The following is an 82,701-nucleotide window of genomic DNA, read 5'->3' on the forward strand; positions in this document are numbered from 1 at the left end:
GGCAGAGCCGTTGGAGATTACCGCCACAAGATTGGCGCGCGCCGTGTAGTCGGCGGCGGTCGCCGGATCGTCTCTTATCGCGAGGCAGGGGGCGGCGACGCCCGGCGAATAGGCCAGCGCCAGGTCGCGCTGGTTTCCCAGCGGCTTCGTCGCCTGGATCTCCAATTTGCCGGGAGTCGGGTGTTTGTGGAAATAAAGTGCGGCGTCTTCAAGGTCCGAACGGGCCATATCGTTGTTATCGCTATTCATTTTTCGTGCCGCCATTTTCGCCCGGGCCGTTTCTATCCCCGCCGAGGCGGAAAAGTTCAATGAAATCAGAATGCGCTGACATAAAGCCCGCCGTCGACCGGAATGTTCTGTCCGGTCAGGTAGCCGGCATGGACGGAGCACAGAAACGCGCAGATCTGGCCGAATTCCTCCGGCGTTCCCAAACGCTTGGCTGGAATGCTGGCCGAGGCTTTGGCCTTACGGGCGGCGGCCGCCGCCGGCTCCTCCGGTGTGCCGATTTCGTGCGCAGGACGCAATCTGTCCGTGTCAAGTTTGCCAGGCAACATGTTGTTTATCGTGACGTTTTTGTCCGCCACCGTTCGCGCCACGCCGGCCAGGAACGAGGTCAGGCCGGCCCGCGCGCCCGACGAAAGGTCAAGCCCGGGGATCGGCACATAGACCGACAGCGAGGTGATATTCACGATGCGGCCGAAGCCGCGCGCGGCCATACCGTCGAGCACTGCCTGGATAAGTTCGATCGGCGCGATCATGTTGTTGGTCACGCCCTTGACGATCGCCTCGCGGTCGAGTTCGCGAAAATCGCGGAAGGGCGGGCCGCCATTGTTGTTGACCAGTATGTCCGGCTCCGGGCAGGTGGCGAGCAGAGCCTTCTGGATCGCAGGATCGGCAACATCGCCAACGATTTCAGTAACTTGCACGCCGAAACGCTCGCGAATCTCCGTGGCCGTTTTCGCCAAAGTCGCGGCATCGCGGCCGTTAACCACGAGATCGCAGCCCGCTTCGGCCAGCGCCATGGCGCAACCCTTGCCGAGGCCGCGGCTCGATGCGCAGACGATGGCCTTTTTTCCTCGAATGCCGAGATCCATAGACGATTCCTTCGTTGGGCTGTTTGGCGGCCAACCTATCGCGTGGGCCGGGCCGATCGCAACCGTCATACGCCTGTTGCATGAATCGCGGCATAGGCGGGCCGAGATAAACGGTCAGAATCCGATGTCCGGCGAAAAACCCCGCAGCTTCCGCACGCTTTTCATTTCCGACGTCCATCTCGGTTCGAAAGCGGCCAAGGCCGAGTTCCTAATAGACTTTCTCCGCTGGCACGAAGCCGAGACCATCTATCTGGTCGGCGATATCGTCGACGGCTGGCGGCTCCGGCGCTCCTGGCACTGGCCGCAACTCCACAATGACGTCGTCCAGAAGCTGCTGCGCCAGGCGCGCAAGGGTGTGCAGATCACTTATATCGCCGGAAATCACGACGAATTCCTGCGCATGTTCCAGGGCGTGCATTTCGGCGGCATCGTCGTTGCCGACCGCGCCATCCACGAAAGCGCCGACGGCAAGCGGTACCTCATCATCCATGGCGACCAGTTCGACACTGTGGTGCACAATGTGCGCTGGCTCGCCTATCTCGGCGACAAGGCCTATGACGCCGCGATCATGGTCAACCGGGTCGTCGCCCGCTTCAGGCGGCTGTTCGGCATGCCTTACTGGTCGTTCTCGTCCTGGGCCAAGGTCAAGGTCAAGAAGGCGGTCAATTTCATCGGCGCGTTCCAGGAGGTGCTGACCGAGGAGGCGCGCCGCTCGGAGGTCGATGGCGTCATCTGCGGCCACATCCACCACGCGGTCATCGAACAGTTTGATGACATCCGATATATCAACACTGGCGACTGGGTGGAAAGCTGCACGGCGGTTGTCGAGCATTTCGACGGCAGGATGGAAATCCTGCACTGGCCGCAGATGCGCGCCGCGGTCCGCGCCGGCGATGCGGGTTTCGTGCCGGTCGTCATCGACAGCGAGACCGTCAAGGCAGCCTGATCCGCCATCGACGGGTTCAATTGATTGGTCCAGGCGGTTCTCCGGCATGGATGGCCATGCTAAGGCGCGCATGATGCGGCGGGGCCCCTTCGTCTAAGTCGCGCCCGCCGGACTTTCCCGCTTATGTCTCTTCCGCCGCTTTCCCCCGAGCAACAGATCAAGCCGCGCCGCTTCGAACTGCGCATCAGCCTGATCTTCGCAGCGCTGTTCATTCCGCTCGGCGTGCATCTGCCGTATTTCCCGCTCTGGCTTGAAGCAAAAGGGTTCGACGCCGCACAGATCGCCATCATCCTGTCGGCGCCGATGTTCTCGCGCGTCGTCACCACGCCCTTCATCACGGCATTGGCGGACGAGGCCAAGGATCGCGCCAACGTTCTGATCGCGCTGGCCGCGGCCGCGCTCGTACTTTCGGCCGGCTATTTCCTCGAGCCGACCTATGTCGTCGTGCTCGGCGTGTCGCTGGCGCTGACCGTGGTGTGGACGCCGCATTCACCGCTTGCCGATTCGCTGGCGCTCTCCGGGGTCCGGCGCTTCCGCTCCAACTATGCCAATATGCGCATCTGGGGATCAGTTGCCTTTCTCTGCGCCAATCTCGGCGGCGGTGTCGTTCTGGCAATGACCAGCGCCGACGCTGTTCCGGCGATGATCTCGATCGGCCTTTGCGGGACACTGCTGGCGGCGCTCTTTGCGCCTCGGCTGGGCCGGCCGCGGCGCGCCTCGCCATTGTCGGCGGCCGACCTGCAGGATTCGGCGCCCAAGCTGCTCAACCGCTATTTCCTGCTGTTCGTGGCTGGAGCCGGCGTCATCAACGCCAGCCACGGCTTTCTCTTCACCTTCGTGTCGATCTACTGGAAGTCGAGCGGCCTTGGCGACACCCTCATCGGGTTGCTGTGGGCCTGGGCGGTGGTCGCCGAGGTCTGCATGTTCCTGGTCTTCACCCGCGTTTTCGGAAAGGTTTCCGCTCCGGCGCTGCTCGTCGCGGCGGGCCTTGCCGCGACCGTTCGCTGGCTTCTCTATCCGCTGATCTGGCCGCTCGGCCTCGGCGTCGCCGGTTTTTTCGCGATCCAGACGCTGCATGCGGTTTCCACCGGGCTCATCCTGCTCGGCGTCCAGAAGCTGATCGCCGAAACGGTCGCGGAGGAACGCACGGGCGCCGCGCAAGGCATCGCCTTCTTCGCCAACGGCTTTTCCATGGCCGCGGCCACCTTGCTGTCGGGGCCGCTCTATGCCGCCTTCGGTGTCGGCGGCTTCTTCGTCATGGCCGTCTTCGCGGTTGCGGGAATCGGGCTGATTGCGCTTGCGGCTCACTCAGCCCCAGAGCGCCGGCTCGGGCGGTGAAACGATCGAGCCTTGATAGACCAGCCCCGGCGAGCGGTCGCGTGCCAGAAGCAGCGGCCCGTCGAGATCAACGAAATCCGCGTCCTGCGCCAGAAGCACGGCCGGCGCCATGGCCAGCGACGTACCGACCATGCAGCCGACCATGATGGACAGGCCGAGTTCGCGGGCCTTGTTGCGCAGCAGGATGGCGGCGGTCAGGCCGCCCGCCTTGTCGAGCTTGATATTCACCGCATCATAGAGGCCCCTCAGCTTTTCGAGATCGGCGGCCTCGTGGACGCTCTCGTCCGCGCAGATCGGCACAGCATGGTCGATACGGCGCAGGATCTCGTCCTGGCCGGCGGGCAGCGGCTGCTCGATCAGCGCGATGCCAAGCTCGGCGGCAGCGGCTAGATTCGCCTCGATATTGTCGTCGGTCCAGCCTTCATTAGCGTCGAGGATGATCTTGCTGTTGGGGGCGGCGGCCACCACGGCGCGGATGCGCTCTATGTCGTTCTCGCCGCCGATCTTCACCTTGAGCAGCGGCCGCGCCGCATTGGCCGCAGCCTGCGCGGCCATGGCCTCCGGCGTGCCGAGCGACAGCGTATATGCAGTAGTGATCGCGCGCGGCGCGGCGCAGACGCCGGTATGTGCAGGCTTGCCCGACATCTTCGCTTCGAGATCCCACAACGCGCAATCGAGTGCGTTGCGAGCGGCGCCAGCCGGCATCGCCCGGAGCAATCCGCCGCGGTCCATCCTGTTGGCGAGATCGCCGCGGACGACCTCGATAGCCGCGATCACGCTCTCCATGGTCTCGCCGTACCGACGGTAGGGCACGCATTCGCCGCGCCCCGAAAAATGGCCCTCGCTGATCATGCAGCAGATTACTTCCGCCTCCGTCTTCGATCCGCGCGAGATGGTAAACGTGCCGGCGATCGGGAAACGCTGCGACTCGACTAAAAGGTCACGCTGCATATATTTCTGCTCCGGTTTCGGGGCTAAGTATCTGACGCGAAATGACAGAACCCGCTCGTCGGGCTAATACAGGGCGCATGTTGACCAACGCCACCAGGGAATCAAGCGGCGCGCCAGCCGACAATTCCCGTCCCCGCATCGCGGAGACGGAGCAAGACGGTGTGCTCCACTACGCGCTGTCTGGCGCATGGACGACCCGCACCGTGGCCCTCGTCGACGCGGAAATGCGCAAGATCGAGCGGAAAACGCGAGGCCGCGCCATGGTTCTCGACCTCTCCAAGGTCGAGAAGCTGGATACCGCCGGTGCGTGGCTGATCGATCGGCTGATGACCTCGCTCGCCCAAAACGGCGTCGAGACCAGCATTCGCGGCCAGAGCGAGGCCGGTTCCGTGCTGCTCGATGCGGTGAGCGACGCTTCGCACAGGGAGCACGACGTAACACAGCCCAAACCGCCGAACATCATCATTCGCCTGCTGGAACTGCTCGGCCGCGCCGTCTATGCCGGCCGCGACGATTTTCTGGCGTCGATGGGTATTCTCGGCGCCACCATTCGCGGCGGGCAGATGAAGCTCGGGCGCGGACACAGCATCAATCCCGCAGCCATTTTCAATCAGATCGACCGGATGGGCGTCGGGGCCATTCCGGTTGTGGTGCTGATGTCGGCTATCGTCGGCGCGATCGTCGCGCAGCAGGGCGCGCTGCAATTGCGCTATTTCGGCGCGGACATCTTCGTCGTCGACCTAGTCGGTATCCTGGTGCTGCGTGAACTCGGCGTGCTGATGACCGCGATCATGATCGCCGGCCGCTCCGGCAGCGCCATCACTGCCGAGATCGGCTCGATGAAGATGCGCGAGGAAGTCGATGCGCTGACGGTCATCGGCCTCAACCCTGTCGGCGTCCTGGTGTTTCCGCGCCTTGTTGCGTTGGTGATAGCTTTGCCCTGCCTTACGGTCGCAGCCAATTTCGCGGCGTTGGGCGGCGCTATCCTGGTTTCCTGGTTCTATTCCGATATTGCGCCGGCCGCCTTCATCGACCGCCTGCGCAGCGCCATCGATGTCAGCACCATCGCCGTCGGACTGATAAAGGCGCCGTTCATGGCAATGGTCATTGGCGTCCTGGCTGCCGTCGAGGGCCTGCAGGTCGGCGGCAGCGCGGAGTCGCTCGGCCGGCACGTCACCGCTTCGGTGGTCAAGTCGATCTTCGTTGTCGTCATTCTGGACGGCATGTTCGCCATATTCTTCGCTGCGATCGATTTTTAGGGTGGCCATGAGCGACCAGGCCGAACTTGCCGCTGAACCGAACGCCCGCGCCGCCGGCGAGAGCGAAATCGTGCTCTCGGTGCGCGACATAACCGTAGGATTCGACGACAAGATCGTTCTCGACAAACTCTCGCTCGACATCAGGCGCGGCGAAATACTTGGGTTCGTCGGAGCCTCGGGTTCGGGTAAGTCGGTGCTGCTGCGGGCCATTCTTGGCCTCACCAGGAAGCGCTCGGGCACGATCCGTCTGTTCGGCGTCAATGTGGACAAGGCGAGCGAATCCGAACGCATGAGGCTCGACATGCGGCTCGGGGTCCTGTTCCAGCATGGCGCGCTGTTTTCAGCGCTCACCGTGCAGGAGAACGTGCAGGTTCCGATGCGGGAATATCTCGACCTGCCCAAGAAGCTGATGGACGAATTGGCTCTCCTCAAGATCGAGCTTGTCGGCCTGCCGCGCGACGCGGCCATCAAATTCCCGTCGGAGCTTTCGGGCGGCATGATCAAGCGCGCCGCGCTGGCGCGGGCGCTGGCGCTTGATCCCGACATCGTTTTCCTCGACGAACCGACCTCCGGCCTCGATCCGATCGGCGCCGCCGAGTTCGACGAACTGGTCGCAAAGCTGCGCGACACGATGGGGCTGACCGTCTACATGGTCACCCACGATCTCGACAGCCTGTTCTCGGTGTGCGACCGCGTCGCGGTTCTGGGCAACAAGAAGGTGCTGGTCCAGGGGACCATTGAAGATATGCTGGCCAGCGAAGAACCGTGGGTGAAATCCTACTTTCGCGGCAAGCGGGCGCGGCAACTCGATCTTGCCGCCAGGGAATAGAAATCAGAACCGCCGATGGAAACCAAAGCAAATTACGTCATTGTCGGAATTTTCACGCTCGCGGCCATCGTGGCGGCGTTCGCCTTCGTCTATTGGACCGCGGCGATCGGCGACCGGGGTGAAACGGCCGAGCTGCGTGTGCGCATTCCGGGCTCTGCGTCCGGACTGGGCAGCGGCAGCGCCGTGCTGTTCAACGGCGTCAAGGTGGGCGATGTCCGGCGTGTCTACATCGACGTGCTCAATCCCAGCGTCGCTATCGCCGACACCGAGATCGACCGGCTGACGCCGATCACCAGATCGACCCGGGCCGTTATCGGCATTGCCGGCCTGACCGGGCAGGCCAATATCGAGATGAGGGGCGCCGATCTGCAGGAACCGAACCTGCTCGACGAGGCGGAGGCGAACGGCACGGTGGCGGAGATCACGGCCGACCCGTCCGCGGTCACCAACCTTCTCCAGACCGCCCAGGACATTTTCAAGCGCGCCGACACCGTGCTCTCCGAACTCGAAGGCTTTGCCCAAGATGTCCGGGGGCCGTTGACGAAGACGGTCGAGAACACTCGCACATTCTCGGACGCGCTGGCGCGTAATGCCGACGGCGTCGACAAGTTCCTGGAAAGCGTCTCCAAGCTTTCCGAGGAGCTGGCGGGCGTCTCCGGCAAGCTCGACGGCACGCTGCGGGCTGCCGAGGATCTCCTGAATTCCGTGGACCGGCAAAAGGTCACCCAGATCGTCGCCAATGTCGAAACCTTCACCAAGAATCTGAGCGAAACCAGCACGCAGTTCGACGCCGTCGTGAAGCGGGTGGACAAGGCGGTCGGCACGATCGACCAATTCGCCGAGCGAGGCAGCGATGCGTTGGCCAAGGCCGACGGCATCCTCGAAGCGGTCGACCCGGCGAAGGTCCGCACCTCTCTGTCCAACATCGAGGTCGCGAGCCGCGACGCCAGGACGGCTGCCGCCGACGTCGCCAAGGTCACCGACAAATTCGGCAGGCGGGCCGACGACATCGACCGGATGATCAGCGACGCCAGGCAACTGACCGGACGTCTGAACGATGCTTCGGTGCGGGTCGACGGCATTCTGGTGAAGGTCGACAAGCTTCTTGGTTCGGGCGAGGCGGAGGGCCTGATGGTCGATGCGAGCGAGACGCTGAAGGCGTTCCGCCAGGTCGCCGAAACGCTGAATTCCAGGCTGGGCACGATCACCGACGGGCTTGCTCGTTTCTCCGGCCAGGGCCTGCGCGACGTCGAGGCGCTGGTGCAGGACGGCCGCCGTTCGATCACCAGGATCGAGCAGGCGATCACCGATCTCGAACGCAATCCGCAGCGTATCATCACGGGCGGCGAGGGGACTGTGCGCCAGTATGACGGAAGGGCGCGGCGTTGACTTCGCAGACGGCGCGCAGCAAGAAAGAATCGGTTATCCGGGGGTTGCGACAGATTTAAGCTTGGCCCCGAAAAGTTGCAGACTTTTCGGGGGTGGTTAAACAGTGTGACGGGCAGGGTAGAGGGTGAAGCCAAATCAGTTTATTGCCGGGGTGGCGGCGGCTTTCCTGCTGTCGGGCTGCGCGCTCTTGCCGGGGGGCGCGCCGCCCTCCCTCGACACATTCGAACTGTCGGCGCCGCAATTGCAGTCGAAGGCCAGGCGCAGCCGCATCCAGATTCTCGTGGCCGAACCCTCCGCCCTGAAGGCGCTTGACGGCCAGAATATCGTCATCAAGCCGTCTCCCGCCACCATCCAGTTCCTCAGGGGCGCGCAATGGGCCGACCGCCTGCCGCGCATCGTGCAGGCGCGGCTCGCCGAGACCTTCCAGCGTTCTGGCGGCTTTGGCGGCGTCGGCAAGCCGGGCGAGGGGCTAGCAATCGACTATCAGATTCTTGCCGAGATCCGCGCCTTCGACGTGCGCGTCGACGGCGGTGGCCGCGCCAATGTCGAGATCTTCGTGAAATTGCTGAACGACCGCAACGGCACGGTTCGCGCCTCCCGCAGTTTCGTGGCGAACGCCCCGGTTTCGGGCAGCGGCAACGAGGCCTATGTCGCCGCGCTCGACCAGGCCTTCGGCTCGGTGGCGGCCGAAATCCTGGAATGGGCCGATACGCAAATCTGACCGGGTGGTTGGGTAATCCAAACGAAAAAGGGCGGGAATTTCCCGCCCTTTTTGTTTCTGCTTAAGCGAGCCGCTACCGCAGCCGGCCGCCGGCATGGGCAAGCATGGTGTAGACCTTGCCGGTATCCGAGGTAAGGTAGGTCTGCGCGATGACATTGTCGCGGTCGTTGCGCGAGACGTCTTTCAGGAGCTTCTCGAAATCGTCGCAATAGCGGTCGACCGCTGCGCGGAATTCACTCTCCGTCTGGTATTTGCGGCGGATCTCGTCAAAGGTCTGCTGGCCTTTCAGCGTGTAGAGGCGGCGCGTGAACACGTCGCGTTCGCCGCGCCGGTAACGGTCCCACAACTCGATCGACGCCTCGTGGTCGATCGCACGCGCGATGTCTACCGACAGCGAGTTCAGCGATTCCACGACATGGGCGGGCGAACGCGGATTGGTGGCGCCGCGCGGGGCGGTCTCTACCACGGCCGTCTGCGCGTCCTCACGCGAGGCTCCGCTGAGCAGGTCGCGCACCCAGCCGCCGGGCTGCGTCGCACGGCCGTTTTCGCGCGGCCTCTGCACGTCCGCCGGGCGCTCCGGCGCCTGTGCCGGGGCGGCGCGACGCGGTGGTTCGGGGGCACGCGGCGCAGGTGCCTGCGGCGCGGGCCGTTGCGCCGGGCGGGGTTCTGAAACGTCGACCGTGCGGCCGGATTTCGCAACGATATCCGAAAGTTCCTTCAGCGCGTTGATCTGTTCCGTCACGGCGCGGCGGATGGCCGTCGTCGACTGCTTGGCTTCTTCGGGCATGTCGAGTACGCCGCGCTTCAGCTCTGCGCGGGTGGACTCCAGGTCCTGCCTGATCGAGCCGGCGGTGCGCCGCATGTCCTCGGTCGCTTCGGCGAAGCGCTTCGTGGCCGATTCCACCACTTCAGAGATGGCAGAGCGGATCTTGTCGGTCGAGGCGAGGGTGCGGTCCTCGGCCTTTTCCAGCGCCTTGCCGACCAAATCCTCGAAGGACTGCATGATGCGCTCCAGGTCTTCCGACTTCTTGACCAGGCCGACGGCCAGATCTTCGAGCGAGGACTGCCTCTCCAGCGTATGCTCGAGATTGCTCTGAGCCGAGCTCAACAGCTCCGACGCGCCGGACAGAAGACGGCTGTGCTCGTCGAACTTGGTGGCGATGGAGGCAACTTCCTTCAGCGTGTTGGAAGACAGCTCGGTGAGGCGCGACGTGTTGGAATCGACCAGCCTTGCGGAGCTTGCAAAGGTCATCGCGGCCTTTTCCGTGGTCGCTGCGAAGCTCTGCGTGCTGCCGGTCAGGCGTTCGTCGACAGCCGACAGGTTGCCTGCCGCCGCGTCGATCAGCGCGCCGAGCTGTGCACTCGAATCGGTGAGCTTTCCGATCAGGCTGTTCACACCTTCGGCAAGCGTCGAGCGTGCGCCCTCGACCGCCGACAGCGTTTCTGCGGTGCGGCTGGCGAGCGCATTGACCAACGACGCGTTCTCGGCGCGCAGGCGTTCGGCAGCCTGCTCCGTCGCCTGCTCGAGGCTTTTCTGCAGCTCGCCGCCGCCTTCCGCCAGGCGCTCGGCGAGCGGCCGGCCGGCTTCGTCGAGAATGCGGGTGATCTCGGCCGACCGCTCCGCCAGCATCGAGTTCAGCTCGCGCGTGTTGGCGCCGATGGTGCGAGCCGCCTCGTTCGTGCTCTGGCCGATATGCTGGCCGACGGCGGTGAACGTTTCGGCGATCACATTGGCGCGCGACACGAGCTGCGTTTCCGCCTGGCTGATCTGCTCGCTGAGCTTCTGGCCCATGGCCTCGGCGCTGTAGGCGAGGCGGTTTTCGACATCGGCGATATGCGTGCCGACCTTTGCGGCAGCCGCTTCGGCGCTGGACGAAAGCCTGATCTCGGCATCCGCCACATGCTGGCCGACGCGTGCTGCGGCTGCCTCCGCGCCCTGCGCTAGCTTCTCGTCGGCGCCGGCGAGCGCTTCCTCGATGGCGCGGGCACGGGCGTCCAGCTCCTTCGAGGTCTGCAGCGCGCGCGCAATGACGCGCTGTTCTGTGTTGGCGAACGCGTCGGCGATGCCGGCGGCATGCTGGCCGATGGTGGCCGAGCTGTCGCTGATCCGGGCGGCAAGCTGCTGGTCGGCGTCGGTGAAGACGCGGCCGATCTCGATGGCCCTGCCGGCAAGCGTGTCGGCGGTTTCTCCGACACGGGCGATAAGACGCTGGTCGGCATCCTCGAATGTGCGGACGATCTCGATCGCACGCGACCCGATGGCTTCGGAGCCTTCGGAGATACGCGCGGCGAGCTTCTGGTCGGCTTGATCGAACACACCCCCGAGTTCAGCCGCGCGGGAACCGAGCGCTTCCGCCCCCTCGGCAATCCGGGCGGCAAGCTTCTCGTCGACCGACTGGAATATGCTGCCGAGTTCGGTTGCGCGAGCAGCAAGCGCTTCGGCGGATTCGCCGATGCGCGCCCCGAGCCGCTGGTCTGCGTCGTCGAAGTTGCGCAGAATGTCTCCGGCGCGGGCGGCAAGCGTAGATGCCGTTTCCACTGCGCGTGCCACCAGCCGCTGATCCGCCTGTTCGAACGTCCGGGCAATGTCCTCGGCGCGGGCGGACAGGCTCTCGGCCGTCTCGCCGGTGCGGGCGGTGAGGCGCCGGTCGGCTTCCTCGAACACCTGGCTGATGTCGTTGGCGCGTGCCAGAAGTGCCGCGGAAGTCTGCTCGGCGCGTTCGGCGATTTGCCGGTCGGCGTCCGTGAAGGCCTTGCCGGCCTCTTCGTGCAGCGCCGCAGTGACTTCGAGAACCTTTTCCCGCAGCGCGCCAGCGACGACGACGGCGCTCTTTTCGAGAACCAGGCGCACATTGTCGACGCCATTCGAAAGCGCACGCTCCATTGTGCCGGTACGTTCCTCGATGATGCCGGTCTGGCGCTGGAACGCTTCCTCGATCTTCTCGATGTCGGCTGCGAGCGCGTCGGAGATGACGTTGCTCTTGCCGGCGATGGTTTCGATATGGCCCGAAATGGCCTGATCGATCTCCTGCCGTGCAGAGGTGAGCCTTTCAAGATCCTCTTCAAGCGCACGCGCCAGGGCGTCGCGGCCTTCGGCCAGCTTGCCGACATGCGCCGCCACGACCTCGTCGATGCCGGCGCGGCTCTGCGCGACCTTTTGCAGGTCGGCTTCGAGCGCCCGCGACAGGATGTTGCGGCCTTCGGCGAGCTTTTCCACCTGTCCGGCGACCAGCCCGTCGATGCCGGCGCGGCTTTCGGCCAGCTTGTTCAGGTCGGCTTGGAGCGCACGCCGCAGGATGTCGCGGCCCTCGGCGAGCTTCTCCACCTGCCCGGCGACTAGCCCGTCTATGCCGGCGCGGCTCTCGGCCAGCTTGTTCAGATCATCCTCCAGGCGGCGCGAAAGCATCTCGCGGCCCTCGACGAACCTCTGGGCATGGCCGGCCAGCAATTCGTCGATGCTGGAGAGATCCTCCTCGAGCGCCCGCTTGAGCGTTTCGCGGCCCTGCGCGAGCTTGTCCGCCTGGCCGGCAACAAGTCCGTCGATGCTTGCGAAGTCGTCTTCGAGCGCCCGCGACAGCACGCTGCGATCCTGCGCGATCTTCTCCATCTGCGCCTTGACCAGGCCGTCGATGCTGGCGAGGTCGGCTTCGAGCGCCTGTGAAAGAATATTGCGCCCCTCGGCCAGCTTGCCGATGTGGCCGGCGACGATCTCGTCGATGCCTGCACGGGTCTCGGCGACCTTCTGCAAGTCCGCTTCCAGTGCTTGCGTCAGCAGGTTGCGGCCTTCCGTGATCTTCTCGACCTGGCCGGCGACCATGCCCTCGACCCTTGCAATGTCGTCTTCGAGTGCCTGCGAAAGGATTTGCCTGCCTTCGGCTATCCTTTCGACCTGGCTGGCGACGAGGCCGTCGATGTTGGACCGGACTTCCGAAAGCCTGCTGAGATCGGCTTCGAGCGCGCGGCGCAGGATATCGCGCCCCTCGGCGAGCTTTTCGACCTGGCCGGCGACCAGTCCGTCGATGCCAGAGCGGCTTTCCTGCAGCTTGCTGAGATCGGATTCCAGTGCGCGCGACAGGATGCTGCGGCCTTCGACCAGCTTGCCGATATGGCTGGTGACCATTTCGTCAATGCCGGCGCGGGTTTGCGCCAGTTTCTGCGAATCTTCCGTGAGCGCGCGGGCGAGGCTATTGCGGCCTTCCGCCAGCCTTTCCAGTTGGCTTCCGAGTTCGGCGTCGATCGTGGCGCGCTGTTCGTTGATCTTGCGCAGATCCTCCTCCAGCGCCCGCGAGATCATCTCACGGCCTTCGGCAAGCTTGTGCACCTGCGCGCCTACAGCCTGGTCGATGTCGGCGCGGCTCTCGACGAATTTCGCCAGATCGGCATGGATCGCGTCCGCCATGCGGTCGCGGCTCTCGGCGAGCCGGCGTGAATTCTCCTCGACGGCCTGTTCGATGCCGGCACGGGCTTCGCCCAGCCGCTCGATGTCGGCGTCGAAGGCGCGAGATACTACGTTGCCCGCCTGTTCCAGCCGTCCTGCGAAATCACTGGCGCGCGCTTCGAGCATGGAGGAGGTCGAGGTGACGATGTTGGTCATCTCGGCGCCGATCCGCTCGCGGCCCTGTTCGATCAGTTCGGAAAGCGTCTGCTTGCCGTCGCTGAAAGTGGTGGCGATGTCGCGGGCCCGCTCGACCAGCGTGTCGTTTATCTGGCGGGCGCGGGCCTCGAGCGCCGCGTTGAGCTTCTGCGTGCCGAGGTCGAGCGCTTCGGCCCGTGTGTTGAACTCGCTGATCAGTCCCTGGCCGCGTTCGGCAAGGGTGCGCTCGATTCCCTGCAGGCTGGCCTCAAGGTCGGCATTCAGGGATTTCGCCGCCCCGCCGAGCAGCGAGACCATTCCGGAAGTGCGCTCGTCCAGGAGATCACTCAGCGAGCGCGTCACATCGTCGGAAGTCTGCGTCAGCTTGGCGATGCGCGTGTCGAGCAGGCTGGCGAAAGCCTCGCCCGATGTCGAGATGCGATCGCTGATCGTATGCAGGCGGCTGTCTAGCGAATCGAAGATCGACATGCCGCTCTCATTGATGCGGTCGATCAGCGTGTCGCCGGAATTGGCGATCGTCATCGTCAGTTGCGTCGAAGCGCCGAGAATGCTGTCGCGTATGGAATCGCTCGCCGAGCCGAGCTGGTCCTTCAGCGTCTCATGCGCACCGGCGATCGAGGCGCGGACCCGCTCCGCATGGGTAACGACGGCTTCGCGCTCGCTGCCAAGCCCGTCGACGAGCGAGCGGATCCGAGCTTCGTTCTCCGTATAGGAGCGTTCGATCTGGTTGACTTCGGTGTGGACAAGCGTCTCCAGCTCGACGGCGCGCGCAAGCGTGCGCTCGATGCCTTCGCCCATCGCCGCGACTTCGCGGCGGACGGCCTGTCCGACCGTCATGACGCGGTCTTGCGCCATGTTCTCGGGTTCAGCCAGGCGGAAGGCGACTTCGGTCATGGATTGCGCGGCCAGCCGCATGTCCTGGGCGCGCCGGATCATCACCGCGAAACCCCAGAACAGGATGACGGGAACGATCGTGGCGACAGCCAGCAGGACGGCGTTCGGCGTCGCGACGAGCTGCTCGACCGAACGGATATCCAGAAGGTTCGGCGTCAACATACGCCCAAACAGCACGCCGCCGGCAATCCACAGCAACGACAGGACCGCCACCACCCAATAGATGGCGTTGGACGAACGGCGGTTCATCCCTTGCAGGAGGCTGCGGTAGTCCTTCTGGCGGTCGTCATTGGCAGGCGCAAAACCGTTCGGCTGGTCGTTGGCTGGACGAAACCAGGTCGAAGCGGGGACATCTTCATTTGCCGGCGCTGGAGCCGATGTCGATGCTGCGCTTGCCGGCGCTGGAGTCGATGTTGACGGCGCGCTGCTGGCTGCTGCCTGGGTGTTGCTTTCGGCGCGGCCTTCGCGCGCAAGCTCGTCGGCTGCCTGCGAAATCTGCGCTTCCAGATCCTCCATCGAGGCCGCGATATCGAGATCGTCGGCCCCCGCGCTCAAGTCGAAATCGAGCGCCTCCTCGAGTTCCCTGGCGACGTCGCTGTCAAAGTTCTTGGTTGTGGTAGGTTTTTTCGCCATGCCGCCATTACCCTGTACTAATGTCGCGGAAACGCCGGATTCCCGGCTCTTTTTTGCCCGCAAGCGAGGCTTATTATGGATATCCCGTACCGTACTGGCACAGTCCGGTAAAGGAAACTTGAATCGGCCCCGATGCGTAAAAGTTTAAACATAGGGTTAACGAAGCCACGATTCTGGCGGCTTTGCGGCGGAATTGCGGGCTTCCCACATTAACGCGTTATCCACAATGATCGGAATAGGCTGAGCCGGTCAGATCCGACGCGCGAACATGAATTTCAGGAATCCAGAAATGGCACTGCCCGATGCCGACGCCATGGCATTTTCGATGCCCGGCGGCGAAAGCTGCGGCCAGGCGCGGTCGCGCCCGGTCGATCTGGTTCACCTTGCCCGGCAGACGATGGGCGACCGGGCGCTGGAGCAGCAGGTGCTGGCCCTGTTCGTCCAGCAGGCGACGCTGGTCCGCGACCAGATCGTCGCCGCCAGTACTGGCGAGCGGCTTCGTCTCGCCCATGGCCTTATCGGCTCGGCGCGCGGGGTCGGTGCGTTTGCCATCGCCGATTGCGCCGTCGAGATCGAGCGCAACCCGGATGACCGGCAGGTGCTCAAACGCTTGGCTCGCCTGATCGACGAGATGCGCGATTTCATCGCCGCCATCGGCCGCTAACTCCGCATAACCCAAGGCTGGACAAGGACTGCGCCACGGCGTGGGGCGTTTGCGCCGCAGTTGACTTGGCCGGTGGAGTGATTATCTCGGCTGATGATACCTCCCAGGACCCGTGATGACCAAGCTTTCCTTCGTCGCCTTTGACGGCACCCGTTTCGATGTCGATGCCGAAAACGGCTCCACCGTCATGGAAAACGCGATCCGCAACGCGGTTCCCGGCATTGAGGCCGAATGCGGCGGCGCCTGCGCCTGCGCGACGTGCCACGTCTATGTCGACGAGGAATGGACCGGAGTGGTCGGCGAACCGGAGGCCATGGAAGAAGACATGCTCGATTTCGCCTACGAGGTTCAGCCCAATTCGCGGCTTTCCTGCCAGATCAAGGTGCGCGACGAACTGGACGGACTTGTGGTTCGCGTTCCGGAGCGGCAAGGCTAGGCGGCCGGCGTCGCCCGGCGGATCGAAATCGCATTCATCGAGGGCAGGCGCATGACCACCACGATCCAGACCGACGTGCTGATCATCGGGGCAGGGCCGATCGGGCTGTTTGCCGTGTTCGAGCTCGGCCTCTTCGACATGAAATGCCATCTGGTCGATATTCTCGACCGCCCCGGCGGGCAATGCGCCGAACTCTATCCCGAAAAGCCGATCTACGACATTCCGGCTTTGCCCTTCGTTACGGCGCAGGGTCTGGTCGACCGGCTGATGGAGCAGATCGCGCCCTTCAAGCCGACTTTCAGCTTCAATCGCATGGTTTCCAGCCTGGAGAAGCTGGAGGACGGCGGCTTTCGCGCCACTACCGATGAGAACGAGGTGATCGAAGCCAAGGTTGTGGTGATCGCCGCCGGCGGCGGCTCGTTCCAGCCCAAGCGTCCCCCCATTCCGGGCATCGAGGCTTTTGAGGGCACGAGCGTCTTTTATTCAGTGCGGCGCATGGAAGAGTTTCGCGGCCACGACCTTGTCATCGTCGGCGGCGGCGACTCCGCGCTCGACTGGACCCTCAACCTGCAGCCGGTAGCAAAGAGCGTGACGCTGGTTCACCGCCGGCCGGAATTCCGCGCCGCGCCTGACAGCGTCAACAAGATGTACGCCCTGCAGGAGATGAAGCAGCTTGAGTTTCAGGTCGGTCAAGTCACCGGCCTGACCGGCTCGGACGGCCAGCTTACGTCGGCAACCGTCAAGGGTCCGGATGGCGACGTGGAGGTTGCCTGCACGCGCATGCTGCCGTTCTTCGGCCTGACCATGAAGCTCGGCCCGATCGCCGACTGGGGCCTCAATCTCCACGAGAACCTGATCCCTGTCGACACCGAGAAATTCGAGACCTCGGCGCCGGGGATCTTCGCCATCGGCGACATCAACTGGTACCCGGGAAAGCTGAAGCTCATCCTGTCCGGCTTCCACGAGGCGGCGCTGATGGCGCAGGCCGCCAAGCGCATCGTCAGTCCCGGCGAACGCATCGTGTTCCAGTACACGACGTCATCGACCAGCTTGCAGAAGAAGCTCGGCGTGATCTGAAGGCAGGGCTCGCTGAAGGGCTAACCGGGCAGGCGGCCGTCCCCGATCCGTTCGAGGCGGTATCTCAACAGCCTGAGGATGCGGCTCTCGAAGTTCATGCCTTCGACGCGGTCGAACTCGACCTGCGCCCTGTCGTGCTTCTCCAGCAATTTCGTCGTTATCGCCTTGGCTTTCGCCGCCAAGACCTGGCAATTCTTCTCTCGGTAAAGGCCTTTCAGCGCCTCTTCCATCTCGCGGGCATGGTTCTTGGCGATGATGACATGGCTTTCTTCGTGCCGCTTGATGTCCGACGAAAGCGTGTCCCAGATCAGCCGCACATCCTGCTCGGCCTTTTTGCTGCGCCGCCATCTGGGCAGGATCATCCTGGCTTTGACCGTCACGTTCGCCTTTATGATCTGGCAGGAGCCGTTCTTGTCTTCGGCATAGCCGAGGCGCGTCGTGAACTCCATCCGGGTGGCGCCGGGATGGCGTTTGCCGGAATTCTTCAGCTGCGGCCCGCGCTTCAACAATTGCGATTCGATCTCGTCGAGCGTGCTGCCGCCGATCGAGAAATAGCTGTAGCTCTTGGACAGGCTGGCGCCTTGCGCCGGGGGCATGGCGCAAAGAAGGAGCGACAGGATGAGAAGCGATTTCTTGTTCATGTTGCCTCACGCCACACCTTGCTTTACGGGCGTGCTCTGCGCAACGGAAAATCGACGGCCCGCAATTGGCCGTCGGCCGTTGCGGCGCATTATATCGAGGTGATGATTGTCCGGCCACAATAGAGAGCGCGTCTATCTCAGCCTGGGCGGAAACCTCGGCGATCCGGCCCGGTCCATGGGCGCGGCGCTGCGGATCCTCGACGCCGACCCGCTGACCGAGATCGTTGCGGTGTCGTCGCTCTACCGCACGCCGCCTTGGGGCAAGACCGACCAGCCCGATTTCCTCAACGCCGCCGCCGAGATCGAAACGGGCCTGGCGCCGCGTGAGCTTCTGGACCTGTGTCTCGAGGCCGAGCGCAAGTTGAAGCGCGTGCGCCAGGAGCGCTGGGGGCCGCGCTTGGTCGATATCGACATTCTGGTATTCGGCGACCGGCGCATCCATGAAGCGGGGCTCGACATACCCCATCCGCGGATGCTCCAACGCGCCTTCGTGCTCGTGCCGCTGGCCGAGATCGCCCCCGATTACACGGTCGGCGGGGTCAGCCTGGCCGAGCACCTCGGCAATATCGATCGCGCCGGCATCGAAAAGCTGCCTTCCGGCGGCGATTGGTGGAAGACCTAACCGGCAAACCCGCCGCCATCGAGAAATGCCTGCTCCTCGGGCGTGGTTTGCCGTCCCAGCATCGGGTTTCGATGCGGAAAGCGGCCGAAACGCTCAATGATCGCGTGGTGATCCAGCGCATATTTCAGATACTCCGCGGCGCGTGCCTTGGTTATCTCGACGGAGAATTCCTGGTCTTCGATGTGTTCCGAGTGTTCGAACGGCAAATAAAAGAAGACCCGCATCTCCTCATCGAATTTCATGTCGAACCCCGCATCGATGGCCTTTTTCGCGAAGTAGCGGGCCAGCGGATCGGTGGCATACATATGCCCCGTGCCGCGGAAACAGTTGCGTGGCAACTGGTCGAGCAGAATCATCAGCGCAAGCGCGCCTTCGGCACTGTCGGCCCAGTGGTCGCATTGGCGGCGCGCTGCGGCCATGTGCCGGTCCAGGAAGCGGCCGCGGAACTCCGCGTCGAACGCCTCGTCCTTGAAGAACCAGCGGTCAGGGCCCGCATCGCGCCAAAACGCTACGATCTCGGCCGGGCCGGCTTCACTGTCCTTCATGGGTCACCTCATTCCGCCGTCGCCGGTTTGCCAAGCACGATCGCGGCCTCTTCGTTGAGCGCCTGGCCCGGCCGCTTGGGCTGCGTCAGCGGCGTCGGTACCGGCATGTTGCCTTTCATCAGGCCGCGGCCCGCCTTGATGCCGCCGGCAACCTGCAATTCCAGCCGCTCGGCGTCGCGGCGGCGCACATCCGCTATCACCTCGGCCGCCTCTTCCTCCTCCGCGCCGAGGTGCCGGAGCGTGCTTTCGCCGAACAAGAGCGCCGATTCGAAGGTCTCGCGCATCTGGTAATCGACGCCGGCGCTGATCAGCGCGATGGCATTGCCCCGGTCATAGGCACGCGCCAGCACCGGCACCAGGGGAAACTCCGCCTTCATCTGTTCGGCGATCCTGACAGCAACCTCGGCCTTGTCGACACAGATCAGCACCGCGCGGGCCCGGCCGGCCCCGGCCGCGCGCAAGATGTCGAGCCTGGTGCCGTCGCCATAATAGACCTTGAAGCCGAAATCGGCGGCGGCCTGGATCATCTCCACGTCATTGTCGATGATCGACACGTCGATGCCGCGCAAAAGCAGCGGCTGACTGGCGATCTGGCCGAACCGGCCGAACCCGATGACCAGCACGCTCCCCGTCAGCCCGTCGGCGATGTCGACGCCTTCCAGCGTCTGCTCGTCCGCCGGCGTGATCCGGCGCAGCACGACGATGGCCAGCGGCGTCAGCACCATCGAGATGATGATGATGGCGGTCAGCATGGCATTGGCTTCGCCGTCGATGATGCCGACCGCCAGCGCCGACGAGTAGAGCACGAAGGCGAATTCGCCGCCCTGCGCCATCACCACCGCGCGTTCGAGCGCTTCGCGATGGCTCGAATTCAGAAACCGCGCCACGAGGTAGATGCCGAGCCCCTTCATGACCATGTAGGCCACGACATAGACGGCGACCGTCTGCCAGTTGGCCCAGACTACCGTCAAATCGAGCGACATGCCGACCGCAAGAAAGAACAGCCCCAAAAGGACGCCGCGAAACGGCTCGATATCGGCCTCGAGCTGATGGCGGAAGGTCGACTCCGAAAGCAGCACGCCGGCGAGGAAAGCGCCCATCGCCATCGACAGGCCGCCGAGTTCCATGGCCAGCGCCGAACCGAGCACGACGAGCAGGGCCGCTGCGGTCATGACCTCGCGGGCGCGCGATTCGGCCAGTATGCGAAACAGCGGGTTGAGCAAATAGCGCCCCGCCAGCACCAGTCCGGCGATCGACGCCAGCCCGATGCCGACGTCGATCAGGCGCTCGGCCCAGCTCATATCGGCCCCGCCGGGCGCCAGGAATGCCACCAGCGCCAGCAGCGGAACAATGGCGAGATCCTCGAGCAACAGGATCGAGATCATGCGCTGGCCTTTGGGCGTGGCGATATCGCCGCGCTCTTCCAGCAACTGCATGACGATCGCAGTCGATGTCAGCACGAAGCCCGCGGCCGCGACGAAGGAAACCGCGACGGGAAAGCCGGTGGCCAGCCCGATGCATGTCAACAGCAGCGCGCAAACGCCCACCTGGAGCATGCCGAGCCCGAAAATCTCGCGGCGCATGCCCCAAAGCCGTGAAGGTTCCATTTCGAGGCCGATGATGAAGAGGAACATCACCACGCCCAGTTCCGCGACGTGCAATATTGCTTCGGGATCGGAGAAAAGGCCGAGCCCGAACGGCCCGATGACCAGCCCGGCCGCCAGGTAGCCGAGGATCGAGCCCAGTCCAAGACGCTTAAAGATCGGGACTGCGACGACGCCCGCCGCAAGCAATGCCACAACGTGGACGAGATCGCTGCCTGCCGCCTCTGCCGCCATGCCTGGTTCCTTGTCGAATGCCCGGTTCCATTCGCCTTTATCGCAGGCGAGCGGGAATGTCTTCGACAGGATATGGATTCGGGATTGGACGTGACAGCGTTAAATGCGCTTGCGCGACCCGCCCGCAGGTTCCGCAAGTTTTCGGCAATTGCCGCCGGCGCTTTGAGACCAGCCTATTCGGCGGCGATGGAGCCCACCGCGGTCGCGTCGACGCGCTTCAAGCTCATGCCTATCACCGGCACCAGTTCCTTTTCGACGCGGACCGAGACGGTGACGTTCATGGTGTTGTTGTTGGAAACGCGGGCCTGCATCACGCCCTTGAGCTGATTGCGGTTGATAGCGAGCACGACCTTGCCGCCGTCGACGACATTGCCCGAAACGATGTCGAGACCCTTGCCCTCAGCGCCGTCCAGGAAGGTGCCTTTGTAGCCCTTCGCGCCGCCCTTATGTTCGATGGTGGCGGACATCTTCTGGGTGAAGACGCCGACCCTGCACGAGCCATCGAGCGTCATGCCGAGTTTCGTGGCGGGCGTGGAGCCATTGAAGGTGCAGTTGAATTTGGTGCCCTTGTATTTGCCGGCGACGATTTCACCGGGTCCGCTCCAGTCGCCTTCGACACTTTGAAAGAATTTGCGGTCGCGCTCTGCTCCTTGGGCGGAGCCTGCGAGGCCGGCTGTCACGGCGGAGGCGGCAATAACGGGCAGGATGGCGGACAGGATTACGCGTTTCATCAAGGGACACCCTGCGACAGGAACTGGAAAATCGGTGGCTCCGAACATGAACAAGATTGGTTAATGCTTCGTCACTTGGCCTGCTTTCCGCCCCGGCATTTCTTCACCGCGTCAGCTCTCCGGCGGCGGAGTGCCTGCCTGCTTTTTGGACGCGAATGAGGTCAATGCCGAGAGGAAATCGCCGATGCCGGGCCGCTTCACGGCAGTGAAGGGCAGGGGCCTCGCGGCCCCCATGGCCGCGATGCCGATGCGGGCCGTCATCATGCCGTTGACCACGCCTTCGCCAAGCTTTGCCGAAAGGCGGGCGGCCAGCCCCTGGCCGACGATCTGGTGAACGAAATCGTCGCCGGCGGCTATCGCCCCGGTTACCGCCAGATGCGCAAGCACGCTGCGCGCCAGCCGGAAGAAACCGAGCGTTCCCGGCCTGCCGCCGTAAAGCTCGGACAGCCGCCGGATCAGCCTGCCGGATTCGAACACGACATAGGCGATGTCGACCAGCGCGCGCGGGCTGACCGCGGTGACCAGCGAGACACGCTTGGCCGCGTCGAGGATCATGATCTTCGCACGCGCATCGAGCGGAGCCAGTATTTCCGTTTCGGCGAGGCGCACCAGATTCGCGCCATCGATGATCTCGCCGCGCAATTCGGCAAGCGCCCTGCGTCCGGCCGCCGTGTCGGGCTTGGCGGCGACCAGCGCCGACAGATCGTCGACCACCGCGCGGGCAGCCTTGGCATCGTCCCGTACAATCGCATCCAGCGCTCGAGCACGCAGCTTCTCCACCGACGCGAGCCGCGACAGGGCCAGCATTTCGCGGATCAGGATGATCAGCAGCGCGACTGCCGCGATCACCGCCATGCCGGCCGCCAGCCAGCCCAGCCATTCGGCGCGCTGGAAAAGCTCGCGTATGAGCTGATCCGTCCACAGGCCGACGGCGAGCGAGACCAGTATGCCAAAGGCCCCCAGGAAGATCGCAGCCAGCCGGGAACGCCGTTTCGGCGGAGAGGCGGGCGGCGGCACGCTTTCGGCGATATCCGGCTCGGCAAAGACGTCGATTTCGGCCGGCGTGACGATGGCCGTTTCCGGCCTGATCGCGCGCGGCTTGCGCGGTGCGTCCGTAGCCGGCCGCTCATCTCTGGTGGCAGGCTCCGGTTCGATGCGGAACGCAGCCGGTTTGCGGGGCGGCGTCATGCCAGATGATCTCCAATCAGGAACTGCAGCGCGCGGTCCAGCCTTATATGAGGCAGCGACAGGGTCACGCCCTCGGCCGTTCTTTCGAGTTTTGGCGGACGGAAGCGCACGATGCGTAACGCCTCTTCCTGCGTTTTTCCGTCGCTCTGTTCAAAAACCATGTCAACTTTTGCCGGCAAGTCGCCGGGAAAGATGGCGGTTTCGGTTTCGCCGTCAAATGTCTCGTCGCCGATCCGCTCGCCCTTGAGCGGCGTTCCGATGATCACAGGCAGCGTATCGCGTCCGTGCTTGACGCTGCCCTCGCAGGTGGCGCGGATGGCCGCCATGGCCAGCACATCGACCGTCGCGCCCGAAAAATTCGCGCGCTTCACGGCCCGGTCCGCGAGCCGCCGGACGATGGCCTGCAATCGGTCGTGGCTCTCGTGATGCAGATGGTCGGCCTTGGTCGCCGCCACCAGGATGCGGTCGATGCGCCGCGAGAACCAGTCGGTCAAGAAACTGCCGCGTCCCGGCCGGAAGCAGGCCAGGATCTCGGTCAGCGCGCGTTCCAGATCGGCCATCGCACCCGGTCCGGCATTCAGCGCCTGCATGGCGTCGATCAGCACGATCTGCCGGTCGAGCCGCGCTATGTGCTCGCGAAAGAACGGTTTGACGACATAGGTCTTGTAGGCCTCGTAGCGGCGCTCCATCATCGCGTGCAGCGAACCGCTCCGAGCGCGCTTGTCGCCAAGACCGGGGAGGGGTGCGAAGGTCAGCGCCGGCGAGCCGTCGAGATCGCCCGGCATCAGGAAGCGTCCCGGCGGCAGGGTCGACAGCGCCCTTTCGTCGAGCTTGCAGGTCCTGAGATAGGCGGTAAAGCTCTCGGCAAGGCCGCGCGCCAGCATCTCGTCGGCATCGGCCCCGGGATCGACGGTCGCCGACAGTCTGCGCCAGGCGTCGGAAAGCTCGGCGCGCACCGGCAACTCAGTCAGTTCAAACGCCTCACGCGAAAACTCGGCATAGCTCTTTCCCAGCAGCGGCAGATCGAGCAGCCATTCGCCGGGATAATCGACAATGTCGACCGACAGCCGGCCGCGCGAGAACATCCGGCCCCAGCCGGACGCCGATTCGTATTCGATCGTCAGCCGCAGTTCGGAGATGGCGCGCGTCGATTCCGGCCAGCCCCGCGCCTTCACCAGCGCATCTATATGATCCTCGTACTGGAAGCGTGGCACCGCGTCGTCTGGCTGCTCCTCAAGGAAGGCGCGGGCGATGCGGCCGGATTTCTGCGCCTCGAACAGCGGAAGCCGGCCGCCATGGACGAGATTGTGGACGAAGGCCGAGATGAACACCGTCTTGCCGGCGCGGGAAAGCCCAGTCACACCGACCCGGAGCGACGGTGCGAAAAGCCCGCTTGCCCGCCCTGAAAGCGTATCGAGCGCAATCCGCGCCTCGTCGGTGAAACTGGTCAGAGACGCCAAGCGAATTCCCCGGACTGCCGATCACCGCCATATAGGCCACGGGGCTGGCTTTTGAAATGGCGCGCGCGCTAGTTCAAAGGTCGGCGGGCGTCAGAAAATTTTCCAGATAGCCGCGGCCGGGCGCGGCGTCGGCGAGGCTGCCCTCGAAGCGGATGACCGCCACGCCCGATGTCGGAAAGCCGGAATTCAGCGTCGCACGCGCGTTGTCGTCACCGCTGCCGGAGACGGCCATGGCCAGATCCTCCATCATCGGATTGTGACCAATGACCAGCAACGAACCCGCTGCGCCATGGCCCTGAATGATCGAAAGGTAACCGGTGGCATCCTCGGAATAGAGCGCGTCCGAGAACAGGACACGGCCGGTGTCGGCGTTGCCGGCTATCCCCTCCAGCGTCTCGCGGGCCCGCGTGGCGTTAGAGCACAGGGTAAGATCGGGAACGTAGCCGCGGGCGCGCATGGCGACGCCCATGGCCTCCGCATCGGCAATGCCGGATGCGTCGAGCGGCCGGTCGAAATCGCGCATTCCGGGCGCGGCCCAGCCTGCCTTGGCATGTCTCAGGAGAAAAAGCCTGCTGGCCAAGACGCCTCCATTTTTTGCCGCAATTGGCCGCGGATCGGCGAATGCCATGCCGGTTTAGCGGCGCCCGCCCTTTCGCGCAACACGCCGGACGGCCATGCCGGCCGCGGTATGGAAGGGCGCGAAGCCGGACTTTAACTGCCACTAACAATTGCGTGACCTTCTTTACGAATGATCTTGTGCGGTTTCGGGTCGGCGAATATATAGGCCCGAAAAAAGGGGTACTGGGATGAGTCGAATGAACGCTCTCGCTGATGCCGATTACGTTCCCTCCGAAGACGAGCCGTTCATGAACGAACGGCAGAAATCCTATTTTCGCGCCAAGCTCGTCACCTGGAAGAACGATATTTTGCGCGAAGCGCGCGAAACGCTGGAAATCCTGCAGCAGGAAAACGCCAATCATCCGGACCTCGCCGACCGCGCCTCATCCGAGACAGACCGCGCCATCGAACTGCGCGCCCGCGACCGCCAGCGCAAGCTGATCGCCAAGATCGATTCGGCGCTGCAGCGGATCGACGAGGGAACCTACGGCTTTTGCGAGGAAACCGGCGAGCCGATCGCGCTCAAGCGGCTCGACGCCCGTCCGATCGCCACGCTCTCCATCGAGGCTCAGGAGCGCCACGAGCGGCGCGAAAAAGTCTATCGCGACGATTGAACGAGCGAATTAGCGAATAGTGAGTAGCGAATAGGGAAGTTCGCTTGCGATGGCCGGTTCTCCGGCCATTTTCATTTCCCTCTTCGCTACCTCTTGTGGCTCGAAAGCTCGCCCAGGAGCTTGGTCATCTCGTCGTCCAGCGATGGAACCGGCGGCCTTGCGGAGTTCGGGGCTGGCTTTTCGTCGAGCGAGACTTCGAGTTCCTTGAGAAGCGCGTCGTCCAGATCCTCTTGTTCCCTCACGGGCTTGAAGGACGATGGCTGCTGCGGTCGCGGAGCCGGCGTATAGCGATGCTCCTGCGGCAAGGGCGCGGCGGTTGCTGCCGGCGGCATTTTCGGCGGCTCCGGTTTTGAAACGGGCTGCGGCGTCGCCGCGGGTTCGGCTACACTCCGGCCGATCGGCTGCGCTGCGGGCCGTTCCGGCGCCCGTGGCGGGGGCGGGGTAATGGGCCGGGCGGGCGGCTGCTCGACAGGGCGCGGCCTCGGTAATTGCTGCGGCTGCGCGACCGCTTCCCGGCTGCTGTCGCCGGTCAGGGCAGGGCGGCGCTGCTGGGTAAGCCTGATGTCGCGCTCAACCACCACATCGGTCGGGCCGCCGATCAGGAGCAGGTGCTCGATGTCGTCGCGGCGCACCAGCACCAGCCGCCTGTGGCTGTCCACCGCGGTTGCATCCATCACCGCCAGGCGGGTCTTGCGGTTGCGGCCGCCGGCGACAAAGGTGCCGAAGGTGAGGCTGCGGACGAGCTTGATGATGACCAGCACGATGAGCAGGAGGAGGAGCGCCGCAAATGTCCAGAGGATCGCCTGGGTGTATCCGGGGCCTGCCAGCCCGTCCAACCATTGCTGCATCGTTTTCCCCGTGTCGTTCTACCGCCGCCCGAGCGACACTAGACCGTTGCAGCCGCCGTCTGCAAGGTTCGTTTCACGGTTCGTGACGCGCTGAAATACGCTATCTCGCTCAAGGCCAGGCAAGGCCGGTTTTTCCCGGCGCATTTTCAGGCTAGAGCTATGCGCGTCGGGGAGAATGTGATTCAAGCGGTCTGCGCGTTGCGCAGAGTAGCAGAGCAAGATTGCAGCGTCCTTTGCGCGTCCAAGACGCGCGGTGCTGCAGTACCGGGGAAACAGGCAGGGGGCCTATGGCCAAGGACACACGCGGCGATTTTTATCCGGTGCCTATCGTCGATCAGAACACGCGCCCCGGCGCGATAGCGCGGCTCATCATCTTCATTATCGTCCTGACGGGCGCTGCGATCGTTTTCGGCCTTTTCCGCGAAAGTCTCGGCGATCCGTTCCTGCTCGGCATGCTCGGCGTGCTCGCGATGATCGGCGTCGGCTATCTCTTCGCCACCGCGATCGGCTTCATCCAGATCGCGCCGCGCTCGACCACCGACGAGCTGTCCAAGGCCTTCGTCGATTCGATGTCGCAGGGCCTGCTGGTCACAGACACCAAGGGCAGGGTCATCTATGCCAACCGCGCCTATGCCGACATGACCGGGGCCACCGCCGCGGCCGATCTGAAGACGGTCGAGAGCCTGCTTTCGGATGTCCAGGAGGCTTCGCCGACGATCTACCGGCTGGCGTCCGGCCTGCGCGACGGCCAGGCCGGCGATGGCGAGTTCCGTCTCCCCCAGGCCATCCGGCCGGGTTCGGAGCCCGGCGCGCGCTGGTACAGGGCGCGGGCGCGCACCTTCAAGGTTCCCGGCCAGCGCCTGCCGCTGTTTGCCTGGCAACTCGCCGATATTTCGAAGGAGCGCGCCGAGCAGGAGCGGTTCTTCCTCGACCTGCAGCAGGCGATCGACCATCTCGACCATGCGCCCGCCGGTTTCTTCTCGGCCGACCAGGACGGCCGCGTCACCTACATCAACGCCACGCTGGCGGAGTGGCTGGGCATCGACCTCGCCAGCTTCACGCCTGGCGCGACAACTCTGCAGGAAATCGTCGCCGGCGACGGCATGGCGCTCATCCGCTCGGTCAAGGCCGATCCCGGCACGACCCGCAACGCCGTCATCGATCTCGATCTTGCGACCGCCGCCGGCGAAGTCCTGCCGGTGCGCTTCATGCACCGCGTTTCGGCGAGCCGCGAGGGACTGAACGGGCCGACTCGCACGATCGTGCTCAACCGCACCCAGGGCGAGGATTCTTCCGCCGATCTCAGGGCTTCGGAGGTTCGGTTCACGCGCTTCTTCAACTCCACGCCGATGGCGATAGCCGGCGTTGATTCGTCCGGCCGCATCGTGCGCACCAATGCGCCGTTCCTGTCGCTCTTCTCCAGCGTCGTCGACCGTGATGCGGTCGACCGCCGCGTGCGCCTCGACACGGTTATCCACGAGCGCGACCGCGCCGGCATTGCCGCGGCCCTCGAAAAGGCCCGGCAGCGCCAGGCCGATATCGCGCCGATCGACACCTTGCTGCCCAACAATGAGGAGCGTCATATCCGCTTTTACGTCAATGCGGTGGCCGACGGCACAGGCGGCGAGGGCGCCGAGGAGGCCGCGATCGTCTATGCGGTCGAGACCACCGAGCAGAAGGCCATGGAAGGCCAGATGGCCCAGAGCCAGAAGATGCAGGCGGTCGGTCAGCTCGCCGGCGGCATCGCTCACGATTTCAACAATGTGCTCACTGCCATCATCATGGCGTCGGATCTGCTTCTGACCAATCACCGGCCGTCGGACCCGTCCTTCCCCGACATCATGAACATCAAGCAGAACGCCAACCGCGCCGCCTCGCTGGTCAGGCAGCTTCTGGCGTTCTCGCGCAAGCAGACGCTGCGGCCGGAAGTCCTCAACCTCACGGACGTGCTCGCCGATCTCCGGATGCTTCTGGCGCGGCTTGTCGGCAACACCGTCAAGCTCAAGGTCGACCACGGCCGCGATCTCTGGCCGGTCAAGGTCGATATCGGCCAGTTCGAGCAGGTTGTGGTCAATCTCGCCGTCAATGCGCGCGACGCCATGCCGGACGGCGGCGAATTGACGGTGCGGACCATGAACGTCGCCGCAGCCGAGTGCCGGAAATTCGGCTACCGCGAGCTCACTGCGGCCGACTACATTCTGGTCGAGGTCGAGGATACTGGCAGCGGCATCGCGCCTGACGTGCTCAAGAAGATTTTCGAGCCGTTCTTCACCACCAAGGAAGTGGGCAAGGGCACCGGCCTCGGGCTTTCCATGGTCTACGGCATTATCAAGCAGACCGGCGGCTTCATCTTCTGCGATTCGGAAGTCGGCAAGGGCTCGGTGTTCCGCATCTTCCTGCCGCGCCATGTGCCGGGCGCCAAACCGGCCGTCGAGGACGAAGCCAAACCCACGGTCGAGGGCGACGCGAAAGCCGCCGAAGTCGCTGTCGCCGCAACCCGGCTTTCGGATGCCGCGCGCGACCTGTCGGGTTCGGCCACCGTGCTTCTGGTCGAGGACGAGGATGCGGTGCGCATGGGCGGCATGCGGGCGCTCACCTCCCGCGGCTACACCGTCCACGAGGCGTCGTCCGGCGTCGAGGCGCTGGAGGTCTATCATTCGCTCGGCGGACAGGTCGACATCGTCGTGTCAGACGTGGTGATGCCGGAAATGGATGGGCCGACGCTGCTGGGCGAACTGCGCAAGATCCGGCCCGACATAAAGTTCATCTTCGTTTCCGGCTATGCGGAGGACGCATTCGCGAAAAACCTGCCGGCCGACGCCAAGTTCGGCTTCCTGCCGAAACCCTTCTCGCTGAAGCAGTTGGCGACGGTGGTTAAGGAAGTGCTTGAGAGCTGAAGGGGCGGAAGGCGGCACGCTGCTGATCCTCCCCCGTTTACGGGGGAGGGGGACCGCCGAAGGCGGTGGAGGGGGCGAGCCTCGCGCCGGTCGCATGTCCATGTGGATAGAATCCGCCTCCATTTCGGCTCGTTCGCAAAAAGAACTGTTGCGGATCAATGGCATAACAGCCGGCGAGAAGAATCTTCGCACCGGATTTGTTCACACATCCCGCCCGTCGAGCATAATCGCCTCACCGTTCTGGCGGGACCTGGTGCGCACCGGGCATCAGGCAGAACGGCGGTGACCTCCCGGCGTGGGCTCGGTATCCACGTCTCCGAGGGCGTCCGACGGGCCGGCGTTCCCGCGGCAGGCGCAAATGCCTGGACGGCGGGTTTGCGGAGTATCCGTGCGTGCGACCATGAAACGTCCGTGTGCAATCCGCGGGGCAGCATGGAGACGGCGTGTGATCGGCCGACGGGGCGACAGACACCGGACGGGCGGGCATGGGAGTGCCTGTTCTTTATACGAATTCGTGCGGCGCTTTCCTGCCCGCCCATCTTCCCGACTACTCAATAGCCAGACGCGAAAGCGGGCGTGGCAAAGGAGAGGCGCGTGCTGGGGACAAACCCAGCGCAGACGTCCATGGACATCCAAGCACCGCGGCCCCATCTTGGACGGCAACGGAGCACTAGCGGATCGGGTCATGCTGAGAGTCCAGAAATTCAAGATCGACGAAATCTATGTGCCGACTGCGCGACGAAAGACGCTTCACCCGGAGACGGTCCGACTTCTGGCCGAGGATATTCTGGAGAACGGCCAGAAGACGCCGATCCAGGTGCGCTTCGACGGCAAACGCCACATTCTGGTCGAGGGACTGCACCGGCTCGAAGCGAGCAAATGGCTTGGCGAAACCTTGATCGACGGCTACCTGGTCCAGGCCAAGCGGCACTAGAGCGCCGCCTCCCGGTTGCACACATTGCCCGTATTGCGTGCTATCCTGCCTCGGCCTAGAGTGAGTCGGGTTCCTGGGCGTAAATCACAGCTTCTGCGGAGTTATTTCAGTCGGCATGGCAAGGCCGGCGCAAGCAACGACAATCATCTTGTGGGCGAGTTTGTTCGTTGAGTTTGACATTCGGGCGAGGGGAAACCGATGTTGCATGCCATTGACGACTGTGCCAAGCGGCGGCTGACCGAGCGCGTCGATATTCTGACCGCGATCAACATACTGAAATCGCGCGGCTATGACGAAGAGCAGCTCGTGTCGGAGATCACAAAGATTTTCTACGTAGATCTCGATGAATACAACGAGATCATACGCCATTCCTAAGCAGTCCGGGCGAACGCCGCGCCCGAACGGTCAATATTATCCGCGACCCGCCCCTATGGCGGGCCGTATGCTGGCAACGTCCCCTGTCGGCGCTAGCCGATGATCAGGTCGCGCAGCCTTGCGAATATCCCGGTCCGCGGGTTTATGGCGGCCCGGACGTGCCTGGCGGCGGTCGCCGAGGTGACGGTTTCCCCGAAATGGCAATAGCAGACGATTCCGTGCAACTGCCAATCCGACAGTTCGAAGAACCGTTTGGCTTCGCCATAGCTGTCGTCCTCCAAGCCTTCGGCGCGAAGGACTGGATCGTCGAACGCCACCGACAACGGCGAGCCGGAACCGCGCATCGTCGCGCGGGCCCCGCCGGCTTGGTATTCCGTGCCGTGGAGTGTCGCGAGCCGCCGCTCGGGCCTCTGTTCGAGAAGTCCCGCCCAGCGTTCGAGACGCTCCCTCCGCGTCATCATGGGGCGAGCGAGGTCCGGGTGGACCTCGGCGACGGCTTTGAGGTGTTCTAAAGTCTGGTGCTGCATGACGGGCTCCTTGTCCAGGTGCGGCCCCCTCCTGCGCCAAACCGCAGCTTGACTCCACTCCGGCTTCAAGTCCAGTCACGATCTACGAATTTGTAAAGCTTCACCGAATCGTGGCGAGGACACGCCCTCAAAGCGGAATGTTGTCGTGCTTCTTCCAAGGATTGCCGAGATCCTTATTGCGAAGCATGCGCAGCGCCCGCGCCACGCGGCGGCGGGTCGAATGCGGCATGATCACCTCGTCGACATAGCCGCGTTCGGCCGCAACGAAGGGCGAAAGGAAGCGGTCCTCATAGGCTTTCGTGTGGGCGGCGATCTTCTCCGGATCGGCGATATCCTTGCGGTAAATGATCTCGACCGCCCCCTTGGCGCCCATCACCGCGATCTGTGCCGTCGGCCAGGCATAATTCATGTCGCCGCGCAGATGTTTCGAGGCCATGACGTCATAGGCGCCGCCATAGGCCTTGCGCGTGATCACCGTGATTTTCGGAACCGTCGCCTCGGCATAGGCAAACAGCAGCTTTGCGCCGTGCTTGATCAGCCCGCCATACTCCTGCGCGGTGCCGGGCAGGAAGCCGGGCACGTCGACGAAGGTGACGATCGGGATGTTGAAGCAGTCGCAGAAGCGCACGAAGCGCGCTGCCTTGCGGCTTGCGTCCGAGTCGAGCACGCCGGCCAGCACCATCGGCTGGTTGGCGACGAAGCCCACCGTGCGGCCTTCGACGCGGCCGAAGCCGGTGACGATGTTTTTTGCAAAACTCGGCTGGATCTCGAAGAAATCGCCTTCGTCCGCGGTCTTCAGGATCAGTTCCTTGATGTCGTAAGGCTTGTTGGCGTTGTCGGGGATCAGCCGGTCCAGCGACAGGTCGTGGTCGGTCACAGACTGGTGGCACTCGATCTCGGGAAGCTCTGCAGTGTTGGAGGCCGGCAGGAAATCGATCAGCCGGCGCATCTGCAAAAGCGTCTCGACATCATTGTCGTAGGCGCCGTCGGCGATGGAGGATTTTGTGGTGTGGATCGACGCGCCGCCCAGGCTCTCGGCGGTCACCGTCTCGTTTGTCACCGTCTTCACCACATCCGGCCCGGTGACGAACATATAGGAGGTGTCGCGCACCATGAAGATGAAGTCGGTCATGGCCGGCGAATAGACGTCGCCGCCTGCGCAGGGGCCCATAATCACCGAGATCTGCGGGATGACGCCGGAAGCGAGAACATTGCGCTGGAAGATCTCGGCATAGCCGCCGAGCGCGGCAACACCTTCCTGGATGCGCGCGCCGCCGGCGTCGTAGAGCCCGATGATCGGCGCGCGATTACGCAGCGCCATATCCTGGACCTTCATGACCTTCTCGGCATGGGCTTCCGAGAGCGAGCCGCCAAAGACGGTGAAATCCTTGGCGAACAGGAAGACCGGCCGGCCGTTGACCGTGCCCCAGCCGGTGACCACGCCGTCACCGGCGATCTTCTGCCGCTCCATTCCGAAATCGGTCGAGCGGTGCTCGACGAACATGTCGAACTCCTCGAACGAGCCTTCGTCCAAAAATATGTCGATGCGCTCGCGCGCCGTCAGCTTGCCGCGTTTGTGCTGGGCGTCGATGCGCGACTGACCGCCGCCGGCCCGAGCGATCTCGCGCCGGCGTTCGAGTTCCACCAGTACGTCTTTCATGGAAGATCCCCCTCGGCAGGTACTTTGCCAAGGGTGTTACCACGCCGGAGAAGGAGTGCAAATCAGGCCGGAACCAGGGCGAACGCCCCTACCAGGTTCCCGTATTGCTCATCGAAGCCCATGGCTCGGCCTTTTCCAGCGCGGGGCCTTTTTGCAGGAGCTCGATGGAAACGCCGTCGGGCGATTTGATGAAGGCCATGTTGCCGTCGCGCGGCGGGCGGTTGATCGTCACGCCCATATCCATCAGGCGCTGGCACGTCTCGTAGATATTGTCGACCTCGTAGGCGAGATGGCCGAAATTGCGCCCGCCCTTGTACTCCTCGGGATCCCAATTGTAGGTCAGTTCGATCAGCGGCGCCTTTACCGTGATGCCGGCCTGCTTGTCATCGGGCGCGGCCAGGAAGATCAGCGTGAAGCGGCCTTCCTTGTTTTCGTGGCGGCGCACTTCGACCAGGCCGAGCTTGTTGCAGTAGAAGTCGAGCGACGCGTCGATATCGGTGACGCGGACCATCGTGTGGAGATAGCGCATGTGTTTGCTCCGGCTGCAGCCTTGATTTGCGCCGAAACATAGGGCGGCGCACCGGGACGCGGCAACCCGGAAATGACCCGCTGCAACCAGACAATGAGCGGCGGGCGCCATTCTCCGGGTGAAACAGGTGAAAAAAGGCACGTCAGGTCTTGCGCAGCCCGGAAGACGCAGTGCTATTCTCGGTAGCAAGAATCAGTGGCTGCGTTTCTGGAAAGGGTGCGTTCGGATGGGGGACAGGGCCTCTTTCATGGGGCGAGACTTGGAAGCGGATGACGCCTTGGACCGTGACGAGGGCGGCGACGCGGCTGGTCTGGTCGAGATTTCAGGGGCGATCAAGTGGTTTGACGTAGCCAAGGGCTACGGCTTCATCCTGCCCGACGACGGCGTTTCCGGCGACGTTCTCCTTCACGTGACCTGCCTGCGACGCGACGGCTTCCACACCGCGCTTGAAGGGGCGCGCGTGGTCTGTCTCGTCAAGCGCGGCGAGCGCGGCATGCAGGCTTTCCGCGTCATCTCCATGGACAGTTCGACCGCCGTGCATCCCGCCGAGCAGGAGCAGCGCACCCATGTGGCCGTGACCGCCGAGAGCGGGCTGGAGCGGGCGCTGGTCAAATGGTTCAACCGCACCAAGGGCTTCGGCTTCCTCACGCGCGGCGAGGGCACCGAAGACATCTTCGTCCACATGGAAACGCTGCGCCGCTACGGCCTGACGGAACTCCGTCCGGGGCAGGTGGTGCTCGTTCGCTTCGGACGCGGCGAAAAGGGCCTTATGGCTGCCGAAATTCACCCCGATATCGGGACCTTGCCGGTCTCGCATTGAGACCGGACAGGATTTTTTCGATGGCGCCTTCCCGCATTGCGGCATGGATGGGCGGTTTTGCCGCCGCGCTTGTCATTTGCCTTTCGCTGCAGCCGCCCACCGCCGCGCAAGGGCAGGCGATGGAGTTGCCGGTTCACCCGGAACCGCTGATCGCCGAGACCGACGAAGGCGAGCGCTCCTTCAACATCGAGATCGCGGACGATCCGGGCGAACGCTCGCGCGGCCTTATGTTCCGGCAGGAAATGGATAATGACCATGGCATGCTGTTCGTGTTCGAAGAGAGCCAGCCGGTCGGCTTCTGGATGAAGAACACGCCTCTGCCGCTCGATCTGGTGTTTATCGGGCAGGATGGCAAAGTGCGTGCGATCGAGAAGGGCGAACCGTTTTCGGAAGCTCCAATCGCGCCGGGCGAGCCGGTCCAGTTCGTGCTCGAGCTCAATGCCGGAACGGTAGCCGAGGCGGGCATCGAGAATGGCGACTTGATCCGCCATCCTGCTATCAGCCAGGCCGCCGGCGCCAACTGACCAATGGTCTCAATTCTGAAAGGGATCGCGGGCGCAATGCAGTCCTTCTCTCATGACAGTTTCGACCTTGCCTTCATCGACAGATCGCCCGAACATGGCGGCGGCGATCCCGTTTTGCTGATCCACGGCTTTGCCTCCAGCGCGCAGGTGAACTGGATCTCGCCGGGCTGGATGAAGACGCTGGGCGACGCGGGGTATCGTGCGATCGCGTTCGACAACCGCGGCCACGGCGCTTCGTCGAAGAGCTACGAACCCGCCGATTATACGCCGCAGAAGATGGCCGGCGACGCGGCGGCGCTGCTTGGCCACCTCGGCATTTCCCGCGCCCATGTGATGGGCTATTCGATGGGCGCGCGCATTGCCGCTTTCCTGGCGCTCGCCGAACCCGCGATGGTGGCGACATTGGTGTTCGGCGGATTGGGAATAGGCATGGTGGAAGGCGTGGGCGATTGGGATCCGATCGCCGACGCGCTCCTGGCGCCCGATCCATCAAAAATCGAGAACCCGCGCGGGCAGACTTTCCGCGCCTTCGCCGATCAGACCAGGAGCGACCGGCGCGCGCTCGCCGCCTGCATTTCGACGTCGCGAACCCTGCTTTCCGAGGAAGAGGTCAGCCGTATCGCCGTTCCGACCCTGATCGCGGTGGGAACCACCGACGACATAGGCGGCTCCGCCTCGGAGCTCGCCGGGCTGATGCCGAACGCCCAGAGTTTCGACATAGAAGGCCGCGACCATATGCTTTCGGTCGGCGACCGCACTTTCAAGAAACGGGTGCTGGAGTTCCTCGCAGCCAACCCGCTTTAGCGAGGGAGAGGATGTCTCCCCATGGGTGCGCCGGTCGGATACGTCCGGCCGGCGCACGGGGTTTGAAGCCTCAGTAAGAGCCCATTCCAATCGAAACGGAATGGGCTCTTACTGTTTGTTTAGCCGCATGATCTTGTCCGAAAAGTCTGCAACTTTTGCTGACGCTGACCTTCGGTTCGGGACCATGCGCTAGGCTTCGAGGTCGCGGTTCCGGTCCTGCCAGATTTCCAGAAGCGCAAGCACTGCCACGGCCGCGCCGAGCGCGATGTGCCAGTTGCGCAATGTTCCGGCATAATCCAGCACGAACGGCGACGACATCATCCAGACACCGCCAAGCAGCAGCAGGAATTCTTCCCACCGCCGCAGGAATATCTGTTCCAGACCGCCCAGGATCACGATAGCGGCGCCTACGATTGCCGTGACCGCGACCATGGTGGTGTTGCCGGTCGTTTCGCCGAACATCGGCGACACGAGGATCGCGGCGCCGAGGATCATCGTGGCGATGTCCTCCCAGCGCCGATGCTCGATCAGCCCCCAGCCTGTTCTGTTGAGTGTTGCCATGACGATACTCCTCTCAGGCTACTTTGAGCGTAGCTCAAACGCCCGTGAGGACTTTGGCGTCGTTTGTCGAACTCCTCGGCCGGGCGTCCGCACGGTCATTATCGCAAAAAACATCAACGAGATCAACGATATCTCCGGCAGCCTGGCAAGCCGGGCCCTGATGGACGCTGCTGCCGGCAGCCTGCCGATCAAGGGATCGTTTTCCACGATCGCTTGATTCCGGCTGAACCAAAACCATTTGAACAAGCACTAAGGAAAATTGAGTTCATTCCTGTCAGGCTCTGGAGTATATGTCCGCCTGACGTGAACGAGACGACCGGCAACGGAGACCGTCGATGACGACCAACAATGCAGCGCGCCCCAGCTTAAAGCCGGTCGATCCGATCTGGAGTTCCGTTCGTGACGAAGCCGCCGAGGCGATATCTCGCGATCCGCTGCTGTCGGCGTTCCTCTATGCGACGATCCTCAACCAGGAGAGCCTCGAGGACGCCGTCATCCATCGCTTGGCTGAGCGCCTCGACCACAGGGATGTCGGCGCCGATCTGATCCGGCAGACCTTCAAGACCATGGTGCGTGAGAACCCCGATTGGTCGACCACCGTCCGCGTCGACATTCAGGCCTATTACGACCGCGATCCCGCTTGCGACCGGTTCTTCATGCCGGTGCTTCATTTCAAGGGTTTCCACGCGATCCAGACGCACCGCCTGGCGCATTGGCTCTGGAACCAGGGGCGCAAGGATTTCGCGCTCTACCTGCAAAGCCGTTCCTCTTCGGTTTTCCAGACCGACATCCACCCCGCCTCGAAGATGGGAATGGGTGTCTTCATCGACCATGCGACGGGGCTGGTGGTCGGCGAAACGGCGGTTATCGAGGACGACGTCTCGATCCTTCACGGCGTCACGCTCGGCGGCACCGGCAAGGCCGGCGGCGATCGTCATCCGAAGATCCGTTATGGCGTGCTGATCGGCGCCGGCGCCAAGATCCTCGGCAATATCGAGGTCGGCCACTGCTCCAAGATCGCGGCGGGTTCGGTCGTGCTGGCGCCAGTTCCGCACAACAAGACGGTCGCGGGCGTGCCGGCCCGTGTCGTCGGCGAGACCGGCTGCGATCAACCCTCCCGCCAGATGGATCAGTTCCTGCCGTCGCAGGCCACGGACAGCACCGTCAGCTTCGACATCTAATCCTTTTGCAACTGAGGCGCCCGCGGTCGCAGAAAATGCGAGCGCCTCAGTGATGTGTCAGCTTTTTTTGGCAAGCATTGCGTTCATCGGCTCCCAGTACATTTTGGGCCAGCCGCTATCCAGCATCTCGTGTGCGTCATCGGGATAGCCGGTCTGGTCGAAAACCAGCTTTGTCGAATTGCCGTTGCCTGAAAGCTCGAATCTGACGATCGAGTAGACGCCTTCCGGCCAGCGGTATGATCGCCATGCCTGGATGACCCTTTTGCCCGGTACGAGTTCGACATTTCGGGCGCGGATATCGCCGCCGAACAGCGAGACCTCACCGCCTTCTTCCGCCGAGATCGTCGCTGCGCGTCCGCCAGTCATGGTGGTGAATTTCTCCGAATCTGTGAGCACGGCGTAAACCGATGCCGGCGACGCCTTGATGTCGACTTCCTGATGAATGGCCAAATCGTCCTCCCTGGTTGACTGCCTCTGTTCGCACCGATATTTAACATATATGTTGAATATCGACAATGGCCAACAAGGGTTCCGGCCGGAAAGCGAGCGAGATGACCGCGACAACAGCGGATACATTGGATGACCGCCTCGATCTGGTGTTTCAGGCCTTGGCCAACCGGACACGGCGCGCGTTGTTGCAGCGGCTTTCGCGAGGGGCTGCCCGCGTCACGGATCTGGCGTCGCCTTTCGATATGTCGCTCGCAGCAGTGTCGCGGCATATTTCCGTCCTCGAACAGGCCGGCCTGATCGAGCGCTCGATCAATGGCAGGGTGCATTCCTGCGCGCTCGATGCTTCGCCGATGGCTAGCGCCGAGGAATGGCTGAGCGCCTACAATGAGTTCTGGAACGATCGGCTGGATCGGCTTGCCGAATTCGTCGAAGAATAGCCGAAACGGGGAGGGCATCGCTTGACTTCGGAAATTCTGTCGATCCGCCGCATCATCAAGGCTTCGCCCGAAAAGGTGTTCGCGGCCTGGACGACGCCCGCCCTACTGGTGCGATGGTGGGGGCCGAAAAGCGTCGTCTGTCCCGAAGCGGAGGTGGATCTCAGGGTCGGCGGCGCCTACCGCATCGCCAACCGCCATCCCGACGGCGCGATCACCTGGATATCGGGTGTGTTCGAGCATGTGCTGCCGCCGAGGGAACTCGTCTACTCCTGGAACATTGGCATGCCGGGCGCTGACGGCTCGAGGGTCCGTGTGCAGTTCCTCGATCATCTTCAAGGCACGGAAGTCGTTCTCGAACACGAGCGCCTGCAGCAGTCGGTGCGGAACATGCATCTCGATGGCTGGAACGGCTGCCTGGACGGATTGCAGGAGTTTTTCGAAAACTGATGCCGCCACGGAGATTGCCTGAGCCGTAGCTGGACTCACGCGCATTCAGCGCTAATTGCAATAGCGAAGCGGGCTATGTTCGGCGCTCGCCTTTACATCGCCCTCCCTGACGTGCCAGAAGCGCGTTCCAAAATCGAACGCACCCGCCACCGGGAGAACAGCCTTGAAGCCGGATGAAATCAGAAAACTCGACGCCTTCTTCAAACGGACATTCCAGAATCCGCAGATGCAGGTGAAGGCGCGCCCGCGCAAGGAAGACTCGGCCGAAGTCTATGTCGGCGAGGAGTTTCTCGGCATCGTCTTCAAGGACGAGGAAGACGGCGACTACAATTTCTCGATGGCGATTCTCGACATCGATCTGGCCTGAGTTCCGGGCCGCTTAGCGCCCGGTTTTCAGTATGCGGGACGTCTCGGCCAGCACAGCGGCGTCTAGCGCCCGCCAGTCGGCCAGCAGTTCCTTCGGAAAGCGGTAGGACAGGCTGAGATTTTCGCCGACCTGGACATCGCGCTCGCATGGCGCGAGCGATTCTTCCGCACTTGGTCCGCTGAGGCAGCGGGCAACGAACGGGTGATCGCCCGGACGCTCGGCAACCGCCAGCACTTCGTTCAGATAGCCGGATTTTTCGGTGAAGCCGTAGAGCACGACGCCGCCGGGGCCGGGGGTGCCTGGCTTCGCGATCAGTGAACTGTATATCGGTGCGAAGCGGCCGCTCATGTCGCGCGACATCATGCGTTCCTCGAACGACAGGAAGATGATGCGCCTCGATCCGCCGGCATGGTTGAAGTCGTCGCGCGCGACGGTGCTGTAACCGCTCATCTCGGGCCAGCGCAGATAGAGGTCGAGCCGCGAGGCGATGCCGTCGCGCCGCGACCGTTCGAAGCGGATGGCGTTCGCCGGAACGGCGATGACATCATTGCCGATGACGATCTCGTGCAGCGTCTTGTCGTCGGTGTGGCCGGCCATTGCGATGGAGCGGCCGAACCATTTGCCGCCTGCGCTGATTGCGGCCGATAGCGCGGCGAGCAGCGCAAAGGCGCAAAACACCTTGAACATCAGAGACGAATCGACCGTCCTGATCTCGGGTCCATCGGCAGCTACAGGCTGGTTCATCAAGAGTGTTCCGCAGGTTCCATGCAGTCCAGACCATGCGGCTTTCATGGTAAACGGCGGGTAAAGACAGGCTCGCTGCCTTGCGCCAGGCATGGTGCTCCATCTAGATTCGACAACAACGCTAGGGAGAGACTATGCCGCTTTACGCAATCGACGGAACCGCCCCGCAATTCGAGGATGAGAGCAGCAACTGGATCGCGCCGGACGCGACTTTGATCGGAAATGTCCAGCTAGGCCGCGATGTCGGCGTCTGGTTCGGGGCGGTGATCCGCGGCGACAATGAAGCGATTGTCATCGGCGCCCGGTCGAATGTGCAGGAGCACGTAGTCATGCATACCGATCCGGGTTTTCCGCTGACGGTGGGCGAGGGCTGCACAATCGGCCATGGCGCCATCCTGCATGGCTGCACCATTGGCGACAACAGCCTGGTGGGCATGGGCGCAATCGTGCTGAACGGAGCGCGCATCGGCAAGAACTGCCTGGTCGGCGCCGGAGCGCTGGTGACCGAGGGCAAGGAATTCCCGGACAATTCGCTGATCGTAGGCTCGCCGGCCACGGCGGTCAGGATGCTCGACCAGGATGCAGCCGGACGGCTGCGCGCTTCGGCCGAGCACTATGTCGGCAATGGCCGGCGCTTCAAGGCAGGCCTTTCAAAACTCTGAAACAGAAAAAAGGTGGAGCCGGCCCGGGGACTGGGCCGGCTCCTAAACCCGGTCGTGGGGACGGGGAGGTGGGGACTCGACCGGGTTTTCGGTGACCTTGCCTTAGCGCACGCTGGCGACCGCGTCGGCGCGGCCGTCATTGATCTGGACCCAGACGCCGGAGTTCCGCTCCGACTGGCGCTTCAGGAAGGTATATTCGGTATCGGACCAGGCGAGCACGCGCGGCTCGAGATTGTCGAGCACGAACTCGCCGCGGCTGGTGCGCATTGTGAGCACGGCATGGCCGGCGCCGCTCGGCTGGCGCACGACGGTCAGGAGAAGATCGCCGGCGGGCACGCCGAGCGCCATCAGTTGACGCCGCTTTTCGAGCGCATAGTCCTCGCAGTCGCCGATGCCGTCGGGATAGGACCAGACTTCTTCGCGGCCCCACATCTCCATGTCGGTGCGCGGCGTGACTATCGTATTGACGGCATTGTTGATCTCGACCATCGCCGCCCAAAGGGTGCGGGTGAGTTCGACAGGTGTTCCGCCCGACGATTTCAACCGGCATTCATCCGGCTGGCGCTGGCAGAATTCGTAGTGGCCGACCGGCTGCGTGGTGCGGCCGCCCGTCGGCATGAAAGGCTGCGCAGCACTGGCTGCGCCAACCATGGCGGCAAGCCCTGCAATCACCGCCAACAGCAACGATGTCCCCGTCGTTCTTGTCATTGTGGTATGTCCCCGTTTGAAGAGACAATGCCATAGGACGATTTATTTGACGCAAAAGCGCGAAGTAGATGTTGAGTAAAAACCAGATCGAATTAATAGCACAAAGTAATAAAATTAAACTCGAACAATAACAAAATTCGATTCAAATTTGAATGAAAGCTGGCGCATCTCAGCCGGGGTTCGAACTCGATTCAATGAAGTGCACTGCTCTCGCGGCGGGATATTGGCCCCTGACGAGGCCCGATTGGGACCACGCTTGACTAACTCATATCTCAATGGCTATACGTCAATCATAGCCAGCGGGTTATATATAAAGATGCCGAACGCTCACGATGTGCTCTTCAGAACGCTCGCCGATCCGACCCGGCGGGCGATCTTCGAGCGATTGTGCCGTGAGGGCGAGCAGACGGTCGGGGCGCTGACGGCTCAGGCCGGGGTCTCGCAACCGGCCGTCTCAAAGCATCTTGGAGTCCTGAAGCAGGCCGGACTGGTACGCGACCGCCACGAAGGCCGCCAGACGCACTACAGCGCCCAGCTCGGCGCGCTTGCCCCGCTGATCGACTGGACAAGCCAGATGGCCGGATTCTGGGAGAGCCGGTTCGACGATCTCGAAGACCTGCTCAAAAGGATGGACCAATGAACCAAACGTCGAGCGAAACGCGCTCCGTCGTCATCGAACGGAAGATACCTCATCCGCCGGAAAAGATCTGGCGCGCGCTCACGCAACCGCACCTGATCGAGGAGTGGCTTATGAAGAACGATTTCAGGCCAGCCGTGGGCCATCGCTTCAATCTTCGCGGAGACTGGGGCGGCGTGCTGGACTGCGAGGTACTCGCCGTCGAGCCGTACAGAACGCTGTCCTACACTTGGAATTTTGCGCACGACGATGCGGCCTACAACCTGAAGAGTGTGGTGATCTTTACGCTCACCCCAACGAGCACGGGGACTCACCTGCGCATGGAGCAGTCGGGCTTCCGGCCGGATCAGAAGCAGGCCTACGGGGGCGCAAAAGCGGGTTGGCAGCAGTTCTTTGCGAAACTGGAAGAGGTCTTGGCGCGGACAGACTAAAGTCTGCGGCACAATTCAAGGCTAGACGCGCTGCAGAGCGGCATACTGCGACGTTACAACGGAGGCTACAAATGAAGATCAAGTTGACCAGTGTGTATGTGGACGATCAGGACAAGGCTTTGCACTTCTACACCGACGTGCTGGGCTTCACCAAGAAGGCCGATTTCAGCAATGGGCCGTATCGCTGGCTGACCGTGGCCTCGCCCGACGACCCGGACGGAACCGAGCTGCAGCTGGCGCTCAACGACAACCCGGCGGCCAAGGCCTACCAGCAAGCCATGTTCCAGCAGGGGCAGCCCGCGATCATGGTCCATAGCGAGGATGTCGAGGCCGAATACGAGCGCATCAAGTCGCGCGGCGCCGAGTTCGCCATGCCGCCGACCGAGGTCATGCCCGGTGTGACCATCGCCCAGCTGAACGACATCTGCGGCAACCTGGTCCAGATCAACACGATTGCGCGCCGGTAAGCGCGTCTACGAAGGAGATATCGATGAACTGGAACGTATGGATTCGACAGATTCACCGGTGGACGTCGATCGTCTTTACAGTGGCCGTCGTCGCCAATTTCGTCGCCATGGGATTGGGCGAGCCTCCGGCCTGGATAGTCTACTCGCCGCTGCCGCCGCTCTTCCTGCAGTTGTTCACCGGACTGTACATGTTCGTGCTGCCCTATGCCGCGAAGTGGCGCGGCGGGCGACGTGCAGTCGCACAGGGTGAGTACGATGGCTGGCAAGAGGTCCGGGGCGCCGACAAAGGTGACGAAGAAAGCCGCCGCCAGGCCGGCCTCTGCAAAGCCGGTCCTCCTCTCAGGCGGCAACCCGCAGATTCCGAAGGGTTACGGCGACGCCCCCGTGCAGGCCTACATCGCGGCCATGCCGGGCTGGAAAAGCGACGTCGGGCGCCGCCTCGACGCGATTATCGAGCGTACCGTGCCCGGCGTGCGCAAGGCGGTCAAATGGAACTCGCCCTTCTACGGCGTCGAGGACGGCGTCTGGTTCCTGTCGTTCCACGTCTTCGCCCGCTACGTCAAAGTGACTTTCTTCCGCGGCACGTCGCTCAATCCTGTCCCGCCCGGCAAGTCCAAGCACCCGGAAGTGCGCTACCTCGACATTTATGAGGACCAGCTTGACGAAACCCAGTTCGCCGATTGGGTGAAGCAAGCCGCCGCGTTGCCCGGCGAGCGGCTGTGAGATGTATCTCGAAATTACCCAAGGCGTCATAAGCGTGATCGCAAACTTCAGCGCTCTTTGGCCATCCGATCGGCGTAGCGCTGCAGGTAGAGCGGCCAGCCCTGATCGGCGGCCACGCCGTCGCGGACGCTTTGCCAGCCCTCGCCATGGCGATCGAGATTGCGGTGCTCGATCTCGACCCGCGTGCGTTGCGGGGTTTCGGCGATGAAGCGTACTTCCCACTCGCTCGTTTTCTGCGGGTCGTCCTCGATCTGCCATCGCGGGCTGATGTCCCAGCTCAGCAGCACCCGGCTGGGCGGCTCGTAGGCCAGCACCCGCGCCCAGCGGCATACGCTCCCGTCAACCCCGCGGTCGTAGAGAAAACCGCCGACCTTCGGCTCGAATACGGTCTCGGCGATCTCGACCTTGAGCAAATTGTGCTCGGACGGCTTGAAGCTGCCGAAGTCCTCGGTGAAGACCTTGAATGCGCGCGAGATCGGCGCTTCGACGACGATCGACGTACGCACGGACGTATCTGCTGCTTGGATGCTCATCGGATCTCCTTTCGTCGGTTGCTCGACGACCGTCTTGTAGGCCGCGAGCGTCTTGGTCCAGAAACGGTCGAGTTCAGCCCGAAGCGCTGCCAGCCCGTCGGGGTCGACCTGATATATGCGCTGCTTGCCGGCTCGTTTGTCGACGACGAGGCCGGCGTCCTTCAGCACCTTCAGATGCTGGGAGACCGCCGGCCGGCTGACGGGCAGGTCACTGGCCAGCTCGCCGACCGCGCTGGGCTGCTCGATCACCCGCTCGAAGATCGCCCGCCGGGTCGGATCGGCCAGTGCCGCCCAGCCATTCGTTGAGTAAGTCGTCATCATTAACGCGTAAGTATATCCTTACGCGTACTTGAAGTCAACCCGGTCCATTCGGCTGCTGAACCGGTCGCCGTCGTTACCCAAGGGCGTCTGCAAGCACCTGGTTCAAGCGGGCGAACGCGGCCGACTCGTCCGGCGCATGGGCCGGATTGATCTCCGTGATGGTCAAGCAGCGCCATTGGGGCAGGGCGGTCAACTGCTTCAGGGCGAAGGCGGCTTGCTCCAGTTTGAGACCGTCGCAGCGGCGCACATTCTCGGCGATCGGAAAATCGATGAAAGAAAGTACGTCGACGTCGAAGTGAATGAGCACACAGTCAAAGCGCGCCGCCCACTCGGCCGCACGCGCTGCTGCAGCCTCGATGTCGCTCAAGGCTTCCTCACGCGATATGACCTCGATCGCGTGATCCCTGATAGCGGCGGCTTCCGGCGGAGTGATATTCTCGACGGCGAAATAGAGGAGCTGCCGAGGCGCAAGCATTGGACGGGTCGGGCCGAGCCCGGCGAGCGAAGGCTCGCATCCGGGAAGGTCGAGCAGATGAGCAACGCCAGTCCAGTCCAGCGCGCCGTCGCTCGTGTCAGGCGTGTTGAGATCGGCGTCGAGGTCCATGTAGACGAGCCCGATCCGTGCGCCGGCCGCATTCGCTCCGGCGACCGTTCCCAACTCCACGGTGCAATCGCCGCCAAGGACAAGCACGTCTTCCTCCGCTGAGATCGCCGTCGCCACGTGGCTTGCGACCAGGTCGCAGGCGTGGCGCACGGCCTCCAGATTCATGGCCTGCAGCCGCGAAATATCCGGTCGCCATCGGAAGGATGCAACATCGCCATGATCCCTGACGGTTCTGCCTCGGCTCGCCAGCGCCTCTGCAAGCCCATCTCGCCGAAAGGCAGCGGGAGCTTGTTCCTGCCCCGGCGAATAGGCGCCGGCGCTTGTGGCGGCGCCGATGATGTTCAACAAACGCTTCGTCAACCCGATGCTTCTAGCTCGTACGATCTCAGTTGCAAAACTGTCGAGAGGGAGAAGGGTTTCTCAGCGGCATAGAGAATTTGCGGCCCGGGAGCGGTGCGAGGTTCGAGTGCAATCAGGCGCGATTTACGGGAGCGCCAAGAGCGGACGTTGCCTGGCGCAACAGAAAGAGTCGATAATAGCGCGAAGATCGAGGATCAAACTGTGCCCGAACCGTACGATATAGTCGACCCAAGGCCCGTCGCAGCCTTGGCCAAATACACCTACTTCCTCCCGACACCGGCGCGCCTTGATGCCATCGGCAAGGGTGATCTTGTGAAAGTCACCATTCGCGCAGTTCCTCCGAGCGCCAAGTGGGATGCCGAAAGAATGTGGATTAAGGTTTCGTCGGCGGGGCTGGACTGGCTGGAGGGGACACTTGAATCGCAGCCGGACGACATGCCCGGGCTGACTCGACGTGCGATTATCCGCGCGCCTCGAACGCACGTCATCGACGTCGCCTTTGAAAACTCAGACAAAGAAGCGACCATTCCTTTGGAGCAAAAACGAGAGTTCTGGGAACGGTGCTGGGTTGATCAAGCGGTTCTCGATGGCGACTTGCCCGTTCAATATATCTATCGAGAAGAGCCCAACTCCATGCAGGAGCGTGACCAATTCCCAGACAGTGGGTGGCGCGTACGGGGAGATATGCGCGGCGTCACGGAGGAGGAAAAGCTAGCAGAGCGCAAGATCGCGTATGTCGCCCTAGGAGCGGTGCTCAACAAAGATGATTCCTGGGTGCATCTCGTCGATGAGCCAATTGGCGTGGCATACGAGAAAAACTTCGAGGAAGGCGTGTTCGTGCGACAACCCGACTTACCAGGCGATCGGCCTGGTTCGGTGTAGATATTTCACTAGGTCGAAGATTGATCAATTGGAGTGGACGCGATGGTCTCAACAACCAAGCCCATGAAGAAGACCGCCTCAAACGAAGCGAACGGAGTAGCCTCCCCCTCCCATCTAATAGACGCGCGAATCAAGGAGCTAGGCGATTGGCGGGGGGAGACGCTCGCTCGGGTCCGAACTCTCATCAGAGAGGCCGATCCCGAAGTGGTCGAGGAGGTGAAATGGAGAAAGCCGTCGAACATGTTGGGGGTTCCGGTGTGGGAGCACGACGGCATCATCTGCACCGGCGAGACGTACAAGGATAAGGTGAAGTTGACCTTCGCCAAGGGAGCCTCGCTGGAGGACCCCAAAAACCTCTTCAACTCCAGCCTCGAAGGCGCTACCCGCCGCGCCATCGATATCCATGAGGGCGACAAGATCGATGAAGAGGCGTTGAAGGCGCTCATTCGCGCAGCCGTGGCGCTGAACACGTCCCAAAAGAGACCAAAGAGCGCTTGAGGATCATTCACACCCGGCCAGGGCTGGTTCCTGGCGGTCGTCTCCTTCAAAGCCCACCTCAAGTGGGGTCTCTTCGAGGGCGCGCCTCACTCACGCCCGTTCTCCAGGCTCCCTTGCGACCAAACCCCAGCGCGTCCTCGACGTGACGGGATGCGGCCCGGACTGTGAAAAGCCGGCCAACAGGCCGGCCTTCAACTCAACAAATTGCGTACCTGGTTCAACCGCCGCGCGGCGCATTGAATTCGGAGTCGAGCGTCTCGGGCCTTTGGATGACGGCGAATTCGATCGCGATGCCATCTTCGAAGTGTCGCACGACCTGTCCGCGCATCGTGCCGAGAATGACCTGAATGCCAAGCGCCGGCTTCACCTCGATTTCGATTGCGGCGCCGGAAAGCGACAGGTCGATGATCCGGCACGGATATTGGCGGCCGTCCGTCAGATGCAATGAGCTGAGCGGATTGCGCGGCGCCACGCGCTCGTGGCGGCGGTCCTCGGGCAGGTCAAGCTCGTGCTTGTTGGCGAGCCAGGTCAGCTGCGCTGCAAGCTTGTCCTTCTTGCGGTCGGACGCGATCACCGTCATGGCGAAGCCGTCCTGCAGCGTGCGCGTCAGCACGCCTTCGACGCGGCCGATATGGTCGATATAGGCGATGATCTTCTCGCCGGGCCTGCCTGCACGTTCGCAGCGAAGCGAAACATTACCGGGCGACATGTCCAGAACCTGGCACGGGTGCTCGGTGCGGTCCTCGAGCATGTAACGGCCATAGATTTTGACGCGGACGCGCTGAAAATTGCGCCTCTCCGCCCTGGATGGCGGGTAGTCGATGGCCGCTAACCTCATCACTGCCTCAATCCCGCTCGAATTCTCATTCGCGCTTATTCAGGAAATATGGCCTTAAAATACAACAAAATAGGTTAATAACGGGTAAGCTGGACCCATACTGGAGGTAGAAATCCCGCTATTCGTTGCGTCCGCCGGGGAGCACCAGGAGGTGCCGGATACGCCGCGCCGAACCGAGCGAGGGTTCCGAGCCGGACAGGGCGCCGTAGCTCGGCTCGAGCGATGGTACGGTGACCGCCGGCCGGTTCTTGAGATACATCGGTTCGAGGTCGGGGTCGACCACCCGCACCGATTCGAGCACGGCGTCGACGACGGGATCCGCGCCCAGCCAGAACGGCCTGCCGGCCGCCGAGATGACGCCAAGCGAGCGTGGGCTTTCTACGCCGCCGTCGAGCGGCAGAAGCAGCAGCTCGAATGAAGTCGAGCGCCCGTTGCGGCTGTGCCCTTCAAAGGCCATCACGACGACGGATTTGGACTGGAACACGCCGTGGGCCAGCTTTGCGATGAGCCGCTGGTCCGAAGCGCGCCACAGCGAAGGAAACGAAAAACCTTTCAGCTCGCGGCCATAGACGGCGCACAAACGGGTGCCGGCGAGCCGGAAGACGGCTTCGCCGCGCGTATCCTTTTCCAGAATGAAGGTGTCGGCCAGCAGCGACTTGATGTCGGCCGGTTCGATCTCGGTCCGCTTCGGCGCCGGGCGTCCGTTGCGCAATCGGTTCCAATATTGGAACAGGTTGATCGATCCGTTCTGTTTCATGCTTCTCCGCTCCGCGCGATCTGCTGTCCGGTGTCCCATCGGCGAACAGAAGGGCGTTGTTCGATGGCCTACATGCGGGGTGGAGCAGGTTGCGTGCCAGCACGGTTATCGGTTGTTAACCGGTCGGGGCCGTTAAGGTTAACCAATGGTTTAGATTGCCGGTCCGGGCGGGCTGTGGCACGCTGAAATCACTCCAGAAGCGGTCGCTTCACAGTGATCGGCAGCACTTTCGGTCAAAAGCATTGGGGAGAGCAGGGGGCTCGACCAGCCGTCCAGGGGCAACCCTGGGCGGCTTTTCTTTTGTGATTCGGCCTGCTCTGTCCTAAGTGAGCGTTTCAGATCCCCCGGAAACGCAGCATGAGCCAATCGCCGCCCGAGCCTAGCGAAGACGAAGAGGATGGCGCCCCGAAGCGCCGGGAACCGGCGTTCAATCTCCCCGGCATAGTGCTTGCGGCTATTGCGATCTGCGCCATCGTCCATCTGGTGCGGATATACGCGCTGGACTTCGAGCAGGATCTGGTGCTGTTGGTACGGACAGCCTTCATCCCGATCCGCTACTCGGGCCAGTTCGACATCGACATCTATGCGTTCTCCAGCCCCTTCACCTATGCCTTCCTGCACGGAAACTTCGCGCACCTCGCCATCAACATGATCTGGCTCGCGGCATTCGGTTCGCCGCTGGCAAACCGGCTCGGCGCGGCCCGTTTCGCTGCGTTCTGGGCCGTCACCGGGCTGGCGGCGGTTGGGCTGCACTATATGCTTCATCCGCTCGATCAATCGCCGCTTGTGGGAGCGTCCGGCGCCATATCGGGCATGATGGGGGCCGCAGCACGGTTCGGCTTCCGCATAGACCGCGCGGCGGGAAAGGCGGCCTTTGCCGGCGAACTGCTGCCCATATCGCTCGTGCTGCGGATGCGCGGTGTGCTGACATTCCTTGTCATCTGGATGGCAATCAATCTGGTCACCGGCCTTGTCGGCTTCGCGCCGGGCGTCGAGGACCGCATCGCATGGGAAGCGCATGTCGGCGGCTTCCTGGTGGGTTTCTTCGGCGTCCGCCTGTTCGACCGCCAACCGCCGCGTAACCCGTAACGCCCAGTCCGCAACGCTTCGTACTTGAAATGGAAAGGGCACAGGGGCACGATGCACGGGCGGAGCGAAGGCACTGCGACACAGCGCCCATGCGCCGCCAACGCCAAGGAGGACGCGCCGTGACAGTGAAGGCTATTCTCGAACAGAAAGGCCACGATGTATTCACGTTTGGCCCCAACGAGAAACTGGCGGAAGCCATCCGAATTCTCGCCGAACACCGGATTGGCGCGCTGGTGGTCACCAATGGCGACGGCAAGATCGTCGGCATTCTCTCCGAACGCGACATCGTGCGCTGCATCGCCAAGGACGGCGCCGCCGCGCTCGACCATGCGGTCCGCATGGTGATGACGCCGAAGGTCAAGATCTGCAACGAGCATCATACGGTCAACGAGGTCATGGAGATCATGACCAAGGGACGCTTCCGCCATCTGCCGGTCGAGAAGGACGGCAAGCTGAACGGCATCGTTTCCATCGGCGACGTGGTCAAGCGCCGGATCGAGGATGTGGAACGCGAGGCGGCGGAGATACGTGCCTATATCGCCACCGCCTGAGGTGTGTTGAGAGTCAGGTGATGCCGACCTGCAAATGGTGGTTTTTTGCTCTTCCGGTACTCACGGACCCGAATGTCCGCTCCGTTCCGGTTCTCGAAACCCACCATTTTGGACGCTGCGCGCCCATCTTCGATTCCGGCTCGGCCTGACCTGACTCTCAAACACACCTTGGCCAGACGCCGCCGACCCATTTGCCGGGCCGGCGGCGTCCTTCCGATCACTTGTTGTCGAGTTCGGAGCGGACGAGCTGCAGGCCGCGCCGCGTGATGCGGTACGGTCCGCCCTCGGAAGAGGCGATTGCCTTCTTCCGTTTCAGCTTCCTGAACAGGTCGAGATCGAATCCGGGATATTGCCAGCCGTCGCGGGTCAGGCACTGGATCGCCTCTATGCGTTTTCTGTCGTCCTTTTCGATTTCGATGCGTCCGCCCTGCGCAAGCAGGTGAAGAATGCGCTGTTCGCTGCGCGATATGTCCATGATGTGGAAGTCCGGAAAACCTGGCCGATAGGCCAACACAAAAAGCCGCAGCCGCATGAGCGGCACGGCGGTTTCGGTTTTCACGCCCTGGCTTCTAGAAGCTCAGGGCTTCAACGGGACTGAGCGAAGGTAGACATCCACACTCCATCGGGATGTTCCGCATATAACGAGCGGCTTTTGAAAGCGCCAGTCCATTCCCCCAACGCTTGCCTCTCCCCGCCATTTGCACTAGCGAATGCCGACGCTGAATATACATCCTGTAGATATTCCCGACCCTACCGACGCAGGCCTTCATGACCATCATCGACACGCGCACTCCCGACCCGAAACGCTTCATTTCCGGCGCTACCGGCGATTGGGAGATCATCATCGGCCTGGAAGTGCACGCGCAGGTGACGTCGCAGGCCAAGCTGTTTTCCGGCGCATCGACTGCGTTCGGGGCGGCCCCCAACGCCAATGTCAGCCTGGTCGATGCGGCGATGCCCGGCATGCTGCCGGTCATCAACGAGGAGTGCGTGAAGCAGGCGATCCGCACCGGGCTCGGGCTGAAGGCGCAGATCAACCACCGCTCGGTCTTCGACCGGAAGAACTATTTTTACCCCGACCTGCCGCAGGGCTACCAGATCTCGCAGTACAAGCAGCCAATCGTCGGCGAGGGCATCATGACGGTTTCCGTCGGCCCTGATCGCGAGGGCAATTTCGAAGATATCGAGGTCGGAATCGAGCGGCTGCATCTCGAGCAGGATGCCGGCAAGTCGATGCACGACCAGCATCCGACCATGTCCTATGTCGATCTCAACCGCTCAGGCGTCGCGCTGATGGAGATCGTGTCGAAGCCGGACATGCGCTCCGCCGACGAGGCCAGGGCGTACCTCACCAAGTTGCGCATGATCGTGCGCTATCTCGGCACCTGCGACGGCAATATGGACGAGGGCTCGATGCGCGCCGACGTCAACGTCTCGGTGCGCCGTCCGGGCGGTGCATTCGGCACGCGCTGCGAGATCAAGAACGTCAATTCCATCCGCTTCGTCGGCCAGGCGATCGAATCCGAAGCGCGCCGCCAGATCGCTATCCTCGAAGACGGCGGCGAGATTATCCAGGAGACGCGGCTGTTCGATCCGGGCAAAGGCGAGACGCGTTCCATGCGCTCGAAGGAAGAGGCGCACGACTATCGCTATTTCCCAGACCCGGATCTTCTGCCGCTCGAATTCGACCAGGCCTATATCGATGCACTGGCCGCGGAACTGCCGGAACTACCGGATGACAAGCGGGCGCGGCTGGTGTCCAGTCTCGGCCTCTCGGTCTATGACGCCTCCATTCTGATTTCCGAGAAGGCCATAGCCGACTATTTCGAGAAGGTGGCGGCCGGACGCGACGGCAAACTCGCCGCCAACTGGGTCATCAACGATCTTCTCGGTCAGTTGAACAAGGCCGGCAAAGGCATTGAAGATGCGCCGGTTTCTCCCGATCAGCTGGGAGCCGTCATCGACCTGATCAAGGAAGGCACGATTTCGGGAAAGATCGCCAAGGATCTGTTCGAGATCGTCTGGAACGAGGGCGGCGACCCGCGCGAACTGGTCGAAAGCCGCGGCATGAAGCAGGTGACCGACACCGGCGCGATCGAAAAGGCGGTGGACGAGGTGATCGCCGCGAACCCGGACAAGGCCGAACAGGCACGAGCCAAGCCGAGCATGGCCGGCTGGTTTGTCGGCCAGGTTATGAAGGCGACGGGCGGCAAGGCCAATCCGCAGGCGGTGAACGGCCTGGTCAAAGCCAAGCTCGGGATCGAGGAATAGGAATGTTCGTGCGCACCGCCAGCGAGCGCGATCTCGCCGCGGTGCGGGCGCTTCTGGTCGAGACCTGGCACGCCACCTACGACGCGATCTATGGCGTCAAGCGGGTGACGGAAATCACCGACGACTGGCATTCGATAGCCTCGCTGAAGGCGCGAATGGGGCGGCCCAATTCGGAATTTCTGGTCGCGGACGACGGCAAGACGATCGGCGGCATGGCCTATGCGGCTGCCACGACAGATCCCAAGCTGGTGATGCTGCACCAGCTTTACGTGCGTCCGTCTTTTCAGGGGACGGGCATCGGAAAGATGCTCCTGGATGAGATCGAGGACAGTTTTCCTGATGCGCGCATGCTCCGTCTTGAAGTGGAGGCAGAGAACGCTTCTGCGCTGGCGTTTTACCGCGCCAACGGTTTCGTCCAGGCAGGCGAGACCGCCAATTGCGGCGGCCCGCAATCCGGCATACCGGCCATGGTTCTGGAAAAGGCGCTCGATTGATCGCTTCGGGACCTGGTGCGACGGCGGAACACTTGCCATCATCGCCGCCGAAAGCCATAAGCGGGCGTGCACGAAGCGCGGCGACAGGGTAGTTCGATGAAGAAATTCCTCCTGCAGTTTTTCACTTGGTGGAACGGCCAGACCCTGGGAACGCGTTTCCACACATGGCGGCATGGCGCCGAGGTCGGCCGCGACGAATTCGGCAACATCTACTATGAAGGCGGCACCGATTCGGAAGGCCGCACGCGTCGCTGGGTCATCTACGCCGATCAGGCCGAAGCATCCATGATCCCGCCCGGCTGGCATGGCTGGATTCACCACCGGGTCGACGTTGCGCCGTCGCAGGAGAATTACGCCGCCCGCGAATGGCAGAAGCCGCATCTGCCCAACCTGACCGGCAGCGCCGCCGCTTATCGGCCGAAGGGTTCACTTTTGTCCGGCGGCCACCGCCCGCAAGTTACCGGCGACTACGACGCCTGGACGCCCGGCGGTTGAGGCCGGACCGAGCGGTGGTGTTTTCTCGCCACAATTGGCGGCTACTCGCTTGGTCGTCACGGGCCTCGGCGCGCGACAGAATCACGGCCGCAAATTCCGGTACTTCCGAATGACCAAATCCAGCCTGATCCCGCTTGCAAAACGCGCCGCATACGCACTTGCCGCGTCTGCGGTAATGGCTATTGCCTGGCTTTCGCCGGCGGCAGCCGAGCGCATCAACAATCCTGTCGCCGAGTTCACCGGCGTCGACAAGATCACCGGCCGTATCATCACGTTCGACGTCTATATCGACGAGACCGTTCAGTTCGGGGCGCTGCAGGTGACGCCGCGCGTTTGCTATTCGCGGCCCGACACGGAAGAGCCCAAGACCGATTCGTTCGTCGAGGTCGACGAGATTACGCTGGACCGCAAGATCAGGCGGATATTCACCGGCTGGATGTTCGCGGAGAGCCCCGGCCTGAACGCGGTCGAGCACGCCGTCTATGACGTCTGGCTGAAGGCCTGCAAGCAAAAGTCGGACGTGCCTGCGCCTGAAGCGGCCAAGACGAATTAGGCCCCGCGCAAGCCCGGGATTCACCAGAGGCAGCCGTTTTCCGAGTGTCCCGTCAGGGATAAAACACCGCTTCGCCCTCCAGCGCTTCCTCCAGCATTCTCTCGTATTTGCCGCGCGGCACGTCGATCGCCCCGAAGCGTTTCAAATGCTCCGTCGTGAACTGCGTGTCGAGGAGCACAAAGCCGCGCTCGCGCAGGCGCTCGACCAGCCGCACGAGGCAAGCCTTGGAGGCGTCGGCTTCCCTGGAGAACATGCTTTCGCCGAAGAAGACGCGGCCGAGCGTCACTCCGTAGAGCCCGCCCACAAGCTCCCGGTCATGCCACGCCTCGACCGAATGGCAGTGGCCTCGCTCGAACAGTCCGATATAGGCTTCACGGATCGGCTGGTTGATCCAGGTCGACTTGCGCTCTTCCCGGGCTTCGGCGCAGGCGTCGATCACGCCGGCGAAGGCGCAGTCGAAGCGGATCTCGAAACGACCCCTGCGCATCGTTTTGCGCAGGCTCCGAGGAATGTGGAACGTGTCCAGCGGAATGATGCCGCGCGTTTCGGGCCTGACCCAGAAGACTTCCGGGTCGCTCGCGCTCTCGGCCATCGGAAACACGCCCGACGCATAGGCTTTCAGGAGCAGGTCGGTCGGGATGCGGTAGCCGGGCGCGTATGGTCGGGTCATCGACCGCGATTATACCGTCTCCGCCAGGTGTTTTTCCAGCCAGTGGATGTCGTAGTCGCCATTGGCGATGTCGGCATTGCCGACGAGATCGCGGAACAGCGGCAGCGTGGTCTTGATGCCGTCCACGACGAATTCGTCCAGGGCGCGACGCAGCCGCATCATGCATTCCACCCGGTTGCGGCCATGCACGATCAGCTTGCCGATCAGGCTGTCGTAATAGGGCGGAATTCGGTAGCCGGAATAGACGCCCGAATCGACGCGGATGCCGAGGCCGCCCGGCGTATGGAAATGCGTGATCGTGCCCGGCGACGGGGTGAATGTGCGCGGATCCTCGGCATTGATGCGGCACTCGATGGCATGGCCCAGGAAACGCACTTCGTCCTGGCGCACCGATAGCCCGCCGCCCGACGCGACCCGGATTTGCTCGTGCACCAGATCGATGCCGGTGATCGCCTCCGTCACCGGATGCTCGACCTGCAGTCTGGTGTTCATCTCGATGAAGTAGAACTCGCCGTCCTCATAGAGGAATTCGATCGTGCCGGCGCCCGAATAGCCGAGATCGGCGATTGCCCTGGCGCAGGTCTCGCCGATCCGGGTGCGCTGCTCCTCGTTGAGGGCTGGCGAATTCGCTTCTTCCCAGACCTTCTGGTGGCGGCGCTGCAGCGAACAATCGCGCTCGCCGAGGTGGATGCCCTTGCCTGCGCCGTCGCCGAAAACCTGAATCTCGATGTGGCGCGGTTTTTCGAGAAACTTCTCGATATAGACCTCGCTGTTGCCGAAGGCAGCGCCGGCCTCGCTGCTGGCCGTCTGCAGCGCCCGGATCAGATCTTGTTCGGTGCGCGCGACCTTCATGCCGCGGCCGCCGCCGCCGGCCGAAGCCTTGATGATCACGGGATAGCCGATTTCGGCGGCGATGCGTTTGGCCTCGCCTTCATCGGACACCGCGCCCTCGGAGCCGGGGACGACCGGAATGCCGAGGCGCTTGGCGGTGCGCTTGGCTTCGATCTTGTCGCCCATGACGCGGATATGGTCGCCCGACGGGCCGATAAAGGTGATGTTGTGGGCGGCCAGTATGTCGGCGAACTTGGCGTTTTCGGACAGGAAGCCGTAGCCCGGATGCACCGCATCCGCGCCGGTGATCTCGCAGGCGGCGACGATCTGATGGATGTTGAGATAGCTGTCGCGCGAGGGCGGCGGGCCGATGCAGACGCTTTCGTCGGCCAGGCGAACATGCATGGCGTCGGCATCGGCGGTCGAGTGGACGACGACCGTCTTGATGCCGAGTTCCTTCGCCGCGCGCAGGACCCGAAGGGCGATCTCACCGCGATTGGCGATCAGGATTTTCTGGAACATGAGGTGCGGCTTCCCGGGGCTACTCGATGACTACGAGCGGCATGCCGAATTCCACCGGCTGGCCGTCTTCGATAAGGATCGCGGTCACCGTTCCCGAACGCGGCGAGGGAATCTGGTTCATCGTCTTCATCGCCTCGATGATCAGCAGCGTCTGGCCCTCCTTGACTTGCTGTCCCACATCGATGAACGGCTTTGCATCGGGCGAGGGGGCCAGATAGGCGGTGCCAACCATCGGCGAGGGCACTGCGTTCTTCGACAGGTCGGCGACAGGGGCCGGGGCCTGCACGGGCGCCGATGGCGCGGGGGCCGGCGCGTGATGAAGGACCGGCGCGGGCGCATGGACGCTGTGAACGGCCTGCGCATGGCGCGACACGCGCACCTTCAGATCGTCCAGCTCGACCTCGATCTCGGTGAGATTCGTGTCGTTCAGGATACCGGCGAGATCGCGGATCAGCTGCTGGTCAACACCGGTCTTCTTTGTCGACATGTCGGAACCTTTTCCTGTTCTGTCTGTCACAGCCGCGCCGCCAGCGCCTGAAGTGCCAGAGTATAGCCTAGCGGACCGAAGCCGCAGATCATGCCGGTCGAGACGGGCGCAATCATCGATGTGTGCCGAAACGCCTCGCGGGCATGAATGTTCGAAAGATGCACTTCCGCGACCGGCAAAGGCGAAACCGAGCGGATCGCGTCATGTATGGCGATGGAGGTGTGGGTATAGGCGCCTGCATTGATGACGATGCCGGCCGCCTTCTCGCCTGCCTCCTGGATCCAGTCGACCAGATCGCCTTCATGGTTTGACTGGCGAAAAACGATCTCCAGCCCCAATGCCGCGCCGGCCTTCCTGCAATCCTCCTCGATGCCGGCCAGCGTCGTTCCGCCATATATGCCGGGTTCCCGCTTGCCGAGCGCGTTGAGGTTGGGACCGTTCAGGATGAAAATCGTTTTCAATATATGCACCTTTCGCCGCACCAGAAGGCATCTGGCGCGCCGGGACTTCTATAATGGGCATAGAGCGCCGCGAAAAGAGCGCAAGCAGCTTCTTTCTCTGTCCACAGCGGCGGGCGTCGAAACCGCCCGATTAGCAGGTAGCGGCCTCGATGCAGGTCTTGGCGGCCGCGATCTTCTCGGTCAGGACATCCTTGCCGAGCGCGCCGAACACGACCTCGTTGCCAACGACATAGGACGGCGTTCCGGTGATCGCAAGGCGATTGGCGAGTTCATAGGTTTGGGAGAACGCCTTGGTGATCTCGGGGTTCTTCATCTCCTCACGCAGCCTGGCCTCATCGACGCCGAGCGACAATGCAATCTTGATCGCGCTGTCTTCGCTGGCGCGGCCGGCTCCGCCGAGCAGCGCATTGTGGAACTCGCCGTATTTTTCAGGCGCCAGCGCGCGGAACGCCATCGAGACGACATGGGCCTTCTGAGAGTCCGGGCCGAGGATGGGGAATTCCTTGAGCACGAAGCGCAGTTCCGGATCCGCCGCGGTCAGCGCCAGCATGTCTTCCTGAGCGCGTTTGCAGTAGGCGCAATTGTAATCGTAGAACTCGACGATCGTGACCTTGCCGTTCGGATTGCCGACGACGCCGTCATAGGCGGAGTTGAAGATCTCGGCCTTGGCTTCCTTGATCACCTGCAGGTGGGCGACGCGCTGCTCTTCCTGCTGCTTGGTTTCGAGCGCCTGCTGCACCTCGATCATCAATTCGGGGTTCGACAGGAGGTATTCGCGCACGATCGTCTCGACCTGCTTCCGGTCGAGTTGCGTCTCGGCCGCGGCGACCGTCACCACCTGCGGTGCATCTTCAGCCTTGGCGATTTGCGGCTTGCCGGCAACGAAGCCCGCCGCCAGCAACCCGAAAGCCACGGCGACGCCGGCTGTTCCCAACAAAAGTGCCTTGTTCATGTTCGTTTCCTCTGGAGTTTCCGTTCAGTCGTCCGACCGGCGCTGAAAGTTCATTTCTTTTTGCTCGGCATCTTGTAGTTAATAATGTCCTGGGCGCGAACCCAACCTGGCGCGCCGCGCTTGAATCTCTGCTGGGCGCGGGCCGCGAAGATTTTCGCATCCTTGTATGCGCCGCGATAGAAATGCCCTTCGGCGGTCGCAAGTTCCGCTTCCGGAATCTCGCCGAGCTGACCATAGGCCTGCGCGAGGTAGCGATAGCCAGAACTGTTCTCGCGGTCCCGCTGAAGTCCCTTCTTGATCTCGGCGACCGCCTTCTTCAGCGAAGCCGGATCGCCGACCGCGATCAGCGCCTGGCCAAGCGAAATCGGCAGGATGCCGGATTTGACGGGGTCCAGCCGCACCGCGGTGGTGTATGCGCCGACCGCGTCCGCCGGACGGTTGGCCTTCATCAGTATGTCGCCGCGCAATTCGTGGAAATACGGGTTATTGGGCTGCGCCTTGATCAGCGCGTCTGCCTTGCCGAGCGCCGATCGCGGATTGCCGTACATGTAGGTGGCCATCGCATCGCCATACTGCGCCGGCAGGCCCTGCGGGTTCTTGCGGAACAGCCGCGCCGCCGCCGACTGACCCTGCGTGTAGACGGCGATCTTAGCGCGCATCATGTCGTGGCGCTGCTGCAGCGTCGACGAATCCGCGCGGTCGTAATTGGGGCTGTTCTTCGCCAGTTGCTCGAGATTGGCGATGCGCTCGCGCGGCATAGGATGGCTGACCTGATAGGGATCGACGCGCGACCCGGAAAGCGCCAGCGCATTCTGGAAGCGCTGGAAGGTCTTCAGCATGCCCTTGGCCGACTGTCCCGTCGCCTCGAGATAGGTGATCGCCGAGCGGTCGGCCGTGGTTTCCTCCGAGCGCTGGTAGCCAAGCAGCCCGCGCCGCGCCATCTCGCCGCCGCCAACTGCGAGGCCGCCGCCGGCCCGGGCGAGTTCACCGGAGTTCGCGGCCGCGCCGGCAACCACCGCGCCGATGCCGAGCAGTCCGGCCACGACCGCCATGGTCTGGGCGCGAGCCAGTTGTTCGCGCAGGCGCTCCTGGTGGCCGCCGGCTATGTGGCCGGCCTCGTGCGCTATGACCCCGATGATCTCATTGGGGGTCTCCGATTGCAGCAGCGCGCCGGTATTGATGAACATGCGCCGCCCGGCCACGAAGGCGTTGAAACGGGTGTCGTTGATCAGGATGATGTCGATGCCGGATTTGGAAAGGCCGGAGACCTTGAGGATCGGCCGCGCATAGTCGCGGACCAGCGCTTCGATTTCGGCATCGCGCACGACCGGCAGATTGGCCTGGGCCGAGGCGCTGCCTGAGGCTGTCACGCTCACGGCGAGAGCAAGCGACACCGCTGTCAGCGCTCGCGTCGTTTTGGCCAGTTTTGCAAAGATCGGAAATCGTGCGTGCATAGCGGGAACCACTGGTAAACGAGCCATGGTGGGATGAAAAGTCGAAGCGCCGCATTTCATGAACTTGTGATCCCCACATCAATCGGGCATTTGTGCGGCGCGTTGCCTGGGGCGCATATGAAGGAATAGTGCGGAACATGGCGGTTTCACTCTCCCGGCGCGGCGATGTCGAGCCCTTCCACGCGATGGACGTGCTCGCCGAAGCCAATCGGCTGAAGGCGCTCGGCAAGCCGGTGATCTCAATGGCGGTCGGGCAGCCGTCGGACCCGGCGCCGACGCTGGTCCGCGAGGCCGCGGCAAGCGCGCTGGTCGACGGCCGCATCGGCTACACAGACGCGCTGGGCACGGCCGAATTGCGCAGCGCCATAGCATCCCACTATCAGGAACATTACGGGCTTGAAGTGCCGGCGGCGCGGATTGCCGTGACCACCGGATCCTCGGCAGCATTCAATCTGGCGTTTCTGGCGATGTTCGACACCGGCGACCGCGTCGCCATCGCCGCGCCCGGCTATCCGGCCTACCGCAACATCATGAAAGCGCTCGGCCTCGATGTCGTCGAGATCGAACTCGAAGGCGCTGCCTATCTCCACGCCGAGCACCTTCGGGCGGCGCATGCCGAAAAGCCGCTCAAAGGGGCACTTTTCGCCAGCCCGGCCAATCCGACGGGAGCCGTGATTCCGGCGGACGACCTCGAAGTGCTCGTCCGGACGGCCGAGGAACTTGGAATCGCATTGATTTCCGATGAGATTTACCACCGGCTGGCCTATTCGGCGCCCGATACCACGGCGCTCGCCTTCAGCGGCGACGTGACCGTCATCAACTCATTCTCGAAATACTATTGCATGACCGGCTGGCGGATCGGCTGGATGGTTCTGCCGGAAAAGCTCGTCCGCCCGGTCGAACGCATCCAGCAGAGCCTCTACATCTCCGCGCCCGAACTGTCGCAGATTGCCGCGGCGCAGGCGTTCCGGGCAACCGACGAGCTGGAGGCGGTCAAGGCGCGCTATGCCTGGAACCGCGATCTCTTGATGCAAAGGCTCCCGGAACTCGGCTTTGCTCTGGCAGCGCCGATGGACGGGGCATTCTATGCCTATTGCGACGTTTCCCGGCTGACCAATGACAGCATGGAATTTGCCCGCGCGATGCTGGCGGAGGCGCATGTCGCGGCAACGCCGGGCCATGATTTCGATCCGCTCGCCGGCCAGCGCTTCATGCGCTTCTCCTATGCCGGAAGCCATGACGATATGACCGAAGCGCTGGATCGCATCGGCCGATGGCTCGCATGACGGAAGCGCCAATGCCTGAAATCGAAGCCGTGCTCCCGGATATCGCTGCCGAGATGGCCGCTCGCGCCGATCGCGGTGACGTCGCAACCTACATTCCGCAACTCGGCAAGGTTGATCCACGAAAATTCGGCCTGACTGTCGCCATGGTGGACGGACGCGTGTTTTACGCAGGCGATGCCGACGAAGCGTTTTCGATCCAAAGCATATCCAAGGTGTTCACGCTGACCTTGGCGCTCGGCAAAGTCGGCGATGCGCTGTGGCGAAGGGTAGGGCGCGAGCCTTCGGGAAATCCGTTCAATTCGATCGTCCAGCTTGAGCAAGAGCACGGTATACCGCGCAATCCGTTCATCAATCCTGGCGCGATCGTCGTTTCGGACGTGCTGCTGGCGGGGCATCAGCCGCGTGAGGCGATTGGCGAAATCCTGCGCTTCGTGCAGTTCCTGGCCGACGATGAAACGGTGTTCATCGACCGTGAGGTCGCTGCGTCAGAGCGGGCGACCGGCCACCGCAACTTCGCGCTCGCCAATTACATGCGTTCCTTCGGCAATCTTGACCATGCAGCCGAACTCGCGCTCGGCGTCTATTTCCACCACTGCGCCATCGCCATGACGTGCCGCCAACTGGCGTTGGCCGGCCGGTTTCTGGCCTGCGATGGCCACAATCCGGCGACCGGTCATTCGGTTGTCTCAGCCGAGCGGGCGAGGCGCATCAACGCGCTGATGCTGACTTGCGGCCATTATGACGGATCAGGCGACTTCGCATTCAGGGTCGGCATTCCGGGCAAGAGCGGCGTCGGCGGCGGCATCCTCGGCGTCGTTCCGGGCGTTGCGTCGATGGCAGTCTGGTCGCCCGGCCTCAACGCCGCCGGAAATTCCAGGCTTGGATCGATCGCGCTGGAAAAGCTCGCCAAGGCGATGAACTGGTCGATCTTTTCGCCTTGAGCCACCAGCGCGCCAAAGAAAAGGCCCGCATCGCCGTCCGCGGTGCAGGCCCCTTTAGTTATTCAGCATAAATGCTTATCAGAAAAAGCTTTTTCGCTGCCACCATCCAGCCTTTTTCGGCTTTTCGTCGGCGGATTCGATCTCTTCCTCGCCAGTCGACGACACGAGCTTGACGACTGGCGCGACCGGCTTTTCATCTGCCGTATCGGACGTTTCTGCCGGATCGGCGGCCGCTTCGACCGGTTCAGCGGCCTTGCGCCGCGGGGCGCGCGGCTTCTTCGGCTTTTCTTCGGCCGGCACGGCAACCGCTTCCGGCTCGGCTATCGCCGGTTCCGCGGAAACAGTTGCTTCCGCAGCCTCTTCAGCCTTCACCTTTTTCGGCCTTGCGGCGCGTCGAGGCTTCTTGGGCTGTTCGTCTACAGCGGCGACCTCCTCGGTCGGTGTCGCAACGACGGCAGCGTCTTCCGTCACCTGCTCCGACAAAGCCTCGACGGCTGCGGGCTCCGCCGCAAACGTCTCGTCCTGCTGCTCCGCTCCGTCCTCGTCGCGCCGGTTGCGCTTGCCACCGCGCTTGCCGCGGCGGCGCTTCTTGCGGTCGACATCCTCGCCGCCTTCCCCGGCAGCCTCGGCTGCTACGGGTTCAGCCGTCTCAGCGGCCTCGGCGCGATCTTCGTCGCTAGCGGCCACAACATCCTGCGTCGCCGCGCCTTCTACATGCGTGACATCGCGGTCGCGATCCTTGCCGCCGCGCCGTCTGCGGCGCTTGCGGCGCTTGCGGTCGCGTTGCTCGCCGGTTTCGGCTCTCTGGATCGGCTGTGCGGGCCGTTCTTCGGCCGCGGTCTCGACGACTTCTTCCTCTTCCTCGACGATTTCGTCCTCCGGCTCGTCATAGACAGGAGCGGGCAGGGGCGCGAGACCGCCAACAGGCTTCTCGGCGACTGCGCCACGGAAGATCGCGTAATGCTGCGCGCCGACCGTGTCGTCCATCTCGATCGTGATCGTCAGGCCGAAGCGCGCCTCAAGTTCGGCAAGGGTGCTGCGCTTGTGGTTGAGCACGTAGAGCGCGGTCGAGGTCGGGGTGCGCACCGTAATGTGGTTGCGCGAATCCTTGATCAGGAATTCCTGCGATGGCCCGGACCACCAGCAGCGCCACGGACGATTCCGAACGCACATGCCCGGTTCCGCCGCAATGCGGGCAGGGCTTCATCGTCGATTCGAGCACGCTGGCGCGGATGCGCTGGCGCGACATCTCCATCAGGCCGAAATGCGAGATGCGGCCGACCTGGATGCGCGCGCGATCGTTCTTGAGGCAATCCTTCAGGCGCTTCTCGACCGCACGGTTGTTGCGGTTCTCCTCCATGTCGATGAAGTCGATGACGATCAGGCCCGCGAGATCGCGCAGCCGAAGCTGCCGGGCGACTTCCTCGGCCGCTTCGAGATTGGTGTGGAGCGCGGTTTCCTCGATCGAATGCTCCTTGGTTGAGCGCCCGGAGTTCACGTCGATCGCAACCAGCGCCTCGGTCTGGTTGATGATGATGTAGCCGCCTGACTTCAGCGTCACCTGCGGCTGAAGCATCCGGTCGAGTTGCGCCTCGATGCCGTTGCGCACGAAGATCGGCGTCGTGTCGCGATAGGGCTGCACCACCTTTGCATGGCTCGGCATCAGCATGCGCATGAAGTCCTTGGCTTCACGGTAGCCGTCTTCGCCCGAGACCAGAACCTCGTCGATATCCTTGTTGTAGAGATCGCGCACCGAACGCTTGATCAGGCTGCCTTCCTCATAGACGAGGGCGGGCGCGGTCGACTGGAGCGTCAGCGTCCTGACCGTTTCCCAGAGCCGCATCAGATATTCGTAGTCGCGCTTGATCTCTGCCTTGGTGCGGCTTTCGCCGGCGGTGCGCAGGATGACGCCCATGCCCTGCGGCACTTCGAGATCCTGCACCACTTCCTTCAGGCGCTTGCGGTCCTGGGCATTGGTGATCTTGCGCGAAATGCCGCCGCCGCGAGCGGTGTTCGGCATCAGCACCGAATAACGTCCGGCGAGCGACAGATACGTGGTCAGGGCCGCGCCCTTGTTGCCGCGCTCTTCCTTGACCACCTGCACCAGCAGGATCTGCCGGCGCTTGATGACTTCCTGGATCTTGTAGTGGCGGCGCACCGGCTTGCGGCGGTTGCGGACCTCCTCGAGCGCGTCTTCGGCGCCGACCGATTCGATCTCATGCTCGTCGCCATTGGATCCGGGCACTTCTTCGAGCACGCCGCCGCGATCGTTTTCCGTCAGGCTCGACTTGGAAATTTCCTCGGAAACGACGTGGGCGTCCGCCGTGGCGGCCATCGCAATGTTGGTTGCGTCGTCCAGAGCGGCATCCGGCGAAATTTCTGCGGCTTCGGCATCGGCTGCGCTGCCGTCATCTCCGGCGACCGGCTCGGCCAGGCCGGCATCGTCGTCTGCGGCAAGCCTCTCATCGGTCTCGTCGTCGCCCGCGGCTTCGCCGTCTTCGCCGCTCTCAGCGGCGGATCGCACTTCGCCGCTGCGGTCGCGGTTCTTGCCGCCGCGCCTGCGGCGACGTCCGCGATTACGGTCGTGGCGGTCTTCGCCTTCGCCGTCCTCGTCGTTCTCCTCCTCGGCCGCCTCGGCTTCCGCGCGAAGCAGCGCCTGACGGTCCGCAACCGGGATCTGGTAGTAGTCGGGGTGAATTTCACTGAAGGCGAGGAAACCGTGCCGGTTTCCGCCATATTCGACAAAGGCTGCCTGAAGGGAGGGTTCTACCCGCGTGACGCGGGCGAGATAGATGTTTCCTTTGAGCTGCTTCTTATCCTGGGATTCAAAATCGAATTCTTCGATACGGTTACCGTGAACAACGACGACCCGTGTTTCCTCCGGGTGGGAGGCGTCTATTAGCATCTTGTTGGGCATTATTTCTTTTCCCGCCGGATGCAGCCAGCGAGCCCGGAAGCGGCGAAATGCGCCTCTCCGACCCCGTCAATCGCTGCATTCCGGACATATTAGCGTCCGCGGGCCGCTGCCTGGACGCCATGGCGGTGCCGCCCGCTGCCGAACCGGCGCGGTAACCTGCGGACCTTTCCATGATTGCGCCTGAAGCCATCGCGTAACCTTGCGGAACCATTTGAACCAAAGCCCGGAAAAACCGGACCAGCTGTTTGCTCGTACAGAGCCGGCGCGGAGTTGTCGTTCCGGCCGTTTTCCTCGACGTCGGGGTTCACGTTGCCGCAAACACCGCGACGAAATCCGTCGCGATCACCTTCGGCCTTATCGCAGGATGCGATTGAAGCCGTATTCGTCGCCTTGGCTAGTTGTGGAAAGCGGAGGCGACGGGCCTCGGGGCATTGCAGTGATCCAATGTCGCTTTTATGATTTGGCGGCGCTTATAGCAACCCCGTTTTCGGACGCCGGCAAAAGCCATGCCGCTGCGGAAACGCCGGACAAAAAGGCTTGGTTAACCTTATCTGGATACCAATCGTTAAGCGATATCGAGCCTAACCGACGCGCGGCCGGGAGGCGGTCGCTGAACCGGCGGCAAATCGGGAGCAGGGTGGCTGGAATGCATTTTGAAAGCATGAGGACGAGGCAGGCTACCCGCAATCTGCCGTTGCGTGGCGCTGCCCGTAGCTTGATGCTCGCCTTGTTCTTGGCTTTGCAGGCCGCGTTATCCTTCGCCGAAGCCGCGCCGCTGGAAGCACGTGATTTCAAGATGGCCGGCGATGCAACGCGCATGCGTGTGGTCCTGAATTTCGACGGCGAACCCAACCCCCAATGGCTTCTGTTGCGCGCGCCGCATCGTCTCGTCCTGGATCTCCCGGAGACGAAATTCCTTTTACATCCCGATGAGTTGAAGGCGGCCGGTTTGGTCAAGGATGTGCGCTACGGGCACCTGCAAGAGGGCAAATCGCGGCTGATTCTAACATCGAAGGGACCATTCACCGTCGAGAGGCTTGACGTCCTGAAGAACGAAGACGGGCCAGGATATCGGCTGGTGGTGGATCTTATCGCCGCGTCTGACAGGCAATTCGAGGAGGCGCTCGCGGTGCAGTCGCAGACCACCGGCGCAACAGTCGCCACCCCGAAGAGCGATCGCCTGGGCAAGGCTCCCGCCGCCGCCGATGCGGCGCGGCCCTTTACTATTGTCATCGATCCCGGACATGGCGGCATCGACGGCGGAGCCAAGGGCAGCAGCGGGACGGAGGAGAAGACGATCACGCTGGCCTTTGCGCTGGAACTGAAGGCGAAGCTCGCCTCCACCGGCAAATACGACGTGCACATGACCCGGCAGAAAGACGAGTTCCTGCGCCTCGACGATCGGGTGCGAATCGCACGCCAGCACGAAGCGGATCTGTTCATATCCATTCATGCCGATACGATCCGCCTGAAGGGCATTCGCGGCGCGACCGTCTACACCGTTTCAGATAAGGCATCCGATGAGGAGGCCGAGGCGCTGGCGATACGCGAAAACCTGTCGGATCAACTCGCCGGAATGGAGATCGAGGGCGAGAAACAGGAGGTCGCCGATATTCTGGTCGATCTGATCCGCCGCGAGACGCACAGTTTCTCGATCCGGTTCGCCCGTTCGCTGATCGGCGAGTTGTCGAACAGCGTCGGACTGATCAACAATCCTCATCGCTTCGCCGGCTTCAAGGTGCTCAAGGCGCCGGACGTGCCTTCTGTCCTGGTCGAGCTTGGCTATATGTCGAATCCCAAGGACGAGGCGCAATTGCGCGACCCCGACTGGCGTGGCAAGGCTGCGACGAGCATCTCCAACGCCATCGCAGCTTTTGCCGCGGCACGATCGGTAGGCGGGTGATGTCCGGGCTTTCCGTGACAACCTGTTGCGCCGGGCGTTGCGTCGACGCCACACCACGTAGTTTAATCGCGAAGATTTTCACCACCCTCGTCATGTTGCCGCATTTTATCCACATCGGCGCGACAAGGCTGAACGCTATCGGATCGGGCATGGTTCCGCGACTTGCGGTTGTCTCTGTTTTTGCGGAGGGAAATCCCGATCTCGGACTGGAGCGGGCATGATTCGGCTTATAGGTTACTTCTTCGGCATCGGCACGATGCTGGCGCTTCTGGTGGCGGGCGGCATTGCCGTCTATGTCGGCAATCTGACCAAGGGGTTGCCGGATTACGAGGTGCTCGCCAGCTACGAGCCGCCGGTGACGACGCGGGTCCACGCGTCAGACGGCGCGCTGATGGGTGAGTTCGCGCGCGAGCGCCGCCTTTATCTGCCGATCCAGGCCGTGCCCGACCGCGTCAAGGCTGCTTTCCTTTCAGCGGAAGACAAGAATTTCTACTCGCATCCGGGCGTCGATTTTGAGGGCATCATCCGTGCCGCCGTTGTCTATTTGAGAGGCGGGCCTATGACGGGCGGCTCGACGATCACGCAGCAGGTTGCAAAAAACTTTCTCCTGACCAATGAGCGGTCGCTGGAGCGCAAGGTCAAGGAGGCGGTCCTGTCCTTCCGCATAGAGCAGGCCTATTCCAAGGACCGGATTCTCGAGCTCTATCTCAACGAGATTTTCTTCGGCCTGGGCTCGTACGGCATTGCCGGGGCGGCACTCACCTATTTCGACAAGTCGGTAAGCGAATTGACGGTCGCGGAAGCCGCCTATATGGCGGCGCTACCCAAGGGGCCGTCGAACTACCATCCGTTCAAATATACCGACCGCGCGACCGAACGCCGTAACTGGGTGATCGACCAGATGGTCGCCAACGGCTATGTCTCACGCGAGGAAGGCGACAAGTCCAAGGCCGAACCGCTCGGCGTTACGCCCCGCCGCGGCGGAACCTACCTCTTCGCCGGCGAGTATTTCACGGAGGAAGTGCGCCGCGAAATCATCGCCCGCTATGGCGAGGACGCGCTTTACGAGGGCGGATTGTCGGTCCGCACCACGCTCGACCCGAAGATGCAGCTTGTCGCGCGCAAGGCCATGCAGAATGGCCTGTTGAAATACGACATGCTGCGCGGCTATCGCGGCCCGGTCACGACGATCGACATTTCCGGCGACTGGGCCGTGCCGCTCGGCGAGGTCAAGAACCTCGACGACGTGCCGGAATGGCGGCTGGCGGTGGTGCTCGAAAGCTCCGATGCCGGCCTGACAGTCGGCCTTCAGCCCAAGCGCAAGGCATCCGGAGCGCTCGATGATAAGCGCGAGCAGGCGACGGTCGCCAAGGAAGACATGAGCTTCGCCATGCGCCATGTCGTCGACGGCAAGCGCGTCAAGGCGGATTCACCGGCCGACGTGCTGAAACCTGGAGACGTGGTCTTCGTCGAAAAGAAGGAAGGCGAGGACGGCTATATGCTGCGCCAGCCGCCGGAAGTATCGGGGGGCATGGTGGCGATGGATCCCCATACCGGCCGCGTGCTCGCCATGGTCGGCGGCTTCTCCTATTCGCAGTCCGAGTTCAACCGCGCAACGCAGGCGATGCGCCAGCCGGGCTCTTCGTTCAAGCCGTTCGTCTATGCCGCCGCGCTCGACAATGGCTATACGCCGGCGTCGGTCATCATGGATGGGCCGATCACCATCAGAATCGGAAACGAGGTCTGGTCGCCGAAGAATTATGACAGCAAGGCGGCCGGTCCGTCGACGTTGCGCGCTGGCATCGAGCGTTCGCGAAACCTCATGACGGTGCGGCTCGCCAATGACATGGGCATGAAGCTGGTGGCCGAATACGCCGAGCGCTTCGGCGTCTACGACAAGATGCCGCCTCACATCGCCATGTCCCTCGGCTCGGGCGAAACCACCGTCATGCGCATGGTCTCCGCCTATTCGGTGATGGCCAATGGCGGCCGGCAGATCAAGCCGTCGCTGATCGATAGGATCCAGGACCGCTACGGCAAGACCGTGTTCAAGCATGACGAGCGCGGCTGCGAAAGCTGCGTGGCGGAGGAGTGGGCCGAGCAGGCTGAGCCGGAACTGATCGACAATGCCGAGCAGGTGCTCGATCCGATGACCGCCTACCAGATCACCTCGATGATGGAGGGCGTCGTCACCCGTGGCACCGCCGTTACGGTATCGGAGCTCGGCCGTCCGATCGCCGGCAAGACCGGCACGACCAATGACGAGAAGGATACCTGGTTCATGGGCTACACGCCCAATCTGGTGGTCGGCCTCTATATGGGATTCGATCAGCCGAAAACCTTGGGCAAAGGCTCGACCGGCGGCGGTCTTGCGGCGCCGATCTTCAAGGAATTCATGGCCGAAGTGCTCAAAGGCGTTCCGCCGACTGAATTCCAGGTGCCCGAGGGCATGAAGCTCATCGCCATCAACCGCAAGACCGGCATGCAGGCCGGCGAGGGCGAGCCCGGAACGATCATGGAAGCCTTCAAGCCCGGCACCGGCCCCGCCGACAGCTATTGGGTCATCGGCATGGGTGAGGACGGCGGCTCGATCACTGGCGAAGCGCTATCGCCGCAGGCCAGCAAGGCCATCCAGACGGGCGGCGGCGGCCTTTACTGATCTCCAACCCGCATCGAATAAATGGGCCGGCCCGCGCCGGCCCATTTTGCTTTACAGCCCGCGGACGCCTCCCTATGTTCCGCGCCAACCCGAACCGGCATCACAATATCAGGACAAATACCTGCCATGCGCGCTGAAACGGAAAAGCTCGTCGACGAAATCAAGCAGGCCATAAGCCTGCTGAGGAGGCATCTTTGACTGGGACGAGGCCCTGAAACGTCTCGAATATCTCAATATGCGCGCGGAGGATTCGAGCCTCTGGAACGACCCGCAGGAAGCGCAGAAATTGATGCGCGAACGCCAGAACCTTGATGACGGTATCACTTCCGTCAAAAGGCTGTCGCAGGCGCTTGCCGACAATGTCGACCTCATTGAAATGGGCGAGGAGGAGGGCGACGCCGACATCATCGCCGAGGCGGAAACCGCCATCCGTTCGCTTTCCGGGGAGATCAAGGCCCGCCAGATCGAGACCCTGCTTTCGGGCGAAGCCGACGCCAACGACACCTATCTCGAAGTTCACGCCGGCGCCGGCGGCACGGAAAGCCAGGACTGGGCGTCGATGCTGCTGCGCATGTACACGCGCTGGGCCGAACGGCGGCGGTTCAAGGTCGAGGTGCTGGAAGTCCACGACGGCGAAGAGGCAGGCATCAAGTCCGCCACTGTGATGATCAAGGGCCACAATGCCTATGGCTGGCTGAAGACCGAGTCCGGCGTCCACCGGCTGGTGCGTATCTCGCCCTATGACTCGAACGCCCGCCGCCACACGTCGTTCGCCAGCGTCTGGGTCTATCCGGTCATCGACGATTCCATCGACATCGACGTCAGCGAATCCGATGTGCGCATCGACACCTACCGCGCGTCGGGCTCGGGTGGCCAGCACGTCAACACCACCGACTCGGCCGTGCGCATCACGCATCTCGCGACCGGAATCGCGGTCGCCTGCCAGGCCGAGCGCTCGCAGCACAAGAACAAGGCGAAGGCCTGGGAGATGCTGCGCTCAAGGCTATATGAGGAAGAGCTCAAGAAGCGCGAGGCCGCCGCAAGCGCGACCGAGGCGGCCAAGACCGATATCGGCTGGGGCCACCAGATCCGCTCCTATGTGTTGCAGCCCTACCAACTGGTGAAGGATCTGCGCACCGGAGTGGAAAGCACCAGCCCTTCCGATGTGCTTGACGGCGACCTCGACGATTTCATGGAAGCGTCGCTGTCGCATCGCATCGAAGGTTCGGCCGGGCAGCCCGTCGCCGACATAGATTGACCCTTCCGCCACGCGGCGGAGGAGAAGCATCGACGAATTTCAGCCGCGGACGCACCTGGCTCAAGCCTCCTCCAAGGGGCGGGAGCGGGGTCGCTCAGTCTTGACCGGGATTGTCGGATAAGAACATGCCGCCGCCGCTCGGGGTCCAGGGAACCGGAAGTGGGCAATCACGTTAAGATGCTGGTAACCACATGGGCGCAAGCTCAGGTGACCACTTAGGTGCAGCTTCTGGGAGGAGGCAACTGTGGAAAACAACCATGTTTTGCTCGATACTCCCCTCCTTGCCCGCCGGTCTGGCCGGTGCGGCCGCATCTCTCATCCTGTCCTTGTCAGTTCCCGCATTCGCCCATGACGCGATACCGACCGCCGCGCAACCGAACGGCTGGAAATATCCATTCTCCTGCTGTTCGGGTTACGATTGCCGCGAAGTGCCCGGCAAGGCGATCAGCGAGCGCCCGGAAGGCTATGTCATAGAAGGCACGGGCGAAGTCGTCGCATATTCCGATGCGCGCCTGAAAAATTCGCCGGACGGCCAGTTCCACTGGTGTTCGGTGGCCGGCGCCAGCGACGGCAGGACCATCTGCCTGTTCGTTCCGCCGCGTTCGTACTGAGCACGTCGCCATCCTGGACCGACGCCGTCAGGATGGACCGGTGATGGTCGGCTGGGTTATCCCAAGGCGTGAACCTCGCGCATCATCGGAAAGACGTGGCTTGGCGATTATCGGAAGCTGCCACTGCGCAGTCGAAGTGGTGGTGATCGACGGCAAGAACCTCTGGGGACAACCTGTCCGCCTTGGCGGCCGGAATCGCGGGCGAGCATTGACCGCTTTTCGCCGCAATTCATGTTACAAGCAAATCCGAAGGGCGGCGCGACTCGCGAGCCTGCGGGGACAATTCAGGAGAGGGATCACCGAATGAGCAGAAAATGGATTGCCGCGCTGGCCGCGACGGCGTTTTTGGGCGCGTGCACGACGGACCCGTATACCGGCGAGCAGAAGGTTTCCAACACGGCGGGCGGCGCGGCACTCGGCGCCGGCCTTGGCGCGCTGGCCGGCATGGCGGTGGGCGGCAGCTCCAACGCGCAGCGCAACGCGGTGCTGATCGGGGCGGGCGTCGGCGCGCTGGCCGGCGGCGCGATCGGCGCGACCATGGACCGCAATGAGGCCGAACTCAGGGCGCAGCTCCAAGGCACTGGCGTCAGCGTCACACGCGCCGGCGACCAGATCATCCTCAATATGCCGTCCGACATTACCTTCGGCGTCGACCAGGATTCGATCAAGCCGGGATTCTATCAGACCCTGAACTCGGTCGCCCTGGTGCTCAACAGATACCAGCAGACGATCGTCGATGTGTTCGGCCACACCGATTCGACCGGCAGCGCCGAGCACAATCTCGACCTGTCGCAGCGCCGGGCTTTGTCGGTTGCCAATTATCTGAGCGCTCAGGGCGTCGATTCGCGGCGCTTCGCGGTCACCGGCTTCGGCAAGACGAGGCCGATCGCCTCGAACGCCACGGCCGAGGGACGGGCCCAGAACCGCCGCGTGGAAATCCAGCTTTCGCCGCTGACCTGATTTCAGGTGCGGCCAAAGCGCCGAAACAGAAAAGGCCCGCATCACTGCGGGCCTTTTTCATTTTTGCGAAAGCGGTGAGTATCAGACCTTGCCGGCGACCCGCATGAAGGCCGGCATATCGTCGCCAAACCCGACCGTTCCGTCATTGTCTTCCTGGCGCTGGCGGGCATTCCGATCGTCCCGGCGCGGGCGTTCCTGGCGGTCGCCGCGCGGCTGATCGGCGCGTTCCGGCCGGGCCTTGCGCTCGGCATTCTCCGCCTTGATTGCGTCCCTGCGGGCGGGCCGTTCGTCATTGTCGGCGATCACCGGCTCGGAACGGAGTTCCGGCTGATGCTGCGCTTTTTCCTCGGCGGGCTTGGGTTCCGCGGAGCGCGGGCGGCGTTCGCCGCGCGGCTTGCGCTCGCCGTCGTCCTTGCGGCCGCTGCGGCGGGGCGCGCCGGCTCCGCGCCCGCGGCGCGGCGCCTCGTCCTCGGACTCGGATGCAACGACCGTCGAAAGATCGCCGTCGTGCCACTCGATCTTAAGCCCGGTCAACCTCTCGATGGCGTCGACATACTTCGTATCGGACTTCGTGACGATGGTGAAAGCCTTGCCCAGCCGTCCGGCGCGGCCGGTGCGGCCGATGCGGTGGACATAATCCTCGGCGTGGATCGGCACATCGTAATTGAAAACGTGGCTGACCTCGGGAATGTCGAGCCCGCGCGCCGCGACATCCGAGGCGACGAGCAGCTTCAGCTTGCCGTCGCGGAAATTGGACAGCATCTGCATGCGCGCGCGCTGGTCCATGTCGCCATGCAGCGCGCCGGCGTCGAAATCGTACTTGACCAGCGAGCGGAACAGTTCGGCGACTTCGACCTTGCGGTTGCAGAAAATGATCGCGTTCTTCAGCCCGTCGGCTTCGGCATTGATGAGGTTGCGCAGCGTTTCGCGCTTGTCCCACGGCTTTGGTCCGGACTTGACCAGCCGCTGGGTGATGTTGGTGCCGGTCGAGGCAGCCTTGGAAACTTCCACGCGCACCGGCGCGTGCAGGAATTTCTCGGTCAGCTTGGTGATTTCCGGCGGCATCGTCGCCGAGAAGAACAGCGTCTGGCGCGTGAACGGGATCATCTCGCAGATGCGCTCGATGTCGGGGATGAAGCCCATGTCGAGCATGCGGTCGGCCTCGTCAATGACGAGGATTTCCACGCCGTTCAGCAGCAGCTTGCCGCGCTCGCGATGATCGAGCAGGCGGCCCGGGGTCGCGATGAGCACGTCCGCGCCGCGCTCCAGCTTCTTTTCCTGCTCGTCGAAAGACACGCCGCCGATGAGGAGCGCGATGTTGAGCTTGTGGTTCTTGCCGTAGCGGGTGAAGTTTTCCTCGACCTGCGCGGCGAGTTCGCGCGTCGGCTCCAGGATCAGGGTGCGCGGCATGCGGGCGCGGGCGCGGCCCTTTTCGAGCCGCGTCAGCATCGGCAGCACGAAGGAGGCGGTCTTGCCGGTGCCGGTCTGGGCGATGCCGAGCACATCCTTGCCCTGCAAGGCGTGCGGAATCGCGCCGAGCTGGATAGGGGTCGGCACGGTGTAGCCCGCGTCGGTGACTGCGGAAAGGACTTTCGGCGACAGGCCGAGGTCCGCGAAGGTCAACGCTTCTTGAGCGATCTGGTTGTCTGAGGACAAGTTTCTTGGCTGCTTTGGCTGGTTAGGGGCGCGGCGGGATTGTCCGCGGCAGACGGAGGCCGACTGCGATATTGCATCGCGATATGCCTAAGTCCACGATTTGTCAACCGAACTCGGCTTTGCTGGAGCATTGGCCGTGTTCCTATGCTTAATCGCCCACGTTTTCATCTCTTCGACCGCTTAATGCGACATGGATGGCAAGGTTCCGCAACGTCACCCGTTTTCTTCCGCCTTCCGGCATTCAGGAGATCTGCCGCTCAGTAGCGGAATTGCTCCGTCAGGATGCGCTCGTTCCAGGAGTGGCCGGCGTCGAAGAGCAACGTAGCGGTTGCATCCCGCGATTCCCGCACGGTGACGGTGACCACCGACTTCACCTCGGTGTGGTCAGCAACCGCATTCACCGGACGCTTGCCGTGCTCCAGCAAGTCGAAACGAACGACGGAGTTCTTCGACACCAGCGCACCACGCCAGCGGCGGGGCCGGAACGGGCTGACCGGGGTGAGGGCGAGCAGGGGCGCGTCCAGCGGCAGGATCGGGCCGTGGGCGGAGAGGTTGTAGGCGGTCGAGCCCGCTGGCGTCGCCACCATCACGCCATCGCAGACCAGTTCCTCGAGCCGGATGTTGCCGTCGATGGTGATGCGGACCTTGGCGGCCTGGTAGGACTGGCGAAACAGCGACACCTCGTTGATGGCGAGAGCGTGCGCGGTCGAGCCGTCGGCGCCGATCGTGTCCATCTCCAGTGGCCGGATTGTCTCGGCTGCCGCAGCGGCGATGCGCTCGGGCAGTTCGTCCTCATGATATTCGTTCATCAGGAAGCCGATGGTGCCACGGTTCATGCCGTAGACCTGCTTGCCGGTGCTCATCGTCTCGCGCAGCGTCTGAAGCAGAAAACCGTCACCGCCGAGCGCCACGATCACGTCGGCCTGGTCGACCGGAGTGTGCCCGTAGCGTGCGGATAGGCGCGCGGCAGCCTGCTCGGCGTCGGCCGCGTCCGACGAGGTGAAAGCAAATGTCTTCCTGGCCTTGTTCATCGATCCGGCCTTTTGCCCTCGCCACGCCGCAAGCGGGGTAGCATGCGGCCCGCCATCTGCAAAGGGAGCCCCTTCTTCGAAGTGGCATTCGCGGTTAACATCCGGGAAGTTGCTTCCAGAGGAGATCCCGCGCATGAGGATAGACGGTTCATGTCATTGCGGTCACGTGCGTTACGAGGCGACCGTCGACCCACAAAAGGTCACCATCTGCCATTGCACCGATTGCCAGGTGCTCACCGGCACAGCGTTTCGCGTCACCGTTCCCGTGCCCGAAAGCCAGTTCAGGCTGACGGCCGCGGAGCCGAAAAACTACATAAAGACGGCCGAAAGCGGCGCAAAGCGCGCGCAGGCATTCTGCCCCGAATGCGGCTCGCCGATCTACGCGACGTCGGTAGGCGAAGGGCCGAAGGTTTATGGCGTGCGCGTCGGTACGGCGAGGCAACGCGACCAGCTCGTGCCGACGCGCCAGGTCTGGCACAGATCGGCGCTGCACTGGCTGCCTGACCTGAACGAGATCGAGGCTATCGAGAAAGGCTGACGGGCGGGCAGAGTGCTGGTGCCCCCGGACGGGATCGAACCGCCGACCTTCGGTTTACAAAACCGCTGCTCTACCAGCTGAGCTACAAGGGCGCGGGGCTCCGGTTATCATATCTGCTGCGCCAGTAAAGACCAAAGTCGCGACTGGAATCGGGCGCAGGCTGCGCTCGGCCGTTGAAAGCGGCGTGCCCGACTACAAATCCGCCCGATATCCACCATATCAAATGCGAGTGAACACGGTTCCGTGGAGCCAGCCAATGCTGAAATTGGTCGTCATCGCCCTGTTCGTGGTCGTGATCTGGGTTCTGCTTCTGAAGCTTTTCAACAGCAAGCGCCCTGTGGACTGGAACGGCATCGCCTTCGCGATCGGCTTCATCGCGCTCGCCTTTTACCTGCGCCACTTGACCGGCATGGGGTAAGCCGAAAGGCGGCGCCAGCCGCCCTTCTCGGCGTTGTGTTACACAGGGGGTGAATCCTTCAGCGCGAAGCCGCCGATCATGCCGGTGATTTCGGCCGCCGCATCGCGCACCAGCGGACCGACCGCGGCAAGGCGCTCCGCCGTGATACGCACCGTCGGTCCCGATACCGACACGCCCCCGATCGGTTCGCCGAACTCGTTGAAGATCGCGGCGGCAACGCATCGCATGCCGGGGTGCCGCTCCTCGTCGTCGACCGACCAGCCGCGCTCCCTGATTTCGGCAAGATCGCACGCCAGCGCCGCCGGACTGGACAGAGTCTTTTGGGTAAAACTTTCGAGGCCGGTCTTTCGAATGATCGCAGCGACCCGGTCCTGTGGCAGATGCGCCAGGACCGCCTTGCCTATGCCCGAGGCGTGGAATGAACTGCGCGTGCCCGGCCGGAAGAAGGCGCGGATCGCCTGATGCGTCTCGACCTGGCTAACGAAGACCACGCAATCATCCTCCGCCACGCCGAGATTGGCGGTTTCCCCGGTCTTTTCCATCAGATCCTGCATGACCACCCGCGCACGGTCGACGAGCTTGCGGCGGCGCAGGAAGGCCGCGCCCATGCGGTAGGTCTCGACCCCGATCGACCAGAGCTGGTCGGTGCGATCGAACTCGACCATGCCGTGCGCCTCCAGCGTGGTCAGCATGCGATAGGCTGTCGAGGCGGCGAGGCCGGATCTGGCCGCGATCTCGCTCAGCGAAAGGCCGCTGCCTTCGGCGACGATGGCCAATATGCGCAATGCGCGGTCGAGCGACTGGACCGGGCCGGCGTCCGGAGAGGGGCTGAAGGCGCGCGGGCGGCCGCGCTGGCGTTTTTCGATAGCGTCCATGGACGAAGCATAAAAAAATATTTCACGATTTGGAACAGGGTAAATACTGAAAAACCAAAAGCGGTTAAGAATCAGCAGCAAAGTGCATTTTCCTAAAAATGAAAAAATATTCTGAAAAAATTGAATATCAGGCCCGTTGCGGGCATTCTGGGCGGGATCGGATTTCAGGTGAGGAGCCACGAAATGGCCAGGATGCGCGCAGTCGATGCGGCGGTTCTCGTTCTCGAAAAGGAAGGAATTTCCTGCGCGTTCGGCGTGCCGGGCGCGGCGATCAACCCATTCTATTCGGCGCTGAAGGCGCGCGGCACGGTCCGCCATATTCTGGCGCGCCATGTCGAGGGCGCTTCGCACATGGCCGAGGGCTACACCCGCGCCAAGGCCGGCAATATCGGCCTATGCATCGGCACTTCCGGCCCGGCCGGCACCGACATGATCACCGGCCTTTATTCGGCCGCCGCCGATTCTATCCCGATCCTGTGCATTACCGGCCAGGCGCCGCGCGCCCGGCTCAACAAAGAGGATTTCCAGGCCGTCGACATCGCCGCTATTGCAGCGCCCGTTTCAAAATGGGCGGTGACCGTGATGGAGCCCTATCTGGTGCCAATGGCGCTGCAGAAGGCGTTTTTCCTCATGCGCTCCGGGCGGCCTGGGCCGGTGCTGATCGACCTGCCAGCCGACGTCCAGCTTGCCGAGATTGAGTTCGACATCGACGCATACGAGCCGCTGGCCGTCCACAAGCCTGCAATGTCGCGGCCGCAGGTGGAAAAGACGCTCGCCATGCTGAATGCGGCGGAGAAGCCGCTGATCGTCGCCGGCGGCGGCGTCATCAACGCCGAAGCGTCCGATCTGCTGATCGAGTTCGCCGAAATCACCGGCGTTCCGGTCATTCCGACTTTGATGGGGTGGGGCGCGATTCCCGACGACCATCGGCTGATGGCCGGCATGTGCGGATTGCAGACATCGCACCGCTACGGCAATGCCACCATGCTTGCCTCCGACTTCGTGCTGGGGATCGGCAATCGCTGGGCCAACCGCCACACCGGCTCGGTCGAGACCTACACTGCCGGCCGCAAATTCGTGCATATCGACATCGAGCCGACGCAGATCGGCCGCGTTTTCGCGCCGGATCTCGGCGTCGTCTCGGATGCCGGGGCAGCGTTGAAAATGCTGCTCGACGTCGCGACCGAGTGGAAAACCGCGGGGAAACTGCGCGACTGGAGCGGCTGGGCCAGGGAGTGCCAGCAGCGCAAGAAAACCATGAATCGCAAGACGCATTTCGACCAGACCCCAATGAAGCCGCAGCGCGTCTATGAGGAAATGAACAAGGCCTTCGGGCGCGACACCTGCTACGTCACCACGATCGGCCTTAGCCAGATCGCCGGGGCGCAGTTCCTGCATGTGTTCAAGCCGCGCAACTGGATCAATTGCGGCCAGGCCGGCCCCCTTGGCTGGACCTTGCCGGCGGCACTCGGCGTCCGCGCCGCCGATCCAAATCGCACGATCGTCGCGCTGTCGGGCGACTATGATTTCCAGTTCATGATCGAGGAACTGGCCGTCGGCGCGCAGCACAGGCTGCCTTACATCCATGTCGTCGTGAACAACGCCTATCTCGGCCTGATCCGGCAGGCGCAGCGCGGCTTTTCGATGGATTTCGAGGTCAGCCTGGCCTTCGAGAACATCAACCGGGCAGCCGATCCGGAAGCCGGCTACGGCGTCGACCATGTCGCCGTCGCGGAAGCCATGGGCTGCAAGGCCATCCGTGTGAAGAAGCCGGAAGATTGCGCGGCGGCTTTCGCCGAGGCCGAAAGGCTGATGAAGGAGCATCAGGTTCCGGTGGTGGTCGAGTTCATTCTCGAACGCATCACCAACATTTCCATGGGCACGGAAATCGACAATATCGTTGAATTCGAAGAGCTTGCCGAGCGCAATGAAGACGCGCCGACAGCCATCGCGCTGCTCGATTGAGTTTCAAGGGAAGAAAAATGCCGAGATTTTCCGCCAACCTCTCAATGCTCTTTGGCGAGCATGATTTTCTCGACCGTTTCGACGCCGCCGCACGCGCGGGATTCAAGGGCGTCGAATATGTCGGACCATACGATCACGAGCCGGAGGTCGTTGCCGCGCGGCTGGCGAAGAACGGACTGGCGCAGGTGCTGTTCAACCTGCCGCCCGGAGACTGGGGGAAGGGGGAGCGCGGCATCGCCGTGCTGCCCGACCGCATCGACGAGTTCCGCAGGGGCGTGGACACGGCGATCACCTACGCCAAGGCGCTCGGTTGCGGGCAGGTCAATTGCCTAGCCGGCATCGCGCCGGAAGGCGTAGGACGCGACGCGCTGGAAAGCACCTTCGTTGAAAACCTGAAATTTGCAGCGGAAAGGCTTGAAAAAACTGGAATAAAGCTGCTGATTGAGCCGATCAATACGCGCGACATTCCGGGCTATTTCCTCAACAATTCGAGCCAGGCGCTGGCAATCATGGACCGTGTCGGCTCAGGGAATATCTTCCTGCAGTATGATATCTACCACATGCAAATCATGGAGGGGGATCTCGCCAGCACCATCGAGGCAAATCTCGGCCGCATCGCGCATATCCAGCTTGCGGACAATCCCGGCCGTCACGAGCCGGGGACGGGCGAGATCAATTTTCCTTTCCTCTACCAACACCTTGATCGGATTGGTTATTCGGGCTGGGTGGGCGCGGAATACAAGCCCAGGGTTGGCACGGTCGAAGGGCTGGAATGGTTCCGGGAGTTCACCGGCAAGGGAAGTGCGGCGGCCTAGGGTCGCCAGTGCCGAATTGCGGGAAAATATGGAAAAACCCATGGAAATCATAGGCTTCATCGGTCTCGGCATTATGGGTGCGCCGATGGCGGGGCATCTGCTCGACGCCGGCTATGAGGTGATTGCAAGCGATCATCGCCGAAAACCGCCGGCGGACCTCCTCGCAAAGGGGCTGAAGACCGCTTCCGGCCACGATGCGGTCGCACAAGCCGCTGATATCATTATCACAATGGTCCCCGACACGCCGCAGGTCGCCGAGGTGCTGTTCGGCGAGAAGGGGGTCGCGGAGGGGCTGTCGCCGGGCAAGATGGTCATCGACATGAGCTCGATATCGCCGATCGAGACGAAAGAATTCGCAAGCAAAATCAATGCGCTAGGCTGCGACTACCTCGACGCGCCGGTGTCGGGCGGGGAAGTGGGCGCCAAGGCCGCATCGCTGACCATCATGGTCGGCGGCGAGGAGCATGCGTTCGAGCGGGCGCGGCAAGTCTTTGAAAAGATGGGAAAAAACATCACGCTGGTCGGGCCGAACGGGGTCGGACAGACGACCAAGGTCGCCAACCAGATCGTGGTGGCGCTGACCATCGAGGCGGTGGCCGAAGCCCTTGTTTTTGCTTCGAAAGCAGGCGCCGATCCGGCAAAAGTGAGGCAGGCGCTGATGGGCGGCCTGGCCGCTTCGCGCATCCTCGAAGTGCATGGCGAGCGGATGATCAAGCGCACCTTCGCGCCCGGCTTCCGCATAGAGCTGCACCAGAAGGATCTGAACCTGGCGCTGGAAGGCGCGAAAACACTAGGTGTAGCGCTGCCGAACACATCGACCACCCAGCAGTTGTTCAACTCCTGCGCGGCGAATGGCGGCGCCAAGGAGGATCATTCGGCGCTGGTGCGTGCCCTGGAGCGCCTCGCGGGACATGACGTTGGTGGATAAAATTCGACGGACGAGGGAAGGCGACACGCAAATAACACATCGAATATAACCACTTGGCGGAATCGTGGGGCCTGCCAGGCGCGGTTTTTGTTCACAAAGCCTGTAGCCCCTTCGACCCGAGGCAAATTGGTGTGAAAACCGGCGCGTCGAATGCCATTTTCGCGCCGAACTTCGTCGGGTCCGCTTTGCCCGCGCCCTGCGCCCTTCCTGCGAGATTTTAGCGCCCTACGTCTGCCTTGAACGGATAGCCATTTTCAGGCACATGGTGGGCCGATGACCAACGCCCATTCACCCCGGCCGATCGACCACTTGGTCCTGCCTGCTGCGAGCCTCGATGTCGCACGATCGCGGCTCGGCGCGCTCGGCTTCACCGTCGCTCCAACCGGCGTGCATCCCTTCGGCACCGAAAACGCTTGCGTCTATTTCGCCGACGGCACGTTTCTCGAACCGCTGGCGGTCGGCGATGCGGCGCTCGCCGACGCGGCCGTGTCGGCCGGCAACGTCTTCATCGCACGCGACCGCCTGTTCCGGCTCAGTCATGGCGACGAGGGATTTTCAGCATTGGTGTTCGGCACGGCCGATGCCGCATCCGATCACGCGGATTTTCGCGCGCGCGGCGTCTCGGCAGGCGACATGCTGTCCTTTTCGCGCGATTTCGTCGGCCCCGACGGCAAGAGCGACACCGCCTCCTTCAGGCTGGCCTTCGCCACGGCCGGCCATACCGGCGATGCATTCTTCTTCACCTGCGAGCGCATCAACGTGCCGGAAGTCGATCGCTCAGCACTCCAGGCGCACGCGAACAGTGCGACGCGGCTGGTTGCGGTCACCGCGACGGGAAGCAGGCCCGGCGAATGGCTTGAACTCATCGCGCCGGTAGCCGGCGTCGAAGCCAGCGTCGCGGAGAATAGCATCCGTGCCGCCAATGCGACCGTCGAAGTGCTCGATGGTTCGGTCTTCGCCGACCGTTTCGACCTGGCAGCGCCAGATGGCCCGTTCCGCCTCGCGGCCGTCACTTTCGGCGTCAAAAACCTGGCCGCCGCCGAGGCAATGCTGCGGGAAGCCGCTATCCTTCATCACCGTATCGGCGACCTCCTGGTCGTCCCGCCGGCGCCGGGGCAGGGCGCCGCTTTCGCTTTCGAGGAAAACTCATGAACGTACCGAATTGGACAGTTAAGGCCGGCAATGCGGTTTTCGCCAACGACAAGCCGCTGACGCTGATCGCCGGCCCCTGCCAGTTCGAATCGCGCGGCCATGCCTTCGACATGGCCGGCGCGCTGAAGGAGATGGCGGCAAGGCTGGGCATCGGCCTCGTCTACAAGACCAGCTACGACAAGGCCAACCGCACCTCGCTCTCTGCCACGCGCGGCGCGGGGCTGGAGGCGGCGCTGCCGGTCTTCGACGATCTGCGCAAGGAATTCTCGCTGCCAGTGCTGACCGACGTGCATTCGGAAGAGCAGTGCCGCATCGTCGCGCCCCATGTCGACATCTTGCAGATCCCGGCCTTTCTCTCGCGCCAGACCGACCTTCTGGTCGCGGCCGCCCAAACCGGCAAGGTGATCAATGTGAAGAAGGGCCAGTTCCTGGCGCCCTGGGACATGAAGAACGTCGTGGGCAAGATCACCGGGTCCGGCAATCCCAACGTGCTGGTCACCGAGCGCGGCGCCTCCTTCGGCTACAACACGCTGGTTTCCGACATGCGGGCCTTGCCGATCATGGCGGATATCGGTGCGCCGGTGATCTTCGACGCCACCCATTCGGTGCAGCAGCCGGGCGGGCAGGGCGGCTCGTCGGGTGGAGAGCGGCGCTTCGTCGAAACGCTGGCGCGCGCGGCAGTCGCCGTCGGCGTCGCCGGCGTGTTCATCGAGACGCACCAGGATCCGGACAATTCGACCTCGTCCGACGGTCCCAATATGGTGCCGCTCAAGGATCTGCCGGCGCTTGTGGAACGCCTGATGGCTTTCGACAGGATCGCCAAGGCCTGAGAGTCTGTTTGGAAACTCTACCCTGGCGGTCATCTGCCGGCGTTTTCTGCGCTTCCGGTGCTCTCGGGCCCGAATGTCCGTTGCGCTCCGGTTCTCGAAAAACACCGTCATATGACTCACCATAGCGAGTTTCAAAACGGACTCTGAGACATCCCTGCGGAACCTCGCAAAGCGCTCTCCGTTGTCTGCTCATCAACTCGGCAACACGAGGAGCACGAAGATGACGACCCCCAGCGGCCACACCGACGCCATTGCGGCGTCGCGCGTCATCGGCACGGCGGTCTACAACACGGCCGGCGAAAATATCGGAACCATCGAGGATGTGATGCTCGACAAGAAGTCGAACGCCATCATGTTCGCCGTCATAGGGTTCGGCGGATTTCTCGGCATCGGCGAAAAATACCATGCAATTCCGTGGTCGGCCCTCGACTACGAGGAAAGCCGCGGCGGTTATGTCGTGCCCTTCACCAGGGAACAGCTCGAAGCCGCGCCGTCCTATTCCATCGATGAACTCAGAGGCAGCGACGGCAAGGCCGCACGCGATACGTCCTTCGATTACTACAAGATCGATCCCTACTGGTATTGATTCTGACGCTAGGCGCCTCGCGAGGGATGATAGGGTTCGACCCTTCTGCGGCGTTCCTGCAGAACAGTCCTATGGCAAGTGATGGCCCCAACCAGACGGCAGCTGCCACCGACCCCCCTCAGGAAAGGACCTTGCCGAGGAATCCAAGCATCTCGTTGTTGAATTCCTCTGGCCTTTGCAGCGGCGCAAAGTGGCTAACGCCTGGCAGGATGATCAAATCCGCTGTCGGAATACTCCGCGCCAAATAGTCGGCGTGGTCGCGCTTGATGAACTCGTCCCGCTCGCTTTGCACGATAGCAACGGGCAGATGGATACGAGCCAAATCGCCTGCTGAATAATTGGGCTCGGTTTCCATCATATGGCCGACGGCTTTAACAAATGCGTCGAATTGGTCCGGCGTGGCCGACAACGCGGCGTAATCCTTGGTATGGCGGCTGAAACATCGGTCGAGAACTGGGCTTGGCTCGATTTCCTTCGTGCCACTGGGGTCCATGTTGCAGCCGAAGAAGAACACTCATGCAACGCGATTCGGGGCTTGCATGGCGAGGATCAAGGCGATGCACGCCCCATCGCTCCAACCTACGATGGCCGCCTTCTCCAAGCGCAAGGCATCCATCACAGCCAGGACATCGGAGGCCATCAACTCATATTTGAAAGGCTGCGGATCGCGCGTGCTGCGGCCGTGCCCGCGACTATCGATGAGCACAGCGCGATAGCCTGAACTGACCAGCGCCGGGACCTGAAAGCCCCAGTTGCCGCTATGGCCGAGGCCACCATGCAACAGGATCACTGGATGGCCAGACCCGTAGGTGGCGTACCAGATACGAGCACCGTCATGTTCCACATAGCCTTCATCGCTGGCGGTCGGCAGGGGCAAGGCGCCATTTTCCTCGAAATTTCTTAGGTCGTCGTCGTAAAATTTCATGCCTTGCTC

General features: G+C 63.0%; 81 protein-coding genes, 1 tRNA gene and 5 pseudogenes. 51 read left to right on the top strand and 36 right to left on the bottom strand.

All coding sequences use genetic code 11. The annotated features are described in order from the left end of the window. Window positions 1-249: pseudogene (locus G6N73_RS15695) on the bottom strand (NADP-dependent malic enzyme); the annotation flags it as partial. 65 nt (window positions 250-314) lie between these two features. Beyond that, window positions 315-1,094 (bottom strand): SDR family oxidoreductase, encoded by a 780-nt coding sequence (locus G6N73_RS15700; protein WP_165029158.1) that lies wholly within the window; start codon window positions 1,092-1,094, stop codon window positions 315-317. A 124-nt stretch (window positions 1,095-1,218) separates the two neighbouring features. On the opposite strand from G6N73_RS15700, the gene G6N73_RS15705 reads away from it, so the two are divergent. Further along, entirely contained in the window at window positions 1,219-2,040 is an 822-nt protein-coding gene (locus G6N73_RS15705) for a UDP-2,3-diacylglucosamine diphosphatase (protein WP_165029160.1), read from the top strand. Window positions 2,041-2,163: 123 nt separating this feature from the next. Continuing rightward, window positions 2,164-3,378 carry an MFS transporter gene (locus tag G6N73_RS15710; protein ID WP_165029162.1) on the top strand — a complete coding sequence of 405 codons (1,215 nt, stop codon included), beginning with the start codon at window positions 2,164-2,166 and terminating at the stop codon, window positions 3,376-3,378. Here the strand turns inward: G6N73_RS15710 and dgcA are convergent. Then, the gene (dgcA, locus tag G6N73_RS15715; protein ID WP_165029164.1) at window positions 3,349-4,329 is read right to left on the bottom strand and encodes an N-acetyl-D-Glu racemase DgcA; all 981 of its coding nucleotides are present in this window, start codon (window positions 4,327-4,329) and stop codon (window positions 3,349-3,351) included. The genes G6N73_RS15710 and dgcA overlap by 30 nt on opposite strands. A gap of 77 nt (window positions 4,330-4,406) precedes the next feature. Between dgcA and G6N73_RS15720 the strand changes: the two genes are divergently transcribed. From G6N73_RS15720 to G6N73_RS15735, 4 genes are all read left to right on the top strand, one after another. Further along, window positions 4,407-5,588, top strand: a complete 1,182-nt coding sequence (locus G6N73_RS15720) for an ABC transporter permease (protein ID WP_165029166.1) — start codon at window positions 4,407-4,409, stop codon at window positions 5,586-5,588. A gap of 7 nt (window positions 5,589-5,595) precedes the next feature. Then, window positions 5,596-6,417: an ABC transporter ATP-binding protein gene (locus G6N73_RS15725; RefSeq protein ID WP_165029168.1), complete on the top strand. Its 822-nt coding sequence runs from the start codon at window positions 5,596-5,598 to the stop codon at window positions 6,415-6,417. Window positions 6,418-6,432: 15 nt separating this feature from the next. Beyond that, window positions 6,433-7,806, top strand: coding sequence for an MlaD family protein (locus G6N73_RS15730; protein WP_165029170.1), 1,374 nt, complete (start codon window positions 6,433-6,435; stop codon window positions 7,804-7,806). Between the two features lie 124 nt (window positions 7,807-7,930). Next, on the top strand, window positions 7,931-8,527 hold the full coding sequence (locus G6N73_RS15735) for an ABC-type transport auxiliary lipoprotein family protein (protein WP_165029172.1): 597 nt from the start codon (window positions 7,931-7,933) through the stop codon (window positions 8,525-8,527). 73 nt (window positions 8,528-8,600) lie between these two features. Here G6N73_RS15735 and G6N73_RS15740 read toward each other — a convergent pair whose 3' ends face one another. Then, entirely contained in the window at window positions 8,601-14,648 is a 6,048-nt protein-coding gene (locus G6N73_RS15740; RefSeq protein ID WP_165029174.1) for an apolipoprotein A-IV repeat region-like domain-containing protein, read from the bottom strand. 289 nt (window positions 14,649-14,937) lie between these two features. On the opposite strand from G6N73_RS15740, the gene G6N73_RS15745 reads away from it, so the two are divergent. From G6N73_RS15745 to G6N73_RS15755, 3 genes are all read left to right on the top strand, one after another. After that, on the top strand, window positions 14,938-15,312 hold the full coding sequence (locus G6N73_RS15745; protein WP_165029175.1) for an Hpt domain-containing protein: 375 nt from the start codon (window positions 14,938-14,940) through the stop codon (window positions 15,310-15,312). A 115-nt stretch (window positions 15,313-15,427) separates the two neighbouring features. Continuing rightward, complete coding sequence (locus G6N73_RS15750) at window positions 15,428-15,748, top strand: 2Fe-2S iron-sulfur cluster-binding protein (RefSeq protein ID WP_008838000.1); 321 nt, start codon at window positions 15,428-15,430, stop codon at window positions 15,746-15,748. A 51-nt stretch (window positions 15,749-15,799) separates the two neighbouring features. Beyond that, window positions 15,800-16,825 carry an NAD(P)/FAD-dependent oxidoreductase gene (locus G6N73_RS15755; RefSeq protein WP_165029177.1) on the top strand — a complete coding sequence of 342 codons (1,026 nt, stop codon included), beginning with the start codon at window positions 15,800-15,802 and terminating at the stop codon, window positions 16,823-16,825. A 20-nt stretch (window positions 16,826-16,845) separates the two neighbouring features. Here G6N73_RS15755 and G6N73_RS15760 read toward each other — a convergent pair whose 3' ends face one another. Continuing rightward, the gene (locus tag G6N73_RS15760; RefSeq protein ID WP_165029179.1) at window positions 16,846-17,466 is read right to left on the bottom strand and encodes a DUF922 domain-containing Zn-dependent protease; all 621 of its coding nucleotides are present in this window, start codon (window positions 17,464-17,466) and stop codon (window positions 16,846-16,848) included. A 106-nt stretch (window positions 17,467-17,572) separates the two neighbouring features. Here G6N73_RS15760 and folK point away from each other — a divergent pair, with 106 nt between their 5' ends. Beyond that, the gene (folK, locus tag G6N73_RS15765; protein WP_165029181.1) at window positions 17,573-18,088 is read left to right on the top strand and encodes a 2-amino-4-hydroxy-6-hydroxymethyldihydropteridine diphosphokinase; all 516 of its coding nucleotides are present in this window, start codon (window positions 17,573-17,575) and stop codon (window positions 18,086-18,088) included. Here the strand turns inward: folK and G6N73_RS15770 are convergent. From G6N73_RS15770 to G6N73_RS15795, 6 genes are all read right to left on the bottom strand, one after another. Continuing rightward, window positions 18,085-18,633 (bottom strand): DUF924 family protein, encoded by a 549-nt coding sequence (locus tag G6N73_RS15770; protein ID WP_165029183.1) that lies wholly within the window; start codon window positions 18,631-18,633, stop codon window positions 18,085-18,087. The genes folK and G6N73_RS15770 overlap by 4 nt on opposite strands. An 8-nt stretch (window positions 18,634-18,641) precedes the next feature. Beyond that, entirely contained in the window at window positions 18,642-20,471 is a 1,830-nt protein-coding gene (locus tag G6N73_RS15775) for a monovalent cation:proton antiporter-2 (CPA2) family protein (protein WP_165029185.1), read from the bottom strand. Window positions 20,472-20,644: 173 nt separating this feature from the next. Next, complete coding sequence (locus G6N73_RS15780; RefSeq protein WP_165029187.1) at window positions 20,645-21,202, bottom strand: hypothetical protein; 558 nt, start codon at window positions 21,200-21,202, stop codon at window positions 20,645-20,647. Between the two features lie 111 nt (window positions 21,203-21,313). Then, a complete protein-coding gene (locus G6N73_RS15785; protein ID WP_165029189.1) occupies window positions 21,314-22,390 on the bottom strand; it encodes a YcjF family protein in 1,077 nt (358 codons plus the stop codon). Next, window positions 22,387-23,850, bottom strand: a complete 1,464-nt coding sequence (locus tag G6N73_RS15790) for a YcjX family GTP-binding protein (RefSeq protein ID WP_165029191.1) — start codon at window positions 23,848-23,850, stop codon at window positions 22,387-22,389. The genes G6N73_RS15785 and G6N73_RS15790 overlap by 4 nt, the downstream gene beginning before the upstream one ends. Before the next feature lie 73 nt (window positions 23,851-23,923). Continuing rightward, complete coding sequence (locus tag G6N73_RS15795) at window positions 23,924-24,478, bottom strand: SixA phosphatase family protein (protein ID WP_165029193.1); 555 nt, start codon at window positions 24,476-24,478, stop codon at window positions 23,924-23,926. Window positions 24,479-24,665: 187 nt separating this feature from the next. Here G6N73_RS15795 and dksA point away from each other — a divergent pair, with 187 nt between their 5' ends. Then, entirely contained in the window at window positions 24,666-25,082 is a 417-nt protein-coding gene (gene dksA / locus G6N73_RS15800; protein ID WP_008838010.1) for an RNA polymerase-binding protein DksA, read from the top strand. An 86-nt stretch (window positions 25,083-25,168) separates the two neighbouring features. Here the strand turns inward: dksA and G6N73_RS15805 are convergent, their stop codons facing one another. Then, window positions 25,169-25,930, bottom strand: coding sequence for a flagellar biosynthetic protein FliO (locus G6N73_RS15805; RefSeq protein WP_165029195.1), 762 nt, complete (start codon window positions 25,928-25,930; stop codon window positions 25,169-25,171). A 287-nt stretch (window positions 25,931-26,217) separates the two neighbouring features. Here G6N73_RS15805 and cckA point away from each other — a divergent pair, with 287 nt between their 5' ends. The 3 genes from cckA (at window position 26,218) to G6N73_RS15820 (ending at window position 30,136) form a co-directional block, all read left to right on the top strand. Continuing rightward, window positions 26,218-28,827, top strand: a complete 2,610-nt coding sequence (cckA, locus tag G6N73_RS15810; protein ID WP_165029197.1) for a cell cycle histidine kinase CckA — start codon at window positions 26,218-26,220, stop codon at window positions 28,825-28,827. 685 nt (window positions 28,828-29,512) lie between these two features. Beyond that, complete coding sequence (locus tag G6N73_RS15815; protein ID WP_165029199.1) at window positions 29,513-29,761, top strand: ParB N-terminal domain-containing protein; 249 nt, start codon at window positions 29,513-29,515, stop codon at window positions 29,759-29,761. 198 nt (window positions 29,762-29,959) lie between these two features. Further along, window positions 29,960-30,136, top strand: a complete 177-nt coding sequence (locus tag G6N73_RS15820; RefSeq protein WP_008838014.1) for a hypothetical protein — start codon at window positions 29,960-29,962, stop codon at window positions 30,134-30,136. Between the two features lie 92 nt (window positions 30,137-30,228). On the opposite strand, the gene G6N73_RS15825 is transcribed toward G6N73_RS15820, so the two are convergent. The 3 genes from G6N73_RS15825 to G6N73_RS15835 form a co-directional block, all read right to left on the bottom strand. Continuing rightward, on the bottom strand, window positions 30,229-30,663 hold the full coding sequence (locus tag G6N73_RS15825) for a hypothetical protein (protein ID WP_165029201.1): 435 nt from the start codon (window positions 30,661-30,663) through the stop codon (window positions 30,229-30,231). A gap of 127 nt (window positions 30,664-30,790) precedes the next feature. Beyond that, the gene (locus G6N73_RS15830) at window positions 30,791-32,323 is read right to left on the bottom strand and encodes an acyl-CoA carboxylase subunit beta (protein WP_165029202.1); all 1,533 of its coding nucleotides are present in this window, start codon (window positions 32,321-32,323) and stop codon (window positions 30,791-30,793) included. 88 nt (window positions 32,324-32,411) lie between these two features. Further along, on the bottom strand, window positions 32,412-32,852 hold the full coding sequence (locus G6N73_RS15835) for a VOC family protein (protein ID WP_165029204.1): 441 nt from the start codon (window positions 32,850-32,852) through the stop codon (window positions 32,412-32,414). Window positions 32,853-33,099: 247 nt separating this feature from the next. On the opposite strand from G6N73_RS15835, the gene G6N73_RS15840 reads away from it, so the two are divergent. Genes G6N73_RS15840 through G6N73_RS15850 form a run of 3 tightly spaced genes read left to right on the top strand, consistent with a single transcriptional unit; the run spans window position 33,100 to window position 35,000 of the window. Beyond that, a complete protein-coding gene (locus tag G6N73_RS15840) occupies window positions 33,100-33,672 on the top strand; it encodes a cold-shock protein (RefSeq protein ID WP_343044634.1) in 573 nt (190 codons plus the stop codon). Between the two features lie 20 nt (window positions 33,673-33,692). Then, window positions 33,693-34,196: a DUF192 domain-containing protein gene (locus G6N73_RS15845; protein ID WP_165029208.1), complete on the top strand. Its 504-nt coding sequence runs from the start codon at window positions 33,693-33,695 to the stop codon at window positions 34,194-34,196. A 36-nt stretch (window positions 34,197-34,232) separates the two neighbouring features. Further along, window positions 34,233-35,000: an alpha/beta fold hydrolase gene (locus G6N73_RS15850; RefSeq protein WP_165029210.1), complete on the top strand. Its 768-nt coding sequence runs from the start codon at window positions 34,233-34,235 to the stop codon at window positions 34,998-35,000. A 189-nt stretch (window positions 35,001-35,189) separates the two neighbouring features. On the opposite strand, the gene G6N73_RS15855 is transcribed toward G6N73_RS15850, so the two are convergent. Next, window positions 35,190-35,561: an SPW repeat domain-containing protein gene (locus G6N73_RS15855; protein ID WP_165029212.1), complete on the bottom strand. Its 372-nt coding sequence runs from the start codon at window positions 35,559-35,561 to the stop codon at window positions 35,190-35,192. On the opposite strand from G6N73_RS15855, the gene G6N73_RS15860 reads away from it, so the two are divergent. Both G6N73_RS15860 and cysE read left to right on the top strand, forming a co-directional pair. After that, the gene (locus G6N73_RS15860; RefSeq protein WP_165029222.1) at window positions 35,560-35,778 is read left to right on the top strand and encodes a hypothetical protein; all 219 of its coding nucleotides are present in this window, start codon (window positions 35,560-35,562) and stop codon (window positions 35,776-35,778) included. The genes G6N73_RS15855 and G6N73_RS15860 overlap by 2 nt on opposite strands. 118 nt (window positions 35,779-35,896) lie before the next feature. Next, the gene (gene cysE, locus G6N73_RS15865) at window positions 35,897-36,742 is read left to right on the top strand and encodes a serine O-acetyltransferase (protein ID WP_165029224.1); all 846 of its coding nucleotides are present in this window, start codon (window positions 35,897-35,899) and stop codon (window positions 36,740-36,742) included. 57 nt (window positions 36,743-36,799) lie between these two features. Here cysE and G6N73_RS15870 read toward each other — a convergent pair whose 3' ends face one another. Then, window positions 36,800-37,192 (bottom strand): SRPBCC domain-containing protein, encoded by a 393-nt coding sequence (locus tag G6N73_RS15870; protein WP_206078886.1) that lies wholly within the window; start codon window positions 37,190-37,192, stop codon window positions 36,800-36,802. A 101-nt stretch (window positions 37,193-37,293) separates the two neighbouring features. On the opposite strand from G6N73_RS15870, the gene G6N73_RS15875 reads away from it, so the two are divergent. From G6N73_RS15875 to G6N73_RS15885, 3 genes are all read left to right on the top strand, one after another. Continuing rightward, window positions 37,294-37,629, top strand: a complete 336-nt coding sequence (locus G6N73_RS15875) for an ArsR/SmtB family transcription factor (RefSeq protein WP_165029228.1) — start codon at window positions 37,294-37,296, stop codon at window positions 37,627-37,629. Window positions 37,630-37,650: 21 nt separating this feature from the next. Continuing rightward, a complete protein-coding gene (locus tag G6N73_RS15880) occupies window positions 37,651-38,076 on the top strand; it encodes an SRPBCC family protein (protein ID WP_165029230.1) in 426 nt (141 codons plus the stop codon). Between the two features lie 163 nt (window positions 38,077-38,239). After that, window positions 38,240-38,443: a DUF3126 family protein gene (locus G6N73_RS15885; RefSeq protein WP_008838023.1), complete on the top strand. Its 204-nt coding sequence runs from the start codon at window positions 38,240-38,242 to the stop codon at window positions 38,441-38,443. Between the two features lie 12 nt (window positions 38,444-38,455). Here the strand turns inward: G6N73_RS15885 and G6N73_RS15890 are convergent, their stop codons facing one another. Further along, window positions 38,456-39,187, bottom strand: a complete 732-nt coding sequence (locus tag G6N73_RS15890; RefSeq protein ID WP_165029232.1) for a hypothetical protein — start codon at window positions 39,185-39,187, stop codon at window positions 38,456-38,458. Window positions 39,188-39,321: 134 nt separating this feature from the next. On the opposite strand from G6N73_RS15890, the gene G6N73_RS15895 reads away from it, so the two are divergent. After that, window positions 39,322-39,849, top strand: coding sequence for a gamma carbonic anhydrase family protein (locus tag G6N73_RS15895; protein WP_165029234.1), 528 nt, complete (start codon window positions 39,322-39,324; stop codon window positions 39,847-39,849). Window positions 39,850-39,951: 102 nt separating this feature from the next. On the opposite strand, the gene G6N73_RS15900 is transcribed toward G6N73_RS15895, so the two are convergent. Beyond that, window positions 39,952-40,557, bottom strand: coding sequence for a transglutaminase-like cysteine peptidase (locus G6N73_RS15900; protein WP_165029236.1), 606 nt, complete (start codon window positions 40,555-40,557; stop codon window positions 39,952-39,954). Between the two features lie 316 nt (window positions 40,558-40,873). On the opposite strand from G6N73_RS15900, the gene G6N73_RS15905 reads away from it, so the two are divergent. The 5 genes and pseudogenes from G6N73_RS15905 to G6N73_RS15925 all read left to right on the top strand — a co-directional run bounded on the left by G6N73_RS15905 (window position 40,874) and on the right by G6N73_RS15925 (window position 42,815). Beyond that, a complete protein-coding gene (locus G6N73_RS15905) occupies window positions 40,874-41,197 on the top strand; it encodes an ArsR/SmtB family transcription factor (RefSeq protein WP_165029238.1) in 324 nt (107 codons plus the stop codon). Next, window positions 41,194-41,625, top strand: a complete 432-nt coding sequence (locus G6N73_RS15910; RefSeq protein WP_165029240.1) for an SRPBCC family protein — start codon at window positions 41,194-41,196, stop codon at window positions 41,623-41,625. The genes G6N73_RS15905 and G6N73_RS15910 overlap by 4 nt, the downstream gene beginning before the upstream one ends. A gap of 71 nt (window positions 41,626-41,696) precedes the next feature. After that, window positions 41,697-42,092, top strand: coding sequence for a VOC family protein (locus tag G6N73_RS15915; protein ID WP_165029242.1), 396 nt, complete (start codon window positions 41,697-41,699; stop codon window positions 42,090-42,092). Window positions 42,093-42,115: 23 nt separating this feature from the next. After that, window positions 42,116-42,328 (top strand): annotated as a pseudogene (locus tag G6N73_RS36890) (hypothetical protein); the annotation flags it as partial. Between the two features lie 19 nt (window positions 42,329-42,347). After that, window positions 42,348-42,815, top strand: coding sequence for a DUF1801 domain-containing protein (locus G6N73_RS15925; RefSeq protein WP_165029244.1), 468 nt, complete (start codon window positions 42,348-42,350; stop codon window positions 42,813-42,815). Between the two features lie 554 nt (window positions 42,816-43,369). On the opposite strand, the pseudogene G6N73_RS36335 reads toward G6N73_RS15925, so the two are convergent. Together G6N73_RS36335 and G6N73_RS15935 are read right to left on the bottom strand one after the other, a co-directional pair. Further along, a pseudogene (locus G6N73_RS36335) lies at window positions 43,370-43,666 on the bottom strand (ArsR/SmtB family transcription factor); the annotation flags it as partial. Window positions 43,667-43,742: 76 nt separating this feature from the next. Beyond that, window positions 43,743-44,618 (bottom strand): arginase family protein, encoded by an 876-nt coding sequence (locus tag G6N73_RS15935; RefSeq protein WP_165029248.1) that lies wholly within the window; start codon window positions 44,616-44,618, stop codon window positions 43,743-43,745. A gap of 261 nt (window positions 44,619-44,879) precedes the next feature. On the opposite strand from G6N73_RS15935, the gene G6N73_RS15940 reads away from it, so the two are divergent. Together G6N73_RS15940 and G6N73_RS15945 are read left to right on the top strand one after the other, a co-directional pair. Further along, window positions 44,880-45,515 (top strand): immunity protein Imm33 domain-containing protein, encoded by a 636-nt coding sequence (locus G6N73_RS15940; protein ID WP_165029250.1) that lies wholly within the window; start codon window positions 44,880-44,882, stop codon window positions 45,513-45,515. 42 nt (window positions 45,516-45,557) lie between these two features. Continuing rightward, a complete protein-coding gene (locus G6N73_RS15945; protein ID WP_165029252.1) occupies window positions 45,558-46,013 on the top strand; it encodes a DUF1801 domain-containing protein in 456 nt (151 codons plus the stop codon). Window positions 46,014-46,230: 217 nt separating this feature from the next. On the opposite strand, the gene G6N73_RS15950 is transcribed toward G6N73_RS15945, so the two are convergent. Next, complete coding sequence (locus G6N73_RS15950) at window positions 46,231-46,851, bottom strand: PilZ domain-containing protein (RefSeq protein WP_165029254.1); 621 nt, start codon at window positions 46,849-46,851, stop codon at window positions 46,231-46,233. Between the two features lie 118 nt (window positions 46,852-46,969). Further along, window positions 46,970-47,608: a PAS domain-containing protein gene (locus tag G6N73_RS15955; RefSeq protein ID WP_165029256.1), complete on the bottom strand. Its 639-nt coding sequence runs from the start codon at window positions 47,606-47,608 to the stop codon at window positions 46,970-46,972. A gap of 357 nt (window positions 47,609-47,965) precedes the next feature. Between G6N73_RS15955 and G6N73_RS15960 the strand changes: the two genes are divergently transcribed. Both G6N73_RS15960 and G6N73_RS15965 read left to right on the top strand, forming a co-directional pair. Beyond that, window positions 47,966-48,697, top strand: coding sequence for a rhomboid family intramembrane serine protease (locus G6N73_RS15960; RefSeq protein WP_165029258.1), 732 nt, complete (start codon window positions 47,966-47,968; stop codon window positions 48,695-48,697). A gap of 119 nt (window positions 48,698-48,816) precedes the next feature. Then, on the top strand, window positions 48,817-49,248 hold the full coding sequence (locus tag G6N73_RS15965) for a CBS domain-containing protein (RefSeq protein WP_165029260.1): 432 nt from the start codon (window positions 48,817-48,819) through the stop codon (window positions 49,246-49,248). Between the two features lie 217 nt (window positions 49,249-49,465). On the opposite strand, the gene G6N73_RS15970 is transcribed toward G6N73_RS15965, so the two are convergent. After that, window positions 49,466-49,723 carry a YjhX family toxin gene (locus tag G6N73_RS15970; RefSeq protein WP_165029316.1) on the bottom strand — a complete coding sequence of 86 codons (258 nt, stop codon included), beginning with the start codon at window positions 49,721-49,723 and terminating at the stop codon, window positions 49,466-49,468. Window positions 49,724-50,016: 293 nt separating this feature from the next. Between G6N73_RS15970 and gatB the strand changes: the two genes are divergently transcribed. From gatB to G6N73_RS15990, 4 genes are all read left to right on the top strand, one after another. Continuing rightward, on the top strand, window positions 50,017-51,519 hold the full coding sequence (gene gatB, locus G6N73_RS15975; protein WP_165029262.1) for an Asp-tRNA(Asn)/Glu-tRNA(Gln) amidotransferase subunit GatB: 1,503 nt from the start codon (window positions 50,017-50,019) through the stop codon (window positions 51,517-51,519). A 2-nt stretch (window positions 51,520-51,521) separates the two neighbouring features. Continuing rightward, window positions 51,522-52,013 carry a GNAT family N-acetyltransferase gene (locus G6N73_RS15980; protein ID WP_165029264.1) on the top strand — a complete coding sequence of 164 codons (492 nt, stop codon included), beginning with the start codon at window positions 51,522-51,524 and terminating at the stop codon, window positions 52,011-52,013. A gap of 96 nt (window positions 52,014-52,109) precedes the next feature. Further along, on the top strand, window positions 52,110-52,508 hold the full coding sequence (locus tag G6N73_RS15985; protein WP_165029266.1) for an NADH:ubiquinone oxidoreductase subunit NDUFA12: 399 nt from the start codon (window positions 52,110-52,112) through the stop codon (window positions 52,506-52,508). Between the two features lie 109 nt (window positions 52,509-52,617). Continuing rightward, entirely contained in the window at window positions 52,618-53,061 is a 444-nt protein-coding gene (locus tag G6N73_RS15990; protein WP_246252097.1) for a DUF2155 domain-containing protein, read from the top strand. Window positions 53,062-53,113: 52 nt separating this feature from the next. On the opposite strand, the gene aat is transcribed toward G6N73_RS15990, so the two are convergent. The 6 genes from aat to G6N73_RS16020 form a co-directional block, all read right to left on the bottom strand. Beyond that, window positions 53,114-53,731, bottom strand: a complete 618-nt coding sequence (gene aat, locus G6N73_RS15995; RefSeq protein WP_165029270.1) for a leucyl/phenylalanyl-tRNA--protein transferase — start codon at window positions 53,729-53,731, stop codon at window positions 53,114-53,116. A 9-nt stretch (window positions 53,732-53,740) separates the two neighbouring features. Beyond that, entirely contained in the window at window positions 53,741-55,084 is a 1,344-nt protein-coding gene (gene accC / locus G6N73_RS16000; RefSeq protein ID WP_165029273.1) for an acetyl-CoA carboxylase biotin carboxylase subunit, read from the bottom strand. Between the two features lie 19 nt (window positions 55,085-55,103). Continuing rightward, window positions 55,104-55,571 (bottom strand): acetyl-CoA carboxylase biotin carboxyl carrier protein, encoded by a 468-nt coding sequence (accB, locus tag G6N73_RS16005; protein WP_165029275.1) that lies wholly within the window; start codon window positions 55,569-55,571, stop codon window positions 55,104-55,106. A 26-nt stretch (window positions 55,572-55,597) separates the two neighbouring features. After that, complete coding sequence (gene aroQ / locus G6N73_RS16010) at window positions 55,598-56,032, bottom strand: type II 3-dehydroquinate dehydratase (RefSeq protein ID WP_008838042.1); 435 nt, start codon at window positions 56,030-56,032, stop codon at window positions 55,598-55,600. Between the two features lie 130 nt (window positions 56,033-56,162). After that, window positions 56,163-56,984 carry a DsbA family protein gene (locus tag G6N73_RS16015; RefSeq protein WP_165029277.1) on the bottom strand — a complete coding sequence of 274 codons (822 nt, stop codon included), beginning with the start codon at window positions 56,982-56,984 and terminating at the stop codon, window positions 56,163-56,165. Between the two features lie 50 nt (window positions 56,985-57,034). Then, the gene (locus tag G6N73_RS16020) at window positions 57,035-58,438 is read right to left on the bottom strand and encodes a M48 family metalloprotease (RefSeq protein WP_165029279.1); all 1,404 of its coding nucleotides are present in this window, start codon (window positions 58,436-58,438) and stop codon (window positions 57,035-57,037) included. A gap of 137 nt (window positions 58,439-58,575) precedes the next feature. On the opposite strand from G6N73_RS16020, the gene G6N73_RS16025 reads away from it, so the two are divergent. Then, window positions 58,576-59,724: a pyridoxal phosphate-dependent aminotransferase gene (locus G6N73_RS16025; RefSeq protein ID WP_165029281.1), complete on the top strand. Its 1,149-nt coding sequence runs from the start codon at window positions 58,576-58,578 to the stop codon at window positions 59,722-59,724. 11 nt (window positions 59,725-59,735) lie between these two features. Then, the gene (locus tag G6N73_RS16030; protein WP_165029283.1) at window positions 59,736-60,665 is read left to right on the top strand and encodes a glutaminase; all 930 of its coding nucleotides are present in this window, start codon (window positions 59,736-59,738) and stop codon (window positions 60,663-60,665) included. 78 nt (window positions 60,666-60,743) lie between these two features. Here G6N73_RS16030 and G6N73_RS16035 read toward each other — a convergent pair. Next, a pseudogene (locus G6N73_RS16035) lies at window positions 60,744-63,582 on the bottom strand (Rne/Rng family ribonuclease). A 646-nt stretch (window positions 63,583-64,228) separates the two neighbouring features. Here G6N73_RS16035 and G6N73_RS16040 point away from each other — a divergent pair. From G6N73_RS16040 to G6N73_RS16060, 5 genes are all read left to right on the top strand, one after another. Continuing rightward, a complete protein-coding gene (locus G6N73_RS16040) occupies window positions 64,229-65,485 on the top strand; it encodes an N-acetylmuramoyl-L-alanine amidase (RefSeq protein WP_206078890.1) in 1,257 nt (418 codons plus the stop codon). Window positions 65,486-65,702: 217 nt separating this feature from the next. Then, complete coding sequence (locus G6N73_RS16045) at window positions 65,703-68,144, top strand: penicillin-binding protein 1A (protein WP_165029285.1); 2,442 nt, start codon at window positions 65,703-65,705, stop codon at window positions 68,142-68,144. A 126-nt stretch (window positions 68,145-68,270) separates the two neighbouring features. Continuing rightward, window positions 68,271-69,402 (top strand): peptide chain release factor 2 gene (gene prfB, locus G6N73_RS16050; RefSeq protein ID WP_165029287.1). Its coding sequence is split into 2 segments (ribosomal slippage): window positions 68,271-68,336 and window positions 68,338-69,402, totalling 1,131 coding nucleotides; the frame shifts between segments, so codons are not numbered across the junction. 257 nt (window positions 69,403-69,659) lie between these two features. Continuing rightward, window positions 69,660-70,013 carry a hypothetical protein gene (locus G6N73_RS16055; protein ID WP_165029289.1) on the top strand — a complete coding sequence of 118 codons (354 nt, stop codon included), beginning with the start codon at window positions 69,660-69,662 and terminating at the stop codon, window positions 70,011-70,013. Between the two features lie 303 nt (window positions 70,014-70,316). Further along, on the top strand, window positions 70,317-70,973 hold the full coding sequence (locus G6N73_RS16060; protein ID WP_165029291.1) for a YiaD family glycine zipper/OmpA-like lipoprotein: 657 nt from the start codon (window positions 70,317-70,319) through the stop codon (window positions 70,971-70,973). 81 nt (window positions 70,974-71,054) lie between these two features. On the opposite strand, the gene G6N73_RS16065 is transcribed toward G6N73_RS16060, so the two are convergent. Both G6N73_RS16065 and G6N73_RS16070 read right to left on the bottom strand, forming a co-directional pair. Then, on the bottom strand, window positions 71,055-72,629 hold the full coding sequence (locus G6N73_RS16065) for a DEAD/DEAH box helicase (protein ID WP_165029293.1): 1,575 nt from the start codon (window positions 72,627-72,629) through the stop codon (window positions 71,055-71,057). 257 nt (window positions 72,630-72,886) lie between these two features. Beyond that, window positions 72,887-73,660, bottom strand: a complete 774-nt coding sequence (locus G6N73_RS16070; protein ID WP_165029295.1) for an NAD kinase — start codon at window positions 73,658-73,660, stop codon at window positions 72,887-72,889. A gap of 133 nt (window positions 73,661-73,793) precedes the next feature. Between G6N73_RS16070 and G6N73_RS16075 the strand changes: the two genes are divergently transcribed. Next, entirely contained in the window at window positions 73,794-74,198 is a 405-nt protein-coding gene (locus tag G6N73_RS16075; protein ID WP_165029297.1) for a GFA family protein, read from the top strand. A 16-nt stretch (window positions 74,199-74,214) separates the two neighbouring features. On the opposite strand, the gene G6N73_RS16080 is transcribed toward G6N73_RS16075, so the two are convergent. Then, window positions 74,215-74,290, bottom strand: a tRNA-Thr gene (locus tag G6N73_RS16080). A gap of 164 nt (window positions 74,291-74,454) precedes the next feature. Between G6N73_RS16080 and G6N73_RS16085 the strand changes: the two genes are divergently transcribed. After that, window positions 74,455-74,616, top strand: coding sequence for a hypothetical protein (locus tag G6N73_RS16085; protein WP_165029299.1), 162 nt, complete (start codon window positions 74,455-74,457; stop codon window positions 74,614-74,616). 38 nt (window positions 74,617-74,654) lie between these two features. Here the strand turns inward: G6N73_RS16085 and bhcR are convergent, their stop codons facing one another. Further along, window positions 74,655-75,491 (bottom strand): HTH-type transcriptional regulator BhcR, encoded by an 837-nt coding sequence (bhcR, locus tag G6N73_RS16090; protein ID WP_165029302.1) that lies wholly within the window; start codon window positions 75,489-75,491, stop codon window positions 74,655-74,657. Window positions 75,492-75,674: 183 nt separating this feature from the next. On the opposite strand from bhcR, the gene gcl reads away from it, so the two are divergent. The 6 genes from gcl to G6N73_RS16120 all read left to right on the top strand — a co-directional run bounded on the left by gcl (window position 75,675) and on the right by G6N73_RS16120 (window position 81,767). Continuing rightward, window positions 75,675-77,456, top strand: a complete 1,782-nt coding sequence (gene gcl, locus G6N73_RS16095) for a glyoxylate carboligase (protein WP_165029304.1) — start codon at window positions 75,675-75,677, stop codon at window positions 77,454-77,456. Window positions 77,457-77,473: 17 nt separating this feature from the next. Next, window positions 77,474-78,271 carry a hydroxypyruvate isomerase gene (gene otnI, locus G6N73_RS16100; protein WP_165029306.1) on the top strand — a complete coding sequence of 266 codons (798 nt, stop codon included), beginning with the start codon at window positions 77,474-77,476 and terminating at the stop codon, window positions 78,269-78,271. A gap of 40 nt (window positions 78,272-78,311) precedes the next feature. Next, window positions 78,312-79,199 carry a 2-hydroxy-3-oxopropionate reductase gene (locus tag G6N73_RS16105; protein WP_165029308.1) on the top strand — a complete coding sequence of 296 codons (888 nt, stop codon included), beginning with the start codon at window positions 78,312-78,314 and terminating at the stop codon, window positions 79,197-79,199. Between the two features lie 273 nt (window positions 79,200-79,472). After that, on the top strand, window positions 79,473-80,351 hold the full coding sequence (locus G6N73_RS16110; protein WP_165029310.1) for a VOC family protein: 879 nt from the start codon (window positions 79,473-79,475) through the stop codon (window positions 80,349-80,351). Then, entirely contained in the window at window positions 80,348-81,181 is an 834-nt protein-coding gene (gene kdsA, locus G6N73_RS16115) for a 3-deoxy-8-phosphooctulonate synthase (protein WP_165029312.1), read from the top strand. The genes G6N73_RS16110 and kdsA overlap by 4 nt, the downstream gene beginning before the upstream one ends. Window positions 81,182-81,401: 220 nt before the next feature. Further along, window positions 81,402-81,767 (top strand): PRC-barrel domain-containing protein, encoded by a 366-nt coding sequence (locus tag G6N73_RS16120; protein ID WP_165029314.1) that lies wholly within the window; start codon window positions 81,402-81,404, stop codon window positions 81,765-81,767. Between the two features lie 118 nt (window positions 81,768-81,885). Here the strand turns inward: G6N73_RS16120 and G6N73_RS16125 are convergent. Continuing rightward, a pseudogene (locus G6N73_RS16125) lies at window positions 81,886-82,692 on the bottom strand (alpha/beta fold hydrolase). Between the last annotated feature and the right edge of the window lie 9 nt (window positions 82,693-82,701).

This window comes from Allomesorhizobium camelthorni, from assembly GCF_011045125.1.
Taxonomy (GTDB): Bacteria; Pseudomonadota; Alphaproteobacteria; order Rhizobiales; family Rhizobiaceae; genus Allomesorhizobium; species Allomesorhizobium camelthorni.

Bases quoted from the DNA above. Each gene is read 5' to 3' on its own strand.
- G6N73_RS15700 (WP_165029158.1), bottom strand. From the start codon at position 1,094: ATGGATCTCGGCATTCGAGGAAAAAAGGCCATCGTCTGCGCATCGAGC.
- G6N73_RS15705 (WP_165029160.1), top strand. From the start codon at position 1,219: ATGTCCGGCGAAAAACCCCGCAGCTTCCGCACGCTTTTCATTTCCGAC.
- G6N73_RS15710 (WP_165029162.1), top strand. From the start codon at position 2,164: ATGTCTCTTCCGCCGCTTTCCCCCGAGCAACAGATCAAGCCGCGCCGC.
- dgcA (WP_165029164.1), bottom strand. From the start codon at position 4,329: ATGCAGCGTGACCTTTTAGTCGAGTCGCAGCGTTTCCCGATCGCCGGC.
- G6N73_RS15720 (WP_165029166.1), top strand. From the start codon at position 4,407: ATGTTGACCAACGCCACCAGGGAATCAAGCGGCGCGCCAGCCGACAAT.
- G6N73_RS15725 (WP_165029168.1), top strand. From the start codon at position 5,596: ATGAGCGACCAGGCCGAACTTGCCGCTGAACCGAACGCCCGCGCCGCC.
- G6N73_RS15730 (WP_165029170.1), top strand. From the start codon at position 6,433: ATGGAAACCAAAGCAAATTACGTCATTGTCGGAATTTTCACGCTCGCG.
- G6N73_RS15740 (WP_165029174.1), bottom strand. From the start codon at position 14,648: ATGGCGAAAAAACCTACCACAACCAAGAACTTTGACAGCGACGTCGCC.
- G6N73_RS15745 (WP_165029175.1), top strand. From the start codon at position 14,938: ATGGCACTGCCCGATGCCGACGCCATGGCATTTTCGATGCCCGGCGGC.
- G6N73_RS15750 (WP_008838000.1), top strand. From the start codon at position 15,428: ATGACCAAGCTTTCCTTCGTCGCCTTTGACGGCACCCGTTTCGATGTC.
- G6N73_RS15755 (WP_165029177.1), top strand. From the start codon at position 15,800: ATGACCACCACGATCCAGACCGACGTGCTGATCATCGGGGCAGGGCCG.
- G6N73_RS15760 (WP_165029179.1), bottom strand. From the start codon at position 17,466: ATGAACAAGAAATCGCTTCTCATCCTGTCGCTCCTTCTTTGCGCCATG.
- G6N73_RS15770 (WP_165029183.1), bottom strand. From the start codon at position 18,633: ATGAAGGACAGTGAAGCCGGCCCGGCCGAGATCGTAGCGTTTTGGCGC.
- G6N73_RS15775 (WP_165029185.1), bottom strand. From the start codon at position 20,471: ATGGCGGCAGAGGCGGCAGGCAGCGATCTCGTCCACGTTGTGGCATTG.
- G6N73_RS15780 (WP_165029187.1), bottom strand. From the start codon at position 21,202: ATGAAACGCGTAATCCTGTCCGCCATCCTGCCCGTTATTGCCGCCTCC.
- G6N73_RS15785 (WP_165029189.1), bottom strand. From the start codon at position 22,390: ATGACGCCGCCCCGCAAACCGGCTGCGTTCCGCATCGAACCGGAGCCT.
- G6N73_RS15795 (WP_165029193.1), bottom strand. From the start codon at position 24,478: ATGGCATTCGCCGATCCGCGGCCAATTGCGGCAAAAAATGGAGGCGTC.
- dksA (WP_008838010.1), top strand. From the start codon at position 24,666: ATGAACGCTCTCGCTGATGCCGATTACGTTCCCTCCGAAGACGAGCCG.
- G6N73_RS15805 (WP_165029195.1), bottom strand. From the start codon at position 25,930: ATGCAGCAATGGTTGGACGGGCTGGCAGGCCCCGGATACACCCAGGCG.
- cckA (WP_165029197.1), top strand. From the start codon at position 26,218: ATGGCCAAGGACACACGCGGCGATTTTTATCCGGTGCCTATCGTCGAT.
- G6N73_RS15815 (WP_165029199.1), top strand. From the start codon at position 29,513: ATGCTGAGAGTCCAGAAATTCAAGATCGACGAAATCTATGTGCCGACT.
- G6N73_RS15820 (WP_008838014.1), top strand. From the start codon at position 29,960: ATGTTGCATGCCATTGACGACTGTGCCAAGCGGCGGCTGACCGAGCGC.
- G6N73_RS15825 (WP_165029201.1), bottom strand. From the start codon at position 30,663: ATGCAGCACCAGACTTTAGAACACCTCAAAGCCGTCGCCGAGGTCCAC.
- G6N73_RS15830 (WP_165029202.1), bottom strand. From the start codon at position 32,323: ATGAAAGACGTACTGGTGGAACTCGAACGCCGGCGCGAGATCGCTCGG.
- G6N73_RS15835 (WP_165029204.1), bottom strand. From the start codon at position 32,852: ATGCGCTATCTCCACACGATGGTCCGCGTCACCGATATCGACGCGTCG.
- G6N73_RS15840 (WP_343044634.1), top strand. From the start codon at position 33,100: ATGGGGCGAGACTTGGAAGCGGATGACGCCTTGGACCGTGACGAGGGC.
- G6N73_RS15845 (WP_165029208.1), top strand. From the start codon at position 33,693: ATGGCGCCTTCCCGCATTGCGGCATGGATGGGCGGTTTTGCCGCCGCG.
- G6N73_RS15850 (WP_165029210.1), top strand. From the start codon at position 34,233: ATGCAGTCCTTCTCTCATGACAGTTTCGACCTTGCCTTCATCGACAGA.
- G6N73_RS15860 (WP_165029222.1), top strand. From the start codon at position 35,560: ATGACGATACTCCTCTCAGGCTACTTTGAGCGTAGCTCAAACGCCCGT.
- G6N73_RS15855 (WP_165029212.1), bottom strand. From the start codon at position 35,561: ATGGCAACACTCAACAGAACAGGCTGGGGGCTGATCGAGCATCGGCGC.
- cysE (WP_165029224.1), top strand. From the start codon at position 35,897: ATGACGACCAACAATGCAGCGCGCCCCAGCTTAAAGCCGGTCGATCCG.
- G6N73_RS15875 (WP_165029228.1), top strand. From the start codon at position 37,294: ATGACCGCGACAACAGCGGATACATTGGATGACCGCCTCGATCTGGTG.
- G6N73_RS15890 (WP_165029232.1), bottom strand. From the start codon at position 39,187: ATGAACCAGCCTGTAGCTGCCGATGGACCCGAGATCAGGACGGTCGAT.
- G6N73_RS15895 (WP_165029234.1), top strand. From the start codon at position 39,322: ATGCCGCTTTACGCAATCGACGGAACCGCCCCGCAATTCGAGGATGAG.
- G6N73_RS15900 (WP_165029236.1), bottom strand. From the start codon at position 40,557: ATGACAAGAACGACGGGGACATCGTTGCTGTTGGCGGTGATTGCAGGG.
- G6N73_RS15905 (WP_165029238.1), top strand. From the start codon at position 40,874: ATGCCGAACGCTCACGATGTGCTCTTCAGAACGCTCGCCGATCCGACC.
- G6N73_RS15910 (WP_165029240.1), top strand. From the start codon at position 41,194: ATGAACCAAACGTCGAGCGAAACGCGCTCCGTCGTCATCGAACGGAAG.
- G6N73_RS15915 (WP_165029242.1), top strand. From the start codon at position 41,697: ATGAAGATCAAGTTGACCAGTGTGTATGTGGACGATCAGGACAAGGCT.
- G6N73_RS15925 (WP_165029244.1), top strand. From the start codon at position 42,348: ATGGCTGGCAAGAGGTCCGGGGCGCCGACAAAGGTGACGAAGAAAGCC.
- G6N73_RS15945 (WP_165029252.1), top strand. From the start codon at position 45,558: ATGGTCTCAACAACCAAGCCCATGAAGAAGACCGCCTCAAACGAAGCG.
- G6N73_RS15950 (WP_165029254.1), bottom strand. From the start codon at position 46,851: ATGAGGTTAGCGGCCATCGACTACCCGCCATCCAGGGCGGAGAGGCGC.
- G6N73_RS15955 (WP_165029256.1), bottom strand. From the start codon at position 47,608: ATGAAACAGAACGGATCGATCAACCTGTTCCAATATTGGAACCGATTG.
- G6N73_RS15960 (WP_165029258.1), top strand. From the start codon at position 47,966: ATGAGCCAATCGCCGCCCGAGCCTAGCGAAGACGAAGAGGATGGCGCC.
- G6N73_RS15970 (WP_165029316.1), bottom strand. From the start codon at position 49,723: ATGGACATATCGCGCAGCGAACAGCGCATTCTTCACCTGCTTGCGCAG.
- gatB (WP_165029262.1), top strand. From the start codon at position 50,017: ATGACCATCATCGACACGCGCACTCCCGACCCGAAACGCTTCATTTCC.
- G6N73_RS15980 (WP_165029264.1), top strand. From the start codon at position 51,522: ATGTTCGTGCGCACCGCCAGCGAGCGCGATCTCGCCGCGGTGCGGGCG.
- G6N73_RS15985 (WP_165029266.1), top strand. From the start codon at position 52,110: ATGAAGAAATTCCTCCTGCAGTTTTTCACTTGGTGGAACGGCCAGACC.
- G6N73_RS15990 (WP_246252097.1), top strand. From the start codon at position 52,618: ATGACCAAATCCAGCCTGATCCCGCTTGCAAAACGCGCCGCATACGCA.
- aat (WP_165029270.1), bottom strand. From the start codon at position 53,731: ATGACCCGACCATACGCGCCCGGCTACCGCATCCCGACCGACCTGCTC.
- accC (WP_165029273.1), bottom strand. From the start codon at position 55,084: ATGTTCCAGAAAATCCTGATCGCCAATCGCGGTGAGATCGCCCTTCGG.
- accB (WP_165029275.1), bottom strand. From the start codon at position 55,571: ATGTCGACAAAGAAGACCGGTGTTGACCAGCAGCTGATCCGCGATCTC.
- G6N73_RS16015 (WP_165029277.1), bottom strand. From the start codon at position 56,984: ATGAACAAGGCACTTTTGTTGGGAACAGCCGGCGTCGCCGTGGCTTTC.
- G6N73_RS16020 (WP_165029279.1), bottom strand. From the start codon at position 58,438: ATGCACGCACGATTTCCGATCTTTGCAAAACTGGCCAAAACGACGCGA.
- G6N73_RS16025 (WP_165029281.1), top strand. From the start codon at position 58,576: ATGGCGGTTTCACTCTCCCGGCGCGGCGATGTCGAGCCCTTCCACGCG.
- G6N73_RS16030 (WP_165029283.1), top strand. From the start codon at position 59,736: ATGCCTGAAATCGAAGCCGTGCTCCCGGATATCGCTGCCGAGATGGCC.
- G6N73_RS16040 (WP_206078890.1), top strand. From the start codon at position 64,229: ATGCATTTTGAAAGCATGAGGACGAGGCAGGCTACCCGCAATCTGCCG.
- G6N73_RS16045 (WP_165029285.1), top strand. From the start codon at position 65,703: ATGATTCGGCTTATAGGTTACTTCTTCGGCATCGGCACGATGCTGGCG.
- G6N73_RS16055 (WP_165029289.1), top strand. From the start codon at position 69,660: ATGTTTTGCTCGATACTCCCCTCCTTGCCCGCCGGTCTGGCCGGTGCG.
- G6N73_RS16060 (WP_165029291.1), top strand. From the start codon at position 70,317: ATGAGCAGAAAATGGATTGCCGCGCTGGCCGCGACGGCGTTTTTGGGC.
- G6N73_RS16070 (WP_165029295.1), bottom strand. From the start codon at position 73,660: ATGAACAAGGCCAGGAAGACATTTGCTTTCACCTCGTCGGACGCGGCC.
- G6N73_RS16075 (WP_165029297.1), top strand. From the start codon at position 73,794: ATGAGGATAGACGGTTCATGTCATTGCGGTCACGTGCGTTACGAGGCG.
- G6N73_RS16085 (WP_165029299.1), top strand. From the start codon at position 74,455: ATGCTGAAATTGGTCGTCATCGCCCTGTTCGTGGTCGTGATCTGGGTT.
- bhcR (WP_165029302.1), bottom strand. From the start codon at position 75,491: ATGGACGCTATCGAAAAACGCCAGCGCGGCCGCCCGCGCGCCTTCAGC.
- gcl (WP_165029304.1), top strand. From the start codon at position 75,675: ATGGCCAGGATGCGCGCAGTCGATGCGGCGGTTCTCGTTCTCGAAAAG.
- otnI (WP_165029306.1), top strand. From the start codon at position 77,474: ATGCCGAGATTTTCCGCCAACCTCTCAATGCTCTTTGGCGAGCATGAT.
- G6N73_RS16105 (WP_165029308.1), top strand. From the start codon at position 78,312: ATGGAAATCATAGGCTTCATCGGTCTCGGCATTATGGGTGCGCCGATG.
- G6N73_RS16110 (WP_165029310.1), top strand. From the start codon at position 79,473: ATGACCAACGCCCATTCACCCCGGCCGATCGACCACTTGGTCCTGCCT.
- kdsA (WP_165029312.1), top strand. From the start codon at position 80,348: ATGAACGTACCGAATTGGACAGTTAAGGCCGGCAATGCGGTTTTCGCC.
- G6N73_RS16120 (WP_165029314.1), top strand. From the start codon at position 81,402: ATGACGACCCCCAGCGGCCACACCGACGCCATTGCGGCGTCGCGCGTC.